98 protein-coding genes, 2 tRNA genes, 1 other RNA gene and 18 pseudogenes (1 of these 119 cut by a window edge) are annotated in these 89,568 nt (G+C 29.2%); 12 read left to right on the top strand and 107 right to left on the bottom strand.

Translation table 11 applies throughout. The features are described from left to right. Positions 1-109: 109 nt before the first annotated feature. The 59 genes and pseudogenes from kamC to DJ007_RS12770 form a co-directional block, all read right to left on the bottom strand. A complete protein-coding gene (gene kamC, locus DJ007_RS18350) occupies positions 110-835 on the bottom strand; it encodes a lysine 5,6-aminomutase reactivase ATPase KamC (protein ID WP_240739623.1) in 726 nt (241 codons plus the stop codon). Continuing rightward, complete coding sequence (locus DJ007_RS18345) at positions 832-1,311, bottom strand: hypothetical protein (RefSeq protein WP_240739622.1); 480 nt, start codon at positions 1,309-1,311, stop codon at positions 832-834. The genes kamC and DJ007_RS18345 overlap by 4 nt, the downstream gene beginning before the upstream one ends. Further along, complete coding sequence (gene kamB / locus DJ007_RS13040) at positions 1,299-2,282, bottom strand: lysine 5,6-aminomutase reactivase subunit KamB (protein ID WP_129409967.1); 984 nt, start codon at positions 2,280-2,282, stop codon at positions 1,299-1,301. Before kamB ends, DJ007_RS18345 begins: the two co-directional genes overlap by 13 nt. 3 nt (positions 2,283-2,285) lie before the next feature. Next, entirely contained in the window at positions 2,286-2,696 is a 411-nt protein-coding gene (locus tag DJ007_RS13035; protein ID WP_129409966.1) for a MaoC family dehydratase, read from the bottom strand. Continuing rightward, complete coding sequence (gene kamA / locus DJ007_RS13030; protein WP_129409965.1) at positions 2,693-3,985, bottom strand: lysine 2,3-aminomutase; 1,293 nt, start codon at positions 3,983-3,985, stop codon at positions 2,693-2,695. Before kamA ends, DJ007_RS13035 begins: the two co-directional genes overlap by 4 nt. A gap of 14 nt (positions 3,986-3,999) precedes the next feature. Further along, on the bottom strand, positions 4,000-5,034 hold the full coding sequence (kdd, locus tag DJ007_RS13025) for an L-erythro-3,5-diaminohexanoate dehydrogenase (RefSeq protein WP_129409964.1): 1,035 nt from the start codon (positions 5,032-5,034) through the stop codon (positions 4,000-4,002). A 13-nt stretch (positions 5,035-5,047) separates the two neighbouring features. After that, positions 5,048-5,866 (bottom strand): 3-keto-5-aminohexanoate cleavage enzyme, encoded by an 819-nt coding sequence (kce, locus tag DJ007_RS13020; protein ID WP_129409963.1) that lies wholly within the window; start codon positions 5,864-5,866, stop codon positions 5,048-5,050. Continuing rightward, positions 5,866-6,261 carry a 3-aminobutyryl-CoA ammonia lyase gene (gene kal, locus DJ007_RS13015; protein WP_129409962.1) on the bottom strand — a complete coding sequence of 132 codons (396 nt, stop codon included), beginning with the start codon at positions 6,259-6,261 and terminating at the stop codon, positions 5,866-5,868. Before kal ends, kce begins: the two co-directional genes overlap by 1 nt. A 12-nt stretch (positions 6,262-6,273) precedes the next feature. Continuing rightward, a complete protein-coding gene (locus tag DJ007_RS13010; protein WP_129409961.1) occupies positions 6,274-6,924 on the bottom strand; it encodes a 3-oxoacid CoA-transferase subunit B in 651 nt (216 codons plus the stop codon). Further along, positions 6,914-7,573: pseudogene (locus DJ007_RS20590) on the bottom strand (CoA transferase subunit A). The gene DJ007_RS13010 and the pseudogene DJ007_RS20590 overlap by 11 nt, the downstream one beginning before the upstream one ends. 238 nt (positions 7,574-7,811) lie before the next feature. Continuing rightward, entirely contained in the window at positions 7,812-8,939 is a 1,128-nt protein-coding gene (locus DJ007_RS13000; protein WP_206076378.1) for a class I SAM-dependent rRNA methyltransferase, read from the bottom strand. Positions 8,940-9,268: 329 nt separating this feature from the next. Further along, entirely contained in the window at positions 9,269-10,249 is a 981-nt protein-coding gene (locus DJ007_RS12995; protein WP_129409960.1) for a hypothetical protein, read from the bottom strand. Between the two features lie 119 nt (positions 10,250-10,368). Then, positions 10,369-10,689, bottom strand: an RNA gene (gene rnpB, locus DJ007_RS12990) — RNase P RNA component class A. A 73-nt stretch (positions 10,690-10,762) separates the two neighbouring features. Then, a pseudogene (mnmL, locus tag DJ007_RS20900) lies at positions 10,763-11,670 on the bottom strand (tRNA modification radical SAM protein MnmL/YtqA). Then, positions 11,652-12,747: pseudogene (locus DJ007_RS12980) on the bottom strand (amidohydrolase). The pseudogenes mnmL and DJ007_RS12980 overlap by 19 nt, the downstream one beginning before the upstream one ends. 270 nt (positions 12,748-13,017) lie before the next feature. Next, positions 13,018-13,278 carry a hypothetical protein gene (locus DJ007_RS18325; RefSeq protein WP_240739618.1) on the bottom strand — a complete coding sequence of 87 codons (261 nt, stop codon included), beginning with the start codon at positions 13,276-13,278 and terminating at the stop codon, positions 13,018-13,020. A gap of 59 nt (positions 13,279-13,337) precedes the next feature. Then, the gene (locus DJ007_RS12975) at positions 13,338-15,221 is read right to left on the bottom strand and encodes a methyl-accepting chemotaxis protein (RefSeq protein ID WP_240739617.1); all 1,884 of its coding nucleotides are present in this window, start codon (positions 15,219-15,221) and stop codon (positions 13,338-13,340) included. A gap of 34 nt (positions 15,222-15,255) precedes the next feature. Next, positions 15,256-15,765 carry a serine aminopeptidase domain-containing protein gene (locus DJ007_RS12970; protein ID WP_276318791.1) on the bottom strand — a complete coding sequence of 170 codons (510 nt, stop codon included), beginning with the start codon at positions 15,763-15,765 and terminating at the stop codon, positions 15,256-15,258. 53 nt (positions 15,766-15,818) lie between these two features. Further along, the gene (locus tag DJ007_RS19480; protein WP_129409958.1) at positions 15,819-16,004 is read right to left on the bottom strand and encodes an alpha/beta hydrolase; all 186 of its coding nucleotides are present in this window, start codon (positions 16,002-16,004) and stop codon (positions 15,819-15,821) included. A 15-nt stretch (positions 16,005-16,019) separates the two neighbouring features. After that, a complete protein-coding gene (gene rho / locus DJ007_RS12960) occupies positions 16,020-17,276 on the bottom strand; it encodes a transcription termination factor Rho (protein WP_165974182.1) in 1,257 nt (418 codons plus the stop codon). Positions 17,277-17,611: 335 nt separating this feature from the next. Further along, positions 17,612-18,028 (bottom strand): 50S ribosomal protein L17, encoded by a 417-nt coding sequence (rplQ, locus tag DJ007_RS12955; protein WP_129409956.1) that lies wholly within the window; start codon positions 18,026-18,028, stop codon positions 17,612-17,614. A 5-nt stretch (positions 18,029-18,033) separates the two neighbouring features. Beyond that, positions 18,034-19,089 carry a DNA-directed RNA polymerase subunit alpha gene (locus tag DJ007_RS12950; RefSeq protein ID WP_129409955.1) on the bottom strand — a complete coding sequence of 352 codons (1,056 nt, stop codon included), beginning with the start codon at positions 19,087-19,089 and terminating at the stop codon, positions 18,034-18,036. A 90-nt stretch (positions 19,090-19,179) separates the two neighbouring features. Further along, a complete protein-coding gene (gene rpsD / locus DJ007_RS12945; RefSeq protein WP_129409954.1) occupies positions 19,180-19,809 on the bottom strand; it encodes a 30S ribosomal protein S4 in 630 nt (209 codons plus the stop codon). 21 nt (positions 19,810-19,830) lie between these two features. Then, entirely contained in the window at positions 19,831-20,214 is a 384-nt protein-coding gene (gene rpsK / locus DJ007_RS12940) for a 30S ribosomal protein S11 (protein WP_129409953.1), read from the bottom strand. Between the two features lie 15 nt (positions 20,215-20,229). Beyond that, complete coding sequence (gene rpsM / locus DJ007_RS12935) at positions 20,230-20,598, bottom strand: 30S ribosomal protein S13 (protein ID WP_129409952.1); 369 nt, start codon at positions 20,596-20,598, stop codon at positions 20,230-20,232. Positions 20,599-20,620: 22 nt separating this feature from the next. After that, positions 20,621-20,737, bottom strand: coding sequence for a 50S ribosomal protein L36 (rpmJ, locus tag DJ007_RS12930; protein WP_047265664.1), 117 nt, complete (start codon positions 20,735-20,737; stop codon positions 20,621-20,623). A 4-nt stretch (positions 20,738-20,741) separates the two neighbouring features. Next, positions 20,742-20,999, bottom strand: coding sequence for a translation initiation factor IF-1 (gene infA / locus DJ007_RS12925; protein ID WP_129409951.1), 258 nt, complete (start codon positions 20,997-20,999; stop codon positions 20,742-20,744). An 11-nt stretch (positions 21,000-21,010) separates the two neighbouring features. Continuing rightward, positions 21,011-21,761, bottom strand: a pseudogene (map, locus tag DJ007_RS20895) (type I methionyl aminopeptidase). Further along, positions 21,758-22,416 (bottom strand): annotated as a pseudogene (locus DJ007_RS12915) (adenylate kinase). Before DJ007_RS12915 ends, map begins: the two co-directional pseudogenes overlap by 4 nt. Beyond that, positions 22,355-23,673: pseudogene (gene secY, locus DJ007_RS12910) on the bottom strand (preprotein translocase subunit SecY). The pseudogenes DJ007_RS12915 and secY overlap by 62 nt, the downstream one beginning before the upstream one ends. 20 nt (positions 23,674-23,693) lie before the next feature. Further along, positions 23,694-24,149, bottom strand: a complete 456-nt coding sequence (rplO, locus tag DJ007_RS12905; protein ID WP_129409950.1) for a 50S ribosomal protein L15 — start codon at positions 24,147-24,149, stop codon at positions 23,694-23,696. Positions 24,150-24,161: 12 nt separating this feature from the next. Beyond that, positions 24,162-24,347: a 50S ribosomal protein L30 gene (gene rpmD / locus DJ007_RS12900; RefSeq protein WP_129409949.1), complete on the bottom strand. Its 186-nt coding sequence runs from the start codon at positions 24,345-24,347 to the stop codon at positions 24,162-24,164. A gap of 5 nt (positions 24,348-24,352) precedes the next feature. Next, positions 24,353-24,886 carry a 30S ribosomal protein S5 gene (gene rpsE, locus DJ007_RS12895; RefSeq protein WP_129409948.1) on the bottom strand — a complete coding sequence of 178 codons (534 nt, stop codon included), beginning with the start codon at positions 24,884-24,886 and terminating at the stop codon, positions 24,353-24,355. A 17-nt stretch (positions 24,887-24,903) separates the two neighbouring features. After that, positions 24,904-25,266, bottom strand: a complete 363-nt coding sequence (rplR, locus tag DJ007_RS12890; protein ID WP_129409947.1) for a 50S ribosomal protein L18 — start codon at positions 25,264-25,266, stop codon at positions 24,904-24,906. A gap of 14 nt (positions 25,267-25,280) precedes the next feature. Beyond that, positions 25,281-25,835: a 50S ribosomal protein L6 gene (rplF, locus tag DJ007_RS12885; RefSeq protein ID WP_129409946.1), complete on the bottom strand. Its 555-nt coding sequence runs from the start codon at positions 25,833-25,835 to the stop codon at positions 25,281-25,283. Positions 25,836-25,849: 14 nt separating this feature from the next. Then, positions 25,850-26,254 (bottom strand): 30S ribosomal protein S8, encoded by a 405-nt coding sequence (rpsH, locus tag DJ007_RS12880; RefSeq protein ID WP_129409945.1) that lies wholly within the window; start codon positions 26,252-26,254, stop codon positions 25,850-25,852. 13 nt (positions 26,255-26,267) lie between these two features. Then, positions 26,268-26,453: a type Z 30S ribosomal protein S14 gene (locus DJ007_RS12875; protein WP_129409944.1), complete on the bottom strand. Its 186-nt coding sequence runs from the start codon at positions 26,451-26,453 to the stop codon at positions 26,268-26,270. A 14-nt stretch (positions 26,454-26,467) separates the two neighbouring features. Beyond that, positions 26,468-27,022, bottom strand: coding sequence for a 50S ribosomal protein L5 (gene rplE, locus DJ007_RS12870; protein WP_129409943.1), 555 nt, complete (start codon positions 27,020-27,022; stop codon positions 26,468-26,470). A 17-nt stretch (positions 27,023-27,039) separates the two neighbouring features. Next, positions 27,040-27,357: a 50S ribosomal protein L24 gene (rplX, locus tag DJ007_RS12865; RefSeq protein WP_129409942.1), complete on the bottom strand. Its 318-nt coding sequence runs from the start codon at positions 27,355-27,357 to the stop codon at positions 27,040-27,042. A 9-nt stretch (positions 27,358-27,366) separates the two neighbouring features. Further along, positions 27,367-27,734, bottom strand: a pseudogene (gene rplN / locus DJ007_RS12860) (50S ribosomal protein L14). Further along, positions 27,697-28,035 (bottom strand): 30S ribosomal protein S17, encoded by a 339-nt coding sequence (gene rpsQ / locus DJ007_RS12855; protein WP_129409941.1) that lies wholly within the window; start codon positions 28,033-28,035, stop codon positions 27,697-27,699. Before rpsQ ends, rplN begins: the two are co-directional and overlap by 38 nt. A gap of 6 nt (positions 28,036-28,041) precedes the next feature. After that, positions 28,042-28,248, bottom strand: coding sequence for a 50S ribosomal protein L29 (gene rpmC, locus DJ007_RS12850; RefSeq protein WP_072864136.1), 207 nt, complete (start codon positions 28,246-28,248; stop codon positions 28,042-28,044). Next, positions 28,208-28,672 carry a 50S ribosomal protein L16 gene (rplP, locus tag DJ007_RS12845; RefSeq protein WP_129409940.1) on the bottom strand — a complete coding sequence of 155 codons (465 nt, stop codon included), beginning with the start codon at positions 28,670-28,672 and terminating at the stop codon, positions 28,208-28,210. Before rplP ends, rpmC begins: the two co-directional genes overlap by 41 nt. A 22-nt stretch (positions 28,673-28,694) precedes the next feature. Further along, positions 28,695-29,327, bottom strand: coding sequence for a 30S ribosomal protein S3 (gene rpsC, locus DJ007_RS12840; RefSeq protein WP_129409939.1), 633 nt, complete (start codon positions 29,325-29,327; stop codon positions 28,695-28,697). A 12-nt stretch (positions 29,328-29,339) separates the two neighbouring features. Next, positions 29,340-29,792 (bottom strand): 50S ribosomal protein L22, encoded by a 453-nt coding sequence (rplV, locus tag DJ007_RS12835; protein WP_129409938.1) that lies wholly within the window; start codon positions 29,790-29,792, stop codon positions 29,340-29,342. 14 nt (positions 29,793-29,806) lie between these two features. Next, complete coding sequence (gene rpsS, locus DJ007_RS12830) at positions 29,807-30,091, bottom strand: 30S ribosomal protein S19 (protein ID WP_129409937.1); 285 nt, start codon at positions 30,089-30,091, stop codon at positions 29,807-29,809. A gap of 16 nt (positions 30,092-30,107) precedes the next feature. After that, positions 30,108-30,929: pseudogene (gene rplB / locus DJ007_RS12825) on the bottom strand (50S ribosomal protein L2); the annotation flags it as partial. A gap of 18 nt (positions 30,930-30,947) precedes the next feature. Then, positions 30,948-31,247, bottom strand: coding sequence for a 50S ribosomal protein L23 (gene rplW, locus DJ007_RS12820; RefSeq protein WP_129409935.1), 300 nt, complete (start codon positions 31,245-31,247; stop codon positions 30,948-30,950). Continuing rightward, complete coding sequence (gene rplD / locus DJ007_RS12815; protein WP_129409934.1) at positions 31,247-31,924, bottom strand: 50S ribosomal protein L4; 678 nt, start codon at positions 31,922-31,924, stop codon at positions 31,247-31,249. The genes rplW and rplD overlap by 1 nt, the downstream gene beginning before the upstream one ends. 33 nt (positions 31,925-31,957) lie before the next feature. Beyond that, positions 31,958-32,580: pseudogene (gene rplC / locus DJ007_RS12810) on the bottom strand (50S ribosomal protein L3). 30 nt (positions 32,581-32,610) lie between these two features. Continuing rightward, positions 32,611-32,919, bottom strand: a complete 309-nt coding sequence (gene rpsJ / locus DJ007_RS12805) for a 30S ribosomal protein S10 (RefSeq protein ID WP_047265687.1) — start codon at positions 32,917-32,919, stop codon at positions 32,611-32,613. Positions 32,920-33,007: 88 nt separating this feature from the next. Beyond that, on the bottom strand, positions 33,008-34,207 hold the full coding sequence (tuf, locus tag DJ007_RS12800) for an elongation factor Tu (protein WP_129409932.1): 1,200 nt from the start codon (positions 34,205-34,207) through the stop codon (positions 33,008-33,010). Between the two features lie 33 nt (positions 34,208-34,240). Beyond that, positions 34,241-36,319, bottom strand: a complete 2,079-nt coding sequence (gene fusA, locus DJ007_RS12795) for an elongation factor G (protein ID WP_129409931.1) — start codon at positions 36,317-36,319, stop codon at positions 34,241-34,243. A gap of 20 nt (positions 36,320-36,339) precedes the next feature. Continuing rightward, positions 36,340-36,807 (bottom strand): 30S ribosomal protein S7, encoded by a 468-nt coding sequence (gene rpsG / locus DJ007_RS12790; RefSeq protein WP_129409930.1) that lies wholly within the window; start codon positions 36,805-36,807, stop codon positions 36,340-36,342. Between the two features lie 12 nt (positions 36,808-36,819). Beyond that, positions 36,820-37,194 (bottom strand): 30S ribosomal protein S12, encoded by a 375-nt coding sequence (rpsL, locus tag DJ007_RS12785; RefSeq protein ID WP_047265792.1) that lies wholly within the window; start codon positions 37,192-37,194, stop codon positions 36,820-36,822. Positions 37,195-37,510: 316 nt separating this feature from the next. Then, complete coding sequence (locus DJ007_RS12780) at positions 37,511-38,689, bottom strand: vWA domain-containing protein (RefSeq protein ID WP_129409929.1); 1,179 nt, start codon at positions 38,687-38,689, stop codon at positions 37,511-37,513. After that, positions 38,677-39,084 carry a hypothetical protein gene (locus tag DJ007_RS12775; protein ID WP_129409928.1) on the bottom strand — a complete coding sequence of 136 codons (408 nt, stop codon included), beginning with the start codon at positions 39,082-39,084 and terminating at the stop codon, positions 38,677-38,679. Before DJ007_RS12775 ends, DJ007_RS12780 begins: the two co-directional genes overlap by 13 nt. Then, positions 39,084-39,248 carry a hypothetical protein gene (locus DJ007_RS14955; protein ID WP_165974179.1) on the bottom strand — a complete coding sequence of 55 codons (165 nt, stop codon included), beginning with the start codon at positions 39,246-39,248 and terminating at the stop codon, positions 39,084-39,086. Before DJ007_RS14955 ends, DJ007_RS12775 begins: the two co-directional genes overlap by 1 nt. Further along, positions 39,232-40,584: an MFS transporter gene (locus DJ007_RS12770; RefSeq protein WP_129409927.1), complete on the bottom strand. Its 1,353-nt coding sequence runs from the start codon at positions 40,582-40,584 to the stop codon at positions 39,232-39,234. The genes DJ007_RS14955 and DJ007_RS12770 overlap by 17 nt, the downstream gene beginning before the upstream one ends. A gap of 271 nt (positions 40,585-40,855) precedes the next feature. On the opposite strand from DJ007_RS12770, the pseudogene pulA reads away from it, so the two are divergent. Both pulA and DJ007_RS12760 read left to right on the top strand, forming a co-directional pair. Continuing rightward, positions 40,856-43,452: pseudogene (gene pulA / locus DJ007_RS12765) on the top strand (type I pullulanase). 174 nt (positions 43,453-43,626) lie between these two features. Beyond that, positions 43,627-44,523: a 3-hydroxyacyl-CoA dehydrogenase gene (locus tag DJ007_RS12760; RefSeq protein ID WP_129409926.1), complete on the top strand. Its 897-nt coding sequence runs from the start codon at positions 43,627-43,629 to the stop codon at positions 44,521-44,523. Positions 44,524-44,530: 7 nt separating this feature from the next. Here the strand turns inward: DJ007_RS12760 and DJ007_RS18315 are convergent. Further along, a pseudogene (locus DJ007_RS18315) lies at positions 44,531-45,411 on the bottom strand (LysR family transcriptional regulator). A gap of 99 nt (positions 45,412-45,510) precedes the next feature. Then, positions 45,511-45,585, bottom strand: a tRNA-Gln gene (locus DJ007_RS12745). 107 nt (positions 45,586-45,692) lie between these two features. On the opposite strand from DJ007_RS12745, the gene DJ007_RS12740 reads away from it, so the two are divergent. From DJ007_RS12740 to DJ007_RS12700, 9 genes are all read left to right on the top strand, one after another. Beyond that, positions 45,693-47,348 (top strand): nucleoside kinase, encoded by a 1,656-nt coding sequence (locus tag DJ007_RS12740; RefSeq protein WP_129409923.1) that lies wholly within the window; start codon positions 45,693-45,695, stop codon positions 47,346-47,348. Between the two features lie 53 nt (positions 47,349-47,401). Continuing rightward, a complete protein-coding gene (locus DJ007_RS12735; protein ID WP_129409922.1) occupies positions 47,402-48,649 on the top strand; it encodes a S41 family peptidase in 1,248 nt (415 codons plus the stop codon). Position 48,650: 1 nt separating this feature from the next. Continuing rightward, a complete protein-coding gene (locus DJ007_RS12730) occupies positions 48,651-49,346 on the top strand; it encodes a hypothetical protein (RefSeq protein ID WP_129409921.1) in 696 nt (231 codons plus the stop codon). Continuing rightward, positions 49,346-49,771 carry a hypothetical protein gene (locus tag DJ007_RS12725; protein ID WP_129409920.1) on the top strand — a complete coding sequence of 142 codons (426 nt, stop codon included), beginning with the start codon at positions 49,346-49,348 and terminating at the stop codon, positions 49,769-49,771. Before DJ007_RS12730 ends, DJ007_RS12725 begins: the two co-directional genes overlap by 1 nt. A gap of 4 nt (positions 49,772-49,775) precedes the next feature. Beyond that, a complete protein-coding gene (locus DJ007_RS12720; protein WP_129409919.1) occupies positions 49,776-50,387 on the top strand; it encodes a hypothetical protein in 612 nt (203 codons plus the stop codon). Then, a complete protein-coding gene (locus DJ007_RS19465) occupies positions 50,384-50,710 on the top strand; it encodes an MMPL family transporter (protein ID WP_129409918.1) in 327 nt (108 codons plus the stop codon). Before DJ007_RS12720 ends, DJ007_RS19465 begins: the two co-directional genes overlap by 4 nt. A gap of 26 nt (positions 50,711-50,736) precedes the next feature. Further along, complete coding sequence (locus DJ007_RS19460; RefSeq protein WP_165974177.1) at positions 50,737-51,243, top strand: MMPL family transporter; 507 nt, start codon at positions 50,737-50,739, stop codon at positions 51,241-51,243. After that, the gene (locus tag DJ007_RS12705) at positions 51,222-51,890 is read left to right on the top strand and encodes an RND transporter family protein (RefSeq protein ID WP_129409916.1); all 669 of its coding nucleotides are present in this window, start codon (positions 51,222-51,224) and stop codon (positions 51,888-51,890) included. The genes DJ007_RS19460 and DJ007_RS12705 overlap by 22 nt, the downstream gene beginning before the upstream one ends. 449 nt (positions 51,891-52,339) lie before the next feature. Next, the gene (locus DJ007_RS12700; RefSeq protein WP_129409915.1) at positions 52,340-54,055 is read left to right on the top strand and encodes a ligand-binding sensor domain-containing protein; all 1,716 of its coding nucleotides are present in this window, start codon (positions 52,340-52,342) and stop codon (positions 54,053-54,055) included. Positions 54,056-54,265: 210 nt separating this feature from the next. On the opposite strand, the gene DJ007_RS12695 is transcribed toward DJ007_RS12700, so the two are convergent. The 37 genes and pseudogenes from DJ007_RS12695 to DJ007_RS12530 form a co-directional block, all read right to left on the bottom strand. Then, entirely contained in the window at positions 54,266-54,523 is a 258-nt protein-coding gene (locus DJ007_RS12695) for a (Fe-S)-binding protein (RefSeq protein WP_165974176.1), read from the bottom strand. A 13-nt stretch (positions 54,524-54,536) separates the two neighbouring features. After that, positions 54,537-55,112 (bottom strand): electron transport complex subunit RsxA, encoded by a 576-nt coding sequence (gene rsxA / locus DJ007_RS12690; protein WP_129409914.1) that lies wholly within the window; start codon positions 55,110-55,112, stop codon positions 54,537-54,539. Beyond that, positions 55,109-55,726: an electron transport complex subunit RsxE gene (gene rsxE, locus DJ007_RS12685; protein WP_129409913.1), complete on the bottom strand. Its 618-nt coding sequence runs from the start codon at positions 55,724-55,726 to the stop codon at positions 55,109-55,111. The genes rsxA and rsxE overlap by 4 nt, the downstream gene beginning before the upstream one ends. Continuing rightward, entirely contained in the window at positions 55,726-56,430 is a 705-nt protein-coding gene (locus DJ007_RS12680; RefSeq protein ID WP_129409912.1) for an RnfABCDGE type electron transport complex subunit G, read from the bottom strand. Before DJ007_RS12680 ends, rsxE begins: the two co-directional genes overlap by 1 nt. After that, on the bottom strand, positions 56,427-57,410 hold the full coding sequence (locus DJ007_RS12675; protein ID WP_129409911.1) for an RnfABCDGE type electron transport complex subunit D: 984 nt from the start codon (positions 57,408-57,410) through the stop codon (positions 56,427-56,429). Before DJ007_RS12675 ends, DJ007_RS12680 begins: the two co-directional genes overlap by 4 nt. Further along, positions 57,407-58,734: pseudogene (rsxC, locus tag DJ007_RS12670) on the bottom strand (electron transport complex subunit RsxC). Before rsxC ends, DJ007_RS12675 begins: the two are co-directional and overlap by 4 nt. Before the next feature lie 13 nt (positions 58,735-58,747). Beyond that, entirely contained in the window at positions 58,748-59,059 is a 312-nt protein-coding gene (locus DJ007_RS18300) for a radical SAM protein (RefSeq protein WP_240739612.1), read from the bottom strand. 130 nt (positions 59,060-59,189) lie between these two features. Beyond that, the gene (locus DJ007_RS18295; RefSeq protein WP_240739611.1) at positions 59,190-59,894 is read right to left on the bottom strand and encodes a radical SAM protein; all 705 of its coding nucleotides are present in this window, start codon (positions 59,892-59,894) and stop codon (positions 59,190-59,192) included. Beyond that, positions 59,836-60,920 (bottom strand): annotated as a pseudogene (locus DJ007_RS18290) (DUF4899 domain-containing protein). The gene DJ007_RS18295 and the pseudogene DJ007_RS18290 overlap by 59 nt, the downstream one beginning before the upstream one ends. Positions 60,921-60,932: 12 nt before the next feature. Then, a pseudogene (locus tag DJ007_RS20585) lies at positions 60,933-62,174 on the bottom strand (glucose-1-phosphate adenylyltransferase). A 10-nt stretch (positions 62,175-62,184) separates the two neighbouring features. After that, complete coding sequence (gene glgD, locus DJ007_RS12645; protein ID WP_129409908.1) at positions 62,185-63,297, bottom strand: glucose-1-phosphate adenylyltransferase subunit GlgD; 1,113 nt, start codon at positions 63,295-63,297, stop codon at positions 62,185-62,187. Between the two features lie 4 nt (positions 63,298-63,301). Continuing rightward, on the bottom strand, positions 63,302-63,952 hold the full coding sequence (locus DJ007_RS12640; protein ID WP_129409907.1) for a zinc dependent phospholipase C family protein: 651 nt from the start codon (positions 63,950-63,952) through the stop codon (positions 63,302-63,304). 4 nt (positions 63,953-63,956) lie between these two features. Continuing rightward, complete coding sequence (locus DJ007_RS14950; RefSeq protein WP_165974175.1) at positions 63,957-64,109, bottom strand: hypothetical protein; 153 nt, start codon at positions 64,107-64,109, stop codon at positions 63,957-63,959. Between the two features lie 68 nt (positions 64,110-64,177). Next, complete coding sequence (locus DJ007_RS12635) at positions 64,178-65,011, bottom strand: class I SAM-dependent rRNA methyltransferase (RefSeq protein WP_129409906.1); 834 nt, start codon at positions 65,009-65,011, stop codon at positions 64,178-64,180. After that, a pseudogene (locus DJ007_RS20580) lies at positions 64,975-65,085 on the bottom strand (hypothetical protein); the annotation flags it as partial. The gene DJ007_RS12635 and the pseudogene DJ007_RS20580, both read right to left, overlap by 37 nt. A 31-nt stretch (positions 65,086-65,116) precedes the next feature. Then, on the bottom strand, positions 65,117-65,560 hold the full coding sequence (gene ndk, locus DJ007_RS12630) for a nucleoside-diphosphate kinase (RefSeq protein WP_129409905.1): 444 nt from the start codon (positions 65,558-65,560) through the stop codon (positions 65,117-65,119). Positions 65,561-65,575: 15 nt separating this feature from the next. Then, the gene (locus tag DJ007_RS12625) at positions 65,576-66,187 is read right to left on the bottom strand and encodes an ABC transporter ATP-binding protein (RefSeq protein ID WP_129409904.1); all 612 of its coding nucleotides are present in this window, start codon (positions 66,185-66,187) and stop codon (positions 65,576-65,578) included. A 191-nt stretch (positions 66,188-66,378) separates the two neighbouring features. Continuing rightward, the gene (locus DJ007_RS20575) at positions 66,379-66,447 is read right to left on the bottom strand and encodes a hypothetical protein (protein ID WP_368359888.1); all 69 of its coding nucleotides are present in this window, start codon (positions 66,445-66,447) and stop codon (positions 66,379-66,381) included. Between the two features lie 41 nt (positions 66,448-66,488). Next, the gene (locus tag DJ007_RS12615; protein ID WP_129409902.1) at positions 66,489-66,731 is read right to left on the bottom strand and encodes an ABC transporter permease family protein; all 243 of its coding nucleotides are present in this window, start codon (positions 66,729-66,731) and stop codon (positions 66,489-66,491) included. Continuing rightward, a complete protein-coding gene (locus DJ007_RS14940; RefSeq protein ID WP_165974173.1) occupies positions 66,719-66,886 on the bottom strand; it encodes a hypothetical protein in 168 nt (55 codons plus the stop codon). Before DJ007_RS14940 ends, DJ007_RS12615 begins: the two co-directional genes overlap by 13 nt. A gap of 8 nt (positions 66,887-66,894) precedes the next feature. Further along, positions 66,895-67,248, bottom strand: a complete 354-nt coding sequence (locus tag DJ007_RS12610; protein ID WP_129409901.1) for a hypothetical protein — start codon at positions 67,246-67,248, stop codon at positions 66,895-66,897. Next, complete coding sequence (locus DJ007_RS12605) at positions 67,245-67,565, bottom strand: hypothetical protein (RefSeq protein WP_129409900.1); 321 nt, start codon at positions 67,563-67,565, stop codon at positions 67,245-67,247. The genes DJ007_RS12610 and DJ007_RS12605 overlap by 4 nt, the downstream gene beginning before the upstream one ends. An 8-nt stretch (positions 67,566-67,573) precedes the next feature. After that, a complete protein-coding gene (locus DJ007_RS12600; protein ID WP_129409899.1) occupies positions 67,574-68,428 on the bottom strand; it encodes an LCP family protein in 855 nt (284 codons plus the stop codon). A 4-nt stretch (positions 68,429-68,432) separates the two neighbouring features. Continuing rightward, positions 68,433-69,155 carry a hypothetical protein gene (locus tag DJ007_RS12595; RefSeq protein ID WP_129409898.1) on the bottom strand — a complete coding sequence of 241 codons (723 nt, stop codon included), beginning with the start codon at positions 69,153-69,155 and terminating at the stop codon, positions 68,433-68,435. 34 nt (positions 69,156-69,189) lie between these two features. After that, complete coding sequence (gene yqeK, locus DJ007_RS12590) at positions 69,190-69,753, bottom strand: bis(5'-nucleosyl)-tetraphosphatase (symmetrical) YqeK (protein ID WP_129409897.1); 564 nt, start codon at positions 69,751-69,753, stop codon at positions 69,190-69,192. 11 nt (positions 69,754-69,764) lie between these two features. Then, on the bottom strand, positions 69,765-69,929 hold the full coding sequence (locus DJ007_RS20570; RefSeq protein ID WP_368359887.1) for a hypothetical protein: 165 nt from the start codon (positions 69,927-69,929) through the stop codon (positions 69,765-69,767). A gap of 120 nt (positions 69,930-70,049) precedes the next feature. Continuing rightward, positions 70,050-70,577, bottom strand: coding sequence for a cob(I)yrinic acid a,c-diamide adenosyltransferase (locus tag DJ007_RS12580; protein WP_129409896.1), 528 nt, complete (start codon positions 70,575-70,577; stop codon positions 70,050-70,052). Between the two features lie 114 nt (positions 70,578-70,691). Continuing rightward, positions 70,692-72,775, bottom strand: a pseudogene (gene fusA / locus DJ007_RS20565) (elongation factor G). Positions 72,776-72,832: 57 nt separating this feature from the next. Continuing rightward, positions 72,833-73,402, bottom strand: a pseudogene (locus DJ007_RS20560) (phosphodiester glycosidase family protein); the annotation flags it as partial. Next, the gene (locus tag DJ007_RS12565) at positions 73,318-74,625 is read right to left on the bottom strand and encodes a hypothetical protein (protein WP_129409895.1); all 1,308 of its coding nucleotides are present in this window, start codon (positions 74,623-74,625) and stop codon (positions 73,318-73,320) included. The gene DJ007_RS12565 and the pseudogene DJ007_RS20560, both read right to left, overlap by 85 nt. After that, a complete protein-coding gene (locus DJ007_RS12560) occupies positions 74,625-75,944 on the bottom strand; it encodes a thymidine phosphorylase (protein ID WP_129409894.1) in 1,320 nt (439 codons plus the stop codon). Before DJ007_RS12560 ends, DJ007_RS12565 begins: the two co-directional genes overlap by 1 nt. Beyond that, a complete protein-coding gene (locus tag DJ007_RS12555; protein WP_129409893.1) occupies positions 75,919-77,211 on the bottom strand; it encodes a sensor histidine kinase in 1,293 nt (430 codons plus the stop codon). Before DJ007_RS12555 ends, DJ007_RS12560 begins: the two co-directional genes overlap by 26 nt. Positions 77,212-77,261: 50 nt before the next feature. Next, positions 77,262-77,993, bottom strand: coding sequence for a response regulator transcription factor (locus DJ007_RS12550; RefSeq protein WP_129409892.1), 732 nt, complete (start codon positions 77,991-77,993; stop codon positions 77,262-77,264). A 28-nt stretch (positions 77,994-78,021) separates the two neighbouring features. Next, positions 78,022-78,447, bottom strand: coding sequence for a thioesterase family protein (locus DJ007_RS12545; RefSeq protein WP_165974172.1), 426 nt, complete (start codon positions 78,445-78,447; stop codon positions 78,022-78,024). Further along, positions 78,419-80,308 carry an ATP-dependent zinc metalloprotease FtsH gene (ftsH, locus tag DJ007_RS12540; protein WP_129409890.1) on the bottom strand — a complete coding sequence of 630 codons (1,890 nt, stop codon included), beginning with the start codon at positions 80,306-80,308 and terminating at the stop codon, positions 78,419-78,421. The genes DJ007_RS12545 and ftsH overlap by 29 nt, the downstream gene beginning before the upstream one ends. Next, positions 80,295-81,245 carry a tRNA lysidine(34) synthetase TilS gene (gene tilS, locus DJ007_RS12535; RefSeq protein ID WP_129409889.1) on the bottom strand — a complete coding sequence of 317 codons (951 nt, stop codon included), beginning with the start codon at positions 81,243-81,245 and terminating at the stop codon, positions 80,295-80,297. Before tilS ends, ftsH begins: the two co-directional genes overlap by 14 nt. Positions 81,246-81,392: 147 nt before the next feature. Continuing rightward, positions 81,393-81,467: transfer RNA gene (locus tag DJ007_RS12530), tRNA-Thr, on the bottom strand. A gap of 96 nt (positions 81,468-81,563) precedes the next feature. Between DJ007_RS12530 and DJ007_RS12525 the strand changes: the two genes are divergently transcribed. Continuing rightward, positions 81,564-82,454, top strand: a complete 891-nt coding sequence (locus DJ007_RS12525) for an HD-GYP domain-containing protein (protein ID WP_129409888.1) — start codon at positions 81,564-81,566, stop codon at positions 82,452-82,454. Positions 82,455-82,496: 42 nt separating this feature from the next. Here DJ007_RS12525 and miaB read toward each other — a convergent pair whose 3' ends face one another. The 9 genes and pseudogenes from miaB to DJ007_RS12485 form a co-directional block, all read right to left on the bottom strand. After that, positions 82,497-83,846: a tRNA (N6-isopentenyl adenosine(37)-C2)-methylthiotransferase MiaB gene (gene miaB, locus DJ007_RS12520; RefSeq protein ID WP_129409887.1), complete on the bottom strand. Its 1,350-nt coding sequence runs from the start codon at positions 83,844-83,846 to the stop codon at positions 82,497-82,499. Between the two features lie 57 nt (positions 83,847-83,903). Continuing rightward, entirely contained in the window at positions 83,904-84,710 is an 807-nt protein-coding gene (gene rpsB, locus DJ007_RS12515; RefSeq protein ID WP_129409886.1) for a 30S ribosomal protein S2, read from the bottom strand. A 94-nt stretch (positions 84,711-84,804) separates the two neighbouring features. Further along, positions 84,805-85,173: a ribosome silencing factor gene (gene rsfS, locus DJ007_RS12510; RefSeq protein ID WP_129409885.1), complete on the bottom strand. Its 369-nt coding sequence runs from the start codon at positions 85,171-85,173 to the stop codon at positions 84,805-84,807. A gap of 15 nt (positions 85,174-85,188) precedes the next feature. Continuing rightward, positions 85,189-87,015: a glutamine--fructose-6-phosphate transaminase (isomerizing) gene (glmS, locus tag DJ007_RS12505; protein ID WP_129409884.1), complete on the bottom strand. Its 1,827-nt coding sequence runs from the start codon at positions 87,013-87,015 to the stop codon at positions 85,189-85,191. 12 nt (positions 87,016-87,027) lie between these two features. Beyond that, positions 87,028-87,840 carry a phosphate acyltransferase PlsX gene (plsX, locus tag DJ007_RS12500; RefSeq protein ID WP_240739627.1) on the bottom strand — a complete coding sequence of 271 codons (813 nt, stop codon included), beginning with the start codon at positions 87,838-87,840 and terminating at the stop codon, positions 87,028-87,030. A gap of 41 nt (positions 87,841-87,881) precedes the next feature. After that, positions 87,882-88,019, bottom strand: coding sequence for a hypothetical protein (locus tag DJ007_RS18270; RefSeq protein ID WP_240739609.1), 138 nt, complete (start codon positions 88,017-88,019; stop codon positions 87,882-87,884). A 2-nt stretch (positions 88,020-88,021) separates the two neighbouring features. Next, positions 88,022-88,206, bottom strand: a pseudogene (rpmF, locus tag DJ007_RS12495) (50S ribosomal protein L32). Positions 88,207-88,228: 22 nt separating this feature from the next. Next, the gene (locus tag DJ007_RS12490; RefSeq protein WP_129409883.1) at positions 88,229-88,783 is read right to left on the bottom strand and encodes a YceD family protein; all 555 of its coding nucleotides are present in this window, start codon (positions 88,781-88,783) and stop codon (positions 88,229-88,231) included. 58 nt (positions 88,784-88,841) lie between these two features. Beyond that, positions 88,842-89,568: the 3' portion of an RluA family pseudouridine synthase gene (locus tag DJ007_RS12485; RefSeq protein ID WP_129409882.1), read on the bottom strand. Its footprint extends 206 nt past the window's final position; 727 of the gene's 933 nt are visible here — the last part of the coding sequence; its start codon lies off the right edge, out of view; its stop codon occupies positions 88,842-88,844.

The following is an 89,568-nucleotide window of genomic DNA, read 5'->3' as shown; positions in this document are numbered from 1 at the left end:
ATTGTATTAATTAATTTTTGATCTACTTTCAATAATTTTGCTATTGTTAACGCTTCTTCTGGCACTATTTCTTCTTTTTCTTCAATTAGAGAGTAATCGATAATTTCTGTTATGTTTTCTGGAGATAAATTTTCTGCCAATTTTTCTTTTTTATTCCTTTTATTCTTAACTTTCTTATATTTTCATCTGCTACGTTGTTAAAATGCGTGGTAATTAGTGAGATAGAATTCATTCCATTTAATATTTCTATTACCGCTTTAACTATTAATTTCCCTTCATGGGGATTTGTGTTTCTTGCTAATTCATCAAGTAATATCAATGCATTATCATTGTTTTTTAGATATTTTAATATTTCATTTAACTTTATCATTTCTGCCGCATATGATGATAAACCATTTAATGTTGATTGATAATCACCGGAAACCAAAAATATTTTATTTAATATTTTTAGTTGAGCTTTTTTAGCAGGAATATAAAATCCATATTGAAATAAATATTGAGATAATGCTAATGTTCTTAATATTACTGTTTTTCCTGTCATATTTGCTCCAGTAATTAATGTAACTCCTTTGAATAAGTTAATATCTATTGGTTGATATTGTTTATTTTCTTTTTCTAATCTATCTTTTATAACAGGATTGAATAATTCTTTATAACTAATATAATCTGAAATTTCAGGTTTTGAAAATTCATAATCTATTGCCTGTTTGGCTTTTGCTAATACAAAATCTAATTCTGCTATATCTTTTAACGCTTGCTCGAGATTATCTATATACTCTTTTAATTTTTGGGTTAGTTTTTCTCTTATCTTTTCTTCTAACTCTGTTTCTTTCAAAAATAATTCTTCTTTTTTTCATCTGTTGCTGTTTTTTTCTCTTTTCTTATATTTGCTAATTCTTCTGAATATGAATCATATATATAAAACGTTGGTAATCTGTTATTATCTGGATCCAGTATTTCTATTACTTTTTCTAATGAAGGTTGTTTTAAATAAGAAAAATGCATTGTTTTTCTTATTTCTTCATAATATAATGAAAAGTATTTTATTTCGTAGAGCTCAATATCATCTAATGTATATTCACCCTTTAATCTTTCTACTGTATTCGTTATATCTTTTATATACATTAAATTACGTTTTATTTCTTTAATTTCTTTTTCTTGAGTATATATCTTTTCTATTGTTTCTTCTATTTTATTGAGCTCTTTAGAAATTTGACTTTTTTCAGTAAAGAAGGTTAAATTCTTCACCAATTTTTGTCCCAGGGGAGTTATTATTTCTAATTTATTTAAAAGATAATTTATTTCAAGCATAATTCATCTTCCCTTACGTTTAATATAGGTATATCTATAACTTCTTTTAATCTTTTTTTGATTTCATCTGAATTCAATATATAGCCATGTGGTGAATACGGGTTTATGGTTATTGCAATTAGATGTGTTTTTTTCAAAACCTTTATTTTTCCACCTTTTTTGGTATAAAGATTGAATGTCTCTGGGGATATGAAGATTTTTGTGAAATCTTTTACTATTATTTCAACATTTTCCAGTTTTTTTTGATTGATTAAATGCTTTAAAAAACTATCGGTTAATGCTCCTGTTATATATATTTTATTTCCGTATTCAAGTATATGCTTTTCCAGTGATTTAAAGGATAATAATGATTTTATTGGTAATTTTTCTATTTTTTCCGATATAACGTATATTCCATCTTCTAAACTTGATAATCTTTCAACGTTTTCATATTCTTCTAATTGTATTAAATTTACTATATGTTTTGTTTTTTTCACTAATTCGTTTATATTTAGAGTTAAAGCAGCACCTGTTGCTAAGATCATAGCATCTGTTATTACCGGAGAAGCGGGGCTCAATCTGGATAAAGCCCCGTCAATTAATACAATTTCTGCTCCTAATTTTTTTATCTTTTCAATCAATTTTTTTATTTTTGTTGCAGATTGAGGACCTGCCAACACAACTTTTCCATTATCTAATGCTTTCGCTATTATTATTCTTCCTAAAGATGTTCTTAAATCATCTTCTATTGACAATATTTCTGCTGTAAGTTTCTTTTGTTTATAGAATTTTTCTGCTGTAGCAAATATTGTACCCTCTTTTATTACTATTTCAGGTTTTGGTGTTGATGTTACCTGATCTATAGACTCCCCATCTATCCCTATTGAGGTTATGCCTATTTTTTTATCCAGTTTTTTTATAATATAATTTAATGTTTCTGTTTTTCCAGTATTTTTTTCAAGACCTACTACAGATATACTATTAAATTTCACCTTCTACTCTCCTTTAAATAAGACAAGTGCTTCTCCATCTACTGCAAGTTTTCCATCTTCTTTAATTATTTGTGTGGTTAATACTAATCTTGATTTTTCTTCAATTTTCTCTTTTACTGTTATTTTTATTGTTATTTCTTCATCAAGATATATAGGTTTTAAGAATTTCGTGTCCTGTTTCATGTATATTGTCCCTGGACCAGGAAATTCCATTCCAAGCACTGCAGATATTAATCCAACGCTTAGTATTCCATGAGCTATTCTCTTTTTGAATACTGTTTTTGATGCAAATTCTTCATCTAAATGAACAGGATTTTTATCCCCTGTTATTTCTGCAAATGTTTCTACCATTTTTGCAGTTATTCTTCTTTTTACTTCATATGTTTGATTTAATTTAATATCTTCATACTTCATTTTTTCTCCTCCGCTAAATATTCATATTTTGCTCTTAATTTGGCTCTTTCATGTCTTTCTAAATGATTTGGTTCTAGAGAGATTCTATCTTTACTATCAAATAATCCTGCTACTCCATACCATTTATATTTTTCCCTGTATTCTGTATCGTCAACATCTGTTGTTGTATCTTCTGGTTCATGATATGTTGTTATTACTCCTTCATAGTTTCTTAAAATAACTGTATGGTCATTTCTTGAGAGTAAATAGTTTGGCATTAATCTTATTTTTCCTCCACCACCTGGAGCATCAACTACAAATGAAGGAACTGCAAATCCTGATGTATGCCCTATCAATGATTCCATTATTTCTAAACCCTTTGATACAGATGTTCTGAAATGCTCTATACCCTGTGACAAGTCACATTGATAGATATAATATGGTCTTACCCTTATTTTTACCAATTGATGCATTAATTCCATCATAATGTATTTACTATCATTTACACCTCTTAATAATACTGTTTGATTACCAAGAGGAATACCTGCATCTGCTAATTTTCTACATGCTTCTGCTGATTCTGGTGTGATTTCTTTTGGATGGTTAAAGTGTGTATTCAACCATATTGGATGATATTTTTTCAACATGTTAACTAATTCATCTGTTATGAGTTGTGGAAATACCACAGGTGTTCTTGTTCCTATTCTGATAATTTCGACGTGTGGTATTTTTCTTAGTTCTTTTATTATATACTCAAGCATTGGAACGCCAACCATTAATGCATCTCCACCAGAAAGCAATACATCTCTAACCTGGGGTGTATTTCTTATATATTCAATAGCTACATTTATATCATCCATACTTTTATGCGCATCTGTTTGACCTGCAAATCTTCTTCTTGTACAATGTCTACAATACATTGAACACATATCTGTTATTAAGAATAATACTCTATCTGGATATCTATGAGTTAAACCTGGTGCAGGCGAATCTTCATCTTCATGTAATGGATCAACCATATCCCAAACACTTTTTACCAACTCTTTAGCAGTTGGAACTGCCTGTCTTCTTATTGGACATTTTGGATCATCTGGATCCATTAATGAGGCATAGTATGGAGTTATAGCCATTCTTAATGTTTTTAATGCATTTCTTACTCCTTCTTCTTCCTCTGGAGTTAAATTTATCACCTGTTTTAATGTATCTACATCTGTAATTCTATTTCTCATCTGCCATTTCCAATCATTCCATTGTTCTTCTGTTACATCTTTCCATAATGGTATTTCTGTATAATGTCTTCTTTTTTTCATCAATGTCCCCCTGATTATATATATAATTTTTCAAATAATTCTCTTATTTCTTTTGAATCCCTTAATATTTGAAGAGTTAAATCAGCATGTCCTTTTGTATATCCATTTCCTATTATCATTGTTATGTCCTTTCCTACTCCTTCTGCTCCTAATGCAGCTTTTGTAAATGAGGTTGCCATGGAGAAAAAATAAACAGTACCTTCATCTTTTGTAATTAAAATAGATGACATTTCTGTGTCTGGTACATTTACGTTATTTATGGTTACATCACAATATTTACCTACAGTAACTTTTAATACTTTTTGATATATATCCACTGGTTTTGTTGCATCAGCAACTATTACTTCATGTGCTAAGTTCATTTCTTTTATTCTTTTTGCATTATCTTCTGAATACTCAACAACAATAACCTTACCGTTATTACCTGCATTTTTCATTGCCTGATAGGAACATAATATTCCTGATTTTCCTCCACCACCAATTATACATACGGTGTCGCCTTCTTTTACTAATTTTGCTACCTGTGCTGGAGCACCTGCAACGTCAAGTGCAGCTAAAGCTAACTTTTCTGGTATATCATCTGGTAATTTTGCATATAATCCTGTCTCAAATAAGATTGCCTGACCTTCTATATCTACCTGATCATTTTCTATATTGATTTTCTTTATTTTTTCTATTTTTAATGGTGTAAGAGATAATGAAACCAATGTTGCTATTTTATCTCCAACTTTTAATGTTTTGTCTGGAAAATCTGGCCCAACCTCTTTTACTATACCTATTAACATTCCACCAGAACCTGTTACAGGATTCTGCATTTTTCCTCTTTCATTTACTATGTCAAGAATCATCTCTTCCATTCTTTTAACATCATGATCACAGGCTTCTTTTATTTGAGTAAAACTGGCTGAATCAATATTTAATGTAATAACATCTATTAAAATTTCATTTGAATATATTTCCATAGTATTGTCTATTTTTTTTGCAGCTTGAGGCAATAATCCTTTTGGTTCAATTACCCTATGTGTTCCAAATGGACAACCTTTTTTCATTTTTTCCCCTCCATCATTTCCTTTTTATGTTTAATATTTCTCTTGCTTCATCTGGTGTTGCAATTTCTCTTCCCAATTCTTTTGCTATCCTTACAATTCTTTCTACTAACTGAGCATTTGATTTTGCTAATTCACCTTTTTTATAATATATATTATCTTCAAAACCAACTCTTACATGGCCTCCCATTAATATAGCATGAATTGCTAATGGTAATTCATATCTTCCTATACCAGCTACAGTCCACGTGCTACCCTGAGGAATATGATTTACTAAATATAGTAAATCATCTATTTCACCAGGGATTGCACCAGGTACTCCCATAACAAAATCAAAGTGTATGGGAGTATCTAATAATCCTTTTTTTACCAATCTTAAAGCATTGGCTATATGCCCTCTTTCAAATACTTCAATTTCTGGTTTAATGCCTCTTTCTTTCATTTCAGTAGCGAATTTTTCTATATATTCTTCTGAATTTACAAATATATCGCTACCAAAATTTGTTGTGCCTGCTGATAATGTCGCCATCTCCGGATTTAATTTTAAGGGTTGTTTTCTTTGTTCAAATGTATGATATACCGCGCCACCTGTTGATGGCTGGAATATCATATTACATTTTGCCTCTATTTTCTCTTTAATTTCTTTATATACATCATATGATTGTGTAGGATTTCCTTCACTATCTCTTGCATGAACATGAGCTATAGATGCTCCTGCAAGGTAGCATTCATATGCAGCTTCTGCAATTTCATCTGGAGTTATTGGTAAATTTGGTTGCTGCTCTCTTGTTACTTCCGCACCAGTTAAAGCTACAGTAATGATTAATTTTTCCATTATTTATTTCCCTTCCTTTGTTTATCTTTTGGAACAACACACGTTCCACTTGCTCTACATACTACTATTGGTTCTTCTAAATAATCCGCTGCGGAATCTGAAATATCTGGTCTTGGTACAATTACCTTTCTTGCTTCAAATACCATCTTTCTTGATGTATTTCCCACTTTCACAATTTCTCCTGTTGCCTCTATATAATCACCTGCATATACAGGTGCAAGAAATTCAACACTATCATACGCTCTAAATAATCCTTCATCACCATCATGTCTAATTAATAGCTCTGTAGCCACATCACCAAACAATTGAAGCATTTTTGCTCCATCAACAAGATTACCACCGTAATGTGCATCATGTAAGCTCATTCTCACTCTTATCATAACTTTTTCACCCATAATTTATCCTCCCTATACTTCCATTGTTTTTAAATCTTCTGGAATTATTAGATCTGCTTCTGTTATTTCTTTTAATTCTTCTAATGTAATATCAGGAGCTATTTCCTGTAATACTAAACCTTCATCTGTTGGTTTTATAACAGCATATTCTGTAACTATTAAATCTATTCTTCTTGATGAAGTTAATGGTAAATTACATTTTTTCACTATTTTTGGTCTTCCCTTAGCTGTATGCGTCATGGCAACAATAACTTTTTTAGCACCTGTTACTAAATCCATAGCTCCTCCCATTCCTGGGATTAATTTACCTGGAACCATCCAGTTAGCTAAATGTCCTTCTTCGTCAACCTGAAGACCTCCCAATACTGTATAATCAAGATGTCCTCCTCTTATCAATGCAAAAGAAAATACTGTATCAAACGTCATAGCACCTGGTACAGTTTCAATAAATTTTCCTCCTGCATTTGTTAAATCTGGATTTGATAATTCTTCAGGCACTTCTGAACCTATTCCCAATACACCATTTTCTCCATGAAAGAAAATATTCATATCTTTTGGTACATAGTTAGCAACTAATGTTGGTAACCCAATTCCTAAATTAACAATATTTCCTGGTTTAAACTCTTTTGCAACTCTCCTTGCTATTCTTTCTTTAGGATTCATTATTCTCTCCCCTTACTACTACATAATCAACAAGTGCTCCTGGAAATTGTACCTGTTCTGGTGGTATAGCCCAGTAGGAACTAATTCATCAACCTCCACAATAACTAAATCCGCTGCCATCGCAATTATCGGATTAAAATTACTTGCTGTATATGCAAATTGCAAATTACCAAGATGATCTGCTCTTTTTGCTTTAACTAAAGCCACTTTTCCTCTAATAGCTTTTTCGAGAATATATTTTTTACCATCAATTTCTATTATCTGTTTTCCATCTTCTACAACAGTTCCTATTCCCGTTGGCGTTAAAATTCCGCCTAATCCTACCCACCTGCTCTTATCTGTTCTATCAATGTTCCCTGTGGGACCAATTCAACTTCTAATTCTTTTTCGATATATTGCCTTTGAGTTTCTTTATTTGTACCAATATGCGATGTAATAACTTTTTTAGCAAGTTTATGATAAATTAATCTTCCTATACCTTTATCTTCAAAAGATGTATCATTACAAATAATAGTTAATTCTTTTTTGTTTTGACTTATTAATTCGTCAATTAGTGTTTCTGGTGTTCCAACTGTTAAAAATCCCCTATCATTATGCTATCTCCATCGTTAACAAAAGAAATAGCCTCTGCGGCTTTTACTACTTTCAATTAACTCACCCCTTAATATGAAATTTTCTTCATGCTTATTATATCGATTTTAACATTCGATACAAAATTGAAAAAAAGTTATATAACTTGAAATAAAGCTATTAATAACCGTTTAAACTTTTTTAATGAAATTTTTTTCACGTATATTAGTATATAAAAAAATAAGAGCCAGAAAATTCTGGCTCTTATATATTAAAATTATCTATTTCAAATATATAAAATTTCAAATACTCTGTCTCTAAAATATTGAATAAAATAGGATGATCTGGTGATTGTGTTCCCTAAAAATTTGTTTTAATAGAAATTTGTTATCTTTAGCTGCATCAAAAACTATCTTTTTAAATTCATCATCATACACTAATTGCGTACACGATGCAGTTGCAAATAAGCCTTTATTTTTAGTAATTCTCATAGCTCTAAGATTTAATTCTTTATAACCTCTAATAGCATTTTTAATGGATTTTCTTGATTTTGCCAGGGACGGAGGATCTATTATTACAAAATCAAAATATAAATTTGCATCATCAAACTTTCTTAGTTGATCAAATGTATTTGTTTCAAATAATTCATATTTATCTTTTGAAATATTATTAGCTTTTAATGTTTGCTCTAAAACATATAATGCTCTATCAGAATAATCTAAAAACGTTACATATTTTGCTTCACCCATTAAAGCATGCACTCCAAAATTACCTGTATACGCAAATCCATCCAACACTTTTTTATCTTTCGCTAAATCTCTAACCTTTAAAGCGTTATACCTTTGATCTAAGAAAAAACCTGTCTTTTGTCCTTTTGTGTCTGAAAAAAACTTAATACCATTTATTTCAAACGGTATTAATTTAGGTCCCTTTTTATATATCCAATCCTCTATACAATCAAACCCTTCTATTCTAGCATTTTTTTCATCATCTTTTTCAAATATGCCTTCAGGATCAAAAATTTCTATTAATGAATCAATTATATATTTTTTTAATCTATATACTCCTAAAGTATTTATCTGTATCACAAAGTATTTATCAAATTTATCTATTATTAATCCTGGAAAATAATCTCCTTCTCCAAATATTAATCTAAATGTATTTTCATTTATAAACAGCATTTTTCGATATTCATATGCGCTTTTAATCTTATTTTTTACCCATTCATAATCAATTGTTTCATGTTTTTTAGTTAATAATCTCACTCTAATTTTAGAATTGTTATTTATATATCCTCTTCCAATAAATTTTTTATTATAAAAAACATCTACAATATCACCATTTTCATAATCGCCTATGATTTTATCTATTTCATTTTCATATACCCATGAATGTCCATTTATAATTCTGGATTTTATACCTTTCTTTAAATATATATTCGCCATTTTACCTCTCCTTTTATTCCAGGAATTCTTTTTAAATTTCATTCAACTTATAGTATATCAAATTTTTCTAAAATTTTTAAGAAACTTTTCAAAAGAAATAAAAAAAGAGGCATTAAAAATGCCTCTCACATTTTTGACAAAATAAAATCAGAAACCCACACTCATATTTATATTAACCGCAGTATTTCTTGCATTAAAAAGTTCGTCCGTAGTTGGAGCTTGAGTACTTAAGGATACATGTACCTCTGCCAGATATATATTAACGCCTATTCCACTATTAAATGTCCAATATGATACTGTGTTATAATCTGTATTTATACTATGATTTTTTATTTCCGCCCAAAATGGTAATACTCCCAGAACAATCTTTTTCCTGCTGCAACTCCCCATGTAAAATCTTCTGTGTTAGGAGCATATTCAATTGAAGGAACAAAATCCAATATTATTGGTAATGTAATAAAAAATGTCATTTTCCAGGGTTTGAATTTAGACCATATTCTTTCATTTGAAGCATTTACTAAATCAAAAGAAGAAAATTCTAAAGTTTCTTTACTATATTCAACATGTGCATAAGCATCGTATTTATAAATACCTATGCCATCAGCTATTGGAATATTTTTTACGCCAAAACCTATTGCCGGATAATCTTTTCCAGCAACAAACCCAACATCCAAAGTAATAATACCATTATTCATTAATTTATCCATTAAAGTATCCATATGATCAAATAAATCTCCTGGTCCATCATAAAGTAATGAATATGTATATGGTAAATTATACTTTTCATCAGGAAACGCCGTAACTAAAGTATAATCTTCTCCATTATTTCTTCTTATTACATCAAAAACAGGCAAACTACTTCTTATAGTTCCTCCAAATGAAAAATCTTTTCCTTTTAATCCAATATGCAATCCACCATTTACCCATAATGCATTTCTATAATCTAATGTAGAGTAATCATGCCAATCAATGTTAGAAATAGAAATCTCTGGTGCTAATACAAATACTCCTAATTTTAACTTTGCATACATACCAGCATTTACGTTTCTTGATAAAATATTTGAATCATCAAGATTATAATAATATCCTTCATTCCCTAATAAGTTTAAATCAACTGCTTCTTCAATAGTATCAAGACTTTCCTGAATTATTCCAGAGCTTAATCCTCCACTCAATTCAATAAAATTTCTTGCTGACCATGATATCAATGCTGCATTAAGATCTCTATTCCACGGTGATAATGGTTCAATTTGTGAAAAAGATAAAATAGAAAAACTAATTAATAACAATACTACAAAAGCTTTTTTCATAATACCCCTCACTTTCAAAAATTTTAATCTTTATTCATTTACTTATCGTCTAAAAAAGAAAATAATATTATGTTTTTCTTGTTAATATTATACAACTTTTTATTTTTAAAATCAAGTTTTAAAATAAGTGGGCTATAAGCCGGATTCTGTTATATCGGTCATTTATCTAAGCGGTCTACCTGGAAGGGCTAATAAGCATGCCGGCAAGCTTACCCTTCCTATTTGACCTTGCTCAAGGTGGGGTTACCAAGCCATCAGGTTACCCTGATGCTGGTGAGCTCTTACCTCACCGTTCCACCCTTGCCAATAATGGCGGTTTTCATTTCTATGGCCCTATTCCGAGGATCTCTCCTCCGGCAGTTAACCGGCACCTTGCCCTTAGAGTCCGGACTTTCCTCATGACAAATTGTATTTTGCCATGCGACCGATCGCCCACTTATCAAAAGTAATTTTTAAATTATTTTTAAATACTTTATAGGTAAATAAATTTGTCTACAATCTGAGATTATATAATTATCTATTAAGATAATTATATAATCTTCCTTGATATGTATTTCTATTTCTCATTTCTTTTCCAATAAGTTAATTATCTTTATTTTTGACATTCCCAATTTCCATGTAATACTCCTTCTTTAGGCGGATCAGCGGCAAGGCGATGTATGACTATATCCGGACTCAGATACTCTAAAAATAATATATTTCTATTAATAAATTGTTCTAAAGATAAAGGTTTTACTTCTCCTTTTTTGAACATTTGCCCAATACTGTATTTTCTGTAATATATAATGAATGCAACTTTACTCCATCTATATTTAAAGCTGATAATATTTTTGCTCCTTCTATTATATCCTCTTCATTATCCCAGGGTAAATCTATTATCATATGAGCTATTACTTCTATATTTCTTTTTTTAGCTCTATTTACTGCATCTATAAATTCTGCCAATGTATGTCCTCTATTCAATATTTTCAATGTATTATAGTTAACGCTTTGAAGTCCAAATTCAAGATATACATCCATCTTTTCTTTATAACTTGCAATTAAATCTAATTTTTCATCTTCAACTGTATCTGGTCTCGTTGATATATCTAATATAACTATTCTATCATCAATCAAAGCAGAATCATATATTTTTTTTAATACATGTGGGGAGCATATGTATTAGTATTAGATTGAAAATATGCCATAAATTTATTTGCTCTCCCTTTATATCTTTCCATCATAAATTTTACTTGTTCTGCTATTGGCGTTTTAGGAGAAAGCGAAGCAAATCCACTTCCAGTTTCTTCACAATATATGCACCCACCATTTCCTCTTATTCCAGTTTTATTAGGACATGTAAACCCTGCATTTATAGGTAATCGTTGCACTCTTTCTCCATATTTTTTTTTCAAATAATCACTTAATTTATTATATAACACTTTTCATTCCCTTTATTACTCTTGAATTTCTTTTCAAGTTTAAAGTATAAATCATGAAATTTTTCATAATAATTTTTTTCTTTTAATTTAGGGTAGTTTCCATCAAAATAAACCCATTCACCTGCAATCATTGTAGCATAAACCTTATTTACTGGAGAATACACTATATGTGATTTTATTCGACTCAAATCATTTGGATAAAATTCTAAAGATTTAAAATCTATAACAGCTAAATCTGCAAGATAGTTTTCTTCTATTCTACCTATTTTTTCATTTAATGCATAACCACCATTTTCCCATACCATTCTAAGTGATTCTTCTGTTTTAAATTTTTCGGGCCCATTCATTTTTTGCAATAATGTCGCTATTCTCATTTCTTCCATAAGTTTAATGTATTATTGCTTGCTGCACCATCTGTTCCAAGAGTTATATTCACTTCATGATCTAACATTTTCAATATAGGAGCTATTCCATTTCCTAATTTTAAATTGCTTGATGGATTGTGGGCTACTGTTATCTCGTTTTTCGAAAGTATTTTTATGTCTTTTTCATCTACATGAACACAGTGAGCAGCTATTACATTGTTTTTAAATAATCCTGTTTTTTCTAAATCTCTAAATGTATACATTTCTCTTTCATTTTTTGATTCATATAAATGAATAGTTACAAAGGTTTCGTATTTTTTCGCTAATTCTGCAACTTCTTCTAGTTTATCCATTGGACATGTATATGGAGCATGCGGCCCAAATCCTACCTTTATATTATATTTGTTATGATAATTTTCAAATAAATAAATGGTTTCATCAATTCTCTTTTTCCATCCATTATCATTATCATATCCCAGTCCTCTTGTTAAAAAAGCTCTAATTCCAGTATCTTTTACTGCTTCAGCTGTTCCCTTCATAAAAGGTACATGTCTACTACAGTAGTTACACCTTTAGCTAACATTTCAAGAATTGATACCAAAGAACCATAATAGGTTAATTCATCATTTAATAAATCTTCACGAGGAAACATTTCATTAAATAACCAATCTTGTAATAATAAATCATCACCAATTCCTCTGAAAAGACTCATCGCTAAATGAGAATGTGTATTTATAAATCCTGGCATTATTAATTTATCTGTCATATCAAAAATTTCTTCATCTGTATTTATTTCTTCTGCAATTTCTAATATTTTATCTTCTTCAATTAAAATATCTAATTTTTTATATCCGCGTCTGCACTCATTAATACATATCCATTTTTTAAGAGTTTTCTCATGATTATCACCCATTGTTATTATAACACCTTTATTTTAACTTTTTTTGATATTATAATAAAATCCCCAATCAAGGGAATTTTATTATATCTTAAATTGATTTAGTTTTTCATTTAATTGATCCACCAATTTTTCCAGTTCTTCTGCTTTCTCATTCACATTTCCAATTTCTTTACTTTCTTCTTCTATTTCTTTTGTTATTTCTGTTATTTCATTGGATATTTCAAGAATCATTTGTGCGGTTTTATCGCTCGCTGCCGCCATTTCTTCTGTTGATGCACTTTGTTCTTCCGCACTGGCGGTTAATCCTTCTATTCTTTGATTTATATTCTCTACTCTTTCCAATATCTTCTGGAATTTTTCTTTTATACTATCTGCATTGTTTTCTACTTCATTTATTACTTTTACTGTCTCTTCTGTTGCTTTGTTTGCATTTTGTGCCCTTCTTTTATTTCTGTTAATATTTGCGCTATTTGCTCTGTTGCCTTTTTGCTTTCTTCTGCTAACTTCCTTATTTCATCTGCTACTACTGCAAATCCTTTTCCTGCTTCTCCTGCTCTTGCTGCTTCTATTGCTGCATTTAATGCTAATAAATTTGTTTGTTCTGTTATATTTGTTATTGTTTCTACTATTTCTCCTATGTTTTTGGCTTTTTCTGCCAATACTTCTACGGTCTTTTCTGTTTCTTTTGATTTTTCTACTGCTTGATCTATTATTTTTGTTATTTCTGTTATTGATTTTTCTCCTTCTTCTGTTAGCTGCGTTGTCTCGTTCACTTCCTGCGCTATTTCTACTGCATTTGCTGATACATTTTGTGCTGCTGTTGATACTTCACTTACACCTGAGGTTAATTCTTCTGTCGTTGCTGCTGCATTTTCTGCATTGTCTTCTATTACTCTTGCTTTTTCTAATACATCTTCATTTGCACTCATTGTCTTTTCTGATACTGTTGTTAATATCTCTGATGAATTCTCTATTTTTTTACCTGCTTCTAATAACCATTTTACTGTTTCGCTTAGATTATTGGCCATGTTTTTCAATGAGTTCGCGATTATAGCTGTTTCATCTTTCCCTTTTGATTCAAACTTTACTGTAAAATCTCCTGTTGCGAATTTATCTACTTTCTTACTTAATTCCATCAATGGTTTTGATATTTTCTTTGAGAAAAATAAGGATATTATTATTGCAATTATTAATATTATTGTTGTTGTAACCATCAATATATTTCTTATTCGTAATGATGCTTCAAGAGCTTCTTTTACTGAAACTTCAGAGACAAATGCCCAATTTATTTCTTCAAACTTAAAAGGTGCATATGCAGCCAATACTTTTTCACCTTTGAAATTAGTTGATATTTCCCAACCTGTTTTTCCATTCAAAGCTTTATCTACATAATCGGTTTCCACTTTTTGCTTTAATATTGTTTCCTGATCTGGCAAATTACTTCTCATTATTTTGTCACGGCCCACGACATATGTTATACCTGTTTTTCCCATTCCATTTTTATCCTGTAATACTTTATCAAATGCTTCATTTTTTATATAAACAATTAAATAACCTATTTTTTCATCATTGTACACTATACATTTTCCAGCAAAAAAACCATGTTCTTCATCACCAGCTGTATAATATTTTATATCCGAAAAATGCACTTTATTATCATTAGAATTCTTTAAAGTTTTATATAAATCTCCTAAACTTGTATTTTTATATTCACCTGTTTCTATATTTGTTCCAAATTCTTTGTTTTTTCTGGTTGAATATAATACATAACCATCTGATGTTATATAAAAAACATCATAATATATTGGTTTAGTTAATATAAGTTTTCTAAGTAAAGGATTTAGTTTTTCATGAATTGAATTATACTGATATAATTCATCAAGTGCATCGGGATTAACTTTACTTTGATCAAAATTATCATCGTAAAAAATATTATCCAATTTTTCTCTATTTTTATATGGATTTTTTTCATGATAAACTTCTTTTAAATATTTTAAATATTTATCAAAACTCCCTAAACTTTTTGAAAAATCTTCTTCACCAAACATATCATTTAAATTTTCTACAATAACTGGTAACTCAGAAAAATATTCTATGTCTTTTTTTACATCAGATAATGTTTTCTCTAAAAATACTATTTTTGAATCTCTTGCAACAATTAATTTATTTATAAAGCTCTCCTTAAGTGCTGTTTGTGATTGACTAACGCTTATCAAGAAAAAAATTGTAAATGAAGAAAACAATAAAATAAACACTAAAGTTAGAATTTTTCCATTAATTTTCATATTTCTCCCTCCCTGAAAATAGCATTCAAAATATTTATTTTTCTATAAATTCTAAAATATTTGAAATATATTTGTCTTTATATTTAGGTTCATTAAAAATTTCATGTTTAGCATATCTATGTTTTTGTATGACCAATGTTCTGAGTTTTTCTGCCAATTCATTACAATTTTCAACGCTAATTACTTTATCAATTTCGCCATATTGAAGCAGTACTGGTAAATCTATATTTTCGGCTTCTTTTAATGCTATTTCTGCTTCAGCAAATAATTGTTTTGCTGTTCTAAAAGCTATTTTATTATGTACTAAAGGATCCTCAAGATACTCTTTTATTGCTTTATCATCATGGCACAAATCTTTTGGATCTATACCATTTTTAATAGTTAATGCGCCAATTAAGCCTATAGTATTCAATAAAATTTTTTGAAATGGCGTATATAATTTTCCAACGGCTGGAGAAGATAATATTAATTTTTCTGGTTTCTTATCTGAATATTCTGTATATCTTAATGCTATTAATCCACCCATACTATGACCAAATAGTATGAATTTTTCTGGAGTTATTTCTTTTATATATTCATATATCTTATAAAAATCTTTTATATATCCCTTTTACCTTCTCCTAATCCATGCCCAGGCAGGTCAAAGGTTATTACTTCATAATCCATATTCAATAATTTATCAATCAAAAATTTATATCTACCTGAATGTTCTCCAAGTCCATGAACAATTACAAATGTTTTTTTAGGATTTTCTATCTTTTTAAATCTTTTTAAAAACATCATTCCCCCCTTAATTTACTAATCTATAAATTTTTGTTTTTCAATTTCTTTAAATAATTTTTTATTATTTTCATATTTTCTCATAAGTCTAAATATCTCCATTAATGCCTCTTCTGTAGTCAAATTATTCAACCAATTTCTTAAAATCCATGAATATCTTAACTCATCTTTAGTAAATAATAATTCTTCTTTTCTTGTACCTGATAACTTCACATCTATTGCCGGGAATATTCTCTTATTAGCTAACTCTCTCGATAAAATTAATTCCATATTTCCTGTTCCTTTAAACTCTTCAAATATTACTTCGTCCATCTTTGAACCTGTTTCTATAAGTGCTGTAGCCAATATTGTTAAACTTCCACCTTCTCTAATCCTCCTTGCGGCTCCAAAAAATTTTTTCGGAAAAGTTAAAGCTGACGGATCTACACCTCCACTTAACAATTTCCCACTTGGTGGGACATAAAGATTGTATGCGCGAGCTAATCTTGTTAGTGAATCCATAAGGATTATAACGTCATGCCCAAATTCAACAAGTCTTTTTGCCATATTTAATGTCATTTCTGCAACTTTTATTTGATTATGTGGATCCATATCAAATGGAGCTGCTATAACTTCCGCATCTACTGTTTCTCTTATATCAGTAACTTCTTCTGGTCTTTCATCTATTAACAACACTATCCTTTTAGTTTCTGGATTGTTTTTTGCAATAGAATTTGCAATATCTTTTAACAATGTGGTCTTCCCTGCTTTAGGTGGCGCAACTATTAATCCTCTTTGACCTTTACCTATTGGAGAAAATATATCTATAATTCTTGAACTAATTGGTGATTTTTCACATTCCAATTGAAGTCTTTCATTTGGATAAACTGGAGTAAGGTTTTCAAAAGAAATTCTATCTCTGGCCTGCTCTGGAGCCTGATAATTAACTGCTTCTACACGTAATAATGCAAAAAATTTTTCACCTTCTTTTGGTGGTCTTACCTGGCCAGCAACTATATCCCCTGTAGAAAGATTGAATCTTCTAATTTGAGATTGAGATACGTATACATCATCATTACCATTTAATAATGAATTATGAGTATTTCTTAAAAACCCATAACCATCTGGAAGAATTTCTAATACTCCTTCATGAAAAAAATATCCAAATGATTCTGTTTGTTTACTTAGAATTTTAAATTTTAATTCATGATCTGTAAGAACAGAGTAATTTTCAATTCCGTATTTTCTTGCTAAATTATACAACTGCCTTCTTGACATCTGATTTAATTTTCCCATATCAATTTCTACAGGAATTATTTCATCCTTCTTTATATCTCTATTGTTTTCACTCACATTACCACCTCATTGTATTTAATATCAATATTTTTGATATGCTTTTAATCTATGTGTAGACTATTAAAATTTTTCAGGAAAAGTTTATTAATTATTGTAGTTATCTTAGAAGAACTGTGGAAGACCTCGTTTTAGTATAAAAATATTATACCACATTTTAACTAAAAAAATCCCGAAGAACTCGGGAATTTTTTTAGTTTTTATTAATTTTTTTATTTAAAAAGTTTTTTCAATATTGAGAAAAAGCCCCGAAAATTTCGGGGCTTTTTTAGTTTTTATTAATTTTCTGTATTTTCTTCTTTCTTTTCTATATTTTCTACTAATTGTAATAAGGATAACTCTGCTGCATCGCCTCTTCTGAAACCTATTTTTAATATTCTTGTATAACCACTTTTCCTATTTGCATCTATAAATACCTTAGCAACTTCATCTACTACTTTATTTGTAAATCTTTTGTCATTAAAATACCTGTTTATTTGTCTTCTTAATGCGACACTTCTATCTTTATTATCAGTTTCTTTAGCTTCAATAGCTTTTGTTAATATTTTTTCAACTAATGGTCTAACAGCTTTTGCTTTTGCTGTAGTAGTTATAATGCTTCCATGTTCAAATACTTCTCTGGCTAAATTTTTCAATAAAGCATTCCTATGTGAAGCATATCTGCTTAATTTATTTATCTTTACTCTATGTCTCATAATACTTAGGCTCCTCCCTTCTGGATCTCATCATAATCCAATTGGAATTTTTCTTGTAATTCTTTTCGAATTTCATCTAATGATTTTTTTCCAAAATTCTTAATTTTCATTAATTCTTCTGGATCCTTTTTAAGGATGTCTCTAACTGTATGTATTTTTTCTCTTTTTAAACAATTTTTAGCTCTCTTGCTTAAATCAAGTTCATCTATTTTTGTTTCTAATATTTCAATATTAATATTTTTAAATTCTTCTTCAACTTCAGGAGAAGCTGGTTTTTCTTCAGATAAGAGGGATTCCCCAGCTTCAATTACTGGTGGATTTTCCTCTAAACCAGCCAAATCTTCTCTCCAGGAAGCATATATAATGTTAAAGTGTTCTATTAATATCTTAGTTGCTTTAACTAAAGCTTCTTTTGGATCAATAGATTTCTTTGTCCAAATTTCTAAAATTAATTTATCATAGTCAGTTCTTTTACCAACACGAACATTCTCTGTTAAATAATTAACTCTTATAACTGGGCTATAAACTCCATCAATATAGATATATTCTATATCTTTAGAAAGATCCATTTCTGAAGTTGATACAAATCCTTTTCCAATTGTTGCATATAATTCCATTTCAAATTTTTTAGCTGCATTCATTGTTGCAATTTTCAATTCTGGGTTCGCAACTTCAATACCTGCTGGTGTAATTATATCTCCTGCTTTAATTTCAGAAGGACCCATTTTATCTATTCTTAAAACTATAGGTTCTTTTAAATTACTAATATTATCAAAGTCTAAAACCTTTAATTCAACTTTTTTTAGATTAACTGTAATTTCTAAAATATCCTCTTGAACGCCTTCCATTACATCAAATTCATGCAATTTTCCAGGAATTCTAATACTGGTAATAGCTAATCCTGGTATTGAGGATAATAATACTCTTCTTAATGCGTTACCTATTGTAACTGCATATCCTCTTTCTAAAGGCGACAAGACAAATCTTCCATATTTGTATTCCAATTCTTCCGATTCTTCCAAAGTTTCCAATATCATTTTTTCTGGTTTTACAAATTCCATTCATTACCCCAATTTAGCTTCTCTAAATTGGAGTGCACCCCTTTCTTTTTGTTAGGCGCGTTTTTGCGATAATCAAAATAGTCATAAATATTATTTTGAGTAAAGCTCGATAATAGCTTGTAAATCTACAGGTACTTCCATTTCATCTAAAATAGGTAATCTTAAGAAAGAACCTTTAAATGCATTGTAGTCTACTTCTATCCAATCTAATCTTTTATTTGCTTTTTGAGCTAATTCAATTCCCTGTTTAATTGGTAAAATTGATCTACTTTTTTCTTTCACTTCAATAACATCTCCTGGTTTTACCCTATATGATGGTATATCTACTTTTCTACCATTTACTAAGAAATGTCCATGTCTTACTAATTGTCTTGCTGTTCTTCTATTTACAGCATATCCCATTTGATATACAACATTATCTAATCTTGTTTCTAATATTCTCATTAAATTTTCTCCTGTGTTACCTTCTTTTCTGGATGCTTCTTCAAAATATCTTCTAAATTGTCTTTCTAATATACCATAAATTCTTTTTAAAGCTTGTTTTGCCCTCAATTGTAATCCATATTGTGTAGGTTTCTTTGTTTGTTTTCCGTGTTGTCCTGGTGCATATGGTCTTCTTGCAAGAGCACATTTATCTGTATAACATCTTTCACCTTTTAAATATAATTTAAATCCTTCTCTTCTACAAAGTTTACAAAGAGATCCTATATATCTTGCCATTACATTCCCTCCTCTTTGGCCTTACATTCCTTTTCTTTTCTTTGGTCTACAACCGTTATGAGGTATTGGAGTTTTATCTTTAATATTCTCAATTACCAAACCTGCAGCTTGTAAAGTTCTTATTGCTGATTCCCTTCCAGCACCTGGTCCTTTTACATAAACGTCTAATCTTTTCACACCATATTTTAAAGCTTCTTTTGCAACTTTATCTGCTGCTAACTGTGAAGCATATGGTGTTCCTTTTTTTGTTCCTGAAAAACCAGCTGTTCCACCGCTTGCCCAAAATAAAGCATTTCCTGATGGATCTGTCAATGTAATAATCGTATTATTAAATGTGGATTGAATATGTACAACTGCTTTTTCAAGAGAAATCTTCTTTTTCTTTTGACTTGTTCTTCTAGCCATAGCTAAACCTCCTTATTACTTTTTCTTACCGATTTTTGAAGGTCTTGGACCTTTTCTTGTTCTTGCATTTGAATGAGTCTTTTGACCTCTAACTGGTAATCCATTTTTATGTCTATACCCTCTGTATGATCCAATTTCTATTAACCTTGCAATACTTTTTTGAACTTCCTGTCTTAATTCACCTTCAACAAGATAATGCTCATTGATATAATGTGTTATCTTACTAATTTCATCATCTGTTAATTCTTTTGCCCTTTTATCAGGGTCAACGCCTGTTGCTTCTAAAATTTCCATTGCTCTATGTTTTCCTATACCATAAATGTATGTAAGAGCAATGAATAACTTCTTGTTATTTGGTACTTCAACACCCAAAATACGTGGCATTCAAATTTCCCTCCTTTAAAAATTATCCTTGTCTTTGGTTATGCTTAGGATTTTTGGAACAAACTACCCATACTCTGCCTTTTCTTCTAATAACTCTACAGTGTTCACATCTCTTTTTTACTGAGGCTCTTACTTTCATTTGCTCATTCCTCCTCGTTACTTGGATTTCTTTTAATTCTCTCTCTACGTATTATTCTACCTCTATTTAAATCATAAATTGATACTTCAACTATTACTCTATCTCCAGGTACTAATCTTATAAAATTCTTTCTCATCTTGCCTGAAATATGTGCTAAAATCATATGTCCATTATCCAATTCTACTCTGAAAGTAGCATTTGGTAAAGATTCAACAATATGACCTTCCATTACAATTACATCATCTTTCTTTGCCACGATCATCACCTCTCGGGCTAATCTAATATTGTTAATACTTCTGGACCATCCTTAGTTACTACAAACGTATTTTCATAATGCGCTGCTAAAGAATTATCTGCAGTAACTGCTGTCCAACCATCCTCTAACACTTCTACTTTCCAATCTCCCATAGAAACCATAGGTTCAACAGCAAAAGTCATCCTTTCCCTAATTAAAGGACCTTTACCTTTTTGACCATAATTTGGTATTTGTGGGTCTTCATGTAACTTTCTTCCCACACCATGACCAACATATTCTTTAATAATAGAAAAACCAAAAGATTCTACATAAGTTTGAATTGCATTGCCGATATCTCCTATCCTATTTCCTGGAATAGCTTGTTCAATCCCAATCCAAAACGATTTTTCAGTAATTTCTACTAATTTTTTTACTTTTTCACTTACTTCACCTATTATAAATGTTCTTGCTGCATCTGCTATATATCCATCTAAGGTTAGTCCATATCTATTGATACAATATCCCGTTTTTAAAAATTTTTTCTTTTAATGGAAAACCGTGTACAATTTCTTCATTCATTGAAATACATGTTGCATAAGGGAATCCACCATATCCTTTAAATGTTGGAATAAAACCTTTTTCTTTCATATAGCTGTTTACAAATTTTTCAACTTCATATGCATTTGAACCTTCAACAACTAAATCTTTTATTTTCTCAAAGAGGATAGCGAGCTGCCTACCAGCTCGCCTCATCTTATCAACTTCAGATTGTGTTTTTATTAAAATCATATTATCCCTTCCAATATATTAAACACTTCTTTTGTAACTATTTCTACCGTTCCACTACCGTCTACTGTAAAGAAATGATTATATTTTTTATAAAATTCGATTACAGGATATGTTTTCTCCATATAAACATTGTATCTATCTCTTACTACATCTTCTTTATCGTCGTCTCTTTGAATTAATTCAGCTCCACATACATCACATTTGTTTTCTACTTTTGGTTTTAAAGTGATTATGTTATAGATTTTTCCGCATTTTGGACATATTCTTCGTGATGTAATTCTTCTTACAACTGTTTCTTCATCTACTTCAAGATAAATTATTCCCGTAATAGGATTATTCATTTCATCTAATATTTTTTCCAATGCTTCTGCTTGAGGAAGAGTTCTTGGATAACCGTCTAAAATAAATCCTTTTTCAACATCATTTTTACTTAATCTATCTTTTATGACATCTAACATAATATCATCTGAAACCAATTGACCACTGTCTAAAATAGATTTTACCTTTTTACCAAGTTCACTACCTGAAGCTACAGCTTCTCTCAACATATCCCTGTAGAAATATGAGGAATACCATATTTTTTAGATACTTCTTTAGCTATTGTACCTTTTCCAGCTCCAGGAGGCCCAAAAAATAATAAATTTAGTTTTGACATAATTATCTCCTCCGCGGAGTTTCCCTTTCTTCATAAAGCCTTCGTATTGTCTTGTGATCATATGAGCTTCGATTTGTTGCATTATATCTAAGGAAACACCAACTGCAATAAGTGCCGATGTACCACCAATCCAGATATTAACTCCTGATGCACTTCTAATAATATATGGTAATAATGAAATTACCACTAAGAACAATGCACCTATAAAGGTTACTCTCATCATAGTTTTTGTTATATAATCTGATGTTGGTTTTCCAGGCCTAATTCCTGGAATAAATCCACCATATTTTTTTATATTTTCTGATATATCATTTGGATCAATAACAACTGAATTATAGAAATAAGCAAAGAAGAAAATTAATAATGCATAAATGATTAAATATATTGGTGTTCCATATCCAAACCATCTGCTAACCCATTGAGCTCCTGTTGCCGTTGCTAACATTGAAGGCAATGTCATTATTGCTGAAGCAAAGATAATTGGTAAAACTCCTCCACCATTAACCTTTATAGGTATATATGTTGAAGCACCACCATAAATTTTGTTTCCAACAACTCTTTTGGCATATTGAACATTAATTCTTCTTTCAGAAGTTTGTAAATATACTGTGCCTATTACTACAGCTATTGCGACAATAATTAATATTACCCATTCGAATACGCTTAATCTTCCTACTAAACCACTTGCTATATATTGTGGGAATCTGGAAACAATACCAGCAAAAATCAACACAGAAATACCATTACCAATACCTTTTTCTGTTATCATTTCACCCAACCATAATAAGAACATTGTACCAGCTACTATAGATGATGTTGCTATTAATACAAAAATAAAGTAATTCAAATTAGGAGATCTGTAATTTGCAACTCCCAAAGATAAGAAAAATCCTTGAAGTAAAGCAAGACCTAATGTAACCTGTCTTGTTAATTTTCCAAATCTTTTTCTACCCTCTTCCCTTCTTTTAACATTTCTTTCAAACTTGGTATTACTGAAGCTAATAATTGTAAAATAATTGATGCATTAATATAAGGAGTTACACTTAAAACAAAAATAGAAAATCTTTTTAATGATCCACCAGTAAATACATCAAAAAAACTAATAAGTCCCTGTGATGTTCCGCCTAAACCAGCTATAAAGCCTTCCCATCTTGCCAAGTCTATTCCTGGTATAGGAATGTATATACCCACTCTAAAAGCAATTAAAGCTAATAATGTAAATATAATACGATCCCGGAGTTCCGGGATCTTCCACATATTTTTAAATGCTTCCTTCATTACTGAATCACCTCGACACTTCCGCCGGCTGATTCGATTTTTTCTTGTGCTTTTTTACTAAATGCATGTGCTTTAACTTTTAATGGTTTTGTTAATTCACCATTTCCTAATACTTTAACACCGTCTTTTATTTTCTTAATTATTTTCTTCTCTAATAATTTTTCTGGTGTCACTTCTTCATTTGCTTCAAATTTACTTTCTAATACAGAAATATTTACTTCTGCATAAACTTTCTTAAATGGAGCATTTGTGAATCCATATTTTGGTATTCTTCTAAACAAAGGTGTTTGACCACCTTCAAAGCTTGGTCTTACTTTTCCTTTACCTCTTGACTTTTGACCTTTATGACCTTTTCCACCTGTTTTTCCTAACCCTGAGCTCCAACCTCTTCCGGTTCTCTTAGCAACTTTTCTTGATCCTTCGGCGGGTTTTAAGTCTGATATTTTAAGAGACATATTTGCTACCCCTCATTCTTCAATTTCTTCAACCTTCACGAGATGTTGTACTTTTGTTATCATACCTCTTATTTCTGGTCTATCTTCTTTTATTACTTCTTGATTTGGCTTTCTTAACCCTAAGGCATCTAAGGTGGCGAGTTGTCTATAATTTTTTCCCGCTCTTCCTCTTATAAGTTTTATTTTTAATTTAGCCATTTCTCTTATCCCTCCTTATGGGCACCTTGGAATACCTTTGTAACACTCAAGTCTCTGAGTTCTGCATATTCTTTTGGTGATTTTAATTCTTTTAATCCATTCAAAGTAGCTTTAGATAAGTTAATTGCTGTTGTTGAACCTAAAGCTTTTGAAAGGATATTATGAACTCCTGCTAACTCAACAACAGCACGAACTGCTGCAGAAGCTATAATACCAGTACCTGGTCCTGCTGGTTTTAAAAGAACTTTTGAAGCATCCTGTCTTCCAAGTACTTCATGAGGAATAGTTCCATTTTTTACAGGAACTTCTATCATATTTTTCTTTGCATTTTGTATTGCTTTTCTAATTGCTTGTGGGACTTCTCTTGCATTTCCACTTCCTACTCCAACTTTTCCATTTCTATTTCCTACTACAGCTACAACCCTAAATGAGATATTTTTTCCACCTGTAGTAACCTTTGTAACTCTCCTAATTTCTATTATTCTTTCTTCAAACTCTTCAGCAGCTGCTGAAGCCATTAAATTTTTATCTAAGGCCATTTCCTGTCTACACCTCCTTAAAAGTCAAGACCTGCTTCACGTGCAGCATCAGCTAATGCTTTTATCTTTCCATGATATTTGAAGCCGCCTCTATCAAATGATACTTTTGATACTCCTTTTTCTAAAGCTTTTTTAGCAATTAATTTTCCAACTTCTTTAGCAGCTTCAATATTCCATGTTTTTTCTAATTTGAAATCTTTATCTACAGTAGAAGCAGCTGCTATTGTATGACCTTTTGTGTCATCTATAATTTGAACGTATATATGTTTATTGCTCTTGAAAACTGCCATTCTTGGTCTTTCAGGAGTTCCAAAAACTTTTCTTCTAACCCTTAAATGTCTTTTTCTTCTTAATTTTTTCTTTTGGATGGGTTTAATCATCTGGTCAGCCTCCCTTAAACTTTCTTACCTTGTTTTCTGATAATTACCTCACCAACATATTTGATACCTTTTCCTGAATATACATTTGGTTTTCTAAATCTCTTAATCTTTGCAGCAACTTCACCAACTAAATATTTATCAATTCCTTTAACTATTACTTTGTTTGGTGCTGGTACTTCAATTGTTATTCCTTCAGGTGGAAGGTATTCAATTGGGTGAGAATATCCTAATTGTAATACTAATTTAGAACCTTGCATTGCCGCTCTATAACCAATACCTATTATTTCTAATTCTTTAGAAAAACCTTCTGTTACGCCTTTAATCATATTTTTTAACAATGATGCATAAGTTCCTTGAAACATATTTATTCTTTTTGCATCACTTTTTCTCTTCATCGAAGTTTCGTTTCCTTCAACTTTTATTTTATTATCTTCAATTACAAATTTAACATATGGTAAATATTCTTGAGTTAATTCTCCTTTTGGACCTTTAACTTTAATTAAATTATCGTTAATTGTCACTTCTACTCCATTTGGTATATCTATTGGATTTTTTGATATACGTGACATTTATTCAGCACCTCCTACCAAACGTAACAAATTAATTCTCCACCGACTCCAAGTTCTCTTGCTTCTTTGTCGGTAAGAACACCTTTTGAAGTTGAAATTATTGATATACCCATTCCACCTTTTACTACTGGAATTTTATCTTTAGAAACATATATTCTTCTACCAGGTTTTGAAACCCTGATGATGCTGTGTATAACGTGTTGTTTATTTTTTCTGTCACCTTTATATTTTAATTGAATTTTTAATATTCCTTGTTTTCCATCTTCAATAAATTTATAATCTTTAATGTAACCTTCTCTTTTTAATATTTCAGCTATATTTCTTTTTAAGTTTGATGCTGGAATTTCTACACTTTCTTTCATAACAAGATTTGCATTTCTTATTCTTGTAAGCATATCTGCTACGGGATCACTCCACATTAAGATTCCCTCCTTACCAACTTGCCTTTTTAACGCCTGGTAATTTTCCTTCCAAGGCTAATTTCCTGAAACATACTCTACATAAACCAAATTCTCTATATACAGCTCTAGGTCTTCCACAAACTATACATCTTGAATATTCTCTTGTTTTATATTTTTTAGGTTTTCTCCACCTAGCAACCATTGATTTCTTTGCCATTATTTACCTCCTCCTTAATCTCTCTTGAAAGGGAAGCCCATTAATTGAAGGAGTTTTCTTGCTTCCTCATCTGTCTTTGCAGTAGTTACGATAGTAATATCCATACCCTGAACTCTTTTTACTTGATCAGGTTTTAATTCTGGAAATACTAATTGTTCTGTTAAACCAAATGTATAATTTCCTCTTCCATCAAAACTATTAGGATTCATACCTCTAAAGTCTCTTAATTTTGGAAAAATTATATTTATTAATTTAAATAAGAAATTATACATTTTTACATTTCTCAATGTAACTTTTGCACCAATAGGCATACCTTCTCTTAATTTGAAGTTAGCAACACTCTTTTTTGCTCTTGTAACTACAGCCTTTTGACCTGTAATTAAAGACAATTCTTGAGCGTGTTTTTCAACAACGTCAGCATTCCTAGCGCCCTCGCCAATACCCATATTTACAACTATTTTAACGATTTTTGGAACTTCATGAATGTTTTTATATCCAAATTCTTTCATGAGGGCTGGAACTACTTCTTTTTCATACTCTTCTTTTAATGGAATGTATTCATATCTCATAATCTATTCCTCCCTCATTAAACCTTATCTATAATTTCGTTACATTTTCTACAAATTCTTACTTTTCTACCTTCTTCTAAGAATCTGTATCCAACTCTTGTTGGCTTGCCACAACTTGGACAAACAACCATAACTTTACTTGCATGAATTGGTGAAGGTTGTTCAATAATTCCACCTTCTCTTAATTGTTGAGTTGGTCTTTGATGCTTTTTTACTATATTTACATTCTCAACGATGACTTTATTTAATTTAGGAATTACTCTTAAAACTCTACCTTCTTTACCTTTATCTTTACCAGAAATTACTTTAACTAAATCACCCTTTTTTACTTTCATGCTCTCACCTCACCATACTTCTTGTGCAAGAGATGCTATTTTTGTATAACCGGCTTCTCTTACTTCTCTAGCAATTGGTCCAAACACACGTGTACCAACAGGCATATTGTTTTTATCAATTAAAACCGCTGCATTTTCATCAAATCTTATGTGAGAACCATCTTTTCTTCTTATTTCTTTTTTGTTCTTACAACTACAGCTTTTACTACTTGACCTTTTTTTATATCTGTGTGTGGAATTGCTTCCCTAACAGAACAAACTACTACATCTCCTATTGTACCTACTGATTTGTGAAATCCGCCTAAAACTCTTATTACTCTTAAAACTTTTGCTCCTGAATTATCTGCTGCTCTTAAGTAACTTTCGGCCTGGATCATTATGCGTCACCCCAACTTCTTCCACTGTTTCGGGTGTTTCATTATTTTTTTCCGCAAAAATATTCTTTTCAACAATCCTTATAACCTTCCATGTTTTTGTTTTTGAATATGGTTTTGTTTCTTCGATTTCTACAATATCTCCCAAACCACATTCATTATTTTCATCATGAGCATGGAATTTTTTTGACTTTTTAACGAATTTTTTATATATAGGATGTTTTATTTTTCTTTCAACCTTGACAACAACAGTTTTGTCCATTTTGTCGCTAACAACTTCGCCTATTAATGTTTTTTTAGGCATTACTCATTACCTCCTTATACCCAATTCCCTTTGTCTGAGAATTGTTTTTATTCTAGCTATGTCTCTTCTTACCATCTTTATGGAAGCAGTATTTTTTATTTGACCTAATTCATGTTGAAATCTCATTTCAAATAATTTTTTCTTGGACTCTTCTAATTTTGCTTTTAATTCATCATCTGTTAAGTTGATTAATTCTGCTACTTGTTTCTTCATTTTGCTTCCCCCTTATGTGGTACCTGGGTACTATTTTTGTTTTGATAGGTAATTTAGTTGCTGCGTATTCTAATGCTTCTTTTGCTAATTCTTCGGAAGTTCCAGCAATTTCAAATAATACTTTTCCTGGTTTTACTACTGCTGTCCATCCTTCTACATCACCTTTACCTTTACCCATTCTTGTTCCGATTCCTTTTGAAGTTATTGGTTTGTCAGGGAATATTTTTATCCAGATTTTACCATTTCTTTTTAATGTTCTAACCATTGCTAACCTACATGCTTCAATTTGTTGTGAAGTTATTAAAGCTGGCTCAAGAGCTTTTAAACCCCATTCGCCAAAGTCAACTAATGTTCCACCTTTGGCATTACCCTTCATTTTACCTCTTTGTATCTTTCTATATTTATATCTTTTTGGCATTAACATTTACATCACGCCCTCCTTTAGTTCATAACTGAGTGTCGCCTTTATAAACCCATACTTTGATTCCGATTGTTCCAGACAATGTTTGTGCTTCAGCAGTTCCATAATCAATATCTGATCTTAAGGTTTGTAAAGGTAATCTTCCTTCCATATACCATTCAGTTCTAGCAATTTCAGCACCGTTAAGTCTTCCAGAAACCATAATTTTAATTCCTTTTGCACCCTTCTTTAAAGCAGCTGATATAGCTCTTTTCATAGCTCTTTTATAAGAAGCTCTTTTTAATATTTGTGCTGAAATATTTTCAGCAATTAACAATGCATTTACTTGAGGGTTTCTAATTTCATCAATATTTATTCTTACATTCCTATCATTAACCATTTTTTCAATTTCTTTCTTTAATCCTTGAATTTCTACACCTTTTCTTCCGATGATTATTCCAACTCTTACTGCTTTTATTGTAATATTTATTTGTGTTGAAGATGGTCTTTCAATTAAAATATCTCCAATTCCTGCTTCATAGTATTTATTCTTTATATAATCTCTTATTTTTAAATCTTCTTTTAGAAATTCTGCATAATTATCTTCACTAAACCAATTAGCTTTCCATGGTTTTGATATTCCTAACCTAAATCCATATGGATGTACTTTTTGACCCACGGACATTCCACCTCACTTCTGAGATTTTAACTCTTTTTCTTTTTCTCTGTCTCTAACTACAACAGTAATATGTGCCAATCTTTTTTGTAAAATATCAGCTCTTCCTCTTCCTCTTGGCCACAATCTCTTCATTCTTGGACCGTCATTTACATATACTTCAGCAACGTATAAATCATCAGCATTTAAACCAAAATTATTTTCAGCATTCGCAATTGCAGATACCAAAATTTTATATGTTAATCTTGCAGCTTTTTTAGGGCTAAACATTAATATCTGTAAAGCTTCATCAACATTTTTTCCTCTAATTGCATTAACAACTGATCTTGCTTTTTTAGGGGAAATTCTTAAGTATTTTGCTGTAGCTTTTGCTTCAATTTTTGGCTGTGCTGCTTCAGCTTCTTTTCTTAATTTATGAAAAACTGATCTTTTCAATCTTTTACCATCTTGAACTCTTGATACAGCCATAGTTACGTCCCTCCTCATTTCACCTTACCTTTTTTAGCCTTCTTGTCAGCATGACCACCAAATCTTCTTGTTGGTGCAAACTCACCTAATCTATGCCCAATCATGTGTTCTGTTATATAAACAGGTATATGTTTCATACCATTATGTACAGCAATTGTATGTCCAATCATTTCAGGTAAAATCATAGAAGCTCTACTCCAGGTTTTTATTACCTTTTTTTCACCTTTTTCATTTAATTCTCTTACCTTTTTCAACAGACTTGGGTGTACATAAGGCCCTTTCTTTAATGATCTACTCACTAACAGCACCCCTAGGTTACTTTTTTCTTCTTCTTACTATAAATTTATCTGATTTTCTTTTACCACGTCTTGTTTTATATCCTTTTGCAGGTGTTCCCCATGGACTTCTTGGAATATGTCCTTTACTTGCACCTTCACCACCACCCATTGGGTGATCAACTGGGTTCATAGCCATACCTCTTACATGTGGCTTTTTACCTAACCATCTTGTTCTACCTGCTTTACCGAATACTTCATTTATATGATCTTCATTTCCTACCATTCCTATTGTAGCCATACACTTTACATGAACTCTTCTCAATTCGCTTGATGGCATTCTTAATAATGCATAATTTCCTTCTTTTGCCATTAATTGTGCATATGTTCCTGCTGATCTAGCAATTTTAGCACCTTTTCCAGGTTCGAATTCTATATTATGAATAATTGTACCTACTGGAATATTTTCTAATGGTAATGCATTACCTGGTTTTATTTCTGCATTTGGACCTGAAATAATTTCTTCTCCAACTTTTATTCCTTTTGGAGCTAAAATATATCTTTTTTCACCATCTGCATATACCAATAATGCAATTCTTGCACTTCTATTTGGATCATATTCAATAGATACTACTTTTGATGGAATTCCAAATTTTTCTCTTTTAAAATCAATAATTCTGTATCTTCTCTTATGTCCACCACCTCTATGTCTCATAGTAACTCTACCATATGAGTTCCTACCACCTGATTTTTTGAGAGGTTGTATTAAAGATTTTTCCGGGGCGGACTTTGTAATTTCTGAAAAATCAGTGATTATCATAAATCTCCTTGAAGGAGTTGTTGGTTTAAATTTTTGAGACCCATTCTAACTCACCTCTCCTTATAAATTACCTTGAAGCTCTTTTATAACGTATCCTTCAGCTAATTTTACTATTGCTTTTTTCCAAACCCTTGTTTTTCCTTCAAATCTTCCTAATCTTTTTGGCTTTGGCTTTACATTCATCACGTATACCTTTTCTACTTTTACATTAAATATATCCTCAACAGCTTTCTTTATTTCTGGTTTTGTTGCATCTTTTGCTACTTCAAAAGTGTATTTATTTTCACCCATTAGCATGTATGTTTTTTCTGTGAGGACCGGCCTTATAATTATGTCATAATTAAATTGTTTTTTATCCATTAGCCGAGCACCTCCTCGATTTTAGCTACTGTATCCTTTGTAAGTACAACTTTTTCATTATTTATTAAATCGAATACATTTAAACCGTCAATATTAACCTTTTTATTATCTTTTCCCTGATTTGGATTATCTGCAATAATAACCTTTACTCCAGGAATATTTCTAGCTGATAATTTTACGTTTATATATTCTTCTTTTTTCCAAGGTAATACAATTAAAGTCTTTGTATTTTCAAATCCAAAATTTTTCAAAACTTCTTTCATCGATTTTGTTCTTGGGTTTTCAAAAGTCAAATCATCTATTACCACTAAATTATTTTCTTTTACTCTTACACTTAATGCAGATTTTAAAGCCAATTTTTTCATTTTCTTTGTTAATTTCTTTGACCAATCTCTTGGTTTTGGACCAAATGTAACTCCTCCATGTCTCCATAAAGGGGATCTTGTTGACCCTGCTCTTGCTCTACCTGTATGTTTTTGAGACCATGGTTTTCTTCCTCCACCTCTTACTTCAGCTCTTGTTTTTGTCGAAGCAGTTCCTCTTCTTCTGTTTGTTAATTGCATATCAACGTATCTGTATAACACGTCCATATTTGGTTCAATTGAAAAAATAGAATCTTTAACTTCTATTGTTCCAATTTTTTCACCTTTAACTGAATAAAGGTCTAATTGAGCCATTTTCTTTTACCTCCTCGTTCTTCATTTTCGGGCTTACTTCTTTATTGCTTCTCTAATTATTAATAATCCACCCTCGCACCTGGAACTCCACCTTTAACTGCTATAAGATTATTTTCTTTATCTATTTTCACAACTTCTGAGTTTAATACTGTCACTTTTTCATTTCCATACTGTCCAAACATCTTTTTACCTTTGAATACTTTTGCTGGTTCTGTATGATTACCTGTTGAACCTAACGCTCTATGGAATTTAGAACCGTGCGTTTTTCTTCCTCCACCAAAATTCCATCTTTTCATAACACCTGTGTAACCTCTACCTTTTGACCACCCAGTTACATCTACTTTTTCTCCTTCTTCGAATACCGTTACATCAATGATCTGTCCAATTTCATAAGCATCTACATCTTCAACTTTGAATTCTTTTAAAACTCTCATTGGTTTTACACCAGCTTTTTTGAATATTCCAAGTTTTGGTTTGTTAACTTTATGCTCTTTTAATTCTTCAAAACCAACTTGGATAGCTGTGTAACCATCTTTTTCTTCTGTTTTCTTTTGTACTACAACACATGGTCCAGCTTTGATAACTGTGACCGGGATGGCTTTACCATCTTTATAAACTCTTGTCATACCTACTTTTCTTCCTAAAATACCCTTCATGCTAATTCACCTCCAGAGCCCGATCATAAATTAAGCTTTCATATCTACTGATACACCTGATGGTAATTGTATCTTTAATAATTGTGTAACTGTTTCTTGAGTTGCATCGTAAATATAAATGACTCTTTTATGTACTCTTTTTTCAAATTGTTCTCTTGAATAATTGTATTTATGTGGCGATCTAATTACTGTATAAATTGTTTTTTCTGTTGGTAATGGGATTGGTCCTGAAACCTTTGCATTACTTTGTTTTACTGCATCAATAATCTTTTGAGCAGATTCATCTAACAATCTATGATCATAAGATTTTAATCTTATTTTGATCAATTTTTTTGCCATATAAACCCTCCTTTAAGCATTTAGCAAAGGGAGCGTGGAAGCTCCCCGATTTTATATTTTATAGTAAAAACTTTGCAAAAAGATTTTATTATTCTACTATTTCTGTAACAACACCTGCACCAACTGTTCTTCCACCTTCACGAACAGCAAATCTCATGTTCTTTTCTAAAGCTACAGGGTAAATTAATTCTACTGTTGTTACAATATTGTCACCTGGCATTACCATTTCTGCTCCACCATCAAATTCTAACAATGTTCCTGTAACATCAGCTGTTCTAATGTAGAATTGTGGTCTGTAACCTTTTTTGAATGGAGTATGTCTTCCTCCTTCTTCTTTCTTCAATACATAGATTTGAGCTTTGAATTTTTTGTGTGGTGTAATTGATCCTGGTTTTGCTAATACCTGACCTCTCCACACTTCATCTTTATCAATACCTCTTAATAAACAACCAACGTTGTCACCAGCAATACCTTCGTCTAATAATTTTCTGAACATTTCTACACCAGTTACAACTGTTTTTCTGATTTCATCTGTCATACCAACGATTTCTACTTCATCGCCTGGGTGAATAGCTCCTCTTTCAATTCTTCCTGTAACAACTGTACCTCTACCAGTAATTGAGAATACGTCTTCAACAGGCATTAAGAATGGTTGATCTACTGGTCTTTGTGGTTCTGGGAAGTAGCTATCTACTGCATCCATTAATTCATATATTTTTTGTACCCATGGATCGTCTTGAGAATCTGCTTCTAATGCTTTTAATGCTGAACCTTTAATTACAGGAACTTCATCTCCTGGGAATTCGTATTGACTTAATAATTCTCTAACTTCCATTTCAACTAATTCGATAATTTCTTCATCATCAACCATATCTGTTTTATTTATGAATACAACGATTGCTGGAACGTTAACCTGTCTTGATAACAATACGTGTTCTCTTGTTTGTGGCATAACACCATCTGTTGCTGCAACAACTAAGATAGCACCATCCATTTGAGCTGCACCAGTGATCATGTTTTTGATGTAGTCAGCGTGACCTGGACAGTCAATATGTGCATAGTGTCTGTTATCTGTTTCGTATTCAACGTGTGCAATATTAATTGTAATACCTCTAGCTTTTTCCTCTGGAGCTTTATCAATTTGTTCGAATGGTGTGAAATCTGCGTATCCTTTCATTGCTAATGATTTTGTAATAGCTGCTGTTAATGTTGTTTTACCATGGTCAATATGTCCGATAGTACCAATGTTCATATGTGGTTTACTTCTGACGAACTTTTCTTTTGCCATTTTTTTCCCTCCTCTATCTTTTGTGATGCATTATTATTTATTTATTATTTTCTCTGCTACTGAAGAAGGAACTTCTTCATAATGAGAGAATTGAATTGATTGTGTAGCTCTACCTTGAGATAATGATCTTAATACTGTTGCATAACCGAATAATTCTGATAATGGAACCAATGAGTGAATTAACCTCGTATTTGTATTTCCTACATTTTCAAAGCCTTCAATTCTACCTCTTCTTGAGTTTAAGTCAGCAATAATGTCACCCATATATTCTTCTGGAGTTGTAATATCAACTTTCATTATTGGTTCTAATAATACTGGATTTGCTTTTCTAGCAGCATCTTTTAAGGCCATAGAACCTGCAATTTTAAAGGCCATTTCTGAAGAGTCAACTTCATGATATGAACCGTCATATAACGTTGCTTTAATTCCAACCATTGGATAGCCAGCTAAAATTCCAGATTGCATTGCTTCTTTTATACCTGCTTCAACTGCTGGAATATATTCTTTAGGAATAATACCTCCAACAATCTTATCTTCAAATTCCAATACTTTTGTATTATCAATAGGTTCAATTTTAATTTTAACATGACCGTATTGCCCTCTACCACCAGATTGTCTGATATATTTGGTTTCTACATCTGCTGTTCCTCTAATAGTTTCTCTATATGCAACCTGTGGTTGTCCAACTTTTACTCCAACTTTAAATTCTCTCTTTAATCTATCTACAATAATTTCTAAATGCAATTCTCCCATTCCAGAAAGAATTGTTTCTCCAGTTTCATGATCGAGTTTAACATTTAAACTTGGATCTTCTTCAATCAATGCTTGTAATGCCTTAGATAATTTTGCTTCATCATTTTTTGTTTCCGGTTCAATAGAAAGCGATATAACTGGTTCAGGAAATTCTAATTTTTCTAATACAATTGATTCATCTTCTGAAGTTAATGTATCGCCTGTAGTTGTGTTTTTTAAACCAATTATAGCTACTATATCCCCTGCTCTGATATAATCTACTTCTTCTCTTTGGTCTGAATGCATGAATAATAACCTTGAAACTCTTTCTTTTTTACCTTTTGTAGTATTTTTTACATAACTTCCCTTTTGTAATTTACCTGAATATACTCTGGCAAATGTTAATTTACCAACAAATGGATCTACCATAATTTTAAACGCCAAAGCTACAAAAGGACCATTTTCATCTGGATGTAATTCTTTTACGAATTCACCTGTTCTTTCGTCATATGCTTTAACAGGAGGTAAATCCAATGGTGAAGGTAAATAATCCACTATTGCATCTAATACTGGTTGGACACCTTTATTTTTGAATGATGTTCCACATATAACTGGAACAAATGCACCTTCTACAGTTCCTTTTCTGATTGCTGCTTTAATTTTATCTTCTGGAATTTCTTCCCCTTCAAAGAATAATTCCATTATTTCTTCATCATATTCTGAAATTGCTGTAATTAAATCTTCTCTATATTGCTCTGCTTTTGCTACCAAATCTTCTGGTATATCTCTATATTCGTATTGTGCTCCATCTTCACTAATCCAATAAATTGCCTTCATTTTTACTAAATCTACAACACCTTCAAAGTCTGCTTCAGCTCCAATTGGAATTTGCAATGGCAACGGATTAGTACCCAATTTATCAATCATTGTTTGAACTGCATTATAAAAATCTGCTCCAAGCTTGTCCATTTTATTCATGTAAGCAATTCTTGGAACATGGTATCTATCAGCCTGTCTCCATACAGTTTCTGATTGTGGCTCAACACCTACTTGAGCATCAAATACTGCAACTGCACCATCTAATACCCTTAAAGCTCTTTCAACTTCAACTGTAAAATCCACGTGTCCGGGTGTGTCAATAATATTAATCCTATGATCTCTCCAGAAACATGTTGTGGCAGCTGAAGTAATCGTAATACCTCTTTCTTTTTCTTGTTCCATCCAGTCCATTGTAGCAGTTCCGTCATCAACAGAACCTAATTTGTGTTTTTTACCTGTATAGAACAAAATTCTTTCTGTAGTTGTTGTTTTACCTGCATCTATGTGTGCAATAATTCCTATATTTCTTGTTTTATTTAAAGCATATAACCGCTCTTTCAAAACAATCCCTCCTCAAAAAATTACCAGCGGTAATGTGCAAAAGCCTTATTGGCTTCAGCCATTTTATGTACGTCGTCTCTTTTCTTAACTGCTGCACCAACACCATTATAAGCATCTATTAATTCTTGAGCTAATTTTTCTTTCATTGGCCTTCCTGATTTATCTCTAGCAGCTTTCACTATCCATCTCAAAGCCAAAGAAATAGCTCTATCTTCTGGAACTTCAAATGGTACTTGGTAAGTAGCACCACCAACCCTTCTTGGTCTTACTTCAATTAATGGTCTAACATTCTCAACTGCTTGATGATAAACTTCTAAAGGATCTTTTTCTAATTTTTCTTTAATTATATCAAATGCACCATACACAATTGATTGTGCAACAGTTTTTTTACCATCTTTCATTATTCTAACTACTAATTTAGAAACTAATGTATCATTATATATTGGATCAGGAGTAACTGGTCTCTTTGGCGCTCTTCTTCTTCTCATTTACTTACCTCCTTACTTCTTAGGTCTTTTTGTCCCGTATTTACTTCTGCTTTGTTTTCTTCCTTCAACACCAGCTGTATCTAATGTTCCTCTAATTATTTTATATCTTACACCTGGTAAGTCTTTTACCCTTCCACCTCTTATTAATACGTTTGAGTGCTCTTGCAAGTTATGACCTTCACCTGGGATATATGCTGTAACTTCAATTCCATTTGAAAGTCTAACCCTTGCAATTTTTCTTAAAGCTGAGTTAGGTTTTTTAGGAGTCATTGTTGAAACCCTCACACAAACTCCTCTTTTTTGAGGGTTACTTTGTAATGCTGGTGACTTTGATTTTTTCTTGATTTGTTTTCTTCCATATCTTACAAGCTGATTTATAGTTGGCATAGTATTTTCTATTCCTCCTTTCAATATTTTAAAAAATACCAAGTGTATTTTACCGCAGGTCTTTTTAATTTTCAATTAAAATGTTGTGATATTTTTGTGAAGTTACGAATATGTTAAACCGTATTTTACGCATAACATCAACATTTTCAAACAATATATATTTTTTCATTTTTTCTAAACAGCATTATTAGACTATTTTAGTTTTTTTAATAAAATAAATCTTTCCCTATATGTTTTATTTTACTCGCTTTATACAAAAATAGCTTTATTATTTTGTTACGATATAATACACGGTTTTGGGTGTTTTGTTAAAAAACTACAAAACTATTGTTGAATTTTTTCCATAAACTTCTTCTGCACTCATTTTAAAATCTTCATTATAATTCTTACTTAAAACAAATAATACCCTTCTTTTAACTACTGGTAAGTCAACATAACCATCGGTAAATATTATTATTCCTTCTGGCCTTAAATTTTCTTCTAAATATTCTATAGCTGGTTCTAAATCAGTATTTCCTTTTCCTTTAATTTCTATATTTTTCCAATCTCCCTGTCCATATCTTAAAATATTTTGAATACTGTTATCTATTTGAACAATATAAATTTTTGAATCGTATATTTTTGCAATTTTTTCAATTTCAGAAAAAAAAGCAGAGTATTCTTCTTCTATTATCGAGCCACTTGTATCAATTATTATTGCAATTTTTGGCCCAAATAAGTTTCTCCATCCAGGTTGATTTTCATATCTTCTATTTGGCCTCAACGGTGTTCTATATTTTTCTATAACTATTGAAGTGCCAAAAAATCTCCTTATTAGATCTTTCCAATTCTTTTGAGATTTTGATATTAATAATGAAATTGGAATTTCAAGTCCTGATGGAATATCTCCTTTGGATTTTTCATAAGCTTCACTTATAACTTCACTAACAAGATCCATAACTATTTCTTCTATTACTTCAAAATTCCCAAAATCATCATGCGAATCAATTCTATTTTCTTCAATTAATTCAAGGTCTACTTTGTTAGATTTTTCATAGAATTCTAAAATCCATTTATAATATTCTTCAGCTGTTCTATTTATGTAATTCATCGGAGGACCTACAAACATATTTTCGTTATCAGTACCACACCCTTCATCAAGTAATACATCCAGAGGTACAGAAAAGGCATCTAATTCCTTAATTTGCTGATTAATTGCTGCATCCATTGCAAGATTCCATATTTTTTTATCTTTTTTATCTTTCGGTTTTATAAAAATATGCCCATGAATAATATGAAATATTTCATGTTTCAATATCGCTTTAGCAAAAATAATTCCCCGTGCTTTTAATCTCCTTAAATTATATAATATTTTAAAACGACCTGATTTTGATATTGATAATTTTACTGTCCTAACATTTTCAGAAGGGATGTTATCAAAATACATTTTTAAATAATTATAAAATATACTTTCCTTCCCTAATTCTATCCATGCTTTTTCAATTATATCCTCCATTTTAGCACCTCAATTATTTCATTTAAATCTATATATCTATCAGGTTTTGAAGCTATATTATTATTATAATATTTATAATCTTCTGTGACATCTCTTATTATATTTATATCTTTATTTTTTAATTCATTTTCAAAATCTTCCTTGTCATACTTTTTTATATGTTTCATTTCTATTTCTAGTAAATATTTTTCAGATATATTGTATTTCATTCCTCCTACTTCAATAAATTCATCTAAAACTATCTCTGGATTTTCATTCATAATATATCTTACTTTTATCACCATCTTTTTTTCAAATAGTCTTTCTATATTTTCTGGAAAATATTCCTTTTCTCTTTCGATTTTTTCATGTGGAATCTCTGTATTTGCTTTATAGGCATAATTCCATTTTTTCATCACATTATTTTTTTTCTTATTAATTGTAATCTCACTCTCTCAATTTCATTTTCTTCAGACTTTATATACCATTGTATTATTCCTATTTTTTTTATACTCCTATTTTTTAATTTCTCAGCTTCTTCATCGTTTATAATATATTTTCTTTCAATTTCTATTGACATTTTTTCCCTCCATTTTTCTTCTTCGAGGCTTTAATATTTTCAAATAAATTGGCAAATGTACTTCCCTTCGTTTAAATAATGATGGATTTGATAATAACCAACTCTTATATCTAATTGGCTTTTCATATGCTTCAACACTTGTTAAATGCAATAACGCATATATCCGCAATAAAAAACCAGCTAATATTAAAAACTGGATACCATGATATCTATCACCTAATATATGAAATGTTTTGTTTTTTAATATATTTCCAAAAAAACCTCCAATATTTGAAGCTATTATTGCTGTTATTCCAGAAACCAGGGCATATGCCCCTATATAATTTTCTGCTGGTTCAGAAACCGTTTCAAGTAATAAATTAAAAAACGTAAGGTTTATAGCAGACCATGCAAAGGCTGAAAATATGCCGTCCAATAGTATTAAACTTCTAAAATTGTAATCCGTCATTACAAAGTATAATAGTGGAGCTATAGTTGCAAGTGAAATACCTATCATTAAAATATTTTTATTTCCATATTTATCACTTAATTTTCCATAAAATGGATATAAACCTAATGTTATTAAACCTGAAACTACACTTATATTACCCAAAAATCTCGTATTTACTCCTAAAATAGCTAATTGAAAATAAGAAAAATATGGTCTTGTCAATTCTATAGCAAATGTCCATATACCAACAAATATTAAAAATGTTTGAAACTTTTCATCGTAAAATGGTTTTTTTAAACTTATTTTAGGTACGCGTTCTGTAACTTCTGGAATTTTATGAAAAATAAAAAGAATTATTGTTATAACAGAAAATACCGCCGCTAAAGATGAAACAAGTAATATACCCATTTTTTTATTTGAAAAATCCAGAAATTGCGCATATAAAAATGTAGCCAATATACCAACAGCAGATGCAAATACATTCCTTAAACCAAAATATTTACCTCTTTTCTCAAACGGAACCAACTCTCTCATCGCTGAAGTCCATATATTGCTTATAAATGTTCCAAATAATGAATATACTATCATTATTGATACAAATATCCATGAATTTTTTAAATCAAATAAAACTGCAAATGGCAATAAGACCAGGGCTCCTCTACCAATAATAGCTACAACAATAAGACTATTCTTCCTACCTTTAAACAAATTGTACCAAAAGGGGGTAAAAATTTGAAACATTTGTGAAAACACAGGAAAAGATGATACTATAGATATTTGAAATGGATTCGCATCAAAATACAATGCTATAGAAATTATTATAAATGTCTGGGTTGCCACAAAAAAAGCATTAAAAAACATCCCTTCAAATATCGATAATTTTAATGTTGTATTCAACTTTTCCACTGACAACACCACCTTTTAAGTATACTTGATTATATCATGTTATTTCTTAAATACATATATCCAGGATGTTTAAAAATTTCATATAAAATAAAAGTTATATCCTATTAAATGATTTTTATTATTTTACGAAGATTTTATTATACTTTTATATATAATGTTATATATTTAATGTTAATTACGAATAATAACAATTATTATTATTTTTATTTATTATGTAAATAGTTATAATAAATATGGTAAAAATACCAAATACATGTTAGGAGGGAGTCTTATGAAAAAGAAAAGTTTATTAGTTTTAGTTTTATTAATTATTTCCACTATTCTCTTATCTGCCTTTCCATCATATAGCGCCGGAAAAACAGCAAAAGACTTTGGAGCAAAAACGGTTTTAATTATACATTATCACCGCTTTGATAACAATTACAACGGCTGGAATTTATGGGTATGGCCTAATAAACCTCAATCCTTAGAGGGACACGCTTATCAATTCACAGGAAGAGATGAATTTGGACCTTACGCCATTATTACTTTTGACGAAAAATATACAGAATTGGGATATATTGTAAGATTAAACGAATGGCAGGCTAAAGATGTTGCAAAGGATAGATTTGTTAAAATACCGAAATCTGGAGTTGCTGAAATTTGGGTTATTACCAGTGTAGAAAAACCTTATACAAACCCAAATAATATCGATATAAGTCCAAGAATTTTGAGTGCAATTATGGATTCTCCTACTGAATTAAAAGTTAATTTAACCACTCCATTTGATACAAAAGACTGGAAAGGAAAAATCAAGGTCTTTGCTGATGATGAAAAATTAACAATAAAAAATGTCGAAAAATTAGATCCTACTGATATTTCAAAAACTACTAAAATTAAAATTATGCTTAATTCTCCTTTTAAAGATGTTGATAAAACAGTCAAAATAAAAATTTCAGGATACGTTGAGAATACTGCTATTATGAGAAATATATTAAATGATTTTTATTACACCGGAAATGATCTCGGTATAACTTATTCAAAAAAATATACTATTTTCAAAGTATGGTCTCCTGTTTCAAAAAGTGCCGAACTTTTATTATATACCAACTATAAAAATAAAAAACCAGATAAAATATATAATATGAAAAAAGATACAAATGGAGTTTGGAGTGTTAAAGTAAATGGAGATATAAAAGGATTATTTTATAAATATAGATTTTACTCATATGGTAAATATAGAGAAACCGTTGACCCATATTCAATAGCTGTTTCTATAAATTCAGAAAAATCTGCTATTGTGGATCTAAAAGATACAAACCCAAAAAATTGGAACAACGACACAAAACCACCTTTTATAAATCCGGAAGATGCTATTATATATGAAATTCATGTAAAAGATTTTACAATTAATAAGAATTCTGGTGTTCCTGAAAAATATAGAGGAAAATATCTGGGCTTAGTTCAAGAAAATACTATTGGACCAAATGGTGTAAAAACAGGATTAGACCATTTAAAAGAACTAGGTGTTACACATGTTCACATTATGCCAATTCAGGATATTTATTTTATAGATGAAACAAAATTTAAAGAACAATATGGTTGGGGATATGATCCAAAATTATATAATGTACCAGATGGTTTTTACTCAATTAACCCTTTTGACCCAAATTCAAGAATAAAAGAAGTAAAAGAAATGATAAAAAAATTCCACGAAAATGGAATTAGAGTTATTCTTGACGTTGTATATAATCATACCGCTGTTGTTGGTGAAGGCTCTGCTTTTGATCAAACTGTACCTTATTACTATTATCGAACTGATGACACCGGACATTACACAAATGGTTCAGGTGTTGGAAACGAAATAGCAACAGAAAGACCTATGGTTAGAAAATTTATTCTTGATTCTGTAAAATATTGGACAACAGAATATCATGTTGATGGTTTTAGATTTGACCTTATGGGCTTAATAGATAAAAAAACAATGAAATTAATAAGCGAAGAACTTCATAAAATTGATCCATCAATATTACTATACGGCGAACCATGGACTGGCGGAGGAAAATTACTATTTGGTAAAGGCGATCAAAAAAATATGCATATAGCGATGTTTAACGATGATTTCAGAAATGCTATTAGAGGTAGTGTATTTAACGCAAAAATAAAGGGTTTTGGATTAGGTTCTTTAGGTAAGGAAATAAAAATCAAAAGAGGAGTTGTAGGTTCTATATATTATGATTCAAGAATTAGATTATGGACAAATGATCCAGAAGAAACGATAAACTATGTTTCAAATCATGACAATCATACTTTATGGGATAAAAATGCATTAGCTTTAGGTTACGAACCATGGAAAGAAAAAATACCTCAAGAAATTGAAAATAAATTAAAGAAAGCTCAAAAATTTTCAAATGCAATTATCTTAACTTCTCAGGGAATAGCCTTTTTACATGGTGGCGTCGATTTTGCGAGAACAAAAATGGGAAATGACAATCCGTATAATAAAGAATTGCCAAATGTTTTTGATTGGTCCAGAAAATCAAAATATTATGATATTTTTAGCTATTATAAAGGATTAATAGAATTAAGAAAAGCACATCCCGCATTTAGAATGACTAATGCGGATATGATTAAGAGTCATTTAACATTCTTAAAAACCCTAAAAAAAGAATGGTTGCCTTTATAATTAAAGATAACGCAAATAATGATTCGTGGAAAAACATCATTGTAATTTATAATGCAAATTCTTCAAAAGTTAATTTTAAACTCCCACAAGGAAGATGGAATGTAGTTGTTAATGAAAAATTTGCTGGAACAAAAATTCTTGAAACTGTCAAAAATGAAATTATACTAGATTCTTTATCTGCTTATGTTTTATATCAAAAATAAATATTCCCCTCATTTAATGAGGGGGATTTTTATTTATAAATTTATACTTATAAGCTTATATATATTTTTGTATTAGACATTTTCCTCTCCTGGTAATATAATTTTAAATGTTAGAATTTTAGAATTTTCTAATATTCTAACAAATTAAAAATTTAAAATTTTAGGAGGGGAAGTATGCAAATAAAAAATGTTACTATTATTGGTGCTGGGGTATTAGGATCACAAATTGCATGGCAAACTGCATTTAAAGGTTTTAATGTCATTGTCTATGATATTAGCGAAGAATCATTAAAAAAGGCAAAAAATTTTCATAGAAATTTTAGCGAATATTTTAAACTTCATAAAAATGCAACAAGTAATGAAATAGAAAATACATTTTCAAGATTACAATATACTACAAATCTTAAAGAAGCAATTAAAGATGCTGATTTAATAAGTGAATCAGTTCCAGAAATTTTTGAAATAAAAAGGGATACATACCAGAAGCTTTCCAATTTAGCGTCTGAAAAAACTATTTTCACCACTAATTCTTCAACTATGTTGCCTTCGCAATTGGCAGATTACACGGAAAGACCAGAAAAATTCCTTGCATTACATTTTGCAAATCCAGTTTGGGAAGCCAATATCGGAGAAATTATGGGACATAAAAAAACATCACCAGAAATATTTGATATTGTTGTTAATTTTGCAAGAGAAATAGGTATGATCCCTATTCCAATAAAGAAAGAACAAAGCGGTTATGTTTTAAATTCTTTATTAGTTCCATTATTACATGCTGCAGAAACTTTATATTTCGATGGAGTTGCTGATTATAAAGATATTGATAAAACATGGATGATTAGCACTGGAGCAAAATTTGGTCCTTTTGGAATAATTGATTTAATCGGTATGAATACTTTGTATAATATCATAAAAATGCGTGGTGAAAAACTGAAAGATGAAAAAATATTAAGCAGAGCTGAAAAAATTAAAAAGAATTTTATTGATAAAAACAAACTCGGAGTAAGTACTGGTGAAGGATTTTATAAATATCCAAATCCTGAATATCAAAATCCAGAATTTTTAAAATAACTGAGGGTTAACCCTCAGTTATTTTATAATAATCCAACATAAATGTTTTGAATCTTTTAAATGCATCATTCATATATCTGTCTTTCAACCATGAAATTCCGACTTTCCATTTTATCTCAGGTCTTTTTATTTTTACTGTTTTAGCTGGAAACCCAGGATATTGCTTCACTATACTTTCCGGAATTATTGCTATTCCGACACCTTTTTCCAGCATTTTTTCTAGCAACGAATATTCACCTTCAACTATTATCTTAGGTTTAAATTTTATTTCTTTATATATTTTGTCAGTTACTTTTCTAAAATCATAATGTTCAACCAGATTTATAAAATTCTCATTTTTAAGTTCGCAAAAATCTATTTCTTTTTTGCTGATAAATGATGTTTTTTTGGAAGAGCCACTACAATATCATCTTCAAATAAAACAATAGTTTTTATATTTTCTGATTTCAATGTCGGATGAGTTATTGCAAAATCTATTTCTCCCTTTTTTAAAAGCTTTTCTGCTTCATCATAATGGGTTATAAATTGTTTTATATTTATATCTGGATTATTTTCTAAAAATTCTACTATAAATTCAGATAAAAAAGAAGCTCCCGTTGTGGCTAATGTAATATGTTTGGAGTTTTCTTCTTTTAACTCATTTATTTCTTTAATAGCAAAATTCAATTCATTAAAAATATTATCCACATGTTTTAAAAAATTTTTTCCATATTCATTAAGAACTATTTTTCGACCTATTCTATCAAATAACCTAACTCCAAGCTCTTCTTCGAGCTTTGCTATTGTTATACTTAATGATGGTTGAGAAATATGTAATTTTTCTGATACTTCAATCATATGTTGGCAATAAGCCAATTCCCTAAAATATTTCAATTGTAAAAGGTCCATTTTCTCATTCCTATATTAAAAAATAGAAATTTATGATATAATTACACTGCAACAAATTTCTGGTAGTTGATAACAAAAAAAGCCGGCACATGCCGGCTCTGGCTGGGGCGGATGGATTCGAACCACCGAATAACGGAGCCAAAATCCGCCGCCTTACCGCTTGGCCACGCCCCAATCACAGTAACTATTATATCATATTTTTTACATTTGTCAATACCTTCATTGTTTCTGAAAACAAATAAGATTATTACAAAAAATAAAAATTAAAAGGAGGAAAAAATATGCGATATGAATTAAAATTTAATGGCGAAATCATATACGTAGAAAAAGGAAAAAAATACATCGATATTATAAAAGAAATTCAAAAAACACATCCTTTACCTATTTTAGCTGTTAAACATAATAATAACATAAAAGAGCTAAATAAATTTATAGAAGATTCAGGGCCTATTGAACTTCTAGATACATCTACACTTGATGGGTTTAGAATTTATCAAAGAGGTGTCTTATATTTATTATATATGGCTTTAAAAGATTTATATCCTCAAGATAAATTATATGTTCATCATTCCATAGGAAATGGCCTTTATTGTGAATTAAGAGATGGCAAACCTTCACAAAAAAAACTTGAAAATTTAAAGAAGAAAATGTTAGAATATGTAGAAAGGGATTTACCTTTTGAAAAATCTACTGTAAACAAGTTTAGGGCAATAAAAATGTTTGAAAATGTGGATTTGCAGGATAAATCCGATTTATTTAAGTATAGAAAAAAAGATAAAGTCAATATATATATATGCGATAAATACTTTAATTACTTTTATGGTTATATGCCTCCATCTACTGGATATATAAATAAATTTGATTTAAAAGATATCGATGATGGTTTTGTAGTATTACATCCCACTCCACAAGTTCCGGATGAAGTACCAGAATATAAACATTATCCAAAGCTTTCTTTCACTTTCAATGAATATAAAGAATGGTTAAAAATATTAGAAGTCAGTACAGTTGGGGAATTAAACGAATTAATTACCAAAGGACCAAATGAAGTTATTGAATTAATAAGAGTTTCAGAAGCATTACATGAAAAAAAATATGCTCAAATCGCTGATGAAATCATTAAAAGAAAAAATGTTAAAATAGTATTAATTGCCGGTCCATCATCTTCCGGAAAAACAACATCTGCAAAAAGATTAGCTCTTCAATTAAAAGTGAACGGTTTGAAACCTATACCTATTTCGTTAGATGACTATTTTGTTGATAGGGAAAAAACACCAAAAGATGAGAATGGAAATTATGATTTTGAATCAATATATGCTTTAAATTTAGAGCTTTTTAACACTCATTTACAAAAATTATTAAAAGGAGAAGAAATTAAACTTCCAAAATTTGATTTTGTGCATGGAAAAAGCTTAAAAAGTGGTAAAAAGATAAAAATTGATGACAATCAAATATTGATAATTGAGGGAATTCATGGATTAAATGAAACATTGACTGAAAGTATACCAAAAGAATTTAAATACAAAATTTATGTTAGCGCTTTAACTCAAATGAACCTTGATGCGATGAATAGAATTACGACAACTGACACCAGATTAATAAGAAGAATCGTAAGAGATTTTAAATTTAGAGGACATTCTGCACTTGCAACATTAAAAATGTGGCCTAATGTTCGTAAAGGCGAAGACAAGAATATTTTCCCGTATCAAGAAGAAGCGGACGTTATGTTTAATTCAAATTTAATTTACGAACTTTCAGTATTAAAGATATTTGCTGAACCGCTGTTACTCTCTGTAACAAATGAAAATAAAGAATATTCTGAAGCAAAAAGATTATTAAAATTCCTTGATTATTTCTTACCTATAACAGAATTAGAGGAAATACCCAAAAAATCAATTATTAGAGAATTTATTGGAAGAAGTACTTTCAAATATTAAATATTTACTAAAAAATATTATTAAAATTCAAATATATGAAGGGAGAGATTTTTTTGAACAAAAGATTAAAGAATGTTGTTGTGGTATTACTTATTATTTTTTCATTTGCCTTATTATGGGCAAATACTAATAACCAAAAAGATATTGAAAAATTATATTTAGAAAAATTTCAGAACCCTATTTATACTCTTCTTTATTATATCAATAACATTTATTATGAAAAAGATAAAGTCGATTACGATAAAGTACTTGATTCTACTTTAAATGGACTGGTTGAAGGTTTAAACGATCCTTTTGCATGGTATCTGGATTCACAACAGGTAACTGAAAGCAAAATAGAAGAATCAGGAGAATATGGCGGATTAGGAATATTAGTAAGTTATGATTCAAAACTTAAAGCTATCAGAATAATTAGCCCTATGATCGGAACTCCAGCTTATGAAGCTGGGCTTCAGGCGGATGATTTGATCATAAGTGTTGATAGTTCTCCGGTATCAGAAATTGGTTATATTGGTGCAGTGAATAAGATGCGCGGAAAGCCTGGTTCAACAGTGCAGATCGAAGTTTTTAGAGATGGTTGGGAGGAACCTAAGAAAATAACTCTTGTAAGAGCAAAGATAGAAACCGTAACTGCAAAATATAAAGTTTTCAATAGCGGTGATTATAAAATAGGATATATTAAACTTACTAACTTTGGTGAAAAGAGTGCCTCTGAAATGCAAAAAGCATTAAAGGCTATCGAAAAAGAAAATGTTAACGGAATTATTCTGGATCTTAGAAATAATCCAGGAGGTTTTTTAAATGTTGCAATTGATATTGCAAGTATGTTCATAAAAGATAAGACAATAGTTACTGTAAGATACTTCGATGGTTCTCAAGAGGTTATAAAACCAAAAACATATGAACATTTTAATTTTTTAGATAAATTACCAATTGTGCTTTTAGTTAATAAATCTTCAGCTTCAGCGTCTGAAATTTTAACAGGTGCTTTAAAAGATAATAATATAGCTACTGTAGTTGGAAAAACTACATATGGTAAAGCTGCCGTTCAAAGACCAATTCCTTTAGAAAACGGTGGAGAAGTATGGTTACCTATAGGACATTATTTTACTCCTGCAGGCCATGATATACATTTAAAGGGAATAAAACCTGATATTGTTGTTGAAAATCCCAAAAAAGAGGTTAAGAATGTTGAGCAAATGGAAGCTAAAAACACAACAACTTTTGAAGCGGTTGTTGATTTAGAAAATGATTTACAATTATTAAAAGCTATTGAAGTTTTGAAGATGGGAGGAAAATAAATTGAGGATATATGGAATGGTAATAGTTTTTTCTATTACCATTCTTTTATTAAGTATCATTATATATTATTTATTTGGCACAATTGAGATAAAAACTATTATTAGAGAACCAATCCCTTCATACTCTATAAAAAATTATCATAATGATATAAAAAATGATATAATCTCAATGATTAATGAATCTAAAAATTTATCGAGATTATTTTTTGTTATTAAAGATCTTGGAGTTTTTATTGGTAAAATACATATAAATTATTCTAACAATCATATTTCTATTGCTGTAATTAATAGTGAAATATATGATGAATTAAAAACTACTTTAAAATCATTTGATTCAACACTAAAAGAATATAATGAAAAATTAACTTTTTACGGTCTTCAATTAAACAAGAATATTGCTTATTCAAAAAATTTCACAGTAATAAATTATCCAACAATCGCTGTAACTGACCTATCAAAATTAACTTTAAAAGAATTAAGTTTTTTGAAATTAAAATATTTTGTTATGGATAAAGAGAATTATAAGCCATATTCTTTCAAAACAGAAATTTTGGAAAAATTAAAAAAAGAGAATGGTATTATTCTTGACTCTAATATTCTTAATAACCCTGGTGTTCGTCCACTTTTAAATGTGTTTATTGAATTAGGAATAAATGTAACTTATGACATGAAAGTATATACTGGAGGAATACATTAATGTTTAATAATATATTTAAAATTCTATTTTTACCTAACAAAATAAAAAATATTAAATATGATACAATTTTTATTGGTTTTATTATTCTATTTTATTTCTGGTTTTCACCATTCTTTAAATACATCTCTTTATATGCTTTTATTTTAAAAAGCATTATTTTGATATTCTTTATTTTTATTAATAATGTCTTAAGAGCATTTTTTTACCCTATAAAAGATTTTAGAATTATTTTTCCATATTATATGCTTTCACTTTCACCCATTTTATTACTGGGTTTTTTCTCATTTTTCAAATATTATTTAGTAATTCCATTCATCTGGATAGAATTATTAAAGGGATATAAAGATCTTAAGAATAAAAATTTTTATGCTTTGATTATAGGAACTTCCGTAGATATATTAATATACATTATGTTGTGGAGATGAAACCATGAAAAAAAAATATTTAGTAATCTCTGAATTTCTTACAAAAAATTATAAATGGTTATTAATACTATTTTTTATATTATCTTTTGGCATTATATACAATTTAAAAAACTTAAAGATAAATTCTGATCTTCTGGAATTACTTCCAAAAGATGATCCTATTGCTATTTCATATAAAAAAGAATTAGCCCAACAATCAGAATCAGAAGTAATGATAGTTGCTTTTTATATAAACCATAATATTGATCATAAAAAATTAGCCCTTGATTTTTATAATCGAATGAAAAATTTGCCAGAATTCAAGGATTTAGCAAAAACTGATGTTTCTTTACTATTATCTTATGGGTTCTTGAATATTTCTAATTCGAGATTAATTGACGAATTAATGAATAATATCAAAGATACATTCAATGCTTTTTCAGATATTAACCCTTATGATTTTAAATCATTCGAATATATTAATGACACTATATATTTATTAGATAAATTAAATAAAAATTTTGAAAGTTCTAAAGAAACTGACCCAATGTTGGGTTATTATACTTTATCTCCAGATAAAAAAATCATGGTTATGGGGTTACATTTAAAGAGCCTACTTCAAATCTTGTTTTTGTGAATAAAATTATACCGAAAGTAAAAAGAATTTTAGCTGATATAAACCAAGATTACTCAATAAAAACCGGATTAACTGGAGCCTACATATATACATATGAAGCAAATAAAACAGTTTCTTTTGACTTTTCTATTACTACGTATTTATCTATTATACTAATTATCATTATTTTTTATATTACATTTGGAAATATAATTACTACCGTTTTAGTTTTTATCAGTCTACTAATTTCTGTAGGCGTTACTTTAGGATTATCAACTATTGTATTTAAAGAGTTCAATATTTTAACTTCTTTTGTTGCAGCTATAACTTTAGGTCTGGGATAGATTACGGCATTCATATTACAAGTCGTTTGATTACAGAATTTAAAGAAAGAAAAAACTATATAGAAGCACTGGCTATAACCTACGAAACTGTATTAATACCTGTTATTTTTGGTGTATTAACAACAATATTTGTATTTTTATCTTTAATATTCATGAAATTGCCTGCATTTACACAAATGGCTTTAATTAGTAGTATCGGACTATTTGTTTTTGCAATTATAATGATATTCATTACACCTATTACATTTTATCCATTCAGAAATATTATTCTTAAAACGTATCGAGAAAATAAAATTAATATATGGTTTCAAAAACTTGGTAAATGGATTCCTAAACGAAAGAAATTTATTTTACCTTTTCTTTTAATTTTTGTTATCTTTTTTTCCATATTTGGTATAATTAATTTCTCTAATTTTTCATATACTCCCCTGGACTTGCTCCAACAAACGCAGAAAGTACAAAAGTTTTCAAAGATATCGCAAACCATTTTGGCACATCTCTATTTAATGAGATGCAGTTTATTGTTAAAATAGATGAAGATTCAAAAAAAATAATTGAAGATTTAAAAAAATCACCATATGTATCTAAAGTTGAAAGTTATTTAGACATTTTAAAAAAACAATTGGGTGATTTTGAAAAACTAAAAATAAAAACACAGGAAATATCTGAATTAGTAAATGACCCATTTGCAGTTGCAGTTCTAAAAAAATACGGGATTTACTCAGAAACTTTAAAAATAATAGATCTTGCTGCTAGATCAAAAAATGAAAAAGATTTTATAATAGGAATAACTGAATTAATTCCTGAAAATTTAAGAAAAAATATTTTAATTAACAAAGATGGTAAGGATTATTTCATTGTATATGTCACCCCTTCTATTGACTTAAATTCCAATAACGGTATGAAATATTTTTTTGATTCTTTGAGCAAATACTTAAACCGTTTTTTAGGTAATAAAAAAGCCTTATATAAATTAATGTATATTATTGAAAGTAGATTTTACTATGTAATATTATTTTCAGTATTTATGATAGGTATACTCACATTTTTTTCAAGAAAATCGCTTAAAGAAACTATAATTTCTATATTTGGATTAATATTTACAAATTTATCAGCTTTTGGAGTTATTTACTTTTTTGACATTAAAGCAACATTTTTAACGATAATTTCACTCCCTTAATATTTGGAATAGGGGTTGATGGATACATACACATCTTTCATGCTATTGACGAAGATAAGGTTCATTATTGGCATACTTTAAAAGCCACAACATTATCATTTTTAACTACAATATCCTCTTTTATTACCTTTCAATTATCAAGGGAGAATTGCTTAAACAGTTTAGTTTAACTATGGTTTTGGGAATTTCTATAGTATGGGCAATGACAGTTTTACTTATCCCATCATTGAAAAAATGAAATTTACATAACTACCTTTTTTGTTACGTTTGAAAATTCACAATTAATATTCTGGTATTGAAAAGTAACATTTATTTTTGTATACTATTGTTGTAAAAAGAAAATCCCCCTATCCCCCCTGAAATAGATGGATAGACATTTAGCGGATCCGTTGGATCCGTTTTTTTTATTTGTGTTATAATAAATATATATTAATCTTCGAGGTGAAAATATGAAAAACTCACTTAAACAACTTATGTTTATTCATTTACTCATTGTCCTTTCTTTTGTTTCACTAATCTTTTTAATAAAAATTGATATTGATAATTACGAACAAAAGAATATATCAAAATACTTAAAAAATACAATATTTCAATTGGATGAAAAAATGAAAGAAAGCATTGTGCATTATATAAATTATCAGAAGTTTATTTTTAAGCCTTTTAAATTAATTATATTCCAAAATGATAGAATTATATATTCTGATTTTAAAGATATTAATGGTGATAATCTATTCTATAGTAACATTGAAATAAAAAATAAAAGATATATTTATGCTTATAACCTATTTGAATACATTGATTATATTAATTTAATCACAAATGGTATTATAATTTTAAAATACAATAATAGATTATTTTTCGAAAAAAGTTTAAATGTAAAATCTCCAGATTCAATTAAATCAAAAATTCAACTTTTTATCCCATACAAAAAAATGTTGTTTTATATTATTCCAGATAAAAATTTGAATATGTTATTTATAGATAAATTATCTTTATATATTATTATTAATTCTATATTATTTTTTACTTTATTTCTGCTTTTGAAAAAAAATTATTATTATTCTCTAAAAGATCTAAATTTAATATTAAATTCCATTAATGAAAATAATGTTAAATTAAATACAGATATCGGTATCTCTTTAAAAACAAAGATCGATAATATTATTGCTACCTTAAAGAACAAAGAAAATAAAATTTCAGAATTAGAGATGCGTATTAAACAAATAGAAAATAAGAATAATTCTTTGATAAATGATCTTATTTTTTCCATTAATACCCCTATTCAAAATCTTGTTAATTCTTTAAATATAAAACTACCAAAAGATATTGAGAAAAGTTTGATAATAAAAAATATTTCTGAAATTAATTATTTAATAGAAGAATTTAAAAATATTTTTCTTTTTAATTCTGATAGATTCGAACAAGGTTATTTTGAATTTTTTGATATAAATAAATTTCATAGCGAACTTGTCTATTTCTTATCTTTTTATATTGCAAAAAAAGATATTAAAATCAAAAAAAATATAAATGTTGAAAATCCCTTTGTTTTTTCTAATAAAGATAAACTGCATAAAGTACTGTACAAAATACTGGCTCTAATTTTAAAAGAAAAAGAAAACGGAAATATCATTATATCATACTCTTTAATAAAAAACTGTGTATTGGAAATTAAAATAATTGATAAAGATAATATTTTTAATGATTATATTTTATTATTAAATAACCAATCCCACTTCGACAAAACAGATATAAAATTATACGATATTATATTGATTAAAAAATATATTAAAGATTTGAAGGGAAATACATTTTTTAATCAAAGTGGTTCTGATTCAATTATTAAAATTGAAATTTCTGTTGATTATATAGATTTTATAAAGAATTATGATCTTATTACTCTAAAGAATTTTTACTTAACCAAACTTATTGAAAATGAATATACAGTAAATCAGGCAAATAAATATATTGAAGAAATCATTACTTTATATATTGATACATTAAATAATATCAATCCAGATAAAATAAGTATATTAAATAATTCTCTGATTAAAAACGACTTTCACATTTTTTATAACTGGCTAAATTTTATAATAAAACATAAAAATAATTCAAATGTTGAGATTTTTAAGAATTTATTAATAGAAAAATTAAGGAACTTATTATAATATTTACTACTACTTTAACGGTTAATTTTTAAAAATCAAATCCAGGAAATATAAAAATTCTACTATTATTTTAGAATAATAATAAAAAAAATTAAGGAGCTTAAATAAGCTCCTTAATTTTTTAAAATTTTTCTTTTATTTTATCTGGATCTTCTCCAATTTCTTCCCATATTTTGTTTAGTTCATCATCTGACATTTTAGACAACTTTGTTAATTTTTCTGGAACCCCTGTCTTTTCCCAGGAAGACATCCATCTGCTTTTACGTCTCCATTAACAAAACCTTTTGCAAATCCTGAACATCCAGGATAACCACAAGCTCCACAGTTTATTCCTGGTAATAAATTTTCAGCAAATATAACTCTTACATCTTCTTTCACTTCAAATTTTTTCTCAGCAAACGCTAAAAATGCCCCAGCGGAAAAGCCTAATATTGCAAGTAATATTACTGCATTTATAACTATAGACATAAGAATTCCTCCCTTATATTTTTATGAGACCTGAGAATCCCATAAATGCCATTGACAATAATCCAGCAGTAATTAAGGCAATAGCTGTTCCTTTAAATGGTTCAGGAACATCATAATAATCCATTCTTTCCCTGATGGCTGAGAATATTATTAAAGCCATTCCAAAGCCTAATCCAGCACCAAGAGAATAAATTATTGTCTCTATCAATGTATAATTATTCATTACGTTAATTAATGCTAATCCTAAAATAGCACAGTTAGTTGTAATTAAAGGCAAATAAATACCCAAAGCTTCATATAAATTTGGTGAAACCTTTTTTATATAAAATTCTATAAATTGAACCAATGTTGCTATAACTAAAATAAAGACTATTGTAGTTAAAAATTCTAACCCTAATTTAACCAGTAAAAGGTTTAAAAACCATGTAATTACACTTGAAATAACCATAACAAAAATTACAGCCATTGACATTCCTGATGCAGAACTTATCTTTTTGGATACTCCTAAAAATGGACAAATTCCTAAAAATTTAGATAAAACAAAATTATTTACTAATATTGCTGAAAGAAATATAAAAAATAATTTCATTTCTTTTCACCAGCCTTTGCCTTATTTCTGTTATGTATTCCAATGGAATTAAACATAGCCAATAACATTCCCAATACAAGGAAAGCTCCTGGTGGAAGTATCATAACATATAATTTCATTGCATCGCCCCAAATTGGTAATCCAAAAATTGTGCCATTACCTAATAATTCTCTAACTGATCCTAATAATATCAATGAACCCGTGAAACCCAACCCCATACCTAATGCATCATATATAGAATCCAATACGCTGTTTTTTGAAGCAAATGATTCAGCACGACCTAAAATGATACAGTTAACAACTATCAACGGAATAAATAAACCCAATGTTTTCCATAAGTCATATGTATAACCGTGCATTAATAAATCAACCATAGTAACAAATGAAGCTATAACAACTATGTAAATAGGTATTCTGATATTTTTAGGTACCCATTTTTTTATTAAAGATACAACTATATTGGATAGAATTAAAACAGCTAATGTTGCTAAACCCATACCTAGTGCATTTTCTGCATTCGTCGTTGTAGCAAGTGTTGGACACATTCCCAAAACCTGTATAAAAGTCGGATTTTGTTGAAATAATCCTGCTTTTAAATTTTTTATATTAGCCATTATTGAATCACCCCTTTGGATTTGAGGTATTCAAATCCTACATTTATTGAATTCGCAACAGCTCTTGGTGTAATTGTCGCACCTGTCATTATATCACTTGTTTGAACTATACCTTTTTCTTTTCCTTCTTTTATTTGTTCTGGAGTACTTAAAATAACTCCTGCATCTTTATTTACTTTTACTCCATTTACCAATCCTTTATAAGAAATTGGATAAAATCTTTCTTTTACTTTCTCTTCAGCAATGTTAGCTCCCAAGCCTGGTGTCTCTTGAGAATATGAAATTACTTCTAAATTATTAAAATATAATTCTTTATCTTTAACAAAGGATACAACAGATATAACTTCTCCACCAAAACCAATACTTGATACTGTTAAAATATATATTTCCTGACCTTTTGAATTTACATATTTATACACAGGAGAATAAACCTTTGATTTTTCATTAGAATAAACCACGCCACTTTCATTTGAATCCCAAATTGCTGAATTTAATTCTTTTGAAGATGTTGGAATGTCTTTTTGAGCTATCAATAAACCTTCACCTCTGGAATCTTGTAAAACCTTTTTAATAGCTTTTAATTTAGCTTGTAATTCAGCATTGTCAATAGCTGGTTTAGCTGATACGTAAACTAAAGAAACAATGAAACCCGAAATTACAATAAATAACATTAATATAAATCCTGTTTTCATGTATTCTTTCATTTTTTACCACCTCTTGTAGTTCCAAATATACGTGGTTTTGCATATATATCAATTAGAGGTACTAATGCATTCATAATTAAAATTGAGAAAGATACGCCTTCTGGATATCCTCCAAAAAGTCTAATTGTCATTGTTATTAATCCTAATCCCAATCCAAAAATTACCTGTCCTTTAACTGTCATAGGACTTGTTACCATGTCAGTTGCCATAAATAATGCTCCTAACATTAAACCACCAGCAAATAGATGGAATAATGGAGATGCATATTTTGTCGGGTCAGCCAAATAAAAGACTGATGAAATTACAAATACAGTTGAAATATATGTTATAGGAATCCAAATTTTTATTCTTCCTCTAACAACTAAATATATAAAACCTATTATTAATGCTAATGCACTAACTTCACCTATAGAACCTGGAACTGTTCCTATAAACAATGTTTTTAGATTAATTGTATAATCTGGCCAATTAGCCAAAGTTGAAACACCTTTTTCTTTTAAAATAGCTAAAGGTGTTGCAGTTGTAATAGTATCATATTTAAAATAAAATGGTCTATACCATGTTGTCATGGCTACAGGGAATGATATTAACATGAAAACTCTTCCAACTAATGCAGGGTTAAAGACATTTTTTCCTAATCCGCCATATACATGTTTTCCTAATACAATTGCGGCAAATGTTCCTATAAGAATTTGCCACCAGTTTACAGCTAAACTTAAATTCATAGCCAATAGCAATCCTGTAACTGATGCACTAAAATCTGGTTTGAAATTCTTTTGTTTTCTTAAAACCTTCATTATAAATAATTCCATACCTTCTGCTAAAAGCATAGTATAGAGCATAATCCATAAAGCTCTCCATCCAAACACCCATGTAGAGACTATAAATGATGGTATGAGGGCGATTAATACATCAACCATCACAGCTCTTACGCTATCTTTAGATCTTAAATGTGGTGCAGCTGCAACATTCAACTTCATTTTTTTGCCCTCCCTTTTAAAGCTCTTGCTACTTTTTTACCAGTTTTAAATGTCTTTACCAACTCAATTCCTGCTGGACAAGCAAATGAACATGAGCCACATTCAATACAATCCATAAGACCATATTCTAAGGCTTTATCATATTCTCTCTTTTCTACTTGCATTTTTAATAAATATGGCATTAAATTAATAGGACAAACCTGGACACATTTAGAACATCTAATACATGGATATAACTCTTTCTTAGGTGCAACTTCTTTAGTCATTACAGTTAAAGCGTTATTACCTTTAAATGTTGGTAATTCTATACTTGGTAATGGAATTCCCATCATTGGACCGCCATATAATATTCTATCTATTTTTTCTTCCTCAACTAAGCCTACATGATCTAATAAATCTTTTGCTAAAGTACCTATTCTATATATGAAGTTACCAGGATTTTTTACACCTTCTCCAGTTAATGTAATACCTCTTTCTATTAATGGTTTTCCTTTTTCAACAGCTTCATATATTGCATAAGTCGTTGAAACATTGAAAACTATTGCTCCAACATCTAATGGCAATCCGCCAGATGGAACCTCTTTTTTTGTAATTGCATATATTAATTGTTTTTCTGCACCCTGTGGATATTTTGTTTTTAATACTTTAACTTCTATTGGTTCTCCAGAAACTGCTTCCTTCATTTTTTCTATAGCTTCTGGTTTGTTGCTTTCTATACCAATATAAGCTTTCTTCACACCTGTAGCATGCATAATAATCTTTATACCTTTTACAATTTCTTTTGATCTTTCTAACATCATTCTGTTATCAATAGTAATATAAGGCTCACATTCTGCAGCATTTATAATTAAATATTCCGCTTTTTTCCCTTCAGGAACAGACATTTTAACGTGAGAAGGGAACATAGCTCCACCTAAACCAACAATTCCTGCTTCTTTTACAATTTCAACTATTTCTTTTGGTGATTTTTTGTATAATCACCATGATTTGGAATTAATTCCCAATCATCTTCATCTGTTCTCTGGATTACTATAACATCATTTTTGGTTCCAGATGCCGCATTTGTCATTTTTACTATTTCTACTACTTCACCAGTCACTGAAGAATGAATATTAGCGGAAATAAATCCATTTGCTTCCCCAATTTTTTGCCCGGTTTTTACTTTTTGACCAGGTTCCACTAAAATTTTTGCTGGTGCTCCTATGTGGTTTGTAGTATAAATATATACTTTTTCTGGCAATGGCAAAACTTTAATTTCTTTGTGTTCTGCCAACTCTTTCTTTTCTGGTGGATGAACTCCTCCCTTAAAAGTCAATAGAGCCATTTCCTTCCTCCTTTCAATATTTCCTCTTTTGTGGTACATTATATAATGTTTTATTTGGTTTTTCATTATAATATGGTCTGGTACAATAACTACACCCACTTGTCTTAATAGCTTCTTCCACAGAAATTTTTAAATCTGGCAATTTTATTAAAACCCCATCAATAAAACCAAAATCATCTTTACTTACATCATATTTTTCTATTATTTCTCTAGCAAATTGTATTTTTCTGTACCTTTCTAACGAAGGAGGTTTTACATTCTCAAATTTTGTTCCTTTAATCGGCGTAAATGAAAACAAAGAAACTAAAATATTATATTTTTTCATTTCAAGCATTAAGTCTACCAATTCTTCATCGCTTTCCCCTAAACCAACTATTATATGCGTTGTTATCTTACCTGGATACTTTTTTGAAGATTCTATTAAAATGTTAAAGAGAGAGTCGAAACTCCCCCTCTTATTTTAGAAAATAATTTTTTATTTGCAGAATCAATGGAAATCCCAGATTATCTATATCATATCTAAATATCTCGTCTACTTCTTTCATATTTTTTGGTCGTAAAGATACTGCTTTTAAAATATCTAATTCTTTTATCTCATTTAAAAAAATTTTTAATTTCTCAAAATAATTTTCGGAATTTACCACCTGAATACAAAATCTTTTAAATGGATTATTCTCTTTTACTTTTGCTATAAATTCAACTAATGAATATTCTGGCCATTTAATTCTTGACAGGTAGTCTTTATCTGATTTGGCTTCTCTAGCTTGAGCACAAAAACTGCAATTATATATACATTTTTCTCCTAACATTAAATAAGCTGTTGGCATTTCAAAATGGATTTTTCCTTTTTTAAGTCCTAATAGAACAGCTGTGGCGTATGATAATTTAATTTTCATTTTATTCCTCCCGAATAATAACCCTTCTATATTATCATCAAAGGTGATTTTTATCAATGTTGCTGAATTAGTATTATAAATAATCTCTTCATTATAATTTTTATTATATAAACTATTTTCTATTTTATTTATTTCTTCTAGATCTCTTTTAAATACATTTTTTCTATATATTGAGTTTATATATAGATAATTTATCATAACTAAGTTAAATACAATACCTATAATTATTAAAGAAATTATTAAAATTAAAGATTGTATATTCATTAAAATACCCTAGCCAAATTCCCAACAATATTGCACCTATTATTAGTCCAACTGATAATCCAAAAATAATTAGTATATCACTGCTTTTTACTTTATTTTCTGGAAGATTTGCCTCTCTTTTTAATCCTGCAATAGAATCTTTTAAGATATCTCCTATTATTTTATCTTCGGGAGGATTAAAGTATTCTTCTCTTTTTCTATGCATTTCTTCTATTTTATTAGAATCTACCATCATTTTTAAATTCTTTGATATAACAGCTTTACCTATAAGTCCATTCCCAAGGTCCATTTTTATAAAATAATAGTCAGTTCCGGGTATTAACTCTTTAGCTATTAATTTAGATTCTATCGGTAAAACATTTTTCCCACTTTCATCAAATTTATCTGGATAAAGCTCTTTTAACCTATTTAAATTTGCAGGTTCTACAGGATCTATAACCAATGAATAAACCGGATCCCTACATCAAGATTATTTATAGTCATTCCATTTAATGGGTCTGAAAGAGGTAATACTTCAGGAGACGATAATACGTCAACTCTATTTAGATAAGATTTTTCTTTTTCGCTAAAACTTCTATTCTGGGTCATTAACCATACTAAATCCTGGTAAGTTAATTTTTCTGCAACTATTCTTAAATTAACTTCTCCTTCCCATTCTTCAAAAATTTCAGATAATATAGCTTTTATTATGGCTACATCTGAATCTCTCACACCTAAGAACATTTTTGCATTTATTATTTCTGGACCATATCGTTTTATAGTAGATTGAACAAATGCCAAAAATTGTTTGTTTAAATCCAATACTGTTGAATCTTTTATAGCTGTATAATATAATTCTTCTAATTTAGATTTATATTCAATATAAGATAAATTTATATCTGGCAATTCAAATTTTGGGAGTTTTGATTTAGGTATGGATAAAACCTTATATTCCGGTGTTCCTTTTTGTTTTCCAAACATATAACCTACTATTACTTCAGCTGTTAATGAAGATGTGGCAAAAAATTTTACAGCGTAAAAATCCATTATTCCGCCTCCCTAAATTATATACCCTCCAGAAGGTATATCACCTGTAAATTCACTTATATAATTTCCTATAATAACATTTTTCCCAATATTTATATTTGATGGAATTTTTACATTGAATCCGATTAGGGTTATATCAGTATTATATATTTTACTATTAAATTGATTCTCTTTAAATTCACCTAGGCCAATATTCACATTTTCGCCAATCTCAGTATTTTCACAAACAATGGCTTTATCAATATATGTTCCTTTTCTTATTATTACTTTATTCATTATTACCGAATCCTTAATAACAGCTCCTTTTTCTACAATTACCCTTGAAATAATACAGAATTATGAACCTCTCCATATATTTCACAGCCTTCACTAATTAAAGATCCTGACAAATTTGCTTCATTTGATATAAAAGCTGGAGGTAATTCTTCTGATTGAGTATATATTTTCCAATTTACGTCATGTATATTTAACATAGGCATTGGTCCTAACAATTCTAAATTAGATTCCCAATAAGATTGTAACGTCCCAACATCTCTCCAATATCCTTCAAAATTAAATGCATATAATTTATTTTTGTTTTCTAACATTTTCGGAATGATATTCTTTCCAAAATCATGTTCAGAATTAGAATCTTTTGAATCTTCAATTAATAATTTTTTAAGATTGACCATGTATATACATAAATACCTAAAGAAGCCAGATTTCCTCGTGGCTCTGAAGGTTTTTCCTGAAATTCCGTTATTTCACCAAAAGAATCTGTGACCATAATACCAAATCTATATGCTTCGCTTATTGGTACTTCCATACAGGCTATGGTAACATCTGCTCCTTTTTCTATATGATAATCTATCATTTCATTATAATCCATTTTATATATATGATCTCCCGATAATATTACAACAAAATCAGGATTATAACTGTCAATATACTCTATATTTTGATAAATAGCATCTGCTGTTCCCTATACCACGATTGATCGGTATTACTTACATATGGAGGTAAAATAGTTAATCCTCCAGATTTTATATCCAGATCCCATGGCTTACCTATACCCAGATGTTTATTTAATACATGTGGTCTATATTGGGTTAATACACCTACATTATATATTCCTGAATTAACACAATTACTTAAAGCAAAATCTATTATTCTATATTTACCGCCATATGGAACCGCTGGCTTTGCAAGATATTCAGTAATAGCTCCAAGTCTGGTTCCCTGACCTCCTGCTAATATTAAAGCTACAACATTCATCTGTATCCCCCTATAAAATCGTGCCTTTTTCTATTACCACTATTTTATTTTCACCAATAACTTTTTTCCCTTCTCTAATTTTACAATCTTTATCTATAATGGCGTTCTTTATAAAACTTCCTTCGGATATAATAGTATCCTGTAATATTATCGAATTTTCTATAATAGCTCCAGCTTTTATCCTTACACCTCTGGAAACTATGGAATTTTTTACAGTTCCATTTATTATGGTACCATCAGCAACAAACGCATTTTGAATATTTGCATTGATATTAATCTTTGGTGGAGCATAATCCTTTAATTTAGTATATATTTTGTTTGAATAAAACAGTTCCTTTCTTACTTCCTCTCTGAGAATATCCATATTTGTATTGTAATATGCTTCTATTGATTTTTTTATATTTGACCAATAACCCTCAAAATTATATGAAAATACCCTTAACTTTTTTAGATTAGGTTGTATAATATCCCTTACAATATCTTTCCCACCACTGGGTATTGACGTATATAATAATTCTATTAATAATGCTTTATTTATAAAATATACTCCCAGAGATATTCTATTTGATATTGTCTCCGATGGTTTTTCATGAAATTCCAAAATTCTTCCATCTTCATCTGTTACCACCTGACCATATGTATTAATAAGCTTATTATCCTTGCATTCCTTAGTTAAAATAGTAATGTCCGCAGCGTTTAACAGATGATAATGATATAATTTTGTAAAATCAAAATTATATATATGATCTCCTGATCCAATTAAAACAAAATCTTCATCGCCTCTCCTTAATAGTGTCATATTCTGAAATATTGCATCGGCCGTTCCTTTATAAACTGGTATTTCTTCTTTATTTTTGAAATAAGGTTGCAATATAAACAGTCCACCAGTTTTTCTATCCAGATCCCATTCTTTACCACTTCCAAGATGATCCATTAAACTTCTTGGATAATATTGGGTTAATACTCCAACTTTTTTAATCTTAGAATTTACAAAATTGCTTAATGTAAAATCTATAGCTCTATATTTACCAAAAACAGGTACTGCTGCACTTGCTCTTTTCTTTGTTAATTCTTTAATACCACTTCTTGATGAACCTGCTAAAATTAAACCTAAAACTTTCATTTTATCAATCCCCCTTAAGAGTCAAAAGAAATTCTTTTTCAAGTTGAATTAATTTACCTCTATCTTCATCAACTATTTCAGGATATAAATAAGTATAATCTTTTCCGAAAAACTTAAAAAGTTTAGATAAAACATTTTTTTTGAAATACGGATAATTAAATAATATTTTTATATTTTTCAACATTTTCTCGTATGCATATTTATAACTAACGTTTTTTATACCAAATTCTTTTTTCAACATTAAATCAAAGGCTTTTGATATTTTTTCTATATTATTTACCTTTAATATTTTCCACCATTTATTTTCAATAAAATGTGTACCTAAAAAACGCAAAGATAGTATTTCATCAAAATTATATTCAAATTTAGTATGTAATATTGGATCTGAATAATATGAATTTATCAACGAATGCAATTTTTCATCTAAAATCATATGTGATATATAACCATAATAAAAATTTTCTGGAAAATCTTTCATTATGTTTTTATAATATGAACTATTTAATTCATGTAATTTACTACCCAATTCTACATATTTTTTTTCATTAACATAAAAAAAAACATCTGGACCCTGTGCCCCTAAATATAATTCAGGGCCCCAAATTTTTTGAGGAGATTTCATAGAATATAATATATGAGCCAGTATGCTGGGCATTTTATCACCTCAGAACTCTAATCCATAAACATTTCAAATACAAACTTTCAGGAATTTGAAGTATCCATGGATGATCATTTGATTGTGTTATAATATCAATATTTTGCAATCCAATACCCTGATTTTCAACACTTCTTCTTAATGACTCGATTAACAAGGATATATCTGCTTGATATGCACAACTACACAAACTTAAAATCCCATAATTGTCTAATCTTTTTATTCCTAATTCTGAAATTCTTTTAAAAATTCGAACCCCTTAAATCTTTCTGTTTTCTTTTTTATCAATGACGGTGGGTCTAGCATCATTAAATTAAATATTTCTTTTGTTTCTAAAAGAAAATGTTCTACATCATCATATATAACTTCTATTTTATCTTCTATATTATTTATTTTTGCATTTTCTTTTAATAATTCAAGTGCATACTCATCTTTATCTACAGCAACCACTTTTTTCGCACCATATTTTGCCATATTTAATGCAAAACCACCAGTATATGAATATGCATCCAACCCTATTGAATCTTTTGAAAATTGTCTAATATAAATTCTATTTTTTCTTTGATCAAAGAAAAAGCCCGTTTTTTGACCATTTTTTATGTCAACTATATATTTTATTCCTTCTTCTTCGATAATAAAATTATCTGGTGGATTTTCTCCCCATATTAATCCAACATTTCTCTCAAGGTTTTCTTTTGATGACGTTTCAAAGTCACTTCTTTCATAAATACCTTTTATTTCTTTGTTGAATATTTTTAATAATGCGCTTATTATTTCATTTTTTTTATTTTCTACTCCTTTATTTCGAAATTGTATAACAAAATAATCTTCATATTTATCCACAATTAATCCCGGAATTCCATCTGCTTCAGCATGAAAAAAACGATATGAATTGCCGAATCCTCTTCTTAATTTCAAAGATTTTATAAATTTTTTATAAAAAAACCTTTCATTTATTTCTTCATCACTTAAAGATAAAATTTTCACAGCTATGTTTGATGAATGAGAAAATATTCCTTTGCCTATAAACTCAAAATTATGGGAAAATACATTGCAGATTTCGCCATCTTTTTTTCTCCAGTAATCTCTTCAATTTCATCTTTGAATATCCATAAATACCCATTTTTTATTTTTTTTCTTTATCTTTTTTTAATTTTATAATTATCATAAGTCGTGTTGCACATCCAATTTATAATTTAATATTTCATTTTCAGAAAAGAATATCCTCATTTCTTTTTCAGCATTTTCATGAGAATCTGATGCATGAACAATATTTTTTGTTACACTCATTCCAAATTCACCACGTATACTTCCTGGAGAAGCTTTTAAAGGATCTGTATTACCTATAATATGTCTTACCATCTCAACTACTCTTGGGCCTTCTAAAACCATCACAACTACAGGACCTGATAATACAAATTCAATTAATTCATTATAAAACGGTTTCCCTTCATGTTCTTTATATAATTTTTCTGCCTGCTCTTTTGTAGCCCATATCATTTTCATTGCAACAATTTTTATTCCTCTTCTTTCTAACCTACTTATTACTTCACCCACTAAACCTCTTCTTACAGTATTTGGTTTTAAAAATAAAAATTCTCTTTCCATTAAAATTCCCCTTTACTAATCCATCTTCCAATAAGATTTTTTATCACAAAAATCTATTAACTCTTTTTCATGTGAAACTACAACAACTGTTTTATCGTATTGAATAAGTTTTTTGAATAATTCAAATACAATTATTTTATTTGCCATATCCAAACTACCTGTTGGTTCATCCGCCAAAACGATTTTTATGTTTCCTACTACCGCTCTTAAAATACTTGCACGCTGTTTTTCTCCACCAGATAACTCTCCTGGATATTTATTCATTATTCTACTTATTCCTAAAATTTCTGCAAATTCTCTTATTTCTTTTAAATTTTCCTTTCCTTCTCTAATATATTGAGCTAATTTTGCATTTTCTAAAATCGTTAGTTCATTTATTAGATTAAAAAACTGAAATACAAAACCTATATGTTTTTTTATATTATCATTAAAAGAATATATAATTTCTCCTGACGATGGTTTTAATATTTTCCCCATTAAAAATAGCAATGTACTTTTTCCACTTCCCGAATGTCCATATATTCCATAATATTTATTCTTCTCTATTTTTAAATTTATATTCTTTAAAACATTTGTTTTCTTATCATAAGAAAAATATAAATCATTTATCTCAATTAAATTATTCATTATGAAGCACCTCTACTGGATCAAAAGACAATAATTTTTTCGAAGATATATAAGAAAAAAGGTAAGATAACGTTATAATAAATAAAAAACCCAAAATTATATCATCAAATGAAATATAAAAAGGAATTTTGTCTATATAAAATACCCAGAAGGTAGTTTTATATTTATTTTTTCCAATATTACAATTGTTGTCAGGGCAAAAATAAGCCAGAAATAAAACCAGTTACAGCCACTATAAGACTCTCAAGAATAAATATCATTGATATTTTTCCTTTTTCCATTCCCATTGAAAATAATATTCCTATTTCTTTTTTCTGGTAAAAATTGAATACATAACTGAATTAGAAATACTAAAACCACTCATTAATACCACAAAAAAGGTAATTATTAAAGCAAAATACGAATCTATTTCAACCGCTTTGGCAAAATTTTCATTTTGTTCTTCCCATGTTGTTGCAAGATAAGCATTAAAATATTGTTTTTTTATATTTCTGGCATTTCTTGGATTTTTTAAATATATACCTGTATAATTCAAATATTCCATCTTTTCTTTTTTACAATAAAGGAAGAGTCTATAATATATATTCCTGAGTGAAATATACCTGTTATTTTTATATTTTTTAATCTAACTTTATTTTCTCCATCTGTATAAAATATATTTAACGTATCACCAGGATTTAAGTTCATATTTTCTGCCATTACACTTCCTATAATACAACCTGAGATATCCCGGCAATTAGTAAATCTTCATAATAATCAAGATTATTTATTTCCCAATACGTAATCCCTATCCTTTTTTTATTCCTATTAAAAAAGCCCTGATATGATGAAAAATATATCTTAAATTTTTCATCTTTTATATTTTTATCAACCCTTTCATATACAATTATATGGGGATAAAATGATGTTAATGAGTCTATAAGAGTTTTGTCAAATCCTTTTATTACCGATATAACAACAATCATCCCCCACACTCCAATAAATATAGAAAGAAATGGAAATAAGAAATGCTTTTTATTTCTTTTTAAGAAACCTTTTATTAATAAAAACACATCTTTCATGAGTTTTTCCCCACTAATATAATAATATCTGAATTCAATGTATTATAAAAATTATCACTTAAAAATTTGATAATTGAAAAATATAAATCAGGGTTTTGTTTAGCATCGATTATTTCAAAGGCTGTATTGCTATATCTATTTTTTATTTCTTTTAATATTCTTTCTTCATATTTTTTATTTTTTATTATCAAATAAGATTTATTATGCTGAATTCCATTTATTTCTGGCAACTTATCTACTATTTCAATTAAATAACCATTAGAATTTTTCCATCTATTTCTTGTAACTGTATAAAAGCTTAAATTAAAATTCTTCATATTATTAATTAAAGTGACCCAGATTTTTTTATTTTCTGGGGCTTTTCAAAATCGGTCAAATATTTATTCATATATTTGATCTGACTATTATCCAATTTGACATAATCACCAACTACTTTTATAGGTAAAGAAAGAAAACTTATATTAGATTTTTTAGAAACTACAAATAAAGAAAACAACTTTTCAAAATCAAAAGAATTTATCGTTCTATTCAAAACTTTATCTATAGAATATAATATTTTTGATAATCCCGAACTTTTCGCAGCATTCATCAAAGCAAACAAAACATCTTTTTGCCTTTGAATTCTTCCCAAATCACCCAATGCATCATGCCTGAATCTCGCATAATACAATAATTCTTCACCATTCAAATAATTATATCCCTGCTTAAAATTAATATGTAAATTTTGATGGTAATCTTCATAATACATATCTTTTGAAACGTATATTTTGACTGGTGCGTATATATTTCCAATTTCTTTAAAAAGTCCATAATCAAAAATTAAATAATCTGATATTTTTATACTGAATATATTTTGAATAATTTCCTTCAATTTTTTTATGCCATATTTAACATATACAGCATTTATCCTCATTGTTGAATTATCAACAGTTATTAATAAATCTCTTGGAATAGGCAAAACAAGAATTTTCTCTTTCTTTTCACTAACGCCAACTAATAATATTGAATCAGTTCGAGAGATTTTTTCATTTACATCTGTAGTATCCATTCCTAACACCAAAAAATAGTATGGATCTGGTAATTTTTCCATTTTTACATATGTGTTTACAAAAGGAAAAAATATAGACATTATTACTATTAAAGAAAAAATAATGCCTAATACATACATTAAAAATTTCATTTGATCACTCCAAAATTGTTTTCAAGGATTCTAATGCTGTTTTATCTACATAATTCCTTTCTAATTGTTTTTTTAAATCTGGCAAATTAATTACAACTGGTTTTGATAATAATGTTTTTATTTCCAATTTATCATAACTCGTTATTGAATATTTTGAAAAAGCTTGCAATAAAGCAAAAGCACCATTATAAGATAAATTAGTATTACCGTATTTTCTTATTTCATTTACAAAGTTATTGGATATTAACATGTCCATAATTCCTGATTTTCTGGTTTTTAATATTTCAAATACATCGTCAATAGAATTCCCAGTTCCTTTTAATATTGATAGAAAGTTTGAAATACTGTCGCTTTTTAAAATAAAATGGTATTTTATAGTAGATGGACTAATATCAAACATTTGTTCAAAGTTTGTTAAAGCTTCTTCTGGTTTTAATGAATCAATGTACAAGCCTTTTTCTGAATAGAAAATATTATCCGGGCTTTTTACAACAAAAATTTTTCTTGACTGATTTTTTATTCTAATGAAATATAACTCTGTTTTTTTAGGTGTTTCATAAGTAATTAAATAACTCACTGCTTCAGCTTTCATTTCAGTAGTATTTTTTAAATTATTATAAAAATAAAAAATGCCACCTATAATAACAATAATTATTAATAGTATTATTGCCCATATCCATTTTCCACCTGATCTTCTGCTACCTCCAACTTGAATTCTTGCTGCCAATTTATTCCACCTCCATAAATTTTTATGTTTATTTTTAGTTTATAATATTATAGTTCCATGCCTCAACTGTATCTGGTAATAAAAAATGATTTTTTTTAAGAGCATAGATAACTTTATTTTTTAAAATCTCTTTATATGCTTTCTCCAAATTATAAAAAGCTAATTCTCTATAATATTCAACATTTTCATATTTTCTGGTAGGTTCTATTGAGTCAGATATAAATATTATTTTTCCAACAATACCAAAAAACTTATATCCACTGGTATGATAATAAATAGCTTCATATACATCTTCAGGAATATTATATTCTCTTTTTAGATATTCTGCTGATATTTTTCCATGCAATAATATAGGATGTTTCTTTTCTACATAGGATATATCTATCCCATATACCATAGCAATTTTTAAAAATTTATATGGTTTTACATCTCTGAATAAATCATGTCCTAACGCTGCAATTTCAACCCGTTTTTCTTCTATATTATATTTATTCGCCAACATCTTAGCGGTATACGCTACTCCCATAATATGTTTTAATCTATTTTCAGATAACATTTTTTTCAAGATTTTTTTTATTTCTTCTATTTTTTCTTCCAAAATTTTCACCTCTATATTATTTCATAATTAGAAACTATAGGACTTAGTCCATATTTATATTCTATTTCATCCTCTAATTTCTCAAAAAATCTTAATAAAAAATCTTTATTTTGAGATAGCGTAACTATTGTAATTTCAAAAAATTTTTTACTGTCGTTAAATCCGCTTTCTACAATTGCTATATTATATTTTTTTCTAAAATCGTTAATTATTTTTTTACTATACTTCTTTTCTCTTTTAAAGAATTTATATTAATTAATTCTACTTGATATGTTGCTACTAAAATTCTCATTAAATCACCATTCTTTATATTCTATTTTATCTATTAAATATTCTTCATACCTTGCCATAACAAATAATAAATCTGATAATCTATTTATATATTTTAAAAGGTTTTCAGAAATATTATCCTTTTTTGAAAGGCTTACTATCCTTCTTTCCGCTCTTCTAACAATTGTTCGACATATATCCAATTTAGCAGATTCAATTGTATTACCTGTTAATACAAATCCTTTCAAATTTATCCTCTTTTCAAAAAATTTCACATATTGAGTTATTTTTTCAACATCTTCAGCATTTATTTTATACAAAAAATCTCTATTTTTAGACGCTAATTCTCCTGCAACTTTAAACAAATCATTTTGTATAATATTTATTATATTCTTCACTTTATATGATTTTACATAATGTTTGGCTTCTCCCAAAAAAGAGGATAATTCATCTATTGTTCCATAGGCTTCCACTCTTAAATCATCTTTAGAAACTCTTTCTCCTGACCATAAACTTGTTTTACCATTATCTCCTCCACCAGTGCTTATAGACATTGTTTTTCCTCCTTGTTCATTCTCTCTTATTTTATTATACCATTTTATATGTGAAAAATTAAGAACTTTTTTATTTTAAAAAATAAAAAAGCGGTTGCATAGCAACCGCTTGTATTATTCCTGTTCTGCTTTTTCCCTTTCTCTTTCTTGAATAATTTTCTGCTGAATATCCGGAGTTACTTCCTGATATGTTGAGAATTTCATTGTAAAATATCCTTTACCGCTCGTAATAGAACTTAATCTTGGAGAAAAGTCTAACATTTCAGCGAGAGGTATTTCTGCATCTATTCTATCCATTCCTCTACCCATTGATTGCATACCCATAGGTCTACCTCTTTTTGAAGAAATTTCTCCCATTACATCACCTGTATATTCTGTAGGAGTAAATACCTCTACTTTCATAATTGGTTCAAGAATTACTGGATTAGCATTTTTCATTCCATCTTTAAATGCCTGTCTTGCAGCAATCTGGAATGCAATATCTGATGAATCAACATCATGATAAGAACCATCAAACAATGTAACCTTTATATCTACAACTGGATATTCTGCAACAACACCTTTTTTCATTGCTTCTTTTATCCCTTTATCTACAGATGGTATAAAGTTCTTTGGTATTACTCCACCAACAATTTTATCAACAAATTCATATCCTTCTCCTCTTGGTAATGGCTCGATTTCTATTTTAACATGACCATATTGCCCATGACCACCTGTTTGTTTTTTGTGCTTATATTCTGCAACAACTTTTCTTCTTATGGTTTCTCTATATGCTATTTTCGGTTTTCCTACTTCCACATTTACCTTAAATGTTTTCTTTAATCTCTCAATCATAATTTCAAGATGTGTAGTTCCTAAACCTGATACGATTGTTTCTCCCGTTTCTGGATCAAATTCCAGGAAAATGTTGGATCGGATTCTTGCAATTTTGATAATGCATTATTAACCTTATCAATTTCATTTTTTGATGTTGGTTTCACCGATTTTGAAATCATTGGTTCTGGAAATTCCGGAACGTCAACTCTAATCAATCTTGAAGAATGTGCTACTGTATCATTTATTCTACTCTTTTTAAGTTTAGGAACAACAATTATATCTCCAACACCAGCTTCAGAAACTTCTTCATTTTTATCGAATCTTGGAATATATATGTGAGATACTTTTTCATTGGAATCTTCCTGAACTTCCACAAACGAATCTCCAGATTTCACTGTTCCAGATAAAACTCTAATATAAGTTAGTTTCCCAACAAATGGATCAACTGCATTTTTTACTACAAGTCCAACAAATGGTTCCTCTTCCTTGCCTAATATCTCAAATTCCTTGTCTTCTATTTTACCTTTAAATACTCTTTCAGAAGGATACATACCAACTAACCTAATCATCTCCATAAATCGATCTAATCCTATATTTTTTTCTGCTGATCCAACAACAATAGGAACAATCTCATCATCTTCAAAAGCCTGATGCAATGCTTTAAATACATTTTCTGGATTTAAAGCTTCTTCGCCTTCTTCCAGATATTTTTCCATCATTGCCTCATTTGTCTCTACTACATCTTCAATCAACTCTTGATGATAATCTTCATAATAAGTTTTTGACATTTCAGGGATTGTATTTAATTTTTTATCTTTCCCACTTTGATTCATTTCATATTCAAAAGCTTCATGGGTAATTAAATTAACTATTCCTTGAAATTCTGGCCCTTCACCAATAGGAACCTGTAGTGGTACTACTTTAACTCCATCTTCAAATGTTTCTTTTATTGATGAAACTAACTCACCAAAATTTACTCCTTCTTTATCCATTTGGTTTATAAATATAAAAATAGGTTTTTTATTTGCTCTTGCTATTTTCCATATCCTTTCAGTTGTAACTTCAATTCCAGAACTTGCATTTACTACCAATACCACATTATCAACTGCATTAATTGCTACATCAATATCACCAAGAAAATCTGACATACCTGGTGTATCAAAGAAGTAGAATCTTGTATCATTATAATCAACAGATACTACATGATTTGAAAATGTTGAACCCTTATCTTTTTCTACTTCTTCAGAATCCAGATATCTTTGACCTATTCTATCTGCTCCACTATAATTTTTTAATATAGCATCCATCAATGTGGTTTTCCCACATCCATGATGCCCAAAGAGCCCCACTATCCTTTTTTTATCTGGTTTAATATTAGCCATATAATACACCCCCACTGTAGAATATCTATTTTTTCTTAAATACCCCAAAAAGGCAGGAATTTTATTTCTCCAATTTTCAGATCTATAATTTAAAATCTTGCCGTTATAATAAAATATAGATGAACTTCCTCCATCAAGCATCATTGCTTGTTTTATATTTCCAATTTTTTCCAGTAATAATTGTGCCTCATCATAATTTATACCAGGATTGGATTCCATATAACCATCAACTACTATAAATAATACCATATTATTGTTATCAATTGCAACCATAGTTCTAGGCGTTTTTCGATTAATAATGCTTGATGAATAAGCGAGTTTCTCTTCTTTCAGCGCTTCTTGCATTAAATCATCGGTTATTACCAAAGGTCCACCTTCAACCATCTCTTTTATTGATATTTTCTGATTAATATCTATATTGAAAATAACTTCATCGCCTTCATTTATATCAGAAATATATTTTTCATATTTTTTATCAATCAGCAACAACCTCTGATCTTTAAGTGGCCTTTCTTTACCAATATGAACAATATAACCATTTTCTATAAGCAAAAAAATATAATCATCTTCACTTTCATTAATTTTACCCTTATATTTACTTGTATAAAGTTTAACATCCCTTTCCATGCAGTGTTTATTGCTTTTATCCAGAATGGAACATCTTTTACATATATTTTATATTCCATAACAACATCTTTTATTGTTGGATTATTATAATTATCAATAATAAAACATGGTCTTAAATATGAAGAAATATGCTGAATTTTACCTTCAGTTATAATTTTCCCAATTGGCTCTAACGTAGAAACATCAAAATATCCTGCATTTATTGCAAGCAGAGGCTTTGTTTCATTTAAAAATTTTTCTGCATCTTCTGGAGCACCTAAATTATTAAATAAAACTTTTATTTCAAGTTCTTTTGGATTTACTCTTGCAATATGAACAGGAATAATTCTCCCATTTAAATCTATCATTTTATTTTCCACTTTTAATAATTCAGTATCAAGGGTTATTTTTTCTTGATTATTATCAGTTTTTAATGGTTCAACATATGTATTTTGCTGCTTTTTTATTTCATTTAATTTTTGTTCTAAGGGAGAAGCCTGGGTGCTCTCTTCATTTTTTTTATTATTTTCATTGGGCTTCGTTTTATTGCTTTCTTTATTTTCAGTAGTTTTGCTCTCATTTGTATTTATTTTGGATTCATTTAAAGTAAATATAATACTTCTCTTGGATATAGTCATATCATAACTTTCAAAATTTTTTATAGTATATTTTATTATATTATCTGATACTACCTTATAATCAATATCTTTTGGTACTGGAAATTCATTTATCGCTGGAAAAACTAAAAAACCATCTTTCTCGATTTTAAGCATTTTTTTATTAATTAAATGACTTAACGTAAAAATAATTTTATTGAAAGAATATTCTATTTTAATCACTCTAGGAACACTTTTATATGTAAATACATCATTATTTAATCTAAATGATTTAAGAGCAAAAAAATCTTTAATTGCATCCAACCATACATACAATTTATTGTTTTTTGATATTACAGCGGATGAATATGATCTATTAATATTAAAATTAACTCTTGCTGTTCCTTTTATTAAATCCAATTCTAAAATATCGTTATTTTTTGGATTTGATAGATAAACAATATTTTTAGAGGGGAACTGTTGAAGTTTAAAAAACTTCGCAAACTCTTCAATATCAACAAATATTTTATTTGAAAACGCCATGTCGGTAAATTCTGTGGATTCTTTTGTAATACCGATATAATAAACATTTGAAAAAGATAATATAGAAAACAGCAAAGTTAATATAAGAAACAATTTCTTATACATTATTTACCTCCTACTATTTTCTCATATATCAACTTCATTTTTTCTTCTTTTGGAGGATTATTTGTTATTTCATATGCTTCCTTTAATAAATTCAAGGCCTCTTCTACATTACTTTTGCTGGAAACATATAATTTTGCAATTGTGTCTCCTTCTGATACCTTAACTCCCAATTTTTTCAAAATCTTTATTCCAACAGAATAATCAATTTCATCCTCTTTTTTCTTTCTTCCTGCACCAAGAACCATTGAAGCTATCCCTATTTTCTCTGTATCTATATGAGAAATATATCCATCTTTTTCAGCTTTAAATTCTACTATTTCTTTTGAAATAGGCAAAATTTCTCCTGGATTATCAATTACTCTTTCATCTCCGCCCTGTGCCTTAATCCAATTTCTCATGATTTCCAAAGCTTTACCATTTGCAATATTATTTTTTAAAACTTCTACTGCTTCTTCATATGTATATAAACCCGATAAATCTAACATATTTGCTCCTAATTCTATACATAATTCGGTAAAATCATTAGGTCCTTTTCCTTTTAACGTTTCTATTGCTTCAAGAACTTCTAATGAATTACCCACATTGTCTCCTAAAGGTTGATCCATGTTTGTAACTAACGCTACAATTTTCCTATTATTTAATTCTGCAATTTCAACCATTGATTTCGCTAATTCAATAGCATCATCAATATTTTTCATAAAAGCTCCACTACCAGTTTTTACATCCAAAACAATACCATCTGAGCCTACAGCTAATTTTTTACTCATAATACTTGCTGAAATCAATGAAATTTCATCCACTGTAGCTGTAACATCCCTTAATGCATATATTTTTTTATCTGCTGGAGCAATATTACCAGTTTGACCTGCAACTACCATTCCTACCTCATTTGCAATTTTAAAAAATTCATCCTTAGAAATAGCTGTCTTAAAACCTGGTATTGCTTCTAATTTATCTATAGTTCCACCTGTATGACCTAACCCTCTACCTGATAATTTTGATACTTTTAATCCCGCAGAAGCAACTAATGGGCCTACTGCAAGTGTTGTTTTGTCTCCAACTCCTCCAGTTGAATGTTTGTCGATCTTTATTCCTTTTATACCAGATAAATCAATTATATCTCCACTATCTCTCATTACCATAGTTAAATGGTACCTTTCTTCTTTAGTCATACCATTAAAGAAAATAGCCATTAACCATGCTGAAATTTGATAATCTGGAATTTGCCCATTCACATAACCGTTAATCATAAATTCTATTTCTTCCTTGGTATTTATTTCACCATTTCTCTTTTTATAAATTATATCCACCGGTCTCATTCTTATTCCTCCCTTTAAACATAATTTTTACCAACGTTCCCTGATTCTCTTCACTATCAACTTCAATATATGCTCTATGTTTTTCTAATATTTGTTTTACTATATACAATCCAAGCCCTGTACCTGGAACCTGCCTTGTTCTTGATTTATCAACTCTATAAAAGAGATTGAATATCTTATTTCTCTCACGTTCAGGAATCCCTATTCCTGTATCCTCTACTTCTAAAATAACCTCATCATTTTCACTATATAATCTTATTTGTATTTCTTTTTTTCCAGAATCCTTTATATGGGTAAATTTTACAGCATTATCAAGAATATTATAGATCGCCTGCATTAATCTATCTTCATCACCAATTATCGTTAAATCTTCTTCAATTTCTAAACCAATATTTATGTCCATTTCCTTTGTTAAAGAATTAAAAATCATGTACATCTTTTTTAATAAATTTGATAGATTCACTTCTTTAAATTGATATTCATAATCTTTTCTTTCCAATCGGCTGATGTCCAATAAATCGTTTATTAGTCTTGTCAATCTTGAAGATTCATCTTCAATAATATTTAAAAATCTTAAAGCTTGAGGAGATAATTTTTCATTACTCATTAATAATGTTTCTGAATAGCCATGAATTACTGTTAATGGTGTTTTTAATTCATGGGACATTATAGTCAAAAACTCTCTCCTCATTAGATCTAATTCTTTCTCTTTAGTAATATCTCTTAATACTACGATCCTATAATTTTGATTTTTCTCCGACTCTAAAAAAATCTTTTTTATCTCACAATGAAAAAATGACTTTTTAGGGCTATATACTATAATTTCATCACTGATATTTTCGTCTAATCTATAACTTTTTAGTATTATATCTATTAAATTATGATCTTCTAATATCTCAGATAATGTTTTTCCTAAAAAATCTGATGTTATAAAAAGATTTTGAGCACTTTTATTAGCATAATCTAAAATTAATGTATCAGAAGATTCTGAATAAAAAACAAGCATAATAGCCTCAGTTATATTATTTAATACAGAATATATATTTTTTCTTTTCATTTTTTCAAAAAGCACTTTTTTATTTAAGTTATTAATCTTCTCTTCTAACGAATGGATCAAGTATTCAACTGCTGGGTCATTAGCACTAATAGACAACACTTTGGATATAGAATTTTTTAACTTATGATTTTCTTTTTTTATTTCCGCATAATTTGAGAAAAAAATATAAAAAACTATTAGGAATAATAATATTATTAATGCATAAAACATTTTATCACCTATTTCAAAAAAGCGACAGACTCATCTGTCGCTTTTTGTTTTTAGTAGTCCAATTTTTCTTTTCCAGGATCTCTAAATTTATATCCTTTTCCTCTTACTGTAATAATATATTTTGGATTCGATGGGTCTTCTTCTATTTTTGTTCTTAATCTTCTTATATGAACATCAACTGTTCTGGTATCTCCAAAGTAATCATAACCCCATAATTTATCTAATAAAACATCTCTACTAAATACTTTTCCTTCATTTTTAGCTAAGAATGTTAATAATTCAAATTCTAATGGTGTTAATTCTACAGGATTTCCTCTGATTAAAACTTCATATCTTTCTGTATCAATCTCTAAATCCTTAGCAATAATCTTTTTTGGTCCTTCTTCTTTTATTTGCATTGCTTGTTGTTGTCTTCTGAATATTGATTTTATTCTGGCAATTAATTCTCTTACATTAAATGGCTTTGTTACATAATCATCACTACCCAATTCCAAACCTGCAACCTTATCTGCTGGATCATCTTTAGCACTAAGAATTAAAACTGGAGCGTTTTTAAACTTTTCATTGCTTTTTACTGTTCTAATAAAATCAAAACCGTCCATAGAACCTGGTAACATAATATCTACGATGAAGAAATCTACCTCTTTTTCCTCAATCATTTTAACTGCTTCATCTGCATCTGAAGCTAAAACTACATCATAACCTTCTTTTGTAAGATTGAAATTCAGCATTTCAGAGATAGCTGGATCATCTTCAATAATCATAATAACTTTTTTACCCATTTTTGTTCCTCCCTTCAAAATATACAATTTAAATTAATTTTGATGATTTTTCATTAGTTTTTCTTTTTAAAGCTTTTTTATTCACTATAACTCTTTTAAATTCAGCCTCAGCAATCTTTTCCATTTCATCATAAACTTCAGCTAAAAATTTGATTCTATTTTCTTTTACATAAACAATTTTTAATTTTATAAATACTTTAAATCCATATGGTGTAGGTGCAATATGGTTAATCTTTGCAGAAGAAACTACTGCAACATGCTCTGGAATCAACGGTTCTAATAGTTCTGTTGAAGCCCTGAATATTTCTTCTAATAAAGCTGTTGTAGATAGCAGATGAAAATCTTTATATTCTTCTTTCTCTGACCATAAAAAACTTTCATCATTAACATTAAATGAAAAGTTATATTCCTTCCCCACCAGGTCCTCAATTTCTTTCCAAATCACCTCCATCATCTTCCACCTCCTCATTTGAGGATTCAACTTTTTTCACGCCCAATAATTCGTTTAGTTCATCTCCGCTTAATGTTTCTTTCTCAAGTAAAACATCGGCTATTTCATGTAATTTATCTATATTTTCCTCTAAAATACTCTTTGCTTTTTCATATGACTCAATTATAATTCTCTTTATTTCATTATCTATTTCATTAGCAGTCTCTTCACTATAATTTTTCATTTTTGCTAATTCTTTTCCAAGAAATACTTCTTCTTCTTCAGCTCCCCAGGCTATTGGACCCAATCTTTCACTCATACCAAACTTCAATATCATAATCCTTGCATATTCAGTGGCTTTTTGTAAATCATTTGCAGCCCCACTGGTTATCTGATTAAATACAAGTTCTTCTGCTGCTCTACCACCCAAAATTCCTGTTATTCTATCCAATATTTCTTCTTTAGTCATCAAATATTTATCTTCTAAAGGCAATTGTAATGTAAATCCTAACGCTTGATGCCCTCTTGGGACAATGGTAACCTTATGAACAGGATCTGCATTAGGCAATAATGAACCAACAATCGCATGTCCCAATTCATGATAAGCAATAATCTTTCTTGTTTTTTCTGAAATTACTCTACTTTTTCTCGCTGGCCCCGCTATAACCCTATCTATTGCTTCTTCTAATTCATTCATTTCAATAATTTTTTTATCTTTTCTTGCAGAGAGCAATGCAGCTTCATTTATTAAGTTTTCGAGATCTGCACCTGAAAAACCCGGTGTTCTTCGAGCTAATACTTCAACATCTACATTTGGTGATATTGGTTTACCTCTCATATGTATTTTCAATATTTGTTCTCTACCTTTAACATCTGGCATATCAAGTATAACCTTCTTATCAAATCTACCAGGTCTTAATAAAGCTTTATCAAGTATATCCGGCCTATTAGTTGCAGCCATTACAATAATACCAACCCTTGGATCAAACCCATCCATTTCAACAAGTAATTGGTTTAATGTTTGCTCTCTTTCATCATGTCCTCCACCTAATCCAGCCCCTCTTTGTCTTCCAACTGCATCAATTTCATCAATAAATATTATGGCAGGGGCATTAGCCTTGGCCTGTGCAAATAAATCTCTAACTCTTGCAGCTCCCACACCAACAAACAATTCAACAAAATCAGATCCACTAATATAAAAGAACGGCACTTTTGCTTCTCCAGCAACTGCTCTGGCAATTAAAGTTTTACCTGTACCAGGAGGTCCCACTAACAAAATACCTTTTGGCATTCTAGCTCCCATTTTATTAAATGCCTGTGGATTTTTTAAGAATTTCACTATATCTATTAATTCTTCTTTAGCTTCATCAACCCCTGCAACGTCATTAAAGGTTATTTTTTCCTTTTCAGGATCATATTTCCTTGCAGGACTTTTTGTGAAATTCATTCCCTGCGGTCCCCGACCTGTTAATGGTCTTAACATCATCATCCATAAGAATATCAAAATAATAAATGGAATAACATAACTTAAAATACCATATAACCAACCCGATGTAACATCTTGCTTAAAATCTACCTCTATGTTTTTTTCTATTAATTTATCAACAAAATTAGCATCTCTTAATATTACAGGCGCAAATAATTCGTATGTTTGTCCATCTATAGTTTTCACATTAATACTACCGGTGTCCTTCACTAAAACTTTTGAAATCTTTCCACGATTAACTAAATCAACAAATTCTGTATAACTAATGGTTAAACTCGATGTGTCTACTGTCATTCCTCTTATAATAAAAAATATTATAAGTCCTATAACAAAGTAAACAGCAACAATTCCAAGTAATCTTTTTCTATTATTGCTATTTGGTCCTTTATTTTCCGCCAAGAGAATTTACCTCCTTTGATATATAAAGCATATTTTTTTCTTTTTTTAACAATATATTATTAATTTTCCTTTTACCTTTTGACTTCATACATAATATTTTTTCAACTTCTTTTTTTGATGGTGGCAATTCATTTAAATTTAAAAAAATCATTCTTAATATTTCTTTATCTAAATAATCGCTTTTTAACATAAATTTATACACATTATCCTCAACCCAAACACGCTCTTCATATATACTATTAAGAAAAGCTCTATACTCCCAGCTTATCTCTGCAAATCTGAAAATAGCATCTTCATATTTTTCGTTTATTTCACATAGCTTAGGTAATATTTCATGCCTTATTTTATTCCTTGCATATTTTGTATCATAATTCGATTCATCGATAACATATTTAACATTGTTAATTGTAACATATTTTTCCAGATTTTCAAAATTTAAACTTAATATCGGTCTTGTAACATTTTTGTATATTGGTAGTATACCAGCAATTCCAAAAATACCCGTTCCCTTAGTTAATCTATATATTACAGTTTCCGATAAGTCTCTTGAATAATGTGCAATAGCTATTTTATTATATTTTTTTGCTTCTAAAATTTCATTAAAAAATTCATATCTTAATTTTCTTGCTGCTTCTTCAATTCCTAACTTGTTTGTTATAGCATAAGTTTTTACATCCATTTTTTTTGAATAAAATGGGATACTCCTCTTTCTACATTCTTTTTCTACAAATTTTTCTTCTTCATCCGCTGTATCTCTTAAGGAATGATTAAAATGTGCTACCCCCAGAGAAATGCTTAGATTATCTTTAAGTTTAAATAATATATCCATCATTACCATGGAGTCTCTTCCACCAGAAACTCCTAATAATACCCTATCCCCTTCTTCATACATATTATATTTTCTTATAAATCTTAACACCTCATATTCTAATTTCATCTTTACATCTCCTATCTTAAATAATTATAACATATTTTCTTTATTTATTTTAAAAACATCAACAAATAAAAAAATTCTCCTGAAAGGAGAATTTTAGTTTAATATTTTTACCAAAAATATCTTAAAATTTTTGTGAAGCAAAAGTTCTGGAGCCGGTGAAGGGAATCGAACCCCCAACCTACTCATTACGAATGAGCCGCTCTACCGTTGAGCTACACCGGCATAATGCAACACAAGATATTATATATTTTTAATTTAAAAATGTCAAGACTTTTTTAAATTTTTATGGTATAATTTTGAGAAAGGAGGGATTTTTTTATGTCATTTAATAAAATTAAAATTTATGATTCTACCAATTTATCTAAGGAATTACTAAACATTTTTTTATTTGAATATGTGCCCAATATAAATACCGCTGAAATAGTGATTTCAAATAAACACGAAGAAACAAGTAAAACTTATATTTTATTAAAAAATGAACAACTAAATTTAATTGAAAATAATCATAATCTTTTTGTATGCGAATTTTCCAGCGAGAATTTTCAAATTATTTTATTAAAATTATTATCCAAAATTTTTGGCGAAAAACCTTTTGAGCTTTTATATTTATTGGAAGATAAAAGAAAAGAAGTAGCTGAATTTATAAAAAACTTAATAGTTTTATTTGAAGTAGAAGATAAAAGAAACAGTATGAGTCATACACAAAGAGTTGCATTTTATTCTAAAAAATTTGCTGAATATTTAAAATGGTCCGAAGATAAAATAAAGCTTATTTATGATTTAGCTATGTTACATGATGTAGGAAGAATAGGAATAGAACAACTAATGCTTTTTTCAAAAACACGCGTTTATGATCTGGAAGAATGGGATTTAGAGCATACAGTTGCTGGATCAATTTTTTTAGCAAATAGAAAAGAATTATGGTATGCTATGGATGTAGTTAGATCACATCATGAATACTGGGATGGAACGGGATACCCTGATCATTTAAAAGGAGATGAAATACCATATATGGCCAGATTTATAGGTATTATAGATTGGTTTGACTGGGCTACACATACTGCTACATCTGAACATTTTGGCATATTAACTCCTGAAGAATCAATAGAGTATGTAGAATTTAATCTTGGTAAAAAATTTGACCCTATTCTGGGAAAAGAATTCATTAATTTTATTAAAGATTATCTATCCAAGGAAAAATTTGTATAATTAAAACAACCTGGTATCAAATACGGATACCAGGTTGTTTTTTTAAATATAAGATTCCGTTTTATTAAAAACTCTGTCGTTCTCTTTAGATACAATTTCACCATATAATGGACCAGCTGAAATTTTATTTATTTTTATTTTTACAAATTTACCTATCAAAGATTCATCACTTTCAAAGATTACCACTTTATTGTTTATAGTCCTTCCAAGATATGCTCCTGATTTAGTTTTATTTTCTTGAATTACGGTAACTATTTTATCTAAATATTTTTCATTTTCTTCATGATTAATTTGTTTTTGAATATTCATAAGATATTGAAATCTTTTGTTTTTTATTCTTTTTGGTATATCATCTTCATAATATTTGGCTGAAATTGTTCCTTCCCTTGGAGAATATTCTGCAATATTTAATCTTTCATATCTAATTTTTTTTACCAGGTCTACAGTGTCCATAAAATCTTCATCTGTCTCTCCTGGAAATCCTACAATAATATCTCCAGATATAGTAACTTTAGGAACTGTATTTTTTATTTTTTCAATTAAATCGATATAAAACTCTCTTGTATATCTTCTATTCATTTTCTTTAAAATATTATTGCTTCCCGCCTGAACAGGTAAATGAAAATTTTTTGCTGCTTTAGAATTATTTGCAACTTCTTCAATTAATTTATCGGTTATATCAGTTGGATAAGAAGTTAAAAACCATATTCTTTTTATAGATTTAAATTTCGATGCTTCACGTATTAATATATCTAATTTAGGTTTTTTATCTCCAAAATCTTTTCCATACGAGTCAACATTTTGACCTAAAAAGGTTATTTCTCTATAATTATTATCGTTATAATATTTTACTTCTTTGAGAATATCTTCTATGGGTCTACTCTTTTCAAAATGTCTTGTATATGGTACTATACAATATGTACAGTATTTATTACACCCATAAATAATATTTATCCATCCGTGATGTTTGCTATATGGATGTTTTGGCAATTCTGCTGTTATTTTATCAAAATTATCCGAAAAATCCGCAAATCTTTTATCTTTTTTAGCCTTATCATATAAATTCTTTATATCCATATAATTTCTTGTACCAAAAACAAAATTTACTCCATGAAATCTGTTTAATATATTTTTCTTTTCTTTTTCTGCCACACATCCACCTACAGCTATAACTAAATCTTCTCGTTTTTTCTTTAATTTTTCATAATGACCAATTGCTCCATACAGCTTATGCTCTGCTTTTTCTCTTACTGCACAACTGTTTAAAATAATAAAATCTGCTTCTTGTGGATTTTCTGTCCATTCGAAGCCCTCTTTTTCCAATACTCCTGTCATAATTTCAGATTCATTTACATTCATCTGACAGCCAAATGTTTTAATATAAAATTTCACTTTTTTCACCTCCAAAATTCATAAATAAAAAAGGGGATACCCCCTTATTATTCTCAATTACTCTTCTTCCTCAACGACTTCTCCATATTTTTCTTCTGCTTCTACTTTTGCTTTTGTTACTTCTTCAACAGCATCTATAACTTCTTCTTCAGATTCTGATGAAACTGGTTCTTCTCCCATTCTTCCTTCTCTACCTTCAATATATGCATCTGCAATTTTTGAAGTAATTAATTTTATTGCTCTAATAGCATCATCATTTCCAGGGATTACAATATCTATTGGATCTGGATCACAATTTGTATCTACCAATGCAATTACAGGAAGACCTAACATATTTGCTTCTGCAACAGCTATTTGTTCTTTTCTTGGATCAATTAAGAATAATAAATCCGGGATTTTTTTCATTCCTCTTAAACCACCAAGGTTTTTGTCTAATTTTTCGTACATCTTTTTAATTTTACTTTGTTCTTTTTTAGGTAATTTTTCAAATTCTTCTGAATTTACAAATTCATCTAATTCTTCTAACTTTTTAATTCTTTTTTTGATTGTTGGGAAGTTTGTTAATAATCCACCCAACCATCTGTTATTTACATAATATGCTCCTGCTCTTTTTGCTTCATCAGCAATAATTTGCTGTGCCTGTTTTTTCGTTCCAACAAATAAGATCACTTTACCTTCTGCTGCCTGATCTCTAACAAATTCATATGCTTCTTCTACCGCTTTTAAAGATTTTTGTAAATCAATAATGTAAATACCTTTTCTTTCTGTAAAAATATATGGTTTCATCTTTGGGTTCCATCTTCTTGTTCTATGCCCAAAGTGAACACCTGCTTCTAAAAGTTGTTTCATACTGATAACTGACATACCAACACCTCCAGTTTTTGGTTTTTACCTCCACCGCCCTACGTTTCCGACCTATTGCAGGCACCGAGGAAACTGCATAACGGTGTGTGAGGTTTTATTTTAATTCCTCAATATTAATTCTCTCTACTTCACTCCATAAACCTTCTAAATCATAAAAATCCCTTGCATTTTCAGTAAATAGATGAACAACTATACTTCCACCATCAATTATTAACCATTCATAACCTTTATCTTTATCATAATATAATAATTCGTGACCTTTTTCTTTAAATTTTTCTACGACTGTATCTCTTAAAGCATTTAAATGCGTTTCAGAATTACCCGTAGCAATAATAAAATAATCTACTAATAATGGAGATTCTTTCATATTTAAAATCTTAATATCAATACCATCTTTTTCATCCAATACTTTCACTATTTCTTTTGTTAATTCAAAAATCTCCTCTTCTGATTTTATATTCACTAATTTTCACCTCCATTACTCCACTGTAACACTTTTCGCCAAATTTCTCGGTTTATCCGGATCGAGTTTTCTCAATACTGCTACATTGTATGAAAACAATTGTATTACCGGCGCCATTACTAATGGATATAATGCTTCATGTGCCTCTGGTATCATTATATATTCATTCGTTAATTGTTTTATTTCTTCGTTTTTTTCTGTTGTTATTGCTATTATATTTGCATTTCTTGCTCTTGATTCCATTAGGTTTGATTTCATCTTTTCATATAATGAATCCCTTGGTATTATTGCAAATACGGGAAATTGTTCATCTAATAATGCTATTGGTCCATGTTTTAATTCTCCTGCCTGATATCCCGCTGCGTGTATGTAACTGATTTCTTTTAACTTTAATGCTCCTTCTAATGCTGTTGGATATCCAAAGCCCCTTCCTATATACATCATATGTTGATAATTTGCATATTCTCTTGCTAATTCTTTTATTTTTTCGTTTAGTTTTAATACTTCTTTATATATTTCTGGCATCTTTTCTATACCTTTTAATATCTCTTTTATTTCTTCATTTATTCCTTCTGTTAGTTCTATTATTTTTGCTCCTAATGCATATAATATTCCTATTTGCGCTGTGTATGTCTTTGTCGCCGCTACTCCTATTTCCGGTCCTGTGTTCATATATATTGCTCCATGTGACTCTCTTGGTATTGTTGAACCGTATACATTACTTATTGTTATTACTTTTGCTCCTTTTTCTTTTGCTATTCTTATTCCTTCTAATGTATCTATTGTTTCTCCTGATTGTGATATTGCAAGTACTAATGTGTTTTTATCTACATGTGGATTCATATACCTAAATTCTGATGCAACTTCTATATCTACATTTATTTTTGAATATCTGTTCATGAAATATTTAAAGGTTAATCCTGCATGATAACTTGTTCCACAGGCTACTATAAATATCTTCTTTAATTCATTTTTTATAAATTCTTTTAGATTATCTATTTCTGATATTATCGGTTCGCCATTTTTTATCCTTCCAGTTATTGCTGATTTTAATGCTTCTGGTTGTTCATTTATTTCTTTTAACATAAAGTGATCATATCCACCTTTTTCTGCTGCCTGTTCGTCCCAATCTATATGTACTGATTTTTTTTCTATTTTTTCACCATTTATATTATAAAACTCTATTTCCCCAGGTTCCAATACCGCCATTTCATTGTCATTCATAAAATATACATCTTTCGTATATTTTATTATTGGTGTTATATCTGATGCTAATAATGCATAATCTTCATTATACGCTACCACCAATGGACTTCCTTTTCTTACTGAAACTATTTTCTTTTCATCGATATGTATTACTCCTATTGCATATGCTCCATCTAATCTTTTTATTGTCTTCAATACCGCCTTGAATAAATCTCCTTCATAATATTCTTCTACTAAATGCGCTATTACTTCTGTGTCTGTTTCTGATTTAAAATTATGTCCTTTTTCTATTAACTCTTTCCTCAACTCTTGAAAGTTTTCTATTATTCCATTATGCACTAACGCTATTTTACCTGTACAATCTGTATGCGGATGTGCATTTAACTCTGTGACTCCTCCATGCGTTGCCCATCTTGTATGTGCAATTCCTATCTTTATTTCTTTTTCCATTTCATTGTTCAACTCTTCCCTTAAATTTGCTATCTTTCCTGTAGTTTTTATCAATTCTACATGATTATTTTGTGAAAATGCTATCCCCGCTGAATCATAGCCTCTGTACTCTAATTTTTGTAATCCATTAACTATATCTTTTACCTTTACTTCTTTTTTCCCTACCAATCCCACAATTCCACACATTGTATTTACCTCCTACAATAATTCTTTTATCCTATCAATTATCTTTTCTTCAACTGCCTTATTTGCAACTTTAAGAGCATTCGAAATTGCTTCACTATCAGATGAACCATGAGCTTTTACAAGAATCCCATTGATTCCAAGAAAAAATGTTCCACCATATTGTCTATAATCAAGGCTTGATTTTAAACCTTTTAATGATTTTTTCATTAAAAGTGCTCCCAACTTAGCAAATATTCCACCATTAGAAATTTTTTCTTTTAATTCAGAAAGAATATAATATGCAGTTCCTTCTATTGTTTTTAATGTATTGTTTCCTGTAAAACCATCTGTAACAATAACGTCTATTTCTTTTTCAAAAATATCTCTTCCTTCAACAAATCCTGTATAATTTATATTTTTGTCATTCTTAAGGTATTCTGCAGCTTCTTTTACAAGTTTTGTGCCTTTACTTTCCTCAGTTCCTATATTTAATATATGTATTTTTGGTTCTTTTATGCCAAGAAATTTTGCAAAAGCTATTCCTTCTTTTGCAAGAGATATAAAATGAGCAGGTTTTAATTCAGCATTAGCTCCTCCATCAACTAATACTCTTGGTTTACCGCCTTTACCAGGTAATGGTATAACTAAAGCGGGTCTATCTATACCTTTAATTCTACCTGTAACAAATGTTCCTGCTGCAAGCAGCGCGCCCGTACTACCTGCACTTACAAACGCATCTAATTGACTATTTTTCATCATTTCTGTCCCTATATAAATAGAACTATTTTTCAACCTTAAAACTTCTGTTGGTTTTGTATGATTATCTACAACATTTTCTGCTTTGATAAATTTAATTCTCGAATGTAAATCTTGTGGTATCTTTTTTCTTAAACCTTCTTCTCCCCAATTAAATACAATTCTTCAATAAAATTGTTTTTTAATGCAAAAATCGCGCCCTCTAAATTCGATCTGGGCGCGTTATCTCCTCCAAATAAATCCAAGCCGATTCTGGCTTTTTCAGGCATTATTATTCACCTATTTCCAAAATTTGCTTTCCATTATAGTATCCACAATTTAAACATACTCTATGGGGAGTTTTGGTTCTCCACAATTAGGACATTTTGTAACATTCACCTTTATTGCTTTGTATAAATTTGCTGCTCTTCTTCTGTGTGTTCTTGCTCTTGATGTTTTTTGCTTAGGTACAGCCATTTATAATCCCTCCTAAAATTTATTATTTTTCATCATTAAATATATCCAATAATTTTTCAAACCTTGGATCTATATATTCTTCCTCATGTTTATGATCTGGATTTTCATTCAAATCTATTCCACAGATCGGACATAATCCCTTACAATCTTTTTTACATAATGGTTTATCTGGAATTTCCATCAATATGGATTCGATAATCCTATCTGTAATATCCACTTTGTTTTCTGAAAAGAAAATTATATTATCCAGGGACTCCAGCTTTTCACTTTTTGTATATAAATCAAAAAATCTTTTATTTATATAATAAGCTTCAATCTCACCTTTTATTTTTTCATTATATTTTTTTAAGCATCTTGAACAAACTAATTCCACAATAGTTTCAACTTTTCCTCTCAAAATAAAACCTTCGGAATTTTTTTCTATTTCAAATTCTATATCTACCGGAGAAACTATATTGAATATTCCTTCAGGTGTATCTATCTCTTGCCATTCTAACTTAAAGGCAAAAGACTCCTTTTCCTCAATCTTATCTAAATCATATATCAATTTAGTATCTCTTAATTTATCATTAGACATGTAAAACACCTCGCGCTTTATTTTACGACAATATTTTTTAATATATAACAAGACTATGTTAATTTTCTGTTATTTTTTCCAAATTCACCATTGCTTTTTTAAAATCCTCTGGAATAGGAGCTATAAACTCCATCCATTCATTAGTTCTAGGATGAAATAACCCTAATTTTAATGCATGCAACATCTGTCTTTCAATACCATACTTATAATCTTCTGATGACCTCCCATATACATCGTCACCTAATAACGGATGTCCTATATATTTAAAATGAACCCTGATCTGATGAGTTCTTCCTGTTTTTAAATTAATCCAGGCTAATGAAGCCTTCTCTCTGAATTCTTTTATTATTCTATATAATGTAACCGATTCTTTTCCACCTGGAACAACCGCCATTTTTATTTTAATTTTTGGATGTCTGGCTAATGGAGCATTTATTTCTCCATGTTTATTTTTTAAAATACCTTTTACCAAAGCTATATAAGTTTTTTTTGTTTTTCTATCTTTAAATTGCTTACTTAAAGATTGATGAGCCAAATCATTTTTAGCTACAACAATTGCCCCGGAAGTATTCTTATCAAGTCTATGAACTATACCTGGCCTTAATTCTCCACCTATTCCTTGCAAATCATTGCAATGGTATAACAAAGCATTTACCAATGTACCAGTTACTTTATTTACAACAGGATGAACTATCATAAAAGGTGGTTTATTTATTACTATTATATCTTTATCCTCGTAAATAATATTCAATGGTATATCTTCTGGTAAAACTTCTATTGAAGGT

Source organism: Marinitoga lauensis (genome assembly GCF_004135675.1).
In the GTDB taxonomy this organism is placed as follows: Bacteria; Thermotogota; Thermotogae; order Petrotogales; family Petrotogaceae; genus Marinitoga; species Marinitoga lauensis.
The sequence above is the reverse complement of the archived record's forward strand: the minus strand, read 5'-3'. Positions and strand labels throughout refer to the sequence as shown.

What these genes read in the sequence shown, in the direction of transcription:
- rpsE (WP_129409948.1), bottom strand. Translation starts at nt 24,886, where the DNA reads ATGGCCTTAGATAAAAATTTAATGGCTTCAGCAGCTGCTGAAGAGTTT.
- DJ007_RS12705 (WP_129409916.1), top strand. Translation starts at nt 51,222, where the DNA reads ATGCAGTTTATTGTTAAAATAGATGAAGATTCAAAAAAAATAATTGAA.
- rpsL (WP_047265792.1), bottom strand. Translation starts at nt 37,194, where the DNA reads ATGCCAACTATAAATCAGCTTGTAAGATATGGAAGAAAACAAATCAAG.
- kdd (WP_129409964.1), bottom strand. Translation starts at nt 5,034, where the DNA reads ATGAAAAAAGGTTGTCCATTTGGAACACATAGGGTAATTGAACCAAAA.
- rpsG (WP_129409930.1), bottom strand. Translation starts at nt 36,807, where the DNA reads ATGAGAAGAAGAAGAGCGCCAAAGAGACCAGTTACTCCTGATCCAATA.
- rpmC (WP_072864136.1), bottom strand. Translation starts at nt 28,248, where the DNA reads ATGAAGAAACAAGTAGCAGAATTAATCAACTTAACAGATGATGAATTA.
- tuf (WP_129409932.1), bottom strand. Translation starts at nt 34,207, where the DNA reads ATGGCAAAAGAAAAGTTCGTCAGAAGTAAACCACATATGAACATTGGT.
- rplR (WP_129409947.1), bottom strand. Translation starts at nt 25,266, where the DNA reads ATGATTAAACCCATCCAAAAGAAAAAATTAAGAAGAAAAAGACATTTA.
- rplX (WP_129409942.1), bottom strand. Translation starts at nt 27,357, where the DNA reads ATGAAAGTAAAAAAGGGTGATTTAGTTAAAGTAATTTCTGGTAAAGAT.
- rsxE (WP_129409913.1), bottom strand. Translation starts at nt 55,726, where the DNA reads ATGGCTAATATAAAAAATTTAAAAGCAGGATTATTTCAACAAAATCCG.
- rpsQ (WP_129409941.1), bottom strand. Translation starts at nt 28,035, where the DNA reads ATGCCTAAAAAAACATTAATAGGCGAAGTTGTTAGCGACAAAATGGAC.
- rpsH (WP_129409945.1), bottom strand. Translation starts at nt 26,254, where the DNA reads ATGTGGAGTGATCCCGTAGCAGATATGCTTACAAGAATAAGAAATGCA.
- rpmD (WP_129409949.1), bottom strand. Translation starts at nt 24,347, where the DNA reads ATGGCTAAATTAAAAATAAAACTTATAAGAGGAAGAGCGGGAAAAAAT.
- DJ007_RS18270 (WP_240739609.1), bottom strand. Translation starts at nt 88,019, where the DNA reads ATGCCTGAAAAAGCCAGAATCGGCTTGGATTTATTTGGAGGAGATAAC.
- DJ007_RS12550 (WP_129409892.1), bottom strand. Translation starts at nt 77,993, where the DNA reads ATGGGTAAAAAAGTTATTATGATTATTGAAGATGATCCAGCTATCTCT.
- rplP (WP_129409940.1), bottom strand. Translation starts at nt 28,672, where the DNA reads ATGTTAATGCCAAAAAGATATAAATATAGAAAGATACAAAGAGGTAAA.
- DJ007_RS18300 (WP_240739612.1), bottom strand. Translation starts at nt 59,059, where the DNA reads ATGAAAAAATATAATATTTTAGTTTCTTTGTTTTCATTTACGCCGATT.
- DJ007_RS12625 (WP_129409904.1), bottom strand. Translation starts at nt 66,187, where the DNA reads ATGAATAATTTAATTGAGATAAATGATTTATATTTTTCTTATGATAAG.
- DJ007_RS14940 (WP_165974173.1), bottom strand. Translation starts at nt 66,886, where the DNA reads ATGGCAGAAAATATGAACTTAAATCCTGGTGATACGTTAAATATATTT.
- DJ007_RS12615 (WP_129409902.1), bottom strand. Translation starts at nt 66,731, where the DNA reads ATGGAATATTTGAATTATACAGGTATATATTTAAAAAATCCAAGAAAT.
- DJ007_RS12975 (WP_240739617.1), bottom strand. Translation starts at nt 15,221, where the DNA reads ATGAAAATTAATGGAAAAATTCTAACTTTAGTGTTTATTTTATTGTTT.
- rplF (WP_129409946.1), bottom strand. Translation starts at nt 25,835, where the DNA reads ATGTCACGTATATCAAAAAATCCAATAGATATACCAAATGGAGTAGAA.
- DJ007_RS13010 (WP_129409961.1), bottom strand. Translation starts at nt 6,924, where the DNA reads ATGAATCCTAAAGAAAGAATAGCAAGGAGAGTTGCAAAAGAGTTTAAA.
- rplE (WP_129409943.1), bottom strand. Translation starts at nt 27,022, where the DNA reads ATGAGATATGAATACATTCCATTAAAAGAAGAGTATGAAAAAGAAGTA.
- DJ007_RS14955 (WP_165974179.1), bottom strand. Translation starts at nt 39,248, where the DNA reads ATGTCAATAGAAATTGAAAGAAAATATATTATAAACGATGAAGAAGCT.
- kal (WP_129409962.1), bottom strand. Translation starts at nt 6,261, where the DNA reads ATGGGTGAAAAAGTTATGATAAGAGTGAGAATGAGCTTACATGATGCA.
- rpsJ (WP_047265687.1), bottom strand. Translation starts at nt 32,919, where the DNA reads ATGGCAAAAAAATTGATCAAAATAAGATTAAAATCTTATGATCATAGA.
- DJ007_RS12560 (WP_129409894.1), bottom strand. Translation starts at nt 75,944, where the DNA reads ATGAGACCGGTGGATATAATTTATAAAAAGAGAAATGGTGAAATAAAT.
- DJ007_RS18295 (WP_240739611.1), bottom strand. Translation starts at nt 59,894, where the DNA reads ATGAATATACAATCTTTAATTTTAATAATTTCTTTAATAATTATAGGT.
- kce (WP_129409963.1), bottom strand. Translation starts at nt 5,866, where the DNA reads ATGGAAAAATTAATCATTACTGTAGCTTTAACTGGTGCGGAAGTAACA.
- DJ007_RS12600 (WP_129409899.1), bottom strand. Translation starts at nt 68,428, where the DNA reads ATGAAATTTTTAATGTATGTATTAGGCATTATTTTTTCTTTAATAGTA.
- rho (WP_165974182.1), bottom strand. Translation starts at nt 17,276, where the DNA reads ATGGGAAAATTAAATCAGATGTCAAGAAGGCAGTTGTATAATTTAGCA.
- DJ007_RS12725 (WP_129409920.1), top strand. Translation starts at nt 49,346, where the DNA reads ATGTTTAATAATATATTTAAAATTCTATTTTTACCTAACAAAATAAAA.
- DJ007_RS12695 (WP_165974176.1), bottom strand. Translation starts at nt 54,523, where the DNA reads ATGTCTATAGTTATAAATGCAGTAATATTACTTGCAATATTAGGCTTT.
- rplO (WP_129409950.1), bottom strand. Translation starts at nt 24,149, where the DNA reads ATGTCTCTTAAAATATCAGACTTAAAACCCGCCGAAGGATCAAGAAAA.
- DJ007_RS12760 (WP_129409926.1), top strand. Translation starts at nt 43,627, where the DNA reads ATGCAAATAAAAAATGTTACTATTATTGGTGCTGGGGTATTAGGATCA.
- kamA (WP_129409965.1), bottom strand. Translation starts at nt 3,985, where the DNA reads ATGAAAAAAAGAAGACATTATACAGAAATACCATTATGGAAAGATGTA.
- DJ007_RS12875 (WP_129409944.1), bottom strand. Translation starts at nt 26,453, where the DNA reads ATGGCAAAGAAATCAATGGTTGCTAGGTGGAGAAAACCTAAAAAATAT.
- rpsB (WP_129409886.1), bottom strand. Translation starts at nt 84,710, where the DNA reads ATGTCAGTTATCAGTATGAAACAACTTTTAGAAGCAGGTGTTCACTTT.
- rplD (WP_129409934.1), bottom strand. Translation starts at nt 31,924, where the DNA reads ATGGCTCAATTAGACCTTTATTCAGTTAAAGGTGAAAAAATTGGAACA.
- rpsD (WP_129409954.1), bottom strand. Translation starts at nt 19,809, where the DNA reads ATGGCAAGATATATAGGATCTCTTTGTAAACTTTGTAGAAGAGAAGGA.
- tilS (WP_129409889.1), bottom strand. Translation starts at nt 81,245, where the DNA reads ATGAAATTAGAATATGAGGTGTTAAGATTTATAAGAAAATATAATATG.
- glgD (WP_129409908.1), bottom strand. Translation starts at nt 63,297, where the DNA reads ATGAAAGTTTTAGGTTTAATTTTAGCAGGTTCATCAAGAAGTGGTATT.
- rplW (WP_129409935.1), bottom strand. Translation starts at nt 31,247, where the DNA reads ATGGATAAAAAACAATTTAATTATGACATAATTATAAGGCCGGTCCTC.
- glmS (WP_129409884.1), bottom strand. Translation starts at nt 87,015, where the DNA reads ATGTGTGGAATTGTGGGATTGGTAGGGAAAAAAGAAGTAAAGGTAAAA.
- rplV (WP_129409938.1), bottom strand. Translation starts at nt 29,792, where the DNA reads ATGGCTGTATCAAGAGTTCAAGATGGTAAAAGATTGAAAAGATCAGTT.
- DJ007_RS12565 (WP_129409895.1), bottom strand. Translation starts at nt 74,625, where the DNA reads ATGTATAAGAAATTGTTTCTTATATTAACTTTGCTGTTTTCTATATTA.
- DJ007_RS12775 (WP_129409928.1), bottom strand. Translation starts at nt 39,084, where the DNA reads ATGAAAAAATGGAATTATGCCTATAAAGCAAATACAGAGATTCCACAT.
- DJ007_RS13000 (WP_206076378.1), bottom strand. Translation starts at nt 8,939, where the DNA reads ATGGCGAATATATATTTAAAGAAAGGTATAAAATCCAGAATTATAAAT.
- rpsK (WP_129409953.1), bottom strand. Translation starts at nt 20,214, where the DNA reads ATGGCTAGAAGAACAAGTCAAAAGAAAAAGAAGATTTCTCTTGAAAAA.
- DJ007_RS12555 (WP_129409893.1), bottom strand. Translation starts at nt 77,211, where the DNA reads ATGTTTTATGCATTAATAATATTATTATTCCTAATAGTTTTTTATATT.
- infA (WP_129409951.1), bottom strand. Translation starts at nt 20,999, where the DNA reads ATGATCGTGGCAAAGAAAGATGATGTAATTGTAATGGAAGGTCATATT.
- DJ007_RS12995 (WP_129409960.1), bottom strand. Translation starts at nt 10,249, where the DNA reads ATGAAAAAAGCTTTTGTAGTATTGTTATTAATTAGTTTTTCTATTTTA.
- DJ007_RS12675 (WP_129409911.1), bottom strand. Translation starts at nt 57,410, where the DNA reads ATGAAGTTGAATGTTGCAGCTGCACCACATTTAAGATCTAAAGATAGC.
- DJ007_RS12640 (WP_129409907.1), bottom strand. Translation starts at nt 63,952, where the DNA reads ATGCCCAGCATACTGGCTCATATATTATATTCTATGAAATCTCCTCAA.
- rsxA (WP_129409914.1), bottom strand. Translation starts at nt 55,112, where the DNA reads ATGAAATTATTTTTTATATTTCTTTCAGCAATATTAGTAAATAATTTT.
- DJ007_RS12605 (WP_129409900.1), bottom strand. Translation starts at nt 67,565, where the DNA reads ATGAAGAATTTTAATTTAAGCTTTTATACAGTTACAAGAAATAGATGG.
- DJ007_RS12545 (WP_165974172.1), bottom strand. Translation starts at nt 78,447, where the DNA reads ATGATGGAGGTGATTTGGAAAGAAATTGAGGACCTGGTGGGGAAGGAA.
- DJ007_RS12780 (WP_129409929.1), bottom strand. Translation starts at nt 38,689, where the DNA reads ATGGAGGATATAATTGAAAAAGCATGGATAGAATTAGGGAAGGAAAGT.
- DJ007_RS12700 (WP_129409915.1), top strand. Translation starts at nt 52,340, where the DNA reads ATGAAAAACTCACTTAAACAACTTATGTTTATTCATTTACTCATTGTC.
- DJ007_RS12740 (WP_129409923.1), top strand. Translation starts at nt 45,693, where the DNA reads ATGCGATATGAATTAAAATTTAATGGCGAAATCATATACGTAGAAAAA.
- rpsM (WP_129409952.1), bottom strand. Translation starts at nt 20,598, where the DNA reads ATGCCACGTATTTTGGGTGTTGAAGTACCAAATAACAAGAAGTTATTC.
- DJ007_RS18345 (WP_240739622.1), bottom strand. Translation starts at nt 1,311, where the DNA reads ATGCTTGAAATAAATTATCTTTTAAATAAATTAGAAATAATAACTCCC.
- DJ007_RS12525 (WP_129409888.1), top strand. Translation starts at nt 81,564, where the DNA reads ATGTCATTTAATAAAATTAAAATTTATGATTCTACCAATTTATCTAAG.
- DJ007_RS13035 (WP_129409966.1), bottom strand. Translation starts at nt 2,696, where the DNA reads ATGAAGTATGAAGATATTAAATTAAATCAAACATATGAAGTAAAAAGA.
- DJ007_RS19480 (WP_129409958.1), bottom strand. Translation starts at nt 16,004, where the DNA reads ATGATGTTTTTAAAAAGATTTAAAAAGATAGAAAATCCTAAAAAAACA.
- DJ007_RS12610 (WP_129409901.1), bottom strand. Translation starts at nt 67,248, where the DNA reads ATGAAAGATGTGTTTTTATTAATAAAAGGTTTCTTAAAAAGAAATAAA.
- ndk (WP_129409905.1), bottom strand. Translation starts at nt 65,560, where the DNA reads ATGGAAAGAGAATTTTTATTTTTAAAACCAAATACTGTAAGAAGAGGT.
- rplQ (WP_129409956.1), bottom strand. Translation starts at nt 18,028, where the DNA reads ATGAGACATAGAGTAAAGATAAATAAATTAAGCAGATATGCTTCACAT.
- rpmJ (WP_047265664.1), bottom strand. Translation starts at nt 20,737, where the DNA reads ATGAAAGTAAGAGCCTCAGTAAAAAAGAGATGTGAACACTGTAGAGTT.
- DJ007_RS12490 (WP_129409883.1), bottom strand. Translation starts at nt 88,783, where the DNA reads ATGTCTAATGATAAATTAAGAGATACTAAATTGATATATGATTTAGAT.
- DJ007_RS12580 (WP_129409896.1), bottom strand. Translation starts at nt 70,577, where the DNA reads ATGTCTATAAGCACTGGTGGAGGAGATAATGGTAAAACAAGTTTATGG.
- DJ007_RS12680 (WP_129409912.1), bottom strand. Translation starts at nt 56,430, where the DNA reads ATGAAAGAATACATGAAAACAGGATTTATATTAATGTTATTTATTGTA.
- DJ007_RS12720 (WP_129409919.1), top strand. Translation starts at nt 49,776, where the DNA reads ATGAAAAAAAAATATTTAGTAATCTCTGAATTTCTTACAAAAAATTAT.
- DJ007_RS12950 (WP_129409955.1), bottom strand. Translation starts at nt 19,089, where the DNA reads ATGGAATTTGTAAAACCAGAAAAAATGATATTGGAAACTTTGGAAGAA.